Genomic DNA, 109,672 nt, shown 5'->3' on the forward strand with positions numbered 1-109,672 from the left:
CCTGCAGGGTGAAGGGCACGACGTCGCCGGGCTGACCGTTGGCGGCGGGCGCGAAGTGGACGGCGTTGAGGAGCGAGCCCTTGGCGTGGATGCCGCACCGGGTGGGGATCGGGACGCCGTTGCTGACGTTCTCGAGCGTGCCGGTCATGGTGACCACCAGGACGCCGGACTCCTCGGCGACGGCGAGCGACGGGCAGATCTGCAGCGTCTGGTCGGGGCAGGTGGGGATGTCGACCTCGGGGTCGGTCACCCAGCCCGACGTGATCCGGGCCTCGCCACCGATCTCGTCACGGCCGACGGTCCCGTCGGCCAGGTCGGCGCCGGTGAGGCTGGAGTCCTTGACGTCGGCCCCACCGACGGAGCCGTTCCTGAGGTCGCTCCCGCTGAGGCTGTTGTTGCGGACGTCGACGGTCGTGATCGTGCCGTTCTTGATCTGCTTGCCGGTGACCAGCTTGGCGGCGGTCGCCGAGCCGGCGACCGAGACGAGCACGACGGCGACGGCGAGGAGCAGGGCTGGCAGGAGGCGGAGCTGACGGTTCATGGCGGTGGTCCTTCGGAGGTGGGGGCCGCTCCGTCGCGGCCCGGTGAGGACGACACTCGTCGCCGCGCGACCCCCCGCGCATGAGGGATCGACCCCCAACTCCGAACCTGCTCTGCTCCTCAGTCGCCGAGCCGACGGTAGGCACGCGCCGAGAGCGGGACGAACACCGCGAGGACCAGGGCCGGCCAGGCGACGGCGAGGAGCACGGCGTGGTCGGCCAGCAGCCCGTCCTCGGCGCCGGTCGGGTTGCCGAAGAGCTCGCGGCAGGCGGCAGCGGTCGCCGAGACCGGGTTGAGGTCGGCCACGGCTCCGAGCCAGGCCGGCATCGTGCCGGGCGGGACGATCACCCCGGACAGGAATCCGATCGGCCAGACGAGCACCTGCACGGCCATCAGCGACCCCTCCGCGCGGAACGTGAGCCCGAGGAAGACGCCGACCCACAGCACCGCGAGGCGCAGCCACAGCAGCAGCGCGACGCCGACCAGCGCCGCGCCGACCCCGCCGTCGACCGACCAGCCGACGAGCAGGCCGCCGACCATCAGGACGGCGAGCTGGACGGCCGAGCTGAGCAGGTCTGCGCCGGCCCGCCCGAGCGGCACCGCGACCCCGTCGAGGGGCATCGAGCGGAGCCGGTCGGTGATGCCCTTGCGGGCGTCGGCGGTCATCGCCGCCATCGTGGTCTCGACGCCGAACATCATCGACAGCGCGAACATCCCGGGCAGCAGGTAGGCCAGGTAGTCGCCGCCGCCCGGCAGCTCGACGGCCCCGCCGAAGAGGTAGCCGAAGACGAGCACCAGCATCACCGAGAACGCGATGCCGAAGATCGGCGTCCAGGGCTCGCGGCGCCAGTGCCGCAGGTCGCGCTCGGTGAGCAGCCAGCTCTCGCGGGTGGACGTGCGGACGCTCATCGGGCGGCTCCCTCGAGGGTGGTGGGGTCGGTGAGGTGCAGGAACACGTCGTCGAGGCTGGGCTGGCGCACGTCGGCCTCGACGTCGCCGATCCCGGCGGCGGCCAGGGCCCGGCGGGCGGCGTCGACGTCGGCCCCCGGCGCGAGGGTGAGCACCGGCTGGTCGCCTCCCAGCCGGCTCTTCAGCTCCTGGGGGGTGCCCTCGGCGATCACCCGCCCGGCGCCGATCACGGTGATCCGGTCGGCGAGGCGGTCGGCCTCGTCGAGGTACTGGGTGGTCAGCAGCACGGTCGTGCCGGCGGCCACGACGTCACGCACCATCGACCACACCTCGGCCCGGGCCCGTGGGTCCAGACCGGTGGTCGGCTCGTCGAGGAAGAGCAGGGTCGGGCGCAGCAGCAGGCTGGCCGCGATGTCGAGGCGGCGCCGCATGCCTCCGGAGTACGACGCCACCGGCCGCCGCGCCGCCTCGGTGAGCCCGAACCGCTCGAGCAGCTCCTCGGCGCGGGCGCGGGCCGCGGGGCGGCGCAGCCCGAGCAGCCGGGCGAAGAGCTCGAGGTTCTCCTGCCCGTGCAGCACCTCGTCGACGGCCGGGGCCTGGCCCACCAGGCCGATGGCGCGGCGTACCTCCCGCGGGTGGCGGCGCAGGTCGTGACCGGCGACGACGACCTCGCCCTCCTCGAGGCGGGTCAGGGTGGCGAAGGTGCGCACCGCCGTGCTCTTGCCGGCGCCGTTGGGGCCGAGCAGTGCGTGCACGTGGCCGGCGGTGACCGTGAGGTCGAGCCCGTCGAGGGCGGTGGTGTCGCCGTACCGCTTGCGCAGCGCGGTGGCGTGGAGGGGTGGGGTCATCGGGTGCTCCTATTCCGTACGTCGTACGACGTTGAACGGACGGACCCTAGCATTTGTTCCGTACGGTGTACGAGAAAGTAGGGTGGCGAGCGTGACCGGCCCCGACCCGACGCTGCCGCTGCTCTGGCGCGCGGCCGCCGAGGACGCCGAGGTCCCGGTCAAGCGGGGGCCGAGGCAGAAGGTGGCCGTCGACGAGGTCGTCGATGCCGGGATCGCGGTCGCCGACACCGCGGGGCTGGCTGCGCTCTCCATGCGGGGGCTCGCGCAGCGGCTCGGACTCGGGGCGATGTCGCTCTACACCTACGTCCCCGGCCGCGACGAGCTCGTCGTGCTGATGGTCGACCAGGCGCTCGGTCGCACCGAGCGACCGGCCCACCCCGACGACGTACGACGACGCCTCGAGGGGGTCGCGGAGTCGTCCCTCGGGGAGTACCTGGAGCACCCGTGGCTGCTCGAGGTCGCCGGGCTGCGCGCCTGGCTGGGACCGCACGCCGCCGACCGGTACGAGTGGCAGCTGACGGCGGTCGACGGGCTCGGGCTCGGCGACGTGGAGATGGACCAGACGGTCGCGCTGCTCGACGGCTTCGCGGCGGCGTCGGCGCGCGCCGTCCACGACGTCCGCGAGGCCGAGCGCCGCTCGGGGATGACCGAGCTGCAGTGGTGGGAGGCCAACCACGAGGCGCTGGACGAGGTGGTGGCCGGGCGTTCCTACCCCCTCGCCGGGCGGGTGGGGCAGGCCGCCGGCGAGCTCTACCAGGCGGCCACCGACCCCCAGCGCCAGTTCCGCTTCGGCCTGGACCGCATCGTCGACGGGCTGCTGCGGCACCTGGACGCACGCTGACCCGTCGCCAGGAGGCGACGGGTCAGCGTGTGGTGGGGCTGTGGTCAGCCGACCCGGATCGCGGTGATCCGGGGGTCGGTCACCCGCAGGCTCTCGCCGGCCATCTCGGTGCAGCGCAGCGAGATCGGCTTGCCGGTCTCGGTCGCGACGACGACCTGGGTCATCGAGATCGACTCGGCCTCGCCGGCCACGCCGTTGGCGGCCAGGGGCGTGCGCGCCTGGGCGAGCGACGAGCCGTCGCGGAACAGGCCGCAGTTGTTGATCAGCTCGGTCGCGGGACCGTTGAAGTTGTCGATGGTCACGTTCCCGGTGACCACCCAGGTGCCCGCGGTCAGGTCGGTGGCGGCGAGGTCGGCGCAGGTGTCCAGTCCCAGGTCCTCGCAGGTACCGATGTTGAGCGAGTCGCCCTCGTCGAAGCGGACCTCGTTGCGCGCCGCGGCCGCGAGGTCAGCAGGACCGACGGAACCGTTCTTGAGGTCGGCGCCGGTCACGGCGCCGTTCTTGAGGTCGCCCCCGGTGAGGTTGTTGTTGCGGACGTCGGCGGAGGTGACGGTCCCGTTCTTGATCTGCTTGCCGGTGATCATCTTGGCGGCGGTGGCCGAGCCGGCGACCGAGACGAGGACGACGGCGACGGCGAGGAGCAGGGCGGGGACGAGGCGGAGCTGGCGGTTCATGGCGGTTTCCTTCGGTGGTGGTGGTGGTGGTGGTGGGTGTGCTGGGTAGGTCAGTCGACAAAGTCGAGGCGGGTGGCGACGAGGGCGACGTCGGCCAGGCGGAGGTTCTCGCCGGGCAGCTCGGTGCAGCGCAGCGAGACGTGGTCGCCGGCAGGCACGAAGATCGGGGCCTGGAGCGTGAAGGACTGGACCTCGCCGGGCTGGCCGGAGCCGGCGAGCGCGAACCGGGCCTCCGCCTTCTTGGACCCCTCGAGGGTCAGGCCGCAGCGGTTGGCGATGGTGGGGGCCACGACCGCCACGTTGTCGACGGTGCCACTGACCTGGAAGAGCACGGTGCTGTCGTTGCCGGTGAGGGCGACCAGGGCGTCCTCGCAGGTGGCGAGCGAGGTGTCGTTGCAGGTGGCGACGGGGGCGTCCACGATCGAGGTCGTGTAGACGACGGACTGCGCCGCAGGCGAGAGGTCCGCGGGGGTGATCGACCCGTCCGTGACGTCGACGCCGCCGACGGAGCCGTTCTTGAGGTCGGCGCCGGCGACGGTGCCGTTGCGCAGGTCGCTGCCGGTGAGGCTGTTGTTGCGGACGTCGGCGGTGGTGATGGTGCCGTTCTTGATCTGCTTGCCGGTGATCAACTTGGCGGCGGTGGCGGTACCGGCCACGGCGACGAGCAGCACGGCGACGACGGCGAGGAGTGCGGGCAGGAGGCGGATCTGGCGGTTCATGACGGGAGTCCTTCGGCGGTGGGCCCGCTCCGATGCCGGCCCGATGACACGACTCTCGCCGTCCGGGCATCCCCCAGGCGTGAGGGATCGACCCCCAGGTCCGCGAATGAGGGATCAGGCCGCAGCGGCCCTGACCGGAGCCCCCGTCGTTTGCTTGACTGACCGGATGAGCCTCGTGACCTGGCAGGACCTCTGCCTCGACGCCCTCGACGTCGACGCCCAGTCCCGGTTCTGGGCCGCGGTGTCCGGCCTGACCGAGGTCGAGTCGGAGCCGCCCCGGCGACTGGCCGGACCCACCAGCCGCCACACCGTGTGGATCAACCCCGTCGACCGCCCGCACCGAGCCAAGACCCGGATGCACCTCGACGTCGACTGCGGGGCCGTCGACGACCTGGTCGCCCTCGGCGCCCGGGTCCTGGCGCCGTCGTCGGAGACCGGCTTCGCCTGGACCTTGATGGCCGACCCCGAGGACAACGAGTTCTGCGCCTTCGTGCGCGACCCCGGTGCGCTGCCCGACTACCGGCTGCACGGCATCGGCGTGGACTGCGTCGACTCGCGCGCCCAGGCGCACTGGTGGGGCGAGCTGTTCGGCGTCACCCCGACCCAGGACGACGGCGAGGACTGGTGGACGCTCACCGGCGTCGCGGCGGACGAGCGGATGACCCTCGACTTCAACGACGTCCCCGAGCCGCGTACCGAGCCCAGCCGGGTGCACTGGGACGTCGTCGGGGTGGTCGACGAGCTGCTCGCACGGGGGGCGACGTACTGCTGGGACCAGCCGCGCTGGACGGTGCTGGCCGATCCGGAGGGCAACGAGTTCTGCGTGTTCTCCCCGGCCTGACGGTGGGCGGTGTCAGCCGACGAGGCTGAGCGCGCGCCCGTCGGGGGTGAGGTAGCCGCCGTCGTCGAAGAGGATGACGCCGTTGCACAACCGGCACCAGCCCTGCTCGCTGTGGTCGGCCACCACGTGGGCCGAGTAGCACCGGTCGGACGTGGTGTCGGGGCAGGCGGGGGAGTGGTCGCACATGTCGTGCTCCTTTGCCGGTGGGACCCGTGGGTGACGGGACGGTCGATCGAGCGGTGAGACCCATGTAACGCCCCGCGGACGACTTTTGCATGTGTTTCGGCGGAACGGTGGAGAACTCCTCCGTGGAGTGGCTGGTTGACTACGCAGCGTGGACCTCGACCTCAGCGCCGACGCCGTCACCCTCACCCGACAGCTCGTCGACATCGAGTCGGTGAGCCAGCACGAGCAGGAGATCGCCGACGCCGTCGAGGCCGCGCTGAGCGCCCTGCCGCACCTGAGCGTCGTACGCCGCGGCCACACCGTCGTCGCCCGCACCGACCTCGGGCGCAGCGAGCGCGTGGTCATCGCCGGCCACCTCGACACGGTGCCGGTCAACGCCAACCTGCCGGGCCGCCTCGACGAGGAGGCCGGGCTGCTGCACGGCCTCGGGACCTGCGACATGAAGGGCGGTGACGCGGTCATCCTCCGGCTCGCCGCGACCGTCCCGGAGCCCGTGCGCGACGTGACGTACGTGCTCTACGAGGCCGAGGAGATCGACGCGGAGTTCAACGGTCTCAACAAGCTGTCCCAGAGCGACCCCGAGCTGCTGCAGGCCGACTTCGCGATCCTGATGGAGCCCTCCGACGGCGTGGTCGAGGCCGGCTGCCAGGGCACGCTGCGTGTGGAGGTGCGCACCACCGGCGAGCGGGCCCACTCTGCCCGGTCGTGGCGGGGCGTCAACGCGATCCACGGCGCCGCCGACGTGCTCACCCGGCTGCAGGGCTACCAGGCGCGGCGGCCGGTCATCGACGGGCTCGAGTACCACGAGGGCCTCAACGCGGTCGCGATCCGCGGGGGCGTCGCCGGCAACGTGGTGCCCGACGAGTGCGTCATCGAGGTCAACTTCCGGTTCGCGCCCGACCGCAGCGAGGCCGACGCCGAGGCGTTCGTGCGCGACTTCTTCGACGGCTACGACGTCCGGCTGACCGACACCGCGCCGGGCGCGATGCCCGGTCTCGACCGGCCAGCCGCGCAGGAGTTCGTCGCGGCCGTCGGCGGGGTGGTCAACCCCAAGTTCGGCTGGACCGACGTCGCGCGCTTCACCGTCCTCGGCGTGCCCGCCGTCAACTTCGGACCGGGCGACCCGATGCTCGCCCACAAGCAGGAGGAGTACGTCCCCGTGGCCCAGGTCGAGCACTGTGAACGCACCCTGCGCACCTGGCTGGGCGGCGACGCCCGATGAAGTCCAAGCGAAAGGGCCCCGTGATCCAGCGCCGCGACCAGGTCGACGGCACCACCACCGACCAGCACCTGCTCGACACCAGCGGCTCCGGCGACTTCGTCCACACCGACCCGTGGCGGGTGCTGCGCATCCAGGCCGAGTTCGTCGAGGGCTTCGGCGCGCTTGCCCACCTCGGGCCGGCGGTGTGCGTCTTCGGCTCGGCGCGCACCTCGGTCGACCACCCGTCGTACGCCCAGGGCGAGGACGTCGGCCGCAAGCTCGTCGAGGCCGGCTTCGCCGTGATCACCGGCGGCGGCCCCGGCGCGATGGAGGCGGCGAACAAGGGCGCGAGCGAGGCCGGCGGGGTCAGCGTCGGGCTCGGCATCGAGCTGCCCTTCGAGTCCGGCCTCAACGAGTGGGCCGACGTCGGCATCAACTTCCGCTACTTCTTCGTGCGCAAGACGATGTTCGTCAAGTACAGCCAGGGCTTCGTGGTGCTGCCGGGTGGTCTGGGCACCCTCGACGAGATGTTCGAGGCGCTCACCCTCGCCCAGACCCAGAAGGTGACGGCGTTCCCGGTGGTGCTGGTCGGCACCGCCTACTGGTCGGGCCTGCTCGACTGGCTGCGCGGCACCGTGCTGGCCGACGGCAAGATCTCCGCCTCCGACCTCGACCGGCTCGTGCTCACCGACGACGTCGACGAGGCGGTCGCGCTGATGGTGGCGGCGCGGGAGGAGACGTGACCTGGTTCCTCGGCATCGTCGTGGTGCTGGTGATGGGCGGCATCGCGCTCGTCGCCGCCGGCCGCGGCGCGCCGATGGTCGAGGAGCACGACGACCGCCCCGACGCGCTCGTGCCCACCAGCGGCGACCTGGAGGCGACGCACCTGCGGCGGGTGCGGTTCTCGATCGCGTTCCGCGGCTACCGGATGTCGGAGGTCGACGCGCTGCTCCGCCGGCTCGCCGCGCAGCTCGAGGCCGACCGCGCCTGGCGGCACGGCGCCGGCGCCGGCCCGGAGACCGAGCCCCCGGCGCAGACGCGTCCGGAGGACGTACCGCCCGGGTGAGAGACTGCCGGGCGTGTCCCCGGACCTGGCCCTCGTGGTCTACGTGCTCACCGCCCTGGCGGCGGTCGTGGTCGTGCTGACCCGGCTCCGGCTGCGGCGCGACCGCTCGGCCGCCGGACGGGTCGGCATCGCGCGCGGGCCGGTCGCCGTCCACACCGGCGCGGGGGTCCTGGCGCTGGTCGTCTGGGTCGCGTTCCTGGCCACCGGTGACACAATCTCCGAGAGCACCTCCACGCTGCTCGGCATCGCGGGGCTGCTGCTGTGGTGGGTCGTCGCGCTGGCCGGCCTGCTCCTGCTGCTGCGCTGGCTGCCGGCCCGGGGTCGGCACGCCTCGGGCGCCGTCGAGGACTCCTGGTCGACCGGTCCCGGGCTGTCGGTGCTCGGCCACGTCGGGATGGTCGTCGGCGTGCTCGTCTTCACCTACGCCTACCTGGTCAAGGCGGTCTGACCGTGGTCTCGAGTCGGCTCGCCCGTCGCGTCCTTCCCCTGCTCCTGCTGCCGGCCGTCGTGGTCCCGGTCCCGCCCGCGCCGGCTGCCCCTGCGGACGACCGGAGCGCGGCGTTCGAGACCCGGGTGCTGGGCCGGTCGGTCGACGGACGACCCCTCCGCGCCCACCACCTCGCCGACCCCGAGGTCCGTCACCGCGAGACCGTCGTGCTGTTCTCGACGATGCACGGCGACGAGCAGGACACCCAGCACGCGCTGCACGCGCTGGTCTCCGGACCGCAGGTCGTCGGCCTGGACCTGTGGGTGGTGCCGGTCTACAACCCCGACGGCCTGCGCGCCGGCACCCGCGCCAACGCCCGCGGCGTCGACCTCAACCGCAACTTCCCCTACCGCTGGGCCGACCTCGACGGCCGTTACGAGTCCGGCACCCGGCCGGCGTCCGAACCCGAGACGCGAGCGGTGATGCGCTTCCTGCGCGACGTCGACCCCGACTGGGTGCTCAGCCTCCACCAGCCCCTCAACGGCGTCGACACCGACACCAAGCGCCCGGCCTTCGCGCGCCGGGTCGCCCGCATCCTCGACCTCCCCCGCCGCACCCTCGACTGCGGCGGCGTCTGCCACGGCACCATGACCGGCTGGTTCAACCACCACTTCGCCGGCACCGCGATCACCGTCGAGTACGGCGCCCGCCCCTCGCGCCGCCACCTCACCCGCGTCGTCCCCGACCAGGTCCTGCGGATCTTCGGCGCCGCCCGCGGCCAGCTCCACGCCGAGCCGGTCCCGCGCTGACGCCGGTCGGTGGGTTGCGCTGGCGACTGCCGCCGACGCTGGTCGAGGAGGTCGTGGTCGGCCGGCTGGCGGGATCTGGGTGGTGGGGCTCGGCGCGAGATCTCACCGGTCCACCGGGGAAATCTGAGCTTCCCGGGCAAAACCCCCGACCCCGACGACCACCCTCACCGCCCCTCGAACACCGGCTTCTCCTTGGCCACGAACGCCGCGACGGCGGCGCGGTGGTCAGCGGTGGAGCCGGTCCTGGTCATCATCGCGCTCTCGAGCTCCAGGGCCTCACTGAACGTCACCCCGTCGGCGTGGTTGACCGACCGGCGCATCGCGCCGAGGGCGACGGTGGGGCCGGCGGCGAGCCGGGTGGCGAGCGCGGCGACCTCGTCGGCGAACCGGTCGGCGGGGGCGACGGTGGTGGCGAGGCCGAGGTCGAGGGCCTCCTCGGCCCTGACGGTGCGGGGGAAGTAGAGGAGCTCCATCGCCTTGGCACGACCGACGAGCAGCGGCAGGTGGTACGACGCGCCGGTGTCGCAGGACAGCGCGACGTTGGCGAAGGCGAGGTTGAAGCCGGCGGTGTCGGCGAGGATCCGCAGGTCGCAGGCGAACGCCAGCGAGGCGCCGGCCCCGGCCGCGACGCCGTTGACCGCCGCGACGACCGGCTTCTCCATCCCGGCCAGCGCGGTGACGATCGGGTTGTAGTGCCGGTCGACGGTGGTGAAGAGCTCGTCGCTGCCGCCGCTCTCGAGCAGCTGGACGTGCTCCTTGAGGTCCTGCCCGGTGCAGAACGCGCGCCCGGTGCCGGTCAGGACGACGCAGCGCGCGGCCGGGTCGTCGGCCACGGTGGTCACGATCTCGAGCAGCAGCTCCTTGGTCGCGACGTCGAGGCTGTTCATCGCCTCGGGCCGGTTGAAGGTGATGGTGGCGACCCCGGCGGTGAGGTCGAGGAGCACGGGTGCGTCGGTCATGCCAGCGGAGTCTGCCACCGCCAGGGGGCCTCCGGAGGCCGGGACGGGCGGGTGGGTGGACGGTGGGTGGGCGGTAGACGGGCGGTAGTGGTGCGGTGGCGGGCACCGATAGGGGATAATGGTCCGCACATGAGTAGGACGGCTCGCCGCCGTCTCTCTCCCGGCTCGACATGGAAGAGGTGCCGCATGGCGGCGATGAAGCCGCGGACCGGCGACGGTCCGCTGGAGGTCACCAAGGAAGGTCGCGGGATCGTCATGCGCGTCCCCCTCGAAGGTGGTGGCCGCCTCGTGGTGGAGCTCAACGCCGAGGAGGCCGGCGCCCTGGGCGACGCCCTCAAGAACGTCGTCGGGTGACCCGGAGCGCTCAGCCCCCGATCTCCAGGCCGGTCCTGCCGAGCCAGGTCTCACCGCCTGACGTCGCACTGACGCGCCAGCCCGTCCACGCCGTCACCGGCGTCGACGTCGTCGCGCTCCCGCTGCTCCCGGGCGACGACGACGGCGCGCCGCTGCTCGGTCCCGGGGCCGCTGAGGTCGGCGACGCGCTCGGGGTCGACCTGGTCGCGGTGGCCGAGGCCGCCCGGGTGACCGGCAAGGTCGGCGACCTCGTCGCCGTGCCGGTGCCGCTGGGCGGACCCGACCAGGCCGAGCTGCGCCTCCTGCTCCTCGTCGGGGTCGGCGACGCCACCCCGACCGACCTGCGCCGCGCCGGCGCCGCCGTCGCCCGGGCCACCCGCGACCGCAGCGCGGTCGCCACGACCATCGCGAGCCTCGACGCCGAGCACGGCATCGAGGCGTTCGTGGTCGGGGTGATGCTGGGCTCGTTCGGTTTCTCCTGGCGCTCGACACCGCCCGAGCACGTGCCCGTCGCCCGGGTCGTGCTGGCCGGCCTGCCGGCGTCCGCGGACGACGTCGACCGGGCAGCGCTCGACCGGGCCGTCGCGATCGGCGGTGCCGGGTGGCGCGCCCGCGTCCTGGCCACGGTCCCGTCCAACCTGAAGAACCCCGCGTGGCTCGCCGAGCAGGCTGAGGAGCTGGCCGGGGAGGCCGGCCTGATCTGCCGGGTCTGGGACGACGAGGCGCTGCGGGCCGAGGGCTTCGGCGGCATCATCGGGGTCGGCCAGGGGTCGGCCACGCCGCCCCGGCTGATCCGGCTCGACTACGCGCCGCCCAAGTCCTCGCGGCGCACGCCCACCGTGGTGCTGGTCGGCAAGGGCATCACCTTCGACACCGGCGGCATCTCGATCAAGCCGGCCCAGGGCATGGTCGCGATGAAGCGCGACATGACCGGGGGCGCCGTCGTGCTGGCCACGATGGCCGCGCTGGCCGACGTCGGGTGCCCGGTCAAGGTCGTCGGCCTGGTGCCGGCCGCCGAGAACGCCGTCTCCGGCAGCGCCACCCGCCCCGGCGACGTGCTGCGCCACTACGGCGGCCGCACCACCGAGGTCACCAACACCGACGCCGAGGGCCGGCTGGTCCTCGCCGACGCGCTGGCCTACGCCGTCGCCGAGCTGAGCCCCGCCGTCATCGTCGACGTCGCCACCCTCACCGGCGGTGTCAAGGTCGCGCTCGGCCAGCAGGTCGGAGGGCTCTTCTCCACCGACGACGCGCTCGCCGAGTCGCTGCTGGCCTCGGGCGAGTCGGCCGGCGAGCCCCTGTGGCGCTTCCCGCTGTTCGCGGGCTACCAGGACAAGCTGGCCTCCAAGGTCGCCGACTCCGACAACGGCCCGTCCGGGCCGGCCGCGATCATGGCGGCGCTGTTCCTGCAGAAGTTCGTCGGCGACGTGCCGTGGGCCCACCTCGACATCGCCTCGGTCGGCGACGCCCCCGACGACCGCCACGAGTGGACGGCCGGACCCACCGGCTTCGGGGCGCGCGCCCTGCTCACCTGGCTCGGCTCGCCCGACCCGCTCGCCGGAGTCGGCGCCGGGCAGTGAGGTCGCTGACCATCCGCTGGTCGCTCGCCGAGGCACCCGAGGGCGTCGAGGACGAGCTGGCGGCGTACGTCGAGAGCACCTCCCACCCGCGCTTCACCGGCATGTCCGGCCTGCGCTACAAGACCTGGCGGGTGCGGCCGGGGGAGTGGTTCGAGGGGCACTACGTCTTCGTCTCCGACGCCGCCCGCGAGGAGTTCCAGCGCACCTTCACCGAGGGGGCCGCGGACGCCCCGGGCACCCGGATCATCGGCAGCCCGCCGATCCTGATCGAGGCCTCCGAGGTGGTCGCGGTCGCCGAGGGCTGGGACGGCTTCGAGCCGAACGCACGCGCCTGAGCTAGCCCTTCTTGGCCAGCAGCAGGCCGTCGCCCACCGGGAGCAGCAGCGGGACCAGGTCGTCGTGGTCGGCGACCGCCCGCACCAGGTCGCGCACCGCGACCGTCTGCTGGTCGCGCTGGGAGGGGTCGGCCACCCGGTCGTGCCAGAGGGCGTTGTCGAAGACCACGACGCCGCCGGGCCGCAGCAGCCGCAGCGCCTCGGCGAGGTAGGCGGTGTACTCGGTCTTGTCCCCGTCGGCGAAGACGATGTCGTAGACGCCGTCGGTCAGCCGGGGCAGGACGTCGAGGGCCGCGCCCGGGATCGTGCGCACCCGCTGGCTCGCGATCCCGGCCTCGGTGAAGGTCTCGCGGGCCAGGCGCTGGTGCTCGGCCTCGAGGTCGACCGTGGTCAGGACGCCGTCGGGGCGCATGCCGCGCAGCAGCCACAGGCCCGAGACCCCGGTGCCGGTGCCGATCTCGACCACCGACCGGGCCTCCATGACCGAGGCCAGGAAGCGCAGCGCGGCGCCGCCGCCGCTGCCGATCGCGGCGACCCCGACCTCGGTGGCGCGCTCGCGGGCGGCGGCCAGGACGTCGTCCTCACCGACGTAGGTCTCGGCGAACGTCCAGCTGGTCGCGGCGATCGGCGGGGTCGGCGTGCTCGGCATGTGGGCACGCTATCGCCCACGCGTCGCCGGATCCGGGAACACGGGCCGGGGGTCGCTCGTTGCTCCGGTCGTGGGACCTGCTCACAGGCAACCCTCAGCCCAGCCCCCTACCGTCTGAGGACCATGCCCCGCCAGCGACCGAGGACCCCCGTGACCGATCCGACCGACGCCACGCCGCAGCAGGGCGTCCCCACCTGGGACGAGATCGTCGAGCGGCACTCCGACCGGGTCTACCGGCTGGCCTACCGCCTCACCGGCAACCGTCACGACGCCGAGGACCTCACCCAGGAGGTCTTCGTCCGCGTCTTCCGGTCGTTGTCGTCCTACACGCCCGGCACCTTCGAGGGCTGGTTGCACCGCATCACCACCAACCTGTTCCTCGACCAGGCGCGGCGCAAGCAGCGCATCCGCTTCGACGCGCTCTCCGACGAGCGCGCCGACCGGCTGTCCAGCGCGTCGCCAGCACCCGAGGCCGCGTACGCCGACCGCACCTTCGACGACGACGTCGAGCGGGCGCTGGCCACCCTGCCGCCCGACTTCCGGGTCGCCGTCGTGCTGTGCGACGTCGAGGGGCTGACCTACGAGGAGATCGCCGAGATCCTGGGCGCCAAGCTCGGCACGGTCCGCTCGCGCATCCACCGCGGCCGGGCGATGCTCCGCACCGCGCTCGCGCACCGGGCGCCCAGCGAGGGCCGGGCCCGCTACTCGGGCCCGACGCCGGCGCCCCAGAGCGTCGGGGAGGGGCGGCGCCGATGAGCCACCTCACGCGACGTCGGGTGAGCGACCTCCTCGACGGACACCTCTCCGCGGCCGAGACCGAGTCGGCCTGGGCCCACGTGCACACCTGCCACCTGTGCCGCGACGAGGTCGAGCGGGAGGGCTGGGTCAAGACCCGGCTCTCGTCGCTGTCCTCCGAGCAGGCTCCGGGAGGCTGCGCCCCCGACCGGCTCAAGGGTGCGCTGCTCGGCATGCCGCCCGGCGACTGCTTCGGCGGTCCCCCGCAGGACGACCTCGTCAACGGCGCGCGACCGCGGCGCGGCGTCGGTGGGATGGCCGGCATCGCCGCGATCGGTGGCGGCGCCGCCGGCGCCGCGGTGATGGGCATCCTGGCCCTGGGACCCGCGCCCGCCAGCCTGCCCTCGCCCGATCGCATGCAGCAGCCCGTCACCCAGTTCTCCCCGCGGCCGGCCTCGCCGCAGGTGCCGGTCCGGCTCGACCGCTGACCGCCCTGCGTGAGGGTGACGACCGGTGACCACCGGCGGGGGATGATGGTCCGGTGACCCACCACGATGCCGAGCGCGACGGCACCGACCCCGCCGACGGCGGCCCCGACCGCGCGGCCGGCACCGACGACGGCGTCGACTCGACGCGACCGCTCTCGTTCGGGGCGCCCCGGGTGGACCCGCCCGCGGAGCCGTCGTGGGCGCCGCCGTCGGGCCCGCTGCCCGCGGCGCCGGTGCCGACCTGGGCCGACTACGCCCGCGGGTCCCAGCCGGGCTTCCCGCCTCCGGCGCCGACCAGCCACCGGGGACGCACCACCCGCTGGATCTGGCCGGCGGTCGCCGTCCTCGCGCTGCTCCTCGGGCTGGTCGGGGGCATCGGCGGCAGCGTCGTCTACCAGGAGGCGTCCGACGACGAGCCCGACGTCTACGAGGGACTGACCGACGACCAGGTCGTCGAGCTGCCGCCGGTCAAGGCCGGTGGGGTGGCCGCGGTCGCCGAGGCGCTGCTGCCCAGCACGGTCCAGATCATCGCCGAGCTCGACGGCCAGGACGAGGGCGCGACGGGCTCCGGCTTCGTGATCGACAAGAGCGGGCACGTCGTCACCAACAACCACGTGATCGCCTCCGCGGCCGAGAGCGACGGCCCGGTGCGGGTCGTCGACCAGGACGGCAACACCTACGACGCCGAGATCGTCGGCCGCAGCCCGGTCTACGACCTCGCGGTCCTGCGGATCCCCGACGACGCCGACCTCGCCCCCGCGGCCCTCGGCCGCTCAGAGGGCCTGCGGGTCGGCGACGGCGTGGTCGCCATCGGGTCGCCGCTCGGCCTCAGCTCGACCGTGACCGCCGGCATCGTCAGCGCGCTCGACCGCCCGGTGACCACCGGCAGCACCGGTGACGACTCCTCCTACATCAACGCCGTCCAGACCGACGCCGCGATCAACCCCGGCAACTCCGGCGGCCCGCTGGTCAACCTCCGCGGCCAGGTCGTCGGGGTCAACTCCGCGATCGCCACCAGCGGCGGCGCCACCAACGGCGACGCTGGCAACATCGGTGTCGGCTTCGCGATCCCGGTCGAGCAGGTGCGCGTCACCACCGACCAGATCCTCCAGACCGGCGAGGCCCGCTACCCGGTCATCGGCGCCCAGGTCGGCGGCAACGCGGGCACCGGGGTCGCCGGCGCCTACCTCGACGAGGTGCTCGACGACACCCCCGCCGAGGACGCCGGCCTCGAGACCGGCGACGTGGTGGTGGAGGTCCAGGGCAAGCGCGTCGTCGACGGCATCTCGCTGATCGTCAACATCCGCAGCTACCAGCCCGGCCAGCGCATCGAGTTCGTCTACCTGCGCAACGGTGAGGAGCGGACGACGACCGTGCGGCTCGACTCCGAGGTCGGGTAGGGCGGCACCTCCCGGCCGCCCGCAGGCGCCGGTCGACCGTCAGTCGACCTCGACGTCGTCGACCAGCGGGTGCTCGTCGACGAAGATCTTGGTGGCCCGGTAGGCGTCGGCGATGTACTCCTCGAGCTTGGACGCCTCGACCCGCCACTGGCCGCGGCCGCCGATCTTGATCGCCTCGAGCTCGCCGCGGCGCACCATCGCGTAGACCTGGGCGCTGGAGGTGTTCAGCACCTCGGCGACGTCGGCGAGGGTGAGGAAGCGCGGGGTGCCGGCCATGGGGACCATCCTGGCACCTCATCCGTCACGTCCGTACCGTCTGCTCCCTGCTTGTGGAGGAGCAGGTGACCGGACGCCGCGCCGCAGCGATGATGTCGGCGTGCGCAGAGATCTCGGGGCTCCTGCCGAGCAGGTGCCGGCCTCCGTCCGCTCGTCCTCACCCACCTGGCGCGACCCTCGGCTGTGGGTCGGCGTCGCGATCGTCGCCGCCTCGGTGCTGGTCGGCACCCGGGTGCTCGCCTCCGCCGACGACACCGTGCAGGTCTGGGCGGTCGCCGGCGACGCCGACCCCGGGGAGCGGCTCACCGAGGACGACCTCGTCGCGCGGCGCCTGCGGTTCGCCGACGACGGCGACCTCGCGCGCTACTTCCGCGTCGACGAGGCGCTGCCCGACGAGCTCGCCCTGGTGCGCGGCCTGGGCGAGGGCGAGCTGCTGCCCCGCGCCGCGGTCGGGGAGCCCGACGACGCCGGCACGGTGACGGTCTCGCTCGCGCTCACCCCGATGCTCGTGCCGAGCGCCGTCGGACCGGGCTCGGTGGTCGACGTCTACGTCACCGGCGAGGCGGCACCCGCGGGCGGCGGCCGGACGACGCCGCGCGAGGCCGGCACGCCGGTGCTCGACGACGTCCGCGTGGTCGCCGCGCCGGCCGTCGACGAGACCTTCGCGGCCGGCGGGGAGCGCCAGGTCGAGCTGGCCGTGCCCGACGAGGAGGTGGCCGGGTTCTACGACCTGCTCGGCGACCTGACCACGCCGGTGGTCTCGCTGGCCCAGGTGAGCTGATGATCGTCGTCCTGGTCGTCGCCTCGGGCGCCGCCTGGGAGTCCCGAGCGCTCGCCGTGCTCGCCGAGCACCCCGGCACGGTGGTGCTCAAGCGCTGCGTCGACGTCGACGACCTGCTCGCGGCCGCCGCCTCCGGGCAGGCCCAGGCCGCCGTGCTCGGGCTCGAGGCCCGCGGCCTCGACGCCGCGGCGGTGGCGCGGCTGGCCGACCACGGCGTGCGCACGGTCGCGGTGGTCGCCGACGACCAGGCCGAGAGCGGTCCGGCCCGGGCGGGGCGCATCGGCATCCGTTCGGTCCTGCCCGTCTCCGGCCTCGCCGGGCTGGCCGACGCCGTCCTCGCGGCGGGGCTCGGCCCGCGCCCGACGGCCCCGCCGCCCGGCGCCGCGCCCACCGAGGCGGAGCCCCCTCCCCACCCGGCCGGCGGGCGGGTCGTCGCGGTCTGGGGGCCGGCCGGGGCGCCCGGCCGCAGCACGGTCGCCGCCGCGGTCGCGGCCGAGCTCGCGCGCCGCGGCCGGCGCACGATCCTGGTCGACGCCGACCCCTACGGCGGCTCGATCGGCCAGCAGCTCGGCGTGCTGGACGAGGTGTCCGGGTTGCTGTCGGCCGCCCGCCTGGCCACCGCCGGTCAGCTCGAGGACCGCTTCGCGACCGTCCAGCGCGGCCTCGACCAGCGGCTGTCGGTCGTCACCGGCCTGCCGCGCCCCGACCGGTGGACCGAGGTGCGCGCCGGCACCGTCGAGCACGTCCTCGAGCTCGGCCGCGCGGCCGGCGAGGTCGTCGTCGACACCGGCTTCAGCCTCGAGGGCGACCCGGCCGGTGACCTGGGCGGTCGGCCGAGCCGCAACCTGCTGACCCTCGGGGCCCTCGACGTCGCCGACGAGGTGCTGGTCGTCGGCAGCGCCGACCCGGTCGGTCTCTCCCGGCTCGCCCGGGGACTGGTCGACCTGCGCGAGGTGGTCGGCCCGGTGCCGGTGCACGTCGTCGTCAACCGGATGCGCCCCACGCTCGGCTGGTCGGAGAAGGAGGTCGCGAGCATGGTCGCCGGCTTCGCGCGCCTGGCCGGGCTGCACTTCCTGCCCGACGACCGCACCTCGGTCGACCGCGCCCTGGTCGCCGGCCGCACGCTGGTGGAGTCGGGCGACTCGGCGCTCACCCGGGCCGTGGCCGCCCTGGTCTCGGCGGTGGTCCCCGACGTCGGCCCGCGGTCCGCGGCGCAGGTCAGGCGGAGAAGAGCAGGAACAGGCCGCCGCCGGTGAAGCCGACCATCGCCACGAGCAGCGGCAGCTGACCGGTGAGCTGGTGGCGGGCGGGGAGGAGCCGCAGCGCCCGGTCGTGGGCGACGATCGCGGCGACCACGTGCCCGAGCACCACGGCACCGACCTTGAGGTTGGCCAGCAGGGTCGGGTGGTAGGCCAGCCAGGTGACGTCGCGCCAGTCACCGGTGCCGAACCAGTCGGAGCCGTTGCTGAAGGGGTCGCTGGCCAGCACCAGGGTGCGCGAGCCGACCTCGATGAAGTAGGTGAGGTAGTGGGCGACGACGTAGCCGATGATGATCGGCACGATCGAGTGGGCGAGCGCGTCGGGCAGGTCGCGCCGCCGGCGCTCGGGGCCGACGCCGGTGAGCACGCAGCCGAGGGCGAAGATCGCGGTCGCCCCCGCGCAGAAGACGAGCAGGGCGAGGTTGCTCAGCAGGTAGCCGCTGACCTGCGTGCCCTGCAGGAACTCCACCCACGCCGGGGACTCGCCGAACGAGTCGAACCCGGTGCTGCCGAACAGCACCCCGACGACGCCGACCAGACCGGGTGCGACCTCGATGGAGTCGAGGTTGGCCAGCGGGCTGCGCAGCAGCAGCCGGCCGTCGCGCACCGCCCACACCGAGGCCTTGCCGACCAGGGTGGAGTAGATCTCGAACGGGTCGGCCCGCTCGTAGAAGGCGTTGCCGAACACGGCGCCGCCGACCAGCATCACCGCGACGTAGACCGCGAACCACAGGCGCACCGGGCTGAGCTCGGTGGAGGAGGGGTAGACCAGCTCCAGCCAGACGAAGGCGAACAGCCCGAGGACCGCCGGCCAGTAGCCCAGCCGCGCGGGATAGCGGTAGAGGCCCTCGTCGGGGTCACCGCCGGTGAGCCGCGCGAAGAGCAGGTTGATCGTGCGGACCGGGCTGATCGCCTTCCAGAACGGCCCGAACAGCAACGACATCGGCACGATGCCGACCCACAGCCAGACGTAGACGATCCCGAAGAACGGGTTGATGACGGTGTCCTCGCCGGCCACGGCGACCATCACCGTGTAGAGGAACAGCACCATCCCGAAGGCGCGCAGGACGATGCCGAACGCCGGGTGCGCGACGAGGCGCTGCAGCGCGTCGGGGGCGGGCCGGCCGCTCGTCGCGGCGTCGTACCGCGGCTTGCGCCAGGCCACCGAGAGCACGGTGAAGGAGATGACGAGCGCAGCCACCGCGCCCGCGATCGCCAGGCCGAGCGAGATCGGGAGGTCCTGCTGGCCGCCGAGGCCGTGGGCGAGGAGGTCGTCGGAGGTCACGAGACCTCGAGCTCGACGACCGCTCCCTCGAAGGGCTCGTGCAGCTCGATCTCGACGATGCCGGGGCGGTCGAACTGCAGCTCGATCGGCTCGTTGGTGCCGGCCTCGAAGGGCGCGCTGGTCTCGGGGGAGGAGTGCACGTGCAGCTCACCGGCGGCGTCGGAGGTCACCACGACGTCGACGGGCTGGCCGACGTCGACCTGGACGCGCTCGCCGTCGGGGGTGACGGTGTCGCCCTCGACGGTGACCTCGACGACCTCGGTCTCGGTGCTGCCGCCCGAGCCCTCGTCGTCGCCGCACGCACCGGTGAGGGCGAGCACGGACAAGAACACGGCGGCGGTGGCCGCTCCTCGGCTGATCACGGCGCTCCTCCAGGGGGCTGACGACACGGCGGACACGGCGGACAGGTGCCCCGCCGGGTCGGCACCTCTGCCAGAATCCCACGAGGGACAAGGTCGGGCGGTACCGGTACCCGGTCCGCCACGGGGACGCTTGGAAGGGGCCTGGTCGGATGAGCGAGCGGCTGCGGGCGCGCGACCTGGCGTTCCTGACCGGAGAGACCGCCACCGCGCCGCACCACAACGCCACCGTCGAGATCTTCGAGCCGGGCGAGGCGGGCTTCGACCACGAACGGCTCCTCGCGCTCATCGCCGACCGCATCTCGTTCGTGCCCCGCTACCGGCAGCGGCTGGCGGAGGTGCCCGGGCGCCTGACCGCGCCGGTCTGGGTCGACGACGAGGCGTTCGACCTCGACTACCACGTACGCCGCTCGGCCCTGCCGCGTCCCGGCTCCGACGAGCAGCTGCGCGAGCTCGTCTCGCGGATCGTCTCGCGCCGCCTCGACCGCAGCCGCCCGCTGTGGGAGATCTACGTCGTCGAGGGCCTGCGCGACGACCGGGTCGCGCTGCTCTACAAGAGCCACCAGGCGCTGGTCGACGGTGTGCACACCGTCGACCTCGGGCAGCTGCTGCTCGACCGCTCGCCCGAGCCCAGGACCCTCGACCCCGACGACTGGACGCCGCGAGCGGCGCCCTCGGCGGTCGGGCTGCTCACCGGCGCGGTGCTGGACTCCGTCACCTCGCCCGCGACGCTGGTCGAGACCGCGACGGTGGCGGCCGACTCGGTGCTGCGCACGGCCGACCGCGTCGCCGGCCGCACCCGGTCGATCGCCAACGCGCTGACCGGTCGCCGCCCGAAGGGCCGCGGTCCGGTCGTCGGCCCGCTCTCCCAGCATCGCCGGGTGGTCACCGTCGAGACCCGGCTCAGCGACCACCGCACCGTCCGGGAGGCGCACGGCGGCACCGTCAACGACGTGATCCTGGCCTCGATCACCGGGGGCCTGCGGTCGTTCCTGATGACCCGCCCCGAGTCCCTGGGCGGGCTGCGCCAGCTGCGCGCCGTCGTCCCGGTCTCGGTGATCGACGACGAGCTGGAGGCCACCTCGCTCGGCAGCCAGATCGCCGCCCACTTCGTGCAGCTGCCGATCAGCGAGGCGAGCCCGCTGGTCCGCCTCCACCAGGTCTCCTACTCCTTCCAGGCGCACGCCGAGACCGGGCGCAGCGTCGCCGCCAACCGGCTCGCCGGCATCGCGGGCTTCGCCCCCACCACCTTCCACGCGATCGGGTCGCGGGTGGTCGCCGAGGAGCTCCGTCGCGGCTACCACCTCAGCGTGACCAACGTCCCGGGGCCGCAGTCGCCGCTGTACGCCGCCGGCGCCCGGATGGTGGCGACCTACCCCGTGCCGCCGCTGCTGCCGGGTCACCCGCTGGCCATCGGGGTCACCTCCTACGACGGCAAGGTGTTCTACGGCCTTACCGCCGATCGCGTCGCGCTGCCCGACGCCGACCTGCTGGGCACCTGCATCTCCGAGGCGCTCGACGAGCTGCTCGCCACCGCCACCGCGGTCCGGGCTCCCCGTGGCCGGGGCCGGACGACGTCCCGCCCGGCGCCGCGCAGCGCCAGGGGCGCGGGCAAGGGTGCCGGCGGGGGGCGGGAGTGACCCGGCTCTACCTCCCCACCACCCTCGACCGGCTCCGGGAGGCCTGGGCAGCCGGAGAGCTGACGCCGGGTGACGACGTCGTGGTGGCCGAGGGCGACGACGAGGACTCCGAGTACGCCGCGCTGATGACCGCCGCCGACGCCTCCGCGGCGCTGCTGGCCGGTCCCGGTCGCCGGGTCGTGGTGGTGGTCGAGGTCGACGACGCGCAGGCCCTGGATCGTCCGGTGCCGCGCCGGCGGGTGGTGGCCGTGCACGCCGACCCCGACGAGCGGCCCGCGGGCGCAGATCCCGACGACGACCTCGCCTGGTACGCGACCCAGGAGGTCCCGGACCTCCTCGGCTGAGCGGTCGACGACGCCGACTCGGCGTGGCCGCGGAGCGTCACTACAGTCGGGAACCATGGACGCCATCACCCACCCCCCGGCTCCCACCAACGAGCCGAACCTGACCTACGCGCCGGGCAGCCCCGAACGGGCCGCCCTGGTCGCGGAGATCGACGAGCTCGAGCGCCACCAGCACACGTTCGAGGCCCACATCGGCGGCCGTCGACGCAGCGGCGGCGGCCAGGAGATCCAGGTCGTGCAGCCGCACGACCACCAGCACGTGCTCGGCACCCTGCGCAGCGCGACCACCTCCGACGCCGAGGACGCGATCGCGGCGGCGCAGGCCGCCAGCCACGACTGGCGCACGCTGCCGTTCGACGAGCGCGCCGCCGTGCTGCTCAAGGCGGCCGACCTGCTGGCCGGGCCGTGGCGCCAGCGGCTCAACGCCGCGACCATGCTCGGGCAGTCGAAGACGGCGTTCCAGGCCGAGATCGACGCCGCCTGCGAGCTCATCGACTTCTGGCGCTTCAACGTCCACTACGCCCGTCAGGTCCTCGAGGACCAGCCGATCGCCAACAGCCCCGGCGTGTGGAACCGCACCGACCACCGCCCGCTCGAGGGCTTCGTCTACGCGATCACGCCGTTCAACTTCACCGCCATCGCCGGCAACCTGCCCACCGCGCCGGCGCTGATGGGCAACACCGTGATCTGGAAGCCCAGCCCCACCCAGCAGCTCGCGGCGTCGCTGACGATGGAGCTGCTCGAGGAGGCCGGGATGCCGCCCGGCGTCATCAACATGCTGCCCGGCGACGGCCTCGACGTCTCCCAGGTCGCGCTGGCCCACCCCGACCTCGCCGGGATCCACTTCACCGGCTCCACCCCGACGTTCCAGCACCTGTGGCGCACCGTCGGCGACCACATCACCAGCTACCGCGCCTATCCGCGGATCGTGGGCGAGACGGGCGGCAAGGACTTCATCGTCGCCCACCCCTCGGCCGACCCCGACGTGCTGCGGGTGGCGATGATCCGCGGGGCGTTCGAGTTCCAGGGCCAGAAGTGCTCCGCGGCCTCGCGCGCCTACGTGCCGCGCAGCCTCTGGACGACGATCAAGGACCAGCTGATCGCTGAGACCGAGGCCCTCTCGATGGGCGACGTCACCGACCTCTCCCACTTCCTCGGCGCCGTCATCGACGACCGGGCCTTCGCCAAGCACCGGACCGCGATCGAGCGCGCCCAGGCCACCGACGGCCTGGAGGTCGTCGCCGGCGGCCAGACCGACGACTCCGTCGGGTGGTTCGTGCGGCCCACGATCGTCGTCGGCGGCGACCCCACCGACGAGATGTTCACCACCGAGTACTTCGGCCCCATCCTCACCGTCCACGTCTACGACGACGCCGACTTCGAGAAGGTCGTGACGCAGATGGAGAACGTCGCGCCCTACGCCCTCACCGGGGCCGTCATCGCCCGCGACCGGCGCGTGATCGACTGGGCGAGCGAGACCCTGCGGTTCGCGGCCGGCAACTTCTACGTCAACGACAAGCCGACCGGCGCCGTCGTCGGGCAGCAGCCGTTCGGCGGCGGTCGCGCCTCGGGCACCAACGACAAGGCCGGGGCGGCGGTCAACCTGCTGCGCTGGACCTCGCCGCGCTCGATCAAGGAGACGTTCGTGGCGCCCACCGACCACCGCTACCCCTACCAGGGCTGAGGCTCGCGTCGCGATGATCCCGCTGCACCTCGGACCGGCCCACCCGATCGAGCAGGCTCTCACGGTCCTGCTGGCGTTCGGGCCGTTCGCGGTGCTCGGGATCGTCGTGCTCGTACGCCGTCGCGCCGACGCACGCGCGGACGCCGACGGGGCGGACGACGCCGGCCGGCCCGTCGGGGGCGAGCAGCCCGTCGAGGACGGTCAGCGCGAGAGGTAGGTGCGGCCGGCCTTCTGCTCGGCCTTGAGCGCCTTGAGGAGCAGGTCGCCGATGATGCCCTCGAGCTTGCCGGCCACGAGCGGGATCTTGACCTTGATCTTCATCTCCACCGACTCGATCGTGCGTCCGTCGACCTCGCGCAGGTCGGCGGTGCCGGTCATCTCGCCGGGCTTGCCGGGGATGGTGACGGTGATGTCGCCGTGATCGGCGCTGGTCCAGCGCTCCTCCTGGACGAGGTTGGTCTCGTCGCCGACGATCTTGGTGGCGATCGACGGCAGGCCCTTGGTGGGCTGCCACTGGTCGATCACGACGTGCTTCCCCTCGCCGTCGGGCTCGACGGTCACCTCGACCCTGGTGACGCCCTGCAGGGCGCAGACCTGCTTGCGGAACGCGGGGTCGCCGAGCATCGCGGCGACGTCAGCCAGCGGCGCGTCGTACTGCATCTCGTAGGTGATGGTCTTGGTCATCAGCGTTCCCCTGCCAGCCAGGCGGCGCCGACCGTGTGCTCGACGTCCATGCCGTTCTTGATGTTCTCGGCCATCACGGCCTCCAGCTTGCCGCCGATGATCGGGACCTTGACCTTGATCTCGAGCTCGACCGTCTCGGTGGTGCCGGTGCCCGCAGGCGCCAGCGCAATGCGTCCCCGGGCCGAGGTCGGCTTGCCGGGGGCGATGATCTCGAGGCTGCCGCCGGAGGCGTCGGCCCACTCCTCCACGAGCCTGACCTCGGTCGTGTCGCCGGCGATCTTCTTCGCGATCGCGGGCAGGCCGGCGGTGTCCTGCACCTGGTCGGTCTCCAGCGCGAAGCCGGACCCGGACGGCGTCAGCCGCACCTCGGCCGAGACCACCCCCTGGGCGGCGCAGACCTTCTCGCGGAAGGCGGGGTCGGCGAGCATCGCGAACACCTCGTCGGGCGGGGCGTCGTAGGCGAGCACGTGGCGGAACTCCATGCGGTCATCATGCCGGTCGGGGTGCGCGACGGGCCGCCGGGTGCGGTGGCGCGCACCTGGGTCGATCACGGCAGGCCGGTCGGCGTGGTTGGCTGGCGTCGTGACCACCACCGACCCCCAGGACGAGCGCTTCGTCTCCTTCGGTGAGCAGGGAGCCCAGCTGACCTACGGCAGCTACCTGCGGCTGCCGACGCTCCTCGACGCCCAGCACCTCGAGTCCGACCCGCCCGCGCACGACGAGCTGCTGTTCATCACCATCCACCAGGTCTACGAGCTGTGGTTCCAGCAGCTGATCCACGAGGTGACCGCGGCGCGGGACGCGATGAGTGGCGGCGAGCTGTGGTGGGCCCAGCACCTGCTGCAGCGCGTCCACGTGATCGAGCGGGTGCTGGTCCAGCAGGTCGACGTGCTCGAGACGATGACCCCGCAGGACTTCCTGCAGTTCCGCCAGCGGCTCGCCCCGGCCAGCGGCTTCCAGAGCGTGCAGTTCCGCGAGCTCGAGTTCCTCTCCGGCGCCAAGGACCCGACCTACCTCACGCGCTTCAAGGGCCTCACCGACGACGAGCAGGCGCGGCTGCGCAGCCGGCTGGAGGAGCCGACGCTGTGGGACGCGTTCCTCGACGTGCTGCGCGCCCACGGCCTCCCGGCAGGCGACGACGACGAGGTCGCCACGTCGGTGCGCACCACCGCCCACGACCGGTCGCGGTACGCCGCCGTGTGGGCGCTCGCCGAGGCGCTGCTCCAGCACGACGAGCACGCCGCGAGCTGGCGGGCGCGGCACGTCGTGATGGTCGAGCGGATGATCGGCAGCAAGTCCGGGACCGGCGGGTCCAGCGGGTCGGCGTACCTGCGCGGGCGGCTGCCGCTGCAGTACTACCCGGTGCTCTGGGACGTCCGCAGCCGGCTGTGACCCGAGCTGTGACCCCAGCGTTGACCCGAGCGTTGACCCGATGACCACCGTGCTGATGACCTGGAACCCCGGCCCGCACGACGACGTCATCTACGACCGGGCGGGGTGGGTCGAGACGATGGTGCGCCCCTGGCTCGCCGGACGCCTCGGCGAGCTCGAGGGGACCTGGAGCGTCGCGCGGCACAAGCACGGGATCGGTCCCGGCACCACGGCGCTGCTCTACCGGCAGGGCGCGCACGGCCGCGGCCTGGTCGCCCGCGGCACCGTCACCTCCGAGGTGCTGCGCGGCGAGCACACGATCGACCCCCGGCGGCTGACCGGCTACGTCACGGTGACCTGGCGCGAGGCGGTGCCCGTGGAGGAGCGCCTCGACCTCGCCGACCTCGAGCAGGCGGCGCCCGGCTTCGGGTGGCGCCACGTCTACTCCTCGGGCCGGTCGCTGCCCCCGGACGTCGAGGCGGACGTCGTCCGGGAGTGGGAGGCGCACGTGCGGGACGACGCGGTGCTCCGGGCCGTGCGGGACCGGGTCGCGCAGCGCCGGTAGCCACGAGCCGCCCGCGGGGGTTGTTGTGGGCGGGGTGGGCGCGCCATAACGTGAGGGCCGTGTCAACGACGACGCACGAACCCGACAAGGCCGAGCTCCTCGCGAAGGCCGTCACGCTGGCGAAGCAGGGGAAGGGGAGCGGCGGGCCACCGCACGACGCGGTCGACGACCTGCTGCGTGCCTACTTCCGCCACGTCGCGCCGGAGGACCTGCTCGACCGGTCCGACGCCGACGTCTTCGGGATGCTCGCCGCCCACCACAAGCTGGCCACGCAGCGCCCGCAGGGGACCGCGCAGGTGCGGGTGCTCACCCCCACCCCGGCCGAGCACGGGTGGAGCGCCGCGGGGCACACCGTGGTCGAGGTGGTCGTCGACGACATGCCGTTCCTCGTCGACAGCCTGACCATGGAGCTGAGCCGGCAGCTGCGCGACGTGCACCTGGTCGTGCACCCCAGCTTCGACGTCGTCCGCGACATCACCGGTGCCCTGCAGACGGTCGTCCCGGTGGCCGACGGGGCGTCCCCGCCCGAGGGCGGGGCCGTGCGCGAGTCGTGGATGCACGTCGAGGTCGACCGGCTGCGCGAGGGCGACGACCCCGCCGCCATCGTCGACGACGTCCAGCGCGTGCTCAACGACGTGCGCGAGGCCGTCGAGGACTGGTCGAAGATGACCGCCCGCGTCCACGAGATCGTGCAGGGACTCGCCGACGAGCCGCCGCCGCTCGACCCCGGTGAGCTGCGCCAGTCCGGCGAGCTGCTGACCTGGCTGGCCGAGGGCCACTTCACCTTCCTCGGCTACCGCGAGTACTCGCTGGAGCGGGCCCAGGTCGACGGCGTCGAGGACGACGTCCTGCGTGCCGTCCCCGGCACCGGCCTCGGCATCCTGCGCTTCGACCAGCAGATGTCGGAGTCGTTCGGCCGGCTGCCCGACCCGGTCAAGGCCAAGGCCCGCGAGAAGACCCTGCTGGTGCTGGCCAAGGCCAACTCCCGCGCCACGGTGCACCGTCCCGCCTACCTCGACTACGTCGGCGTCAAGACGTTCGGCGCCGACGGCGAGGTCACCGGCGAGCGCCGCTTCCTCGGGCTGTTCTCCAGCGCCGCCTACACCGAGTCGCTGCTGCGCATCCCGCTGGTCCGCGAGAAGGTCCAGACGGTGCTGCAGCGCAGCGGGTTCGACCCGCAGAGCCACGCCGGCAAGGCGCTGCTCGACACCCTCGAGACCTACCCCCGCGACGACCTGTTCCACACCCCGGTCGAGGAGCTCGGCCCCCTGGCCGAGGCCGCGATGCAGGCCCGCGAGCGCCGGACGCTGCGGATGTTCATCCGCAAGGACACCTACGGGCGCTACGTCTCGGTGCTCGTCTACCTGCCCCGCGACCGCTACAACACCGGCGTGCGCGAGAAGTTCGCGCACATCCTCAAGGAGCAGCTGGGCGCCGACAGCGTCGAGTTCAACGTCCGGATCAACGAGTCCACGACCGCGCGGGTCCACTTCGTCGTCCACCAGCCCGCCGGCGAGTCGATCCCCGACATCGACACCGCCGACCTCGAGCGCCGGCTCGCCGAGGCCTCGCGCTCGTGGCGCGACGACTTCACCTCCGCCGTCATCACCGAGTACGGCGAGGAGGTGGGCGCCATCCTCGGGCGCCGTTACGAGGACTCCTTCCCCGAGGCCTACAAGGAGGACTTCGCGCCGCGCTCGGCGTCGGTCGACCTCGGCCGGCTCGAGGGCATCGTCGGCGACGAGGGGCTCGACCACTCGCTCTACCAGGACATCGACGCCGGCGACGGTGAGGCCCGGCTCAAGCTCTACCGGATCGGCCCGCCGCTCTCCCTGAGCCAGGTGCTGCCGATGCTGAGCTCGATGGGCGTCGAGGTCGTCGACGAGCGGCCCTACACCCTCACCGGCCTCGAGCGCCGCTCGCACATCTACGAGTTCGGCCTGCGCTACCCCGGCCGGCTGCCCGACCAGTCGCGCGAGCTCTTCCAGGACGCCATCCGCGCCGTGTGGGGCGGGCTCACCGAGATCGACGGCTTCAACACCCTGATCCTGCGAGCCCGGCTCACCTGGCGCCAGGCGACGGTGCTGCGGGCCTACGCCAAGTACATGAAGCAGGGCGGGACGCCGTTCGCGCTCGACTCCATCGAGGAGGCCCTGGCCGGCAACGTCGCGATCACCCGGATGGTGGTCGAGCTGTTCGAGGCCCGCTTCGACCCCGACCGCACCGACGCCGGCAGCGACCGGTCCGAGGCGGTGGCCGCGGTCGAGAAGCGGATCCTCTCGGCGCTCGACGACGTGGTCAGCCTCGACCACGACCGCATCCTGCGCTCCTACCTCACCCACGTGAAGGCGACGCTGCGCACCAACTACTTCCAGGAGACCAAGGACGGGCTCCCGCACGCCTACATCGCGCTCAAGATGGAGCCGTCGGCGATCCCCGACCTGCCCGAGCCGCGGCCGGCGTACGAGATCTTCGTCCACTCCCCGCGGGTCGAGGGCGTGCACCTGCGGTTCGGCGCGGTGGCCCGCGGCGGTCTGCGCTGGAGCGACCGGCGCGACGACTTCCGCACCGAGGTGCTCGGCCTGGTCAAGGCGCAGATGGTCAAGAACACCGTGATCGTGCCGGTAGGCGCGAAGGGCGGCTTCTTCGCCAAGAACCTGCCCGACCCCGGCGTCGACCGCGACGCGTGGCTGGCCGAGGGCATCGCCTGCTACAAGACCTTCATCTCCGGCCTCCTCGACGTTACCGACAACCTCGTCGAGGGCGAGACGGTGCCGCCCGAGCGCGTCGTGCGCCACGACGGGGACGACTCCTACCTCGTGGTCGCCGCCGACAAGGGCACCGCGACGTTCTCCGACATCGCCAACGGCGTCGCCAAGGCCTACGGCTTCTGGCTCGGCGACGCCTTCGCCAGCGGCGGCTCGGTCGGCTACGACCACAAGGCGATGGGGATCACCGCCCGCGGTGCCTGGGTCTCGGTGCAGCGGCACTTCCGCGAGATGGGCGTCGACTGCCAGCGGCAGGAGTTCACCTGCGTCGGCATCGGCGACATGTCCGGCGACGTGTTCGGCAACGGGATGCTCTGCTCGCCGCACACCCGGCTGGTGGCGGCCTTCGACCACCGCGACATCTTCCTCGACCCCGAGCCCGACGCGGCCACCTCCTTCGCCGAGCGCGAGCGGCTGTTCGCGCTGCCCCGCTCGAGCTGGCAGGACTACGACACCTCGCTGGTCTCCGAGGGCGGCGGGGTGTTCCCCCGCTCGGCGAAGTCGATCATCCTGACGCCCCAGGTCCGCGCAGCGCTGGGGATCGAGGGCGACGTCGCCTCGATGACGCCCGCCGAGCTGATGCGCGCCATCCTGCTGGCGCCGGTCGACCTGCTCTGGAATGGCGGCATCGGCACCTACGTCAAGGCCGAGGTCGAGTCCCACGCCCAGGCCGGCGACAAGGCCAACGACGTGATCCGGGTCGACGGGGGCCAGCTGCGGGCGCGCTGCATCGGCGAGGGCGGCAACCTGGGCATGACCCAGCTCGGTCGCATCGAGTACGCCCGCGGCGGTGGCCGGGTCAACACCGACTTCATCGACAACTCCGCCGGCGTCGACACCTCCGACCACGAGGTCAACATCAAGATCCTGCTCGACCGGGTCGTCGCCGACGGCGACCTCACCGAGAAGCAGCGCAACCAGGTGCTGGCCGAGATGACCGACGAGGTCGCCGCGCTCGTGCTGCGCGACAACTACGAGCAGAACCTCGCGCTCGCCAACGCCGAGGCCAACGCCGCGCCGCTGCTCCACGTGCACGAGACGTGGATGCGGAAGCTCCAGTCCGACGGCGTGCTCAACCGCGAGCTCGAGGACCTGCCCACCAGCCGCGAGGTCGCCCGGCGGATCGAGCGCGGCCAGGGGCTGACCACGCCCGAGCTGTCGGTGCTGATGGCGTGGACCAAGATCGTGCTGGCCACCGAGCTGATCGCCTCCGACCTGCCCGACGACCCCTACCTCGACCTCGACCTGCGCGGCTACTTCCCGACCCAGGTCCGCGAGGGCTTCCCCGACCGGATCAGCGAGCACCCGCTGCGCCGAGAGATCATCGTGACCCAGGTGGTCAACGACCTCGTCAACGGTGCCGGGATGACCTACTGGCCGCGGCTGGCGGGGGAGACCGGTGCGACTGCCGCCGAGCTGACCCGCGCCAACTTCGTGGCCCGCGAGATCTTCGGCTCGCTGCCGCTGCGCGAGGAGGTGGCGACGTACGACAACCGGCTGCCGGCCCTGGTGCAGACCCAGATGCGGGTCGAGATGCGCACCCTGGTCGAGCGCGGCTCGCGCTGGTTGGTGACCAACCGCCGGCCGCCGCTCGACAGCAGCGGGGAGGTGGAGCGGTTCGCCGAGCCGGTGCAGCGGGCGATGGCCGCGCTGCCCGACCTGATGCTCGGCACCGAGCTGCAGGCCTACGACGCGCGGCGCACCCGCCTGGTCGGGGACGGCGTGCCGGAGGACCTCGCGGCGCGGGTGGCGGTCCTGCCGACGTCGTACATGCTGCTCAACGTCGTCGAGATCGCCGCCCGGGAGGAGCTGGAGATCGCCGACGTCTGCCGAGTGTGGTTCGCGCTCGGGGAGCGACTGGGGTTGTCGGGGCTGGCCCAGCAGATCCTCACCCTGCCGCGCGCCGACCGGTGGCAGACGATGGCGCGGGCCGCGCTGCGCGACGACCTGCACGCGGTGCACGCGCAGCTCACCTCGCAGGTGCTCGCCACCACCTCGGCCGACGACCCGGCGACCGACCGGATCGCGGCCTGGGAGGCCGGCGACGCCGTCATCGTCACCCGCGCCGCCGACACGCTGCGCCAGCTGTGCGCCGACGGCAACGCCGACCTGGCCCGGATGTCGGTCGGGCTGCGCGTCGTGCGCGGCCTGCTCACCTGACCGCCCGGGCACGGCGTCCCCGGACGCACGCCGGCCCCGGCCCCCTGTGCGGGGGCCGGGGCCGGGTGGAGCGTCGACGAGAACCACCGCCGAGGCTCCCGGGACGCTGTCCGGGTGCCGAGAAGGCCGGTGTGTCGAGGTGGGACCGTCAGCTCGGGTCGACGCAGATCACGTAGACGGTGAGGTCCTGGTTGTTCACGCTGTCGTGCTGGCCGCCGGCCTTCCACGTGGTGGCGACGTCGTCCGGGCCCTCGAGGTCGGAGAAGAACTCGCCGAACGCCTTGCCCGGGTAGCTGTCCTGGAGGACGGCTCCCTGCTCGACGGCGCCGCTCTCCCACATGCCGCCGCCACCGACGGCCACCTTGCCCTCGGGGCAGTGCGCCGAGGTGTACTCGGCCGAGTTCGGGTTGACCTCGACCTTCGCGCTCACGACCTGGTAACCCGGGAGCGACGGCGCGTTCAGCTTGCCCTGCACGCCCTTCCCGAGCTCGTTCTGGCCGAGCGAGCCGTTCTTGACGTCCTTGCCGGTGAGGCTCTGGTTCTTCACGTCGGCGGAGGCGACGGTGTTGTTCTTGATGTCCTTGCCGGTGATCATCTTGGCGGCGACGGCGGAGCCGGCCGTGGCCGAGCAGATGACGGCGGCGGACAGGACGGCGGCGGGGACGATGCGAGCGGCGGTGCGGTTCATGGTGATCTCCTGGTGTGTGCGGGCCGCCGGCGGTGACGGCCCTGGTGAGGAGGACTCTGGTCCGCGGGGCACCCCCCGGGCATGAGGGATCGACCCCCAAGTCGGCCCCACCCCCAGGAATGAGGGATCGCCGGTCTGAGGGGGGTGGCCCGGGTCTGAGGTGCCTCAGGCGTTCGTCGGACGTCGGTGGCGCCACCTAGGCTCGTTGACGATGGCAACTGATCTCGGACGCGCGCTCGGACCCGATCCCGACACCCCGCCCGCGGCGGGGGTGGCGTCGATCTGGCGCATCCGCGGCTACCTGCGCCCCCACCTCGCGGCGGTCGTGACGATGCTGCTCACCTCGCTGGCCGTCGTGGGCACCTCGATCACGATCCCGCTGGTCACCAAGGCCGTCATCGACGGCCCGATCGCCGACGGCGAGCTGGCGCCGGTCCTGCCGCTGGGGCTGCTCGCGCTGTCCGTGGGCGTGGTCGAGGCGGTGCTGATCTGGCTGCGCCGGTGGGTGCAGAGCACGGCGGTGCTGGCGATGGAGACCTCCATGCGCCACGACCTCTACCGCAAGCTCCAGTCGCTGCCGATGTCCTTCCACAGCCGCTGGCCGGCCGGGCAGCTGCTCTCGCGCGCCGTCCAGGACCTCAGCTCGATCCGCCGCTTCCTGGGCTTCGGGCTGATCTTCCTCGTCGTCAACATCGTGCAGGTCGTCACGGTCTGCGTCGTGCTCCTCTTCATGTACTGGCCGCTCGGGCTGCTCGTCGCGGCGACCGCCGTGCCGATCGTGTGGCTGTGCATGCGGTTCGAGCGGCGCTACGTCCTGATGTCGCGCGCCGTGCAGGACCAGCAGGGCGACCTCGCGACCCTGGCCGAGGAGGGCGCCGTCGGGATCCGGGTGGTCAAGGCGTTCGGCCGCAGCGAGCACGTCGCTTCCCAGTACGAGGCCGGCGCCCGCGAGCTGCACGCGCGGAGCATGGACAAGGTGCGGCTGTCGTCGCGGTTCTGGACCTTCCTGGAGGTGATCCCCAACCTCGCGGTCTGCCTGGTGCTGCTGCTCGGGGCGGTCGGGGTCGGGCAGGGCGAGCTGACCCCCGGCGAGCTGGTGGCGTTCCTGACCCTGCTGCTGTCGCTGGTGTGGCCGGTCTCCTCGCTCGGCGTGATCCTGGCGATGGCGCAGGAGGCGATGAGCGCCGCGGCCCGCATCCTGGAGGTCCTCGACACCGAGCCCGCGATCGTCGGCGGCACCCGCACCATCGTCGAGCCGCGCGGCCACCTGCGGCTCGAGCACGTCGACTTCGCCTTCCCCGACGCCCTCGACGAGCCCGTGCTGCGCGACGTCGTCCTCGACGTCCGGCCGGGCGAGACCGTCGCGCTCGTCGGGGCCACCGGGTCGGGCAAGACCGCGCTCACCTCGCTGGTGCCGCGCCTGCACGACGTGACCGGCGGCCGGGTGACCCTCGACGGCGTCGACGTGCGTGAGCTCGACCTCGTCCACCTGCGGTCCCTGGTCGCGACGGCGTTCGAGGAGCCCACGCTGTTCTCGATGAGCGCGCGGGAGAACCTCACCCTCGGCCGCTCCGACGCCAGCGACGCCGACGTCGAGGAGGCGCTCGACGTCGCCCAGGCCGGCTTCGTCCGCGACCTCCCCTGGGGCCTCGACACCCGCATCGGCGAGCAGGGCATGTCGCTCTCGGGCGGCCAGCGGCAACGGCTCGCCCTCGCCCGCGCCGTCCTGGCGCGGCCCCGGGTGCTGGTGCTCGACGACACCCTGTCGGCGCTCGACGTCCACACCGAGAAGCTCGTCGAGGACGCCCTGCGCAGCGTCCTGGCCGACACCACCGGGCTCGTGGTCGCCCACCGCGCCTCCACCGTGCTGCTGGCCGACCGGGTCGCGTTGCTGCAGGACGGCACGATCACCCACGTCGGCGACCACCGCGACCTGCTCGCGACCGTCCCCGCCTACCGCGAGCTGCTCTCGGCCGACGCCGAGCTGCACGAGGCGGTGACCACGTGAGCACCACGAGCACCTCCAGCCGACACGCCGACGGCCGCTCCTGGCGCGGCATCGCCAAGGCCGACCTCGAGCTCACCGACGAGATCCACGGCGCCGACCGAGTGCGCTTCACCGGCGGCTCCGGCCAGCTCCTCCGCGAGCTGCTGCGCCCCTACCGGGCCGCGATCTGGGTGCTGGTGGCGGTCGTGGTGGTCGAGAACGCCGCCCGCCTGGCCATCCCCTACCTGGTCGCGGTGGGCATCGACTCCGGCATCCCGCCGATCCGCGAGCGTGACGACCTCGGTCCGCTGCTCGAGGTCGTCGGCCTGGTCCTGCTGGCCACCGTCGTCCAGGCCATCACCCGGCAGGTCTTCCTGCTCCGGTCGGGCCGGATCGGCCAGGACCTGCTGTTCCAGCTGCGCCGTCGGGTCTTCCGGCACTTCCAGCGGCTCAGCCCGGCGTTCCACGACGACTACACCTCCGGCCGGGTCATCTCCCGGCAGACCTCCGACATCGACGCGATCTACGAGATGCTCGAGACGGGGTTCGACGGCCTGGTCACGGCGTTCCTGACCCTGGTCGGCACCGCGGTGATCCTGATGTTCCTCGACGTCAAGCTGGGTCTCGTCGCGCTGCTCTGCGGACCGTTCCTGTTCTGGGTCACGACGTGGTTCCGGCGCGAGTCGGCCCGGGCCTACCGGGTCTCGCGGGAGAAGATCGCGCTGCTGATCGTCCACTTCGTGGAGTCGATGAGCGGCATCCGCGCGGTGCAGGCCTTCCGCCGCGAGGGCCGTGACCTCGAGATCTTCGACGAGCTCAACGACGACAACCGGCGGGCCAACCTGGTCGCGTTCCGGCTGGTGGCTTGGTTCATGCCCGGCGTACGGCTGATCGGCAACGTGACCATCGCGGTCGTGCTCGTCTACGGCGCCTACCTGGCCCACGAGCGCGAGATCACCGTCGGCGTGCTGGCGGCGTTCCTGCTCTACCTGCGGCGGTTCTTCGAGCCGATGATGGAGATCTCGCAGTTCCTCAACACCTTCCAGTCGGCCACGGCGGCCCTCGACAAGCTGGCCGACGTGCTCCGCGAGGAGCCGACGGTGCCCGAGCCCGACGAGCCGCGGCCCCTCGCCGACACCGGGGTGGGTGGCGCCGCCCTCACCTTCGACCACGTCCGCTTCGGCTACCTCGACGACCGTGCCGTGCTCCCCGGCCTCGACCTGACGATCCCGGCGGGGCAGACCGTGGCCCTCGTCGGCACCACCGGCGCCGGCAAGACGACCCTGGCCAAGCTCGCGACCCGCTTCTACGACCCGAGCGCCGGACGCGTGCTGCTCGACGGCGTCGACCTGCGCGACCTGTCGTCCGACGACCTGCGCTCGTCGGTCGTGATGGTCACCCAGGAGAACTACCTGTTCACCGGCTCGGTCGCCGACAACATCCGGTTCGGCCGACCCGGCGCGAGCCAGGCCGAGGTCGAGGACGCCGCCCGCGCGCTCGGGGCGCACGACCTGGTGATGGCGCTGCCCCGGGGCTACGACACCCAGGTCGCCAACCGCGGTGGGCGGCTCAGCGCCGGCCAGCGACAGCTGGTCGCCTTCGCGCGCGCCTTCCTGGCCGACCCGGCGGTGCTGATCCTCGACGAGGCGACCTCGTCGCTCGACGTCCCGTCCGAGCGGCTGGTCCAGCAGGCGCTGCGCCGGGTATTGGCCGGTCGCACGGCGGTGATCATCGCCCACCGCCTCTCCACCGTCGAGATCGCCGACCGGGTCCTGGTGCTGGCCCACGGCGAGGTCGTCGAGGACGGCGCACCGGCCGACCTGGTCGCCGGCGGCGACGGCCACTTCTCCGACCTCCACCGCGCCTGGCTCGACTCCCTGGCCTAGCAACGTGCCCCGGGCAGGGGCGCCGCGGACGGCGTCGACCGACGCTGGTCGAGGAGGTCGGTCACGACCGTCTCGAGACCGGCCCGGCGCTACCCGCGGGCGAGGAGGGCGAGGGTGGTGTCGTCGCCGCCGATGCGGGCCGGCTCGGCGACCTGGGCCGGGAGCAGGGCTCGGACGGCGTCCGGGCCGCCGTCGCGCACGGCGTCGGCGAGCTCGCGGCCGGTGGACCGCCACCAGGTGCGCGGGTCCCGGCGGGCCTTGCCGAGGCCGTCGGTGGCGACGAACGCGAGCACGACCGGGTCGTCGTCGACGTCGAGGTCGATCGTGCGCAGCGACGCGAGGGGGTCGGGCTGGCAGAGCGAGGCGGTGTGCACGCCGTCGGACGACGCGGGGTCCTCGGGGAGCGGCTGCTCCACCTCGCCGGAGGCGCGGACGACGACCGCGTCGCCGTCGCCGACCTGCAGCAGCGTGAGCCGCCCGCCGGCGACGGCCGCGGCGACGAGCGTGGAGCCGTAGGGCACCAGCGGCCCGCGGCGGAGCTGGTCGGAGCGCAGCGGGTGCGCCTCGACGTGGGCGAGCACGGCCTCGCGCCAGAGACCGACCACCTCCGCGCCGACCGCCGCGGGGTCGGCGGGCCGGCCGGCGGCGACCGCCTCGCGCAGCACGTCGTGCGCGATCGAGGCGGCGAGGCCGGAGCCGACGTCGCTGCGGAAGTGGGCGTGGTGGCCGTGCCCGTCGGCCACGACCGCGACCGCCGCACTGCCGTCGCCCGCCGCCCAGACCGCCGAGGAGTCCTGGTTGGGCAGGTGCTCGCGCACGTGGAACGCCCCGATCGTCGACGCCGCGGCGACGTCCCAGCGTGCTTGCTCCGTCACGGGTCCAACCTAGCGACGGAACCGATCGCGGCAGCGACCCGTCACCCCGGTGTGCCCCCGATCCTCCGCCTGGTCCTCGTCCTGCTGCTCGCCGTGCCGGTGCTCGTGCTGGCCCCGTCGACTCCTGCGCAGGCGTGCGACTGCGCGGGCGGCACCTTGCGGTCGTTCGCGCAGGAGTCCGAGGCGGTGTTCGTCGCCACGATGCTCGAGTCCATGCCCGAGGACGAACCGGTCACGACGACCGCCCGCGCCCGGGTCTCCCACGTCTACGCCGGCGACGTGCCCGGCGAGCTGACCATCGCGACCCACGGCCAGACCTCGGCGTGTGGACTGCCTGCCCTCGCCGCGGGGAGGACCCAGCTGTTCATGGGCTCGATCGAGGATGGGGCGGTCCGGGTCGGCCAGTGCGGCGGGACCACCGACGCGGGGCCACGGCAGGTCGCTGCCGTCGAGCGGGTGCTCGGCCCCGGGCAGTCCCGGGACGCGGCGCCGGCGGCGCTCCCGCCCCCGGTGCCGGACGACGACGCCGCGTCGCCGTGGCCGTGGGTCGGCGGCGGGCTGGCCGTCGTCGTCGTCGCCGCGGCCGGCCTGGCACTGCGGACACGGCGCTGGACCTGACCCGGCGTCAGCTGGCCTTCTTGGCGGCCGTCTTCCTCGTGGTCGACTTGGCCGCGGTCTTCTTGGCCGCCGTCTTCTTCGCGGGCGCCTTCTTGGCCGCGGTCTTCTTGGTCGCGGCCTTCTTCGCCGGCGCCTTCTTGGCCGCGGTCTTCCTCGCCGGCTCGTCGTCGGCGTCGGCCGCGTCGTCGGTCTCGGCCGCGTCGGGCACCGACTCGCCGCGCGCGGTCTTGGCGGCCGCGACCGAGCGCTGCAGGGCGGCGAGCAGGTCGACGACCTCGCCGCCGGTCTTGGTCGACGTCGGGGTGCGCTTGATCTCGCCGCCCTCGATCTTGGCCTTGACGACCTCCTGCACGGCCCCGGCGTAGTCGTCCTCGAAGTCGCTGGCGTCGAAGTCGCCGGCCAGGGTCTCGACCAGCATCGTGGCCATCTTGACCTCGGAGTCCTTGACCTCGCCGGCCTCGATGGAGAAGTCGGGCTTGCGGACCTCGTCGGGCCACATCATCGTCTGGAGCACGATCACGTCGTCGCGCACCCGCAGCACCGCGACCGTCGTCCGCTGCCGCAGGGCCACGGTGACCACCGCCATCCGGTCGGCGTCGAGCAGCGCCTGGCGCAGCAGCGCGTAGGGCTTGGCGCCGGTCTTCTCCGGCTCGAGGTAGTAGGACTTCTCGAACAGCATCGGGTCGATCTGGTCGCTGGGCACGAACTTCTCGACCGCGATCTCGCGCGACGACGTCGACGGCAGCGCGGCCATGTCGTCGTCGGTGAGGATGACCATCTCGCCGTCCTCGGTCTCGTAGCCCTTCGCGATCTCGGCGTAGGGCACCTCCTCGCCGTCGATCGAGCAGACCCGCTGGTACTTGATCCGCCCGCCGTCGCTGGCGTGCACCTGCCGGAACGAGATGTCGTGGCTCTCGGTGGCCGAGTAGAGCTTGACGGGCACGCTGACGAGCCCGAAGGACACCGCACCCTTCCAGATCGCGCGCATGGGGAAGCCTTTCGTTCGCTTGGCCCCCAGTGTGACGGGTGGGACGCCCGGAAGTCATCGCCCGCAGGGGTCCGGGTCCGACCCGGCAGGATGTCCCCATGCGTCCCATGCTCGCCACCCCCGGCGACCACGTGCCGGCCGGCGAGGAGTGGGCGCACGAGGTGAAGTGGGACGGGATGCGGATCCTCGCCGACTCCGCCGGCTACGGCGACCGCGGCCGCTACCGGCTGACCAGCCGCAACGACAACGACGTGACCGGTGCCTGGCCCGACGTCGCCGAGGGGCTGCGCGAGCTGCGCGGGCTGCGCCGCCGCGACCTGCTGGTCGACGGCGAGGTGATCGCCCTCAACGACCAGGGGGTGCCCGACTTCCGCACCCTGCAGGAGCGGATGCACGTGCGCCGCGCGTCGTCGGTGCAGCGCCTGGTCACCACCGTCCCGGTCACCTTCATGGTCTTCGACCTGCTCCGCCTCGACGGCGACGACCTCACGAGCGAGCCGCTCGCCACGCGGCGGGCCCGGCTCGCCGAGGTGCTGGAGGGTTCCCCGTGGCAGGTGCCGGCGGCGTACGACGACGGGACGATGCTGCACACCGCGACCCGCGAGCAGGGGCTGGAGGGCGTGGTCAGCAAGCGGCTGTCGTCGCCGTACCGGCCGGGGGAGCGCAGCCCGCACTGGCTGAAGTTCGCCCACCGCTTCCGCACGTCGTACGTCGTGGGCGGGTGGCGCCCGCAGGACGGCACCACCGACCGCCTCGCGTCGCTGCTGGTCGGCGAGCCCACCGCCGACGGACTGATGTTCCGGGGCCGCGTCGGCAGCGGGATCGCCGCCAAGCAGAGCCGCCTGCTCACCGAGGCCGTCAGCGGGCTGGCCCGGGCCGACAGCCCGTTCGACGACGAGGTGCCGCGCATCGACGCCCGGGGCACGTCCTGGCTCGACCCGGTGCTGGTCGTCGACGTCGACTCGCACGGACGGGGCTACCAGCGGCTGCGCCAGCCGTCCTACCGTGGCCTGCGCACCGACCTGACCCCGGAGGACCTGTGAGGACGACGTTCGCCACCGGCGCCCTCGTGGCCGCCCTCCTGACCGCGGTCCCGGCCGCCCCCGCACCCGCCGCACCCACCGCAGATGGAGGGCGCCCGGCAGCCGGGGCGGCGCGGGTGGTCGTCCTCGACGGCGTCCGGGTGCGCCTGCGGCCCGGCACCGAGCAGGTCGTCACGGTCAACCACCGCCGCGGACACGACGCGCGGGTGGCACTGCACGTGCTCGGCGAGCGGGGGTGGCGGGAGGTGCGCGCCACCACCGACGGTCGCATCGGCTACGGCGGGCTGGTGCGCGGCGACCTCCGCCGGCAGGGCACCGGCACCACCCCGCTCGGCACCCACGGCCTCACCTCGACGTTCGGCACCCACCCGCGCCGGCCGGCCTGGACCCTGCCCCACCGGCAGGTCCGCCGCGGGGACTACTGGGTCCAGGACAACGCCTCGCCCCACTACAACCGCTACCGCAACGTCCGGCAGGGCGGCTTCCGCCCGCGCACCTCCGAGCGGCTGACCGACTACGGGTCGCAGTACGAGCACGTGGTCGTGACCGACTACAACGACGAGCAGGTGCGCCACCGGGGCGCGGGCATCTTCGTCCACGTCAACGGGTCCGGCGCGACGGCCGGCTGCGTGAGCGCGCCGCGGCGGTTCCTGCGGATGCTGGTGGTGCGCCTCGACCCCGCGAAGCGACCCGTGGTGGCGGTCGGCCGATGAGCCCGAAGCACCAGGACGAGGAGGTCCACGTCGAGGTAGACGGCCACCGCCTGACGATCAAGAACCTGACCAAGGTGCTCTACCCGCAGACCGGCACCACCAAGGGGGAGGTGCTCGACTACTACGCGCGCATCTCGCCCGTCCTGCTCCCGCACGTCGCCGACCGGGCCGTCACCCGGATCCGGTGGCCGCACGGCGTCCAGGACCTCAGCTTCTTCGAGAAGAACACGCCGCCCGGCACCCCGTCGTGGGTGCGCACCGTGACCGTGCCGACCAGCGGCCGCCGGGCGGGGCGCTACGGCGACGTGCAGAACGACACCATCACCTTCCCGCTCATCGACGACCTCGCCACCTTGACCTGGCTGGCCAACCTCGCCGCGATCGAGCTGCACGTGCACCAGTGGCGGGTCGGACGCAACGGCCGGCCTCGCAACGCCGACCGGATCGTCGTCGACCTCGACCCGGGCGAGCCGGCCGGCCTGCACGAGTGCTGTCAGGTGGCCCTCCTCGCCCGCGACGCCCTGGGCGCCGCCGGCCTGACCGCCAAGCCGGTGCTCAGCGGCAGCAAGGGCCTGCACCTCTACGCCGACCTGCCGCAGCGGCTGCCCTCCGAGGAGGCCTCCGACCTGGCCAAGCAGATGGCCACCGAGCTCCAGGCCGCCCACCCGAACCAGGTCACCTCGGTGATGGCGAAGAACAAGCGCGGCGGCAAGGTCTTCATCGACTGGTCGCAGAACGCCGGGTTCAAGACCACCGTGGCGCCGTACTCGCTGCGCGGCAAGGAGCGCCCGTACGTCGCGGCGCCGGTGTCCTGGGCCGAGGTGGAGGAGGGCGCCGAGGACCCGTTCGGGCTCGAGCAGCTGCGCTTCGAGACCGTCCTGGAGCGGGTGGAGGAGCGGGGCGACCTGTTCGCCTGAGCACGCCGACGAGTGCCGAGTTGACGGCCTGTTACCAAATGGTGGTCGTCGTGTGAACTGCGCGTGGGCGTCCAGGCCGTACGTTGGAAGTGAGCTCGGGTCCGCGGGCCGCACGTCTGGGGGGAGTGCGGCCCCGCCCGAGCTCTGCTTGCTCCCTGGGAGCGGATGGAGCAGGATCGGGTTCGAGGCCGTGGTGTCTGATTCTGCCAGGAGTCCGTGGGACCCCTGGTCCAACCCCTATGCTCCATGACATGGGCCACAGAGTGCTCGTCGTCGAGGACGAGGAGGACATCGCGTTCCCCCTCGTCCGGACGCTGGAGCGCGAGGGCTACGACGTCGACTGGGTCGTCAACGGCCAGGAGGCCCTCGACCTGCTGGGCGGGGGCACCACCGAGGTCGTCATCCTCGACCTGGGCCTGCCCGACATGGACGGCCTCGACGTCTGCAAGCAGGCCCGGGCGGCCGGCTACGAGGGCGCGATCATGATCGTGACCGCCCGCGCCGGCGAGCTCGACCGTGTGGTCGGCCTCGACTACGGCGCCGACGACTACCTCGCCAAGCCGTTCGGCCTCGCCGAGCTGCAGGCCCGGGTGCGGGCGCTGCTGCGGCGTACGGGCGCCGGCAGCGGCAGCGACCAGCCCGACGACGCCCTGCGCATCGACGTCGACGCGCGGCGGGTCTACGCCCGCGACACCGAGGTGGCACTGACCGGCAAGGAGTTCGACGTGCTGTCGATCCTGGCCGCCAACAAGGACAAGGTCGTCAGCCGCGGCCGGCTGATGGCCGACGTGTGGGACGAGAACTGGTACGGCTCGACGAAGACCCTCGACGTCACGATCGGGCGGCTGCGCCAGAAGCTCGAGAGCGTCGGGGTGACCGAGCGGGTCGTGGCCGTGCGGGGCGTGGGGTTCCGGCTGGAGGCCCCCGCCCGCGATGCGTAAGCGCCTGACCGCCGCGTTCGTCCTGATCACGCTGGTCGTGCTGGTGGGCGCCGGGGTGGTGCGGTCCTACGCCGGCGACCAGGAGGTCCGGGCCCACGAGCGCGCCGACGCCACCGCCTACGCCGACGGGCTGGCGCGGCTGCTCGGCGAACGGGCGGACCGGGGCGAGCCGGTCAGCCGGGCGGCGCTGGAGGAGCTCGTCGACGTGGAGGCCCGGCTCGTCTACGCGCTGCCGGGCGCCGAGGACCTGGTGGCGACCGGTGACCGCTTCCCGACCGACGAGGACGAGACCGTCAGCGGCGACGCGGACGTCGCGGGCGGCGGACGGCTGACCGTCAGCCGGCACCACAACGAGGCGCTCGAGGGTGTCTGGGGCTCGGAGTGGGGCGAGATCGTGGCGCTCTTCGCGCTGCTCGGCCTGGCGGCCGGGGTCGCCGGCTACCTCTTCGCGCGCAGCCTGTCGGGCCCGTTCCGCCAGCTCGCCGTGGCCGCGGCCGCCCTGGGACGCGGACGGTTCGACCTCGACCTGCCCCGCGGTGGCGTGCCCGAGGCGCAGGCGATCGCCTCGGCGCTCGAGCTGAGCGCCACCCAGCTCACCGAACGGATCGAGCGCGAGCGCGAGTTCGTCCAGCACGCCAGCCACGTGATCCGCACACCGCTGACCAGTCTGCGGTTCCGCCTCGAGGAGCTGGTCACCGACCCCTGCCTCTCCCACGAGGCGCGCGACGACGCCGAGCACTGCCTCAAGGCCGTCGCCCAGCTCAACGAGGTGGCCACCGACCTGGTCGAGCTCGGCGGGCGCGGCGTGCTCGTCGCGGGCGCCGCCGTACCGCTGCGCGACCTGGCCGACCAGGTGTCCCAGCGGTGGGCCCGGCGGCTCGACGCCGGCGACCGCCGGCTCACCTCCGCCGTCGAGGGCGACCTCGAGCTGCTCTTCACCCCCGGTCCGGTCGAGCAGGTGCTCGACATGGTCTTCGACGACGTCGTGCGGCACGAGTCCGGGTCGGTGCGGCTGGTCTTCGAGGGCGCCGAGAGCCGGCTGCGCGTCGACGTGATCTGCCTGTGGGACGACGGCACCCGCGGCGCGCCCGAGCACCCGGTGCCCGACCGGATCCACCTCGTGCTCGACGCCATCGGCGGACGCCTGGAGGAGCCGGTCGACGCCGACGTGCTGCGGCTCCACCTGCCGCGGCGCTAGCGCGACCGGCCCTCGTCGTCGCTCCCCGGGTCGACCAGCTGGTAGCCGGCCGGCCGCTCGGGCAGGCGCAGCTCGCTCGCGGGCGCCCACCGCAGCACGGCGTGCAGGCCGGCGCGGGCCCCACCGGGCGTCGTCCAGGTGCGGACCTCGACGGGGAGGCGCTCCTCGACGTCGATCACGTAGTCGGCGCGCCGCGGCGGCTTCGGCCCGTACGGTGCCGGCGGCGTCGTGGCGGTGTGGTCGGTGGCGGGGTCGGTGGCGGGGTCACGGGCGGGATCGTCGGTCACGGCGAGGGTGAGGCCGTCGCGGGACGTGGTGCGGGCGGTGACGGTGCGCCCGCGGGGGTCGAGCAGCGGGCCGAGCAGGTCGGCCTGCACCAGCATGGCGAGGTCGAGGGGGAGGGTGCCCAGCAGCTCGCGCTCGCCGGCGCCCGACGTGCCGACGAGACTCACGTCGAGCTCGTGGTCGAGCAGGATGAGCTGCTGCACCCGGCCGGACTGCGCGGGGTGGCGCACGTAGGTGTAGCGGCCGGTCGTGACCACGAGCGCCCCCGTCGCGGGCGCCAGCGCCACCGACGCGGTCCGGCCCGCGGTCGTCTCGACCGTCGTCCACGCCGCCAGGGGCTCCGCGTCGTCGAGCACGGCGGCGCGCACCTGCTGCTGGACCTCGTCGGCCGTGAGCCGGTCGAGCGGGGGAGCGGTCGGTGCCGCGCTCTCGTCGGGTCGGGCGTGCCGGTCGACGAGACCGCCGACGGTGATCGCCCCGACGACGACAGCGGCCACGGCGGCCGCCGCCAGCAGTGCCGCGCCGCGGGGTGACCGGCTGCCGTGGCGGACGTCGTCCCGGGCCCGCTCGCTGGCGACCCGGTCGAGCGTCTCGCGGCGCAGGTCGCCCCAGTGCGGCTCGTGGTCGACGGACCGGATCGTGTCGCGGGCGTGGTCGAGGGGGTCGGTCATGGGCGCGTCCGTTCGGAGGGGGAGGACGGGTGGGTCGGGTCGGGGTCGGTCGCGGCGAGGGCCGCGCGCAGGCGGGTGCGGGCGCGGTGGACACGGACGGTGGCCGACCGGGTCGAGCAGCCCAGCGCCACACCGAGCTGCTCGTGGGTCAGCGGGGCGGCCGCCAGCATCGCCACGACCTCCTGGTCGCGGGCCGACAGGGTGGCGATCGCGGCCCGCAGCGCCTCGAGCCGCACCAGCCAGGGCGCGTGGTCGGGCTCGGTGGGGTGCGCGTGCAACTGGGCCCGGGAGGTCAGCGCGCGGCGGCGCCGCAGGGTGCGGACCTGGTTGGCCACGACGTTGCGAGCCACGGCGAGCAGCCACGCGGCCGGGTCGTGGTCGGTCGGGACGCCGCGCCGGGCGGCCACCACGAACACCTCGGAGACGACGTCCTCGGCGTCCTGCTGGTCGAGCCGGGCGCGCGCGTAGCGGTAGACCATCCGCGCGTGCTGCTCGAACAGCTCGCCCGCGTCGGGTGGCTCCCCGGGGTGGGGCAGGGGCGCCTTCACGAGCGTCGCTGCTCCTTCCTGCTCTGCGGACCACATGGAAGGTGAAGTGTCCGGCACCGCCCGACCATCACAGGCTGGCGCACGCGAGGTGGGTCACACCACGACGCGGTGACCCGGCGTCCGCTGCGGACACTCCGCTCTCGACGCCCGGGACAGCCGGGCCCGGGAGGGGAGCGGTGGATGAGGGCACGCGTGGCTGTGGTCGTGGGGGTCGTGGTGGTGGCCGGCAGCGCCGGCTGTGCCGACCCGGGCACCGGGGCCGCGGCGCCGGACGCCGACCCGCCGCGCCGCGCCGAGCCGGCCGTGACGACGTACGCCCCGGCGGCGCCGGAGGCCGGCCGGGTGGCGCGGCCGGCGCCCCCGCGCGGGCCCGACCTCACCGCGCACTCCACCACCGACCCCGACAGCCCGTGGGTGGTGGTGAACAAGAAGCTGCCGATCGCGCCGCTCGACCACCGTCCCGACCCGATGGCGATCGTCGAGGGCTACCAGGTGCACCCGCTCGCGGCCGCGCCGCTGCAGCGGTTGCTCGACGCCGCCCGGGCGGCCGGCGTACCGATGAAGATCACCAGCGCCTTCCGCTCCCACGACTACCAGCACGGCGTCCACGAGGCCACCGTCGCCCGGGTCGGCCCGCGCGCCGCCGAGGAGATCTCGGCGCGCCCCGGCCACAGCGAGCACCAGACCGGCCTGGCCGTCGACCTCGGCAGCCTGACCGACCCGGGGTGCAGCTTCGACGCCTGCTTCGCCGCGACCCCCGAGGGCCGCTGGCTCGCCCGCCACGCCACCCGCTTCGGTTTCGTGGTCCGCTACACCGCGGCGACCACCGAGGTCACCGGCTACCGCCCCGAGCCGTGGCACGTGCGCTACGTCGGCCGTCCGCTCGCCGCCGAGCTGGCCCGCACCGGCCGCGCGCTCGAGGAGGTGTTCGGGCTGCCGGGCGGTGGCTACCGCCGCTGACCTCGCGGTCGCGGAGTCGGTCTGCGCGGGGGGTGCACGGCTGGGGACGCCGGGTCCGGGCCGGCGATCGCGACCCCAGCGTTCGCCCGCAGTTCAGCCGCAGCACCCGTGCGGGCCCGACCCTGGGCTCATGGGTGACCAGCACGAGGAACGACCGGTCGGCCTCGCCGACCTCGACGCCGCCGGGGCGCGGTCGTTCGTCTCGACGGTGGGGCCGGTCCTGGCGCTCGCCCCGGTGGTCGGCCTGGTGCTGGTCGTGCTCCTCGCCGTGGATCTGGTCGCCGGGCTCGTCGCCCTCGGCGTCGCCATCGCGCTGTGCCTGGTCGTGGTGGGCTCACGCCGCTGGGACGGGCGGCGTCGCGGGTCCTGACCGGACATCCGTGCTGGTCGCCACCGAGCGCCAGGTCGTACGACGTCGGGCCGTCACCCGGTCTCGGCGCGCAGGGCGTGCAGCCGCAGCGCCACCTGCAGCTGGAGTGCGCTGCTCGGCGCCCGCCAGCCCTCGCCCAGCACCGCTTCCACCCGATCGAGCCGCTTGAGGAGGGTGTTCATGTGGATGTGGAGCGCCTGCGCCGTCCGGGTCAGGTTCCCGGCGTGGTGGAAGTACGCCGTCAGGGTGGCCACCAGCCGCGTCGCGCGCCGCTCGTCATGGGCGAGGAGCGGTCCGATCGTGTCGTGGAGGAAGCGGTGCAGGTCCTGGCGTCGGTCCGGGTCGAAGAGCAGGGCGTACATCGCGTACTGGTCGGTCGTGGTCCCGTGGTCGGTGACACCCAGGGCCTCCATCAACCCGCAGCACCGGCTCGCGAGGTCGTACGCCCGGCCCCAGTCGTCCGTCGAGACCCGCTCCGCGACCACGCGCACCGGCGTCGCGAGGTCACGGCGCAGCCGGGCGTGCACCGTCTGGGCCATCCCGCCCAGGTCCGGCGCAGGCACCAGCAGCGTGGCCCGGCCCAGGTGCTCGCCGGCGAGGCCGCCCAGCTCGGTCGAGAGGGCGTGCAACCTCCTGCCGACCTCGGGCGACGTCCTGGTGGCGGACTCGGCGACGACCAGGGCGTCCAACCGGTCGATGTCGATCCCGCGCGCCTGGGCCCGGGTCCGCTGACCGGCCCCGACGGGCGGGGCGGAGACCAGCAGCTCGGTGAGCAGCTCGCCGCGCACGCGCTCCTCGGCCTCGGCCACGGCCGTCTCCTTGAGGACGAGCAGGCCCATGATCTGGGCGGCCCGCTCCAGCGTGCGGATGTCGACCGCCGACGGCTCGTGCGAGCGCGTGAGCAGGAGGGCACCGAGGTGCGTGTCGCCGGCCTGGATGGTGGCTGCGCTGTGCCACAGGCCCGAGCTGTCCGTGGTCGTCGCCCACCGTCCCGACTGGCGGGCCTGCTCGACGGCGTCCGGTGACGGGCGCCGGACGGGTTGCCCCGCCGCGTCGTCGTGGACGCGGGTGGCCGTCATCGCGCCGGTCCGGTCGAACACGGTCACCGCGCCGTGGAGGTGCTCGACCAGCAGCTGCGCGATCTCGTGCGCACCGCCTCCCGTGAGCACGACACCGGTGAGCGCCTCGTGCACCGACTGGGCCCGCTCCATCGCCGCGACCTGGTGCTCGATGGTCGAGTACGCCTCCTGCAGCCGCCGGAGGGCGGAGCGGCTCTCGTCGTAGAGACGGGCGTTGTTGAGCGCGATGGCCGCGTGGTCGGCGAACGCGCTGAGGAGCGCCACCTCGTCGTGCTCGAAGGGCCGTTCGGTGCGGTCGGCGGCGAACAGCACGCCGATCACCTCGTCGCCCACCAGCAGCGGCACCCCCAGCAGGGCCACCATGCCCTCGGGCAGCACGAGGTCGTCGAAGGTCCGGTCGTGCGGCACGTCGCGGGTCTCGAGGTAGTTGCTGACCCAGGCGGCGGCACCGGTGGCGATGACCCGGCCGCCGACACCGGTGCCGGACGGCACCCGGGCCGCCTTGAAGGTCGAGGAGATCGTGCCCTGCGAGGCCTTGAGCGACAGCTCGCCGTCGGGTCCGAGCAGGGATAGGTAGGTGAAGTCGGTGCCCACCAGCTCGTGCGCCTGGCGCACGATGGCGTCGAGCACGGTGTCGAGCTCACCCAGTGCCGTGAGGGAGCGCGCCGTCGCGTAGAGCGAGCTGAGCTCGCGCTCGCGACGGATGCGGTAGGCGCCGAGGTCCTGACGGGCGGTGCGGTGGGACGGCTCGGTCCCCGCGGACTCCGGTCCAGGCTCGGGCATGGACGATGTCTACACCAGGGACGGTCCAACAGGGGAGGAATCATCCCTCATGTGAGGGCCGGTGGCGACCTAGAGTTCCGGCCAGCCGCACTGTGGCGCAGGCCACAGGAAGCGCTCGACTCCAGGAGCCCACATGTTGACGTCCCGCCTCTCGCCCGTCCGCGCCTCGAAGGCCTCGCGCGTCGCCGTGACCGCGCTGGGGCTCGCCCTCGTCCTCGGCACGGCCGCCTGCGGCGGAGACACGGACGGTCCCGGCGCCTCGACCGGCGACGGGGTGGACGGCAAGACGATCAACTTCGTGGGCTACGGCAACGACAACCCCTGGGGTGCCCACTTCAACAAGGTGTTCATCGAGCGGCTCGAGAGTGCCGGGGCCGAGGTCGTCGACCTGACGACGATGGACCCCGGCACGGCCGTGACCAACTTCAACCAGGCCGTCTCCAACCAGCCCGACCTGATCGTGGCCGCGCTGCTGGACACCTCCTCGATGGTGGTGCCGATCTCCAAGGCCAAGCAGGCGGGCGTCCCCGTCCTCGTCTTCGACGGGCGCCCCGACCCGTCCGTCGACGGCGACGTCATGCAGGTCCTCTCCGACAACGAGGCACTCGGGGTGGCCGCCGCCCAGAACCTCGTCGAGGGCATGCAGGCGCAGGGCAAGGACTCCGGCAGGATCATCGCGATCACGGGCACCGCGTCCGGCTTCGCCTCCCAGGACCGGATGGCTGGGTTCGAGGCCGAGCTGGCCAAGACCCCGGAGTACGAGCTCGTCGACGTCCAGGACGGCAACTGGGACCCGGCCCTCTCCGGCAGGATCGCGACCCAGCTGTTCGCCAAGTACGGCTGCGACGGCATCCAGGGTGCCTACGGCATGGCCGACTACCAGGCCCTGCCCATCATCGCCTCCGCCGAGCAGGCCGGGTGCGCGGTGGGCGGCAAGGACGGCCTCGTCGTCACCGGCAGCAACTGCTTCAAGGCCGGCATCGACGCCATCAAGGCCGGGACCCTCTACGGGACCGCCACCGAGGACCCCGGCACCATCGCCGAGCAGACCGCCGACTACGTCGGGCGCTACTTCGACGGGGAGAACCCGCCGCAGACGGAGGTCGTCGCGGAGGAGCGGGTCACCGCCGAGAACGTCGACCAGTTCGCCGACCAGTGCAGCAACGCGTGAAGCCTCCGCCCTCGGCCGCGCTGCCCGGCGGCGCGGCGGTCCGCGTCGACGACCTCGTCAAGAGCTTCGGCAGCACCCGGGCCGTGCGCGGGGTGACCTTCGAGATCGCCGCGGGCGAGATCCACGCGCTCTGCGGCCACAACGGGGCCGGCAAGAGCACCGTCGTGAAGATGCTGTCCGGGCAGGAGACACCCGACGACGGCGCCATCCACCTCGACGGCCGGGCGGTCGACCTGCGCAGCCGGCAGGTCGCCCAGCGGGCCGGCATCGCGCTGGTCGACCAGGAGCTCAGCGTCGTCCCTGCTCTGAGCGTCGCCGAGAACCTGATGCTCGGCGACCAGCAGACCCGCTGGCTCAACCGGCGGCGTAGCTCGGCCTCGCGGTTCCGTGCCCTGCTCGACAGCGTCGGCCTCACCCACGTACGGCTCGGCCAGCCGTTGTCCACCCTCGGCATCGGCGAGCGCCAGCTGGTCGAGGTGGCGCGAGCACTCGGGCAGGACGCCCGCCTCGTGATCCTGGACGAGCCGACGGCGACGCTCAGCGACGTCGAGAGCGACCACGTGTACGCCGCGGTGCGGCAGGTGGCGGCGACCGGCTGCGCCGTGCTGTTCGTCTCGCACCGCCTGGGCGAGGTGCTCGACCTCTGCGACCGGGTGACCGTGATGCGGGACGGCGACGTCGTCGCCACGACGCCCGCCCGGGCGCTGACCATCGACACCCTCATCCACCAGATGCTCGGCGAGGCGCCCCGGCGGCTCGAAGCACGGACCGCCGGGGTCGGCCCGGTCGACCGGATCGGCGAGGCCGGCCGGGTGGTCCTGTCCGTCGACGGGCTGTCCGTGCCCGGCCGGGTCCACGACTTCAGCCTCGACCTCCGAGCGGGTCGGGTGCACGCGGTGGCCGGCCAGCTCGGGTCCGGCGCCTCGGACGTGCTGCGGGCACTCGCGGGTCTCGTCCCCGCCGGCACGGCCCGCGTCGAGGTCGACGGCGTCGCCGTCCGTGCTGGTCACCCGGCCGCCGCCGCGGCCGCGGGCATCGCGTTCGTGTCCAACGACCGCAAGTCCGAGGGCCTCTTCCTGGACAAGCCGGTCAGCTGGAACCTGCTGGCCACCCGCCTCCCCTCCGTGACGCGTCTCGGCGTCCTGGACCGCCGACGGTGGTCGGCGACGCGCGACGTGCTCGTCGACCTGTGCGGCCTGGACCCCCGCAGGTCCGGTCACACCGTCGGGTCGTTGAGCGGCGGCAACCAGCAGAAGGTCTTCGTGGGCCGGTGCCTGGGTCGTGACGACGTCCGGGTGATCCTGCTCGACGAGCCCACGCGAGGCGTCGACGTCGGCGGTCGCGCCGCCATCCACGCCCTGCTCCGTGACGCCGCCGACCGGGGCGTGGCGGTGCTGTTCAGCTCCACCGAGCTCGAGGAGCTGACCGACCTCGCCGACGTCGTCGTCACCATGCACAAGGGTGCGGTGGTACGCCGCCACGACGGCGACGCGGACGGCGCGGTCCTGCTGCGCGAGATCACCCACGGCGCGCGGCAGGAGCAGCACGCATGAACGCCCTGTCCGCACCGCCTCGCCCGGCGGCCGCCGTCCCCGGTCGCCGGCGCTCCGCCTCGACGATCGCCGTCGACCTCGTCGTGGTCGTCGCCGTGCTGGCGGTGGTGCTCGTCGGGCTCTCCACCGACCGCTTCGTGTCGGTGGCCAACGCCAAGGCGATCGTCACCTCCGCCAGCCTGGTGGGGATCGCCGCGCTGGGGCTGACGCTGATCATGATCGGCGGGTCGGCCGTCTCGCTCGCGATCTCCCAGACCGTGGCCGCGGTCGGCATGATCTTCCTGGCCACGCAGTCGCTGGGTCTGGTCACCGCGCTGGTCGTCGCGATCGTCGGTGGCGCGGTGATCACCGGCATCCAGGGGGCCGTCGTCGGCTACGCCGCCGCCAACCCCGTGGTCCTGACGATCGCGGCCAGCTTCGCGATCGCCGGACTGGCGACGGGCATCGGTGGCGGCACCACCGTGTCTCCCTCGGGCACCGGCTACGACCTGCTGAACGCGACACCCGGTGGCATCGCACTCAGCGTCTACGTGCTGCTGCTCCTCGTCCTCGCCCTCGAGTGGACCCTGCGGAGCACCGCCTTCGGCCGGACGTTGTACCTCGTGGGCGAGAACCGTCCGGCGGCCCGGGCAGCCGGGCTCCCCGTGGGGCGGACGACGTCCCTCGCGTGGTTCGGCGCCGGGGCGCTGTTCGCGGTGACGGCCGCGTTCACCGCCGCCTTCAACACCTCGGCCAACGTCAACCTCGGCGGCACCCTCACCTTTGACGCCATCGCCGCCGTCCTCGCCGGGGGCACCCCGATCTCGGGTGGGCGTGGGTCGGCCGTGCGCACGCTCGCCGGGGCGGTCCTGATCGCGACCGTCTCCGACATCCTGCTGCTGCGCGGCTACTCCACCGGCGTCCAGGTCCTGGTCAAGGGACTCATCGTGCTGGGCGTCGTCGTCCTCGTGCACCTGCGCTCGAGGGGGAAGCACGCATGAGGATGCCACCGCTCAGCCGACCCGAGGTCCTGCTGCCGGTCACCGCCCTGGCCCTCACCCTCGTCGCGTTCGCACTCCTGCCGGTCCACACCGGATCTGCCCTGACGCCGTTCGACGTCTACAACACGTCCCAGATCTTCGCGCGCTACGGGCTGCTCGCCCTCGCGCTCGGTCTGACGATGATCGCCGGGGAGTTCGACCTCTCCGTGGTGGGCACCTACGCCCTCGGCGGCATGCTCACCGTCCAGGCCGGCCAGGACGGCTACCTCTACGGTGTGCTCGCCGCGGTGGGCGCCGGCGCGGCGATCGGACTGGCCCAGGGAGGACTCATCGCGGGCCTGAGACTGCCGTCGATGCCGGTCACCCTGGCGACGTACATCGCCCTGCTGGGGCTGACGAGCGCGCTGTCCGGTGGACTCACCAAGTCGTACTCGAACATCGAGGTCACCCTGTGGGTCGACCAGGTCGTGCTGACCTACTTCTCGCCGCGCAGCCTGGTGACGCTCGCGCTGTTCGTGCTCGCCGCCGTCCTGCTGGCGTGCACCCGCTGGGGCCGCGAGCTGCGGGCCATCGGGGGCGACCGGCGCGCCAGCAGGGTGGCCGGGGTGCGGGTGGACCGGCTGGTCGTGGGGACCTTCGTCGCCTCCGGCGTGCTCTCCGCGCTGGGGGGCTCGCTCCTGGCCTTCAGCCTGGGGTCGGCCAACCCCGACCCGGGCGTCCAGCCGCTCATCCTCGCCGCCGCGGCGGCGCTGCTCGGCGGCGTCTCCCTCGCGGGCGGCCGGGGCACCGTGCTCGGCCTGCTGGCGGGGGTGCTGGCGGTCGCGCTCCTGGCGGGCATCGTGACCGTGGCCGCGCTGCCGGGCTACGTCACCCAGCTGTTCTACGCCGGCCTGCTCGGCGTCATCGTCGTCATCGACGCGCCCGACCTGCACGACGCCGTCCTCCGGCGCCGGACCGGACGGCGTTCCGCCACCCCCCACGCTCGCTCGAGCGACCACACCCAGGAGACCGCACGTGCCTGACCCGTCCCTGATCTTCTCCGACCTGCGCTTCCCCGAGGGGGCGCGCTGGCGCCGCGGCCGGCTGTGGTTCTCCGACATGCACACCGGCCAGGTCTTCCGGGCCGATCCTGCAGCCAGGACGATGGAGGAGGTGGTCGTCGTCGACGACCAGCCCTCCGGCCTGGGGTGGCTGCCGGACGGCTCGCTGCTGATCAGCTGCATGCTGGACCGCGTGGTCCGGCGGCTCGGTCCCGACGGCGGGCTGACCGACTTCGCCGACGTCTCGGCGCTCACCGACGCCCCGATCAACGACCTGGTCACCACGCCCGAGGGCCGCACGTTCCTCGGCGGCTTCGGCTACGACCTCTACGCGGACGCCGCGCAGCGCCCGGGCCCGATCTTCGCGATCGACCCCGACGGCACCCCGACGCTGGTCGAGGACGACATGGTGTTCCCCAACGGTGCCGTCGTCCTGCCCGGCACCACGACCCTGGTGGTAGCCGAGACGTGGGCGGCCAGGCTGACGGCGTTCGACGTCGACGAGCGCGGCGGTCTGATGGGCAAGCGGGTCTGGGCCGAGCTGCCCGCCGGGTCGACGCCCGACGGGATCTGCGTGGACGCCGCCGGCGGGGTCTGGGTCTCCTCGATCGTCACGTCACGGTTCCTGCGGGTGGAGGAGGGCGGCCGCGTCACCCGGACCATCGACGTGGGGAGCCGCTGCGCCACCGACTGCGTGCTGGGCGGACCCGAGGGACGCACGCTCTTCCTGCTCACGTCCAACAGCTGGCAGCCGTCAGAGACCACGACGCGGCAGGGTCGGGTCGAGGCCGTCGAGGTCGACGTACCCGGCCCGCCGGAGGTGGCGGGACCGTGAGACGCGGGCTGATGCAGGACCGCCCCCTCACCATCCCGGGCCTGCTCTCGCGGGCCGAGGGGGCGTTCGGGCACAAGCGGGTCGTCACCGGCGGGACCGCCGACGCCGTGGCCACCTGGCGGGAGATCGGTCCGCGGGTCCGGCAGCTGGCGCGGGCGCTCGACGCCCTCGGCGTACCGCCCGGTGCGTGCGTGGGGACGTTCGCCTGGAACAGCCAGCGCCACGTCGAGCTGTACCTCGCCGTGCCGTGCTCGGGTCGCGTGCTCCACACCGTCAACCACCGCCTGCACGGCGACCAGGTCACCTTCATCGTCAACGACGCGGCCGACGACGTCCTGTTCGTCGACCGGACCATCATGCCCGTGGTGTGGCCGCTCATCGGCTCGTTCGCGACCGTGCGGCACGTGGTCGTCATGGACGACGGCGGCGACGCGCCGCTCCCGGACGACCCCCGGATCCTCGACTACGAGCAGCTGGTCGGCGCGCAGCCGTCGGACCCGATCGCGACCGTTGTCGACGACGAGGACGCGGCCGCCGCGCTCTGCTACACCTCCGGCACCACCGGCAACCCGAAGGGCGTCCTCTACAGCCACCGCTCGGTGGTCCTGCACAGCCTGCTGCTGCTCGGCGCCGACGTCTTCGCCCTGAGCGAGAGGGACGTCGTGGCGCCGATCGTGCCGATGTTCCACGTCAACGCCTGGGGTCTGCCGTACGCCGCGATGCAGTGCGGGGCCGACCTGGTCCTCCCGGGACCCGCCACGTCGGCGGAGCAGCTGACCGCCCTCCTGGCCCGCCACCACGTCACGTTCAGCGCCGCCGTCGCGACCGTGTGGCGCGGCATGATCCCGTTCCTGGGGAGTCACGACCTGACGTCGCTGCGGTGCCTCGTGAGCGGCGGTGGCGCGGTCGACGACGCCTTGTCCAAGGCCTACGAGTCGGCCGTGGGGATCCCGCTGACCAACGCGTGGGGCATGACCGAGACGAGCCCCGTCGTGACGACGTCCCGCCTGGCGACCCACCACCGCGACCTCGACCACGACGCACGCCGGCTGCTGCTGGGCACCCCCGGTCCGGCCGTCCCCCTGACCGAGATCCGGGTGGTGTCCGACGACGGCGTCGAGCAGCCGCGCGACGGGCGGACGCCCGGCGAGCTGCAGGTGGCCGGCACCACGATCGCGCGCGCCTACTTCGGAGCAGACCCCGGCGCGGGGTCCTTCACCGACGACGGGTGGCTGCGGACGGGCGACGTCGCCACGATCGACCCGTGGGGCTACCTGCGGATCGTCGACCGCACCAAGGACCTGGTGAAGTCCGGGGGAGAGTGGATCTCGTCGGTCGAGCTCGAGAACGCCGTGATGTCCGACCCCCGCGTCGAGGAGGCGGCCGTCATCGGGGTCGTCGACGCCCACTGGGGCGAGCGACCCGTCGCCTGCGTGGTCCCCGCGCCGGGGGAGTCGCTCACCGCCGAGGACGTCCGCGAGCACCTGCGCGACCGGGTGGCGTCGTGGTGGATCCCCGAGCGCATCGAGATGGTGAGCGAGATCCCGAGGACCGCCACCGGCAAGTGGTCCAAGCAGGCGCTCCGCGAGCAGTTCGCCGACCTCGACCCCGCCTGAACCGTCGACCCACAGAGAGCACCGATCACCATGGCCATCGAACCCCGCCTCGTCGTCACCGGCCACGATGCCGACGGCACCGCCGTCTTCGTCGAGGACCGCCACCCCGACCCCGTTCGGGTCCAGGCACTCCCGGGTGCCGACTTCTTCCTGCTGTGGGGGACGCCGGACGGCACCGCCACGGTCGGCGAGCAGGACGCCGTCCCGGTGCTCCGCCCCTACTTCCCCGGCGTCGGTGGGAGCCGCGTCCTCTTCCTGCGCTGGGCTCCGCACACCGATGAGCCCCGGCCTGCCGCCGATCCAGCGGCCGTGGCGGACGAGGTCGCCGACACGCTGCCCGGGCTCCTCGACCCGTTCGAGGACGGCGACGACGGCATGCACACCACCGACACCGTCGACTACGCCATCTGCCTGGAGGGCGAGCTCTGCCTCGAGCTCGACGACGGGGCCGAGGTGACCCTGACCCCCGGCACCTGCGTCGTCCAGCGCGGCACCCGGCACGCCTGGACCAACCGCAGCGACCGGCCCGCGCTGATGTGCTACGTGCAGATCGGCGCCGTCCGGGTCGGGTGACGGTCGGGCTGACCTGGTCGTCTCCCACCGGACGTCGGCCATCTCGGCGTCGACAGCGCACAGGAGCCTCACCGAGCACCACCAGTCACGGGTTGTCCACAGATCCCGTCGAGGGTCTGTCCTGACGCCGGGGACCGTGCTTAGAGTCCGGTGATCAGCGTGCTCCGTCTCGGGAAGGGGAGGCCGCCGATGACCCTGACGCACCCCCACGTCGCGCTCGGCGGCACCAGTGCAGCCCTGGTCGACGACCTGGACCGGTCGGTGCGCGAGCTGGTGCGTCGTGAGGGTGTCGACCCGCAGCGTGACGCGGGGGTGGTGCGGCGGATCGCGGAGGCGGTGGTGCGCAGCCACGACGAGCGGAGCCTGACCGGCGTGGTGGCGCCGGTGGCCGACGTCGCCGCGATGGTCGGGGAGCTGGTGGCGCGGGTCTCGGGGTTCGGGCCGTTGCAGCCGTTCCTGGACGACCCGGCGGTGGAGGAGATCTGGATCAACGACCCGAGCCGGGTGTTCGTGGCGCGGCACGGGCGGCACGAGCTGACCAACCTGGTGCTCACCACCGCGCAGGTGACCGAGCTGGTGGAGCGGATGCTGAAGTCGAGCGGACGCCGCCTCGACGTGAGTGCGCCGTTCGTCGACGCGATGCTGCCCGAGGGGCACCGGCTGCACGTCGTCCTGGAGGGCATCAGCCGGGGGTTCTCAGCGGTCAACATCCGCAAGTTCGTGCTGCGCGCGGGGCAGCTCGGCGACCTGGTCGAGCTCGGCAGCCTCAGCCCGCGGGCGGCGTCGTTCCTCGAGGCCAGCGTGCGGGCGGGGCTCAACGTCCTGGTCGCCGGCGGCACCCAGGCCGGCAAGACCACGCTGCTCAACTGCCTGGCCGCCAGCATCCCCGGCGGGGAGCGGGTGGTGAGCGCGGAGGAGGTCTTCGAGCTGCAGTTCCCGCACCCCGACTGGGTGCCGATGCAGACCCGGCAGTCGGGGCTGGAGGGGACCGGGGAGATCCGGCTGCGCGACCTGGTCAAGGAGGCGCTGCGGATGCGACCGAGCCGGATCGTGGTCGGCGAGGTCCGGTCGGAGGAGTGCCTCGACCTGCTGCTCGCCCTCAACGCCGGCCTGCCGGGGATGTGCACCCTGCACGCCAACAGCGCGCGGGAGGCGCTGGTGAAGATGTGCACGTTGCCGCTGCTGGCGGGGGAGAACATCTCGGCGCGGTTCGTGGTGCCGACGGTGGCGGCGTCGGTCGACCTGGTGGTCCACCTCGGCATCGACGCCCAGGGGGTGCGCCGGGTCAACGAGATCGCCGGGGTGCCCGGACGGGTCGAGAACGACATCATCGAGGTGGAGCCGCTGTTCGTGCGCCAGGGCCACGAGCTGCGGCGTACCCAGGGGTTGCCGCCGCGGCTCGAGCTGTTCGAGCGGGTCGGTGTCGACGTGCACGCGTTGCTCAACGAGGGCCGGTGACGTCGTGGGGGCGTTGGTCGGGCTCGGGGTCGGGGTCGGACTGCTCCTGATCTGGTCGGCGTTCACCATGCCGCGGACGCCGGCGCGTGCCGGTCGCGCGCCCGGGCGGGTGCGCCGGCTGCTCGACAGCGCCGGCCTGCCCGACGTGTCGGTCGCCGGTCTCGCGGTGCTCTGCCTGGTCTGCGCCGTCGTGGTCGCGCTCGTCGTGCAGGCGGTCACGAGCACCCCGCCGGTGGCGGTGGCGTTCGGGGCCATCGGCGGCTACCTCCCGCTGGCCGTGGTGTCCGGACGGGCGCGGCGCCGGCTGCGCGAGCTCGCGGAGGTGTGGCCGGAGGCCATCGACAACCTCGCCTCGGCCGTGCGCGCCGGGCTGTCCCTGCCCGACGCGCTCGCCGGGCTGGCCACCCGCGGGCCCGAGCCGCTGCGTCCGGCGTTCGACGCCTTCGCCCTCGACTACCAGGTGACCGGGCGGTTCGGCGAGAGCCTCGACCGGCTCAAGGCCCGACTGGCCGACCCCGTCGGCGACCGCGTCGTGGAGGGACTCCGGATCGCCCGCGAGGTCGGCGGCGGCGAGCTCGGGCGGCTGCTGCGTAACCTGTCGGGCTACCTGCGCGACGACCTGCGCACCCGCTCCGAGCTGGAGTCCCGCCAGGCGTGGGCCGTCAACGGCGCCCGGCTCGCGGTCGCGGCGCCGTGGCTCGTGCTGCTGCTGATGTCGCTGCAGTCCGACGTGATCCAGCGCTACCGCTCGGCGACTGGTGCCGTCGTCCTCGCCGTCGGCGCCGGGCTGTGCGTGCTCGCCTACCGGGTGATGATGCGGATCGGGCGGCTGCCCCTCGAGCGACGGATCCTGTCGTGACGCCGGGGACCTGGGGTGCGCTGCTCGGCGGTACGGCGGGGCTCGGGCTGGTGCTCGCCGGCCGGCGGGTCCTGGTGATCCGCCGACCGTCCCTGGCGCTGCGGGTCCTGCCCTACGTGCGCGACGTCAGCCCCGGCGGACCCGGCGGACCCGGCGGTCTGAGGACCCTGCGTGAGCTGCCCGGCGAGAAGGGGCCGCGGTCGGCCGTCGCCGGGGTGTTCGGCCCGTCGGTGCGCTCGGCCGCCGACGCGGTCGAGCGGGTGCTCGGCGGCGCGCGCTCCGTCGAGCGACGGCTCGAGCGGGCCGGGATCGACAAGTCCGTCCACGAGCTGCGCATCGAGCAGGTGACGTGGGGGCTGGTCGGGTTCGCCGTCGCGGCGGCGTACGGCGTCCTGCAGGCGTTGCGCGGACCCACCTCGCCGGTCGCGGCGCTCCTGGTCTCCGCCGTCGCGTTCGCCGCCGGCGTGCTGGCCCGCGACAGCTACCTGACCAGCCAGGTCAAGGCGCGCGAACGACGCATCCTCGCCGAGTTCCCCACCGTGGCCGAGCTGCTGGCGTTGTCGGTGGCGGCGGGCGAGGGGCCCGTGGCGGCGCTGGGCCGGGTCGTCGAGCGCAGCGGGGGCGAGCTGTCGCGCGACCTGGGCCGGGTGCTGGCCGCGATCCGCACCGGCGAGCCGGTCGGCGCGGCGTTCGACCGGATGGCCGCCACCACCGGGCTGCCACTGGTCTCCCGGTTCGCCCAGGGCGTCGCGATCGCGGTCGAGCGCGGCACGCCGCTCGCCGACGTCCTGCACGCCCAGGCCGGCGACGTCCGCGAGGCCGGCCGCCGCGAGCTGATCGAGGTCGCCGCCCGGCGCGAGGTCCTGATGATGGTGCCCGTCGTCTTCCTGGTGCTGCCGGTGACCATCCTGTTCGCCTTCTGGCCGGGCTTCATCGGCCTCTCGCTCACTGCTTGACCCCACATCCATCTCGGGAGAGGAACCCATCATGGGGAAGATCCAGGCACTGCTCGTCCGGGCCTACGTCGCACTGCTGCTGCCGCTCCTGGTGCCGCCACGGGAGCGCGAGCGGGGCGACGTGCCGGGCTGGGTGATGATCACGGTGATGAGTGCCGGCATCGTCGGGGTGCTGACGCTGGTCGCCAAGCCGCAGCTGTCCTCGATGCTCACCAACGCCCTCAACAGCGTGAAGTGACGATGGCGGCTCGCGACGAGCGCGGGTCGGCCGTCGTCGACTTCGTGCTCGTGCTGGCCGTGCTCGTCCCGCTGGTCCTGGGCATCCTCCAGCTCGCGCTGGTGCTGCACGTGCGCAACACGTTGGCCTCGGCTGCCGCCGAGGGCGCGCGGTACGCCGCGGTGCAGGGCCGCGGACCGGCCGACGGCGCGGCGCACACCCGTCGGCAGGTCGACGGTGCGGTGGCCGGTGAGTTCGCCGACGAGGTCACGGTCCGGCGGGTGGTGGTCGGTGGGGTGCCGACCATCGAGGTCGTGGTGCGGGCAAAGGTGCCGGCGCTGGGGCTGGGTGGGCCCGCGGTCGAGGTGGAGGTCGAGGGCCACGCCGTGCAGGAGCCGCCGTGAGGCGGCGAGCGCTGCTCCGAGCCCGTGACGAGCGGGGCAGCGCGATCGTGGAGATGGTGTGGCTCGGGATCCTCCTGCTGGTCCCGCTGGTCTACCTCGTGGTGTCTGTCTTCGAGGTCCAGCGCGGGGCGTTCGCGTCCACGAGCGCAGCCCGGTCAGCGGCCCGGGCGTTCGCGCTCGCACCCACCGACGCCGCGGGTCAGCGAGCCGCGGTCGCCGCTGCTCGGCAGGCGCTCGCCGACCAGGGCGTCGAGGGGGTCCCGGTCGAGGTGTCGGTGACCTGCACGCCGTACCCCGGGCAGTGCCACAGCGGGACCTCGGTCATCACCGTGAGGGTCGAGACCCGGGTCGACCTGCCGCTGGTGCCCGACGTGCTCGGCGGCGGCACGCCGTCGTTCGCTCTCGACGCGGCGCACACGGTGCCGATCGGGCAGTACCAGGAGATCACCGGTGGCGCGGCCGACTGAGCGCGGCCCTGAGCGCGGCTCGGTGACGCCGCTGGTCGTCGGGTTCGCGCTGGTGCTGCTGATGACGATCGCGGTGGTCGTCGACGCCAGCGCGGCCTACCTCAAGCGCCAGGACCTCGCGACGCTCGCCGAGGGAGCTGCGCTGCAGGGCGCCGACCGGGGCGGGGAGGGCCGCGAGGTCTACGACCGCGGCGTCACCGATCAGCCGCTGCGGCTCACGCCGTCGGCCACCCGCGCGGCGGTGACGGCGTACCTGCGCGGCGTCGGTGCGTACGCCGCCCACCCCGGCCTGGCGGTGGCGGTCACCGTCAGCGGGGGCCGGGTCGAGGTGCGGCTGACCGCGCCGGCCGAGCTGCCGCTCACGTTCCCCGGCACCCCCGACAGTGCGCGGGTGTCCGGCACCGGCTCCGCCGTCGCCGACCCTGAGTGACGCGGCCTGGTCCTCTACCGACGCGTCGACAGTGCACGGAACGTGGGCACGAACAGGGGTCGCATCGTCCGGGTCAGGTCTTCTCCCAGGTGCTTGTGGTCGAAGAACGTGTTGACGCCGCCGACGCGGCCGTAGCAGGTCCGGGCCGAGCAGTAGGCCGACGAGGTGTCGATCACCTGGGGCATTCCGTGCAACCCCGTCGAGAGTCGAGCCAGCCATCGGCGGTTGTCGCCGGCACGGGGCAGGACGCGCGCGCGGTCGAGGTCACAGACGTACGGGGCTTCGCCGGCCTCGCAGTGCGGGGCCTGCGGTGGCACCGCGCCGGACTGTGCCAGCACGTCGGCCGGGATGCGGGCCCGGCCGATGGCCCGGAACATGGCGTAGGACCGCTCGACCGCGAGACGGGCGACGTGCCGCTCGTAGTCGGTCATGCCGGAGTCGACGCCGGTCGCCCACTCGACCCGGAGCGCGGCATGTGCCGCTCGGTAGTAGTGCCAGTAGCCGCCCAGCAGCACCCGCAGCCTGCGACCGGACTCGGCGAGATCGCGCACGTAGGTGAGCGCGCGTGCGTTGTGACGGTCGCAGGTCAGGCGGGGTTCGCCGCTCGCGGCCGGGAACGGCAGGCTCAGGGGGCAGCCACCGGAGTAGATCACCACGAGGTTGACCCGACGCTTGTTCGAGGACGCCGTCAGCGGAGTCAGGTACTGCAGCGCGTGCGAGTCGCCCCAGAGCACCAGCCACGGGCGACGCTCGAACCGGGTGACCCGGCAGATCTTCGAGGGGCCCTGCTTGACGCACGCCTTCGGGAACTCGGGGTAGTCGCGGTCAGCAGCACGGACCGGACCGGCCGGCAGCGGTGTGCCCGGGTCGGCAGTGGCGGCGGTGGCGGCGCCACCGGTCAGCACCAGGCAGGACGCCCACGCGACGACGGCAGCTGTCGCCGCCCGTCGCACCGCGCGCCACGTCCCACCCACGACGTCGGTCACGTCGTCATGGTGACACGACCGAGCCGGCTCACCGGCGCGCGCAGACAGACAGACGTGGGTCCTGGTCGTCGGGCTGGCAGCGGACCGTGTCGCGCGACGTACTGCGACGCCGTGCCCGGTGCCTGCATCCTGGCCCGTTGCGCGGCCCGGCCATGCCGACGTCCCGCTGGCGATCGCCCCGATCTCGATGACGGTGGTAGGTAGGTTGCGCGGCATGGAACGTGTGGCGGCCGCCTTCATCTGTCTCAGCGTCGCTGCGGGATTCCTGTACGGCCTGCTGTTCACCGAGCTGCGGGTCATCGCCGCGCTGGGCGGTGCCCTGATCTTCGGCGCCGCTGCCATCGCGATGACCGGCATCGTGGCCGTACTGGTCGAGCTGGCGTCTCGGGCGCTCCGCCGCGACTCTTCCCGTGACTGACGACGTCGTGACCAACGCTCGGTCCTGCACGACAGCGCTCGACGCCGCACGGCTGGGCACCAGCCGTGCGCGAGACTGGCCCCATGACGGAGCAGCGGGAAACCCACTCGCGCGTGGTCGCTGGAGTGCGCGAGTTCTGGTGGACCGCGAGCCTGTGGGCTGCGGCCGAGGACTTGCCCGTGGTGTCGGTTCCCATCGCCCGTATCGCTGAGTTCGACCAGAACTGTTGGTTCGGTGACACCACTCCCACCTGTCGTGAGGTGGCGGAGCACGCACGTCGCATCGAGGCGGCAGACCTGAGCCACCCGGTGATCCTCAACGCCGAGGGCGGTCTGATGGATGGTGGTCATCGGATCGCCCGAGCGTGGCTCGATGGTCGCACCGAGGTCGACGCTGTCCGGTTCGAGGCCGACCCCGCGCCGGACTGGACTGTTCCCGACGCGCGGTAGCAAGCCCGACGCTCGGCACGGCAGCGCGCTCGCAGCGGCAGGGGACGTGCGCTACTCGGTGGCCTTCTGGTAGCTCCAGGACGCGCCGGCCTGGGTCGCGCCCGCGGCCGCGATCACGGCGGCGACGACGTTGAGCGCGCCGAGATCGGCGGCGCGGCCGATCGCGAACAGGACCGCGCCTGATCCCACGAGCGCCCACCCCAGCCAGAGGGGCCCCCGGGCTCGCCATGGCTTCGGCAACTGGTCCGACACATCCGCTCCTAGCACTCCTGGATGAGGCACATCATGTCCGAGCGCACTGAGGACCGCTGTGGACCACGGCCATCTAGTGGCAGTCACGGACGCGGCTCACGCCGTTGCTGTGCTTGTAGTGCAACCACCCGTCGGCGCGTCCCGAACCGTGCCTCGTCGTCCGGTGAGGGGTGGGCCCGGTTCGGGATGCCATGCGGCGGCGTTCCCGGCCGGGGTGCTTGTCGGAGGGTCGGATGCTCCGCGGGCCGGTTTGGTTGTGTGAGCGGCAGTGCTCGGTGGCGGTGGTTCGTCGGACGCATAATGGCGGCGTCCGCGACGTCCCACCAGCAGAGTTCGGGGCGGCGCACCACGCTGCCACCAGGGCCGACCAACCCCTGGTCGGGATCCAGCAGCCGAGCCGCCACGGAAGCCAGGGCGGTGCACCTGCGTGTGTCGAGGCGAGGATCCTGGTGGTTGCAAGCCGGGAGAGATCCTGACCATCGCGTCGGCCCCGCATCCGAGATGGTCAGCTGCCGCTGTGCGACACCCGATCAGATCTGGTTCGTGCCTCCGTCGACGTACAGGTTCGCGCCGACCACGTAGCTGCTCTCCTCCGAAGCCAGGAAGGCCACGATCGCGGCCGCCTCGTCGGGCCGACCCATGCGGCCCTTGGCCACTGTCGCGGCGACATGCTCCTTGATGGCCCTCGCGGACTCCTCGTCGCCGAACGCGGCGGTGCCCCCGGGCGTCTCGATCCACGCCGGCGAGACCACGTTGACTCGGATGCCTCGACCCTTGAGCTCGCTGGACCAGGTCCGCGCGAAGGACCGGACGGCCGCCTTCGACGCAGCGTAGGCACCGAACGCGTCCATCCCACGGTCGCCGGCCGTCGAACCGACCAGGACGATCGAGGCGCCGTCGTGCAACAGCGGGAGCGCCTTCTGCACCGTCAGCATGGTGCCTCGGACGTTGACGGCGAAGGTGTGGTCGAAGTGCTCCTCGGTCGTCTCCTCGAGCGTGACGAACGCACCGACCGCCGCGTTCGCGACGACGACGTCCAGACCCTTGCCCCGCGCCCGGACCGCGTCGTAGAGCCGGTCCAGGTCCTCGGCCTTCGAGATGTCGCCGACCACGGCGGTGGCCCGGTTCGTTCCGATCGTCCTGACTGCGGCCTCCAGCTCGGCCTCGCGCCGGCCGGTGATGAACACGTACGAACCCTCGTCCGCCAGTCTCACGGCGGAGGCCAGACCGATCCCACTGCTTCCACCGGTCACGACCGACGTCTTGCCATCCAGGTGTCCCATGCGGATCTCCGTCACTCTCTGTATCGGTTGAGCACATCGGTATCGATGCGCTGAACCGATCCTGCAGGCGGGATGCCGTATGATCCATGGCGTACAGTCCACAATTCTTTACATATCGTCCAGGGGGTCGCGTCGTGCTCGGATTCCGGGACCCGGTCGCTGATGCGATCGGCCTGCTCCGGCCCCACACGGTGATCGGGCCCAACCTCCAGGCCGCGGGCGAGTGGGCCCTGCGCTTCGAGTCGTTCCTGCACGTGCGGGTCGGTGGCGTCGTACGCGGCACGTGCTGGTTGACACTCGATGGCCACGAGCCGGTGCTCCTGCAGGAGGGGGACACCTTCATGCTGGGCAACCCCCCGCCCTACGTTCTGGCCGGCTCGCTCGACGCGAGCCCGCACCCTGCGGCACCGGCCTGGGCGGGTGCCGAGGACGGGTTCGTCCGGATCGGCCCAGACTCCGACGACGACCTCTACATGTGCATCGGGCACATCGGCTTCGACGAGACCAATGCGGCGCTCCTCACCGATCTCCTGCCGCCGCTCGTCATCGTCCGAGTGACCGATCCCCATGGCCGCCAGCTCGCGCAGCTCATCGAGCTCCTGGCCGCCGAGGTCGGGATCACCGCCCCTGGCGGTCCGCTGGTCCAGAACCACCTCGCACAGATCCTGCTCGTGCACATGCTGCGTGCCCACGCTGGTCAGACCGATCGGCCCACCGGCTGGCTAGGTGCCTTGAACGAGGACGGAATCGGTGCCGCCCTTCGTGCCGTGCACGCTGACGTGGCGAACTCCTGGACCCTTCAAGAACTCGCCGACATCAGCCACATGTCACGTTCTGCGTTCGCCCAGGCGTTCAAGAGCCACGTCGGGGTCCCGCCGCTCGAGTACCTGATCGAGTGGCGCATGAGCCTCGCTCGCGACGCCCTTGCCCGCGACACCCTGTCCATCTCCGAGCTCGCACGAGCCACGGGGTACCAGTCCGAGAGTGCGTTCAGCACCGCGTTCCGCCGCGTGGTCGGCTCATCGCCGGCACAGTTCCGCAAGCAGGCACGGCAGCTGACCCCCTCGGTGGCGGGCGGGACCTGACGAGGACGTCCGGGGTGTCCGGGGCCGCGGGTTGTAACGCCAGGTGGCCCAGGACTTGATGAGTAGCTCGACTGCTGCCTTGGACGCGCCGTAGGCCGCCCCGATGGGGGCTGGAGAGGTGGCCGCCGTCGAGGTGATGTTGACGATCGATCCGCGGCCGCGCAGCGCCATGCCGGGGGCCAGGGCGCCGACCAGCAGGAACGGAGCTCGGGTGTTGAGGGCGATGTGGTGTGGACAACCCAATCTGTGCACGTTGTGGGTTGTCCGACCCAAGAACGGCAGGTTGTCGGGTATGCCGGAGGGTGACGTGGCGGGCGGCCCGAGACGTGCTGGGCAGCGCCTCCTGACGCGCAAGGGTCAGGCCACGCGGGATCGCATCGTCATCGCTGCCACCGACCTCATCGCCCGCCAAGCCGACGCTGTGGGCGAGATCGGTGGTTGCCCCAGATCGGTGCTCTCGACAGCTTCGAGGCGCTCGAGGCGTGGGCGAGAGCAGCGATCGAGCGGCAGCACGAGAACGACGGCCGAGGTGAGTGCAGCCTCGGGACGTTGGCCGCGGAGCCCAGCGTCCGCGACGAGGGATCTCGGCTCGAGCTCTCGACGGGTTTCCTCCGGTGTCAACGTCTCCTCCGCGAGGGGCTGGCGGCCATGCTCGCAACTCTCGAAGTGTCCGCCCGACGCTCGGCAGATCCGAGCGTCCGGCACGGTGCGGATTGACGCGCAGCGGGTGGGGGTGTCTATTGGTGGGGCCGGTTCGGCGGCCCGATGCCAGGGAGCAGACGATGACTGCAGCGACGTACCTCGACGGCAACTTTGCGCCGGTAGCCACCGAGTTGACCGCTACGGACCTCGAGGTCACGGGCGCGGTGCCGCCGGGCCTGGAGGGCAGGTACATCCGCACCGGGCCCAACCCGTTCGCAGCGCAGGCCGACACGTACCACTGGTTCGCGGGCGACGGGATGGTGCACGGGGTCGACCTGCGCGGCGGCCGACCACGCTGGTACCGCAACCGGTGGGTGCGCAGCCCCGAGGCCAGTGCGCATTTCCATGAGGCCCCGGTGCCTCATGAAGACGGCGGGTGGTATCCCGGCTCGGGCAACACCAACGTGTTCGCCCACGCCGGCCGGATCCTGGCCGTGACCGAGGGGTCGCTGCCTTACGAGCTGTCGTGCGACCTGGACACGGTCGCCACCCGCAACTTCGGTGGCCCTCTCCCTGCCGGCATCAACGCTCACCCCAAGGTCGACCCGAATACCGGCGAGCTGCACGTGATGAGCTACGGCTTCGACAACCCCGCGTTGCGCTATCACGTGATCGGGTCCTCCGGGGAGCTCGTCAGCACTGTCGACATCGACCTCCCGGCTCCGGTCATGCTCCACGACATGGGCCTGACCGCCACCCGGGTCGTGCTCTTCGACCTGCCTGTGCTCTTCGACCTGGAGCTCGCCCTCCAGGGCGTTGCCCTGCCCTTCCGCTGGCGCCCCGACAACGGGGCCCGGGTCGGGCTCCTGCCCCGGGCCGGCACCGCGTCCGACGTCGTGTGGATCGACGTCGAGCCGTGCTTCGTCTACCACCCTCTCAACGCCTTCGACGACGGTGACCGAGTGATCATGGACCTGGTGGTGCACGACCGTGCCTTCGCCGAGGACGCAGAGCCCCTGTCCGATCGCCCCCGTCTGGAGCGCTGGACCATCGACCCTCGGGCCCGCAAGGTCCTCACCGAGACGATCGACGATCGAGGCACGGAGTTCCCGCGCGGGGACGAACGACTAACTGGCCGCCGCCACCGCTACGGCTACACGATCGGCGTGTCCTCGGTGCGCCACCTGGGCGGCCTCGGCGATGACCCTCGGACAGCTGTACGCAAGCACGACCTCCTCGGCGGCACCACCGTCGAGGTGGACCTGGGCTCTGGCCGCATCGCCAGCGAGATGGTGTTCGTCCCGGCCGGCAGCGCGGTTGGCGAGGACGACGGTTGGCTCATGGGCTACGTGTACGACGCCGCGCGCGGCGCCAGCGACCTGGTGATCATCGACGCCCACGACTTCGGACAACCGGTGGCCACGATCCACCTGCCGACCCGGGTACCGCAGGGATTCCACGGGAACTGGATCCCGGATTCCGCCCTCGCCTGAGGAATGGACTCCAGGATCCGAGCGGGTCGTCCCCTGGCGCCGCAGAGCGTGCGCGGTCCCTCGATGAGAGGGACATCCGGCAGCGAGGGCCGAGGACAGGTACGGACGTCAGTGGGCACACGCTCATGCGACCTTCGCCCCTGGAATGGCTCCGGGTGCCACGCAACCGCTGCCCACACGACGGCGAGACCGCCCACTTGCGGCAAGTCGGGCGGGTCAGTCCGTCGGGGAGCCTGTTGGCGTTCCCGGCTCCGTTGGGCTCGGGTAGGAGCAGGCGCAGTCGAGCTCGTCGTCGCAGCCCGCGACGACGAGGGCCGTGAGACACGTGATGGTCCCCAGGAGGAGGCGGAGTGGCTGGCGCACGACCATGAGACGCGCCTGTGCCACGACGGGTTCCACGGATTGCCAGGCCGTCGGCACGAGCGCTCGCAGCGCGGCATGGTCGGGCGGAGCCCTCAGTGCGGCATGATCGCGCTCGCACCTTCCGGACTATTATCCGGCCCGAGGCGCACGTCCACTGCACCGCCCAATAGGTCAGCTGCCGGTAGCGGTCGGGTACCAGACGGTCAGTTCTCCGCCAGGAGCGCAAACGATCAGCAGGTCATCCTCGGAACTGATCTGCCAGGACTCGTAGTGCCGATCTGGCTCGACCTGGAGTTGCAGACCATGTTCGAACGCCACTGCGAGGTGCCCATGTGTCACGTCGATGCGGGTGACGGCCTTGTTCAGGGAGCGGAGCAACGATGTCGCGACGAGGTCGTCGTTCCAAACACACGTGTCGAGGGGCCTGCCAGGTTGCGCAAGCTCGAAAGACGACTGCTCAATCATGACCTCACGGGGAATGGTGCCCGCATCTTCGCCCCAGAACGTCAGCCGGATACCGCCCATGGCCATGCTGAACTGCGAAAGTCGTCGACCCACAAGCATGCGCAACTGCGCGATCAGGCGAGGATCGTTGAACACCTCCGGACCGGAGGCGTCGCAGAAGCGCGCGTCCGTCTCTCCGTCGGCCCGGCTCGTTGTGATGCTCGCGACCAGTCTTGGGTTGTTCGGTTCGAGTGGATCCATGTAGTCAGAGTGCCCTGGGCAACCCGCACGCACAGTGCAGTGGCCCGACCCGCTGTGCCCTCAGCGCGGCATGGTCGGGCGGAGCCCACAGCGCGGAATGACCGGGCGGAGCTTGTACGGCGGCACGGTCGCCCGGCACCGATCAGATTTTGTGCGTGGTGAGGTAGCGGCAGACTCGGATGGTGCACTCGTGTCCTTGCTGTGGCTATCGCACGTTGCCGAGTCGGTATGACTACGAGGTGTGCCCGGTTTGTTGGTGGGAGGACGACGGGGCTCAGCCCTGGGAAGTTGGTGGCCCGAACGGGGTGTCGTTGATCGAGGCGCAGCGGCAGTTCTTGCGACGACGCCGCCCCTTCTCGCTGCGTCCTGGCCGAGTGCGCACGCCGCGACGTCGTGAGGCTCGCGACTCTGGTTGGCGACCGATGGAGGTGACCGAGGATGTCCAGGCGCTGATGGATCGGGCGCGCGCTGCGTTCGATGAGGAGATGGCAGAGCTCGACGCTCGCGTGGCCGAGGACATCGCGCGAGACCCCGAAGGCCCGCTGAAGGAGTACAACGCCGCGATCCGCGAGCTGGAGTCAGCCGCGACGCACCTGAGTCACGCTGAAGTCGAGCGCCGGTTTCGCGAGGTCAGTCACGCCCACGGCATGCTGTGGCCTGCGGCACAGGTTGAGTTGTTGTCCCGGCGACTGAAAGAGCCACGGTTCTACTACCGCCACCCGTTTCGCGGGGCATGGTGGCTGATCCGCTACTCACGCCCAAGGACCTTCGCTCGTCGGGTGAGGGAACTGCGGACGGGAACGATCCGCGCTAGTGGCTAGCGCCGACGCTTTGCGCTTCGCCCAACGCAGAGAACTCAGCATGTGAAGTGCAGCCCGTCCCGCAGTAGAAGCGTGTGTCTCCGAGCGCCCTCCACGCGGCATGACCGGGCGCATCGCCGGGGCCTCGCTCGTAGGGTTCCGCTGTGGACGACGTGCTGACGGTGGACCTGAGCGACGACGAGCGCTCCATGCTGCGCTGGGGCCTGCTGGACTGGGGCGGCCCGGCCTCGCCCACAGACGACCTTGCAAGGGTCATGGGGTTTGAGTCCGTTGCCGACCTCTACCTCCAAGCGCGACGCATGTCCGAGGCTGTGTGGACCAACAAGGGTCTGACACGTCTCGATTGGACACGTGCGCTGGTCGCTACAGAGTTCGTCTGGGCAAGCGACGTGTTCGGCTCTGGGCTCGACGCCGTCTACACTTGGGGCTTCTCGGACACCGAGGGCGTTCTCATCCTGCGCTCCATCCAGCGCAAGTTGAACCAGGCGCAGGCCAGGGTCTCGGGCCGCTCGCTGGCCTGAGTTCGCCGCCCGACCCTCGGCATGAGCGGGCGTATCGGCTCGCGACGGGGCATCGGCCGGGCGGAGTCTTTAGGACCCATTCACGGGAGTCATCGCGGCCATCAGCGCGGCCGGGCCGCGCCCGCAGCGCGGCATGAGCGAGCACTATTTCTCGCGTTGCCGATGTTCCCAGAGCAGCGTGCGCGCCTCATGGGTCCCCAACTTCTCCAGCCCCGTCTTGCCCCAAGAGCGGATGGACTCGTCGGGGTCGTCGAGTGCCTGCTCAAGGACGGCAAGCGCCTCGGCGCAACGGGCCTCACCAAGAAGTTCGAGCAACCAGCAGCGCAGACCCCGGTCGAGTTCGCTGCCGTAGGCGTCGAGGAGCTCTGGGACATGGTGAGCGGCGACGCGCTTCGCCAATCCGAATCCGTCCTCTTGGAGTTTCGGGTCGTGCTTGCGCATCATCGCCATGCCACGTGCGAAGTCGTCGACCACGGGGTCGAGCCTAGGTTCTTGGGGTGCCCGATGATCGGCACGACTGCGCCCTCAGCGCGGCATGATCGGGCGGTTGTGAACTCTGCCCAGCTAGGAACTGCGCCTGTCCAGACCGTCCCGCGCGAGCCCAGTAGCAAGTCCGAGCAACGCGCCAACGGACGCCAGCGGCAGGCCGACCGCCAGCATGGCCAACCAAGCCGTAGGAGGGTTCGCAGAGAAGCCGACAAGCAATCCCACGAACAGACCGACGACGCCGAGCACGATGGCGCCGCGCGTCATGTAGCGCGCGGGCCATGGCAACGCTGCCAAACAAGCCGAGGTCTTCCGCGCAAAACCTGCTGCCGTCACGCGCCATCGTCTCATGAATTGAACGCGTTCATCTGATCAGCCTGGGGCCTGCCCGAAGACACCATGAGCATCAACTCCGCCCGCCTTCGGCAAGACCGCGAACCGACGGCAGGACCGGGTGGCTAACTCAGCCCACCGGCGTCAAGGGTGACTTGGGCTTGAGTGCCGTCGGCACCGCAATCCGGCCCGTTCGGGTACGAGGCTCCCACGGCGACGGTTGCCACCGCGATATCGACAATCTCACCTGCCCGCCGGTACTGACCACTCACCTCAGCAGTCCCTACAGGCAGTCCGAGCTCGACGAAACCGAACTGCGTGCCATCGGGCGTCGACTCGGCTGCGCAGTTCGGTTCAGGTCCGGACCCAGTGCAGTCCCCGGGCTCGGCTGCGGTCCCAGGCATCAGCGAGACGCGATGAGTCGAGCATTGGTCGTCCTCGCAGACTTCGAGTTCCAGGCTCCGAACGGGAGCAACAGCGGAGGCGACTGTGACGCCCAGCCCATGCACGCCGCCGATCAGGGTGCAATTGCCACCAGCACTTGACGCGTCGTCCGAACACCCTGCCAGCAACAACACAGCTAGGGCTACCAGCACGCCGCCGCTGCTACGCATGATGCGAGGCTAGACGGCCCGCGACACTGAGGTTCGATCAGCGCGCCGACTCTTGGCATGTCCGCGCCCGCAGCGCGGCATGGTCGGGCGGACCCTCCGTGCGGCACGGTCGGGGGAAGCTACTCACAACTGGCCGTCCCCAATCTGTTCGAGAATGAGACTCCACCAGCACTCCTCGTCCGCAACCGCGCGCGAGTCGATCTCTGCCAGACGGGTTCGCAGGACGGCTTCTTCGTCGTCCGTCCCCGGTTCGTCTAGAGACGGTCGCAACGTCCACGCCGTTCGCACCACCTCCAGCGAGGCAGCGAACTGATCGAACGTCGAGTTGACGAAGCGGTAGTCGAACTCGGAGTCGGGGTCAATCGCTTGCACGGTGCCGTCAGGCATGACCTGTATCTCGCACCCCCCGTCGTCTCCTAGCGTCGGCAGGGCAGACCCACTAGCAGGCTCGAAGATCGGTTCAAGGGCCTGAAGCACCCTCCATTTGTACCGGGGTGAGCCACTTCGCGACGAGCGGACGGGCGACCGACCTTGGGCATGACCGCGCCCAGGGCGGCAGACCGGGCGATTCGTCAGTCGGAGTCAACAGTGAGTGGACCGTCCCACGATGGACGACGAAGACGTGTCGCGACGTAGTCGCTAAGGCGCTGCGCAGCCTCGACCGTTGGGGGATCGTCAACGCGTTCCGCAACGAACGCCAGTTCGTCCGAGAGGGACTCACACATCGCTCTGTTGAGACGAACGGGGTCGGCCGCTCCGAGCAGAGGCAACGTGTGTAGTTCATACGCAGTCGCGATAAGGACGAGCCGACGGAATAGACGTTCTGAGAACCAGAGGGCCTCCGCCTCGGAGGGGTCCGACTCAAAGACACCCACAACACCGTCGTCGTCTGCGTACGTCGCTGGGTCGAGTCGGTCGGCGTAGCGGTCTGGCGTCACCGCAGCATCGTGCCCGACTCTCGGCAGGACCGCGCGGCTCGCGGCATGGTCGGGCGGAGCCCCCAGCGCGGCACGAGCGGGCGGACAAGTCGCGTGGTGGACCATGGCGGAATGACACCAGCAGGAGACGAGCTGGACGACTTCCGCAGCGAGATGTGGCTGGTCGTACACGAGGGCGGGTTTCTATTCGAGGTACCGCGAGGCTCCCGCACGCTCCTCGCTGATGGCTGGGTGGAAGCAGGCCCCTGGTCGCCCGACGAGTGTTCGGTCGCGCTACTAGCTTGGTTCGATCACGGCTGGCTACAACTCACAGTCGCTCCGGAACACTTGGACCAATGGAAGAGTCATGCGGGTTCCGCCGACCTGGTCCCAGATCAACAAGACCCCGCATGGCGTGTCGTGGAGCCGACAAGAGCGCGCGAAGTGCTTGCGCATCCCGATGTCTGGATCGAGTCACGTCCGGAGGGTTTCCTTTGCCTCGACCGAACTCGGGCCGCACCCTCATCCTCGTTCCGAGAGATGTGGTTCGACGCCCTTGGCCCGTCATCCTGATGGTGCCCTGACTCCTTGCGCGGCGACGCCCGACTTACAGCAGGAGCGCGCAGCTCGCGGCATGGTCGGGCGTCAGCCCGTGACGCGGCATGGTCGGCGGAGCCCGCAGCGGGCATGCCCGGCGGAGCCCACGTGGCGCATAGTGGGTCGAGCTCGACCTAGCGTCGTGCTTCGGCTGGCTGCACCATGACCTTGTGAAGAACCCGTGCCCGTGCTGCGGCTATCTGATGTTCGACGACCCGCCCAACTCCCATTGCATTTGCAGCATCTGCGGCTGGGAGGACGACGCCGCGCAGCTGCGCTGGCCAGACTAGGTCGGCGGGGCGAACAACCCGTCACTGGAGCAGGCGCAGAAGAGTTACCAAGAATCCGGTGCCAAGAGCGAGCGCGCCGCGGCCCACGCTCGAGGTGCGGGCACAGAGGATGTCCGTGACGTCGGTTGGCGCCCAGTCGATCGCGCCGTCGATCTCTTCGAGGCCTGCGGCCGTCAAGATGCCGAATGGCCCGAGGACCTCACGGTTCTCTACTACTGGCGACGGACGTTCTGGCGCCCCGGTTGGATCCACGGCCGATAGGCGCAGCTCAGCACCGTTTCCCAACCAGCAGAGCCCGCAGCGCGGCATGGTCGGGCACTCCCCATGACCGACGAATTGCGGAACCCGCCAGACTCCATGCATGGACGCCTCGAAGGCAATTGAAGCCGCTCTCGGTGAGACGCTCAAACCTCGTGGGTTTCGCAAACGGGCGCGGAACTGGTTCCGCACGACCAGCGCAGGCGATTACCAGGTGGTCAACCTGCAGAAGTCGTCGTGGGGCGGCGGGGACTGCTACCTCCACCTTGGCTGGGACCCACGGGTTGCTGCAGGCGACTTCCTCTCGGCGGGCTCCTGCATGGCAGGCTTCAGCGCCGAGCACGCCGTCGCAATGCGACCAATCGAGCTTCTCCGACCCGACGGGGTGTCGGTTCTCAGCATGCCGGGGATCAGCCTTCTGAGTCGGAACGTGTTCGAGCAGTACGCCGAAGACAGGTACCGACGAGAAGTCCTCGAGGTCGTGGCCGAACCGGTCGGTGAACTGATGGACCGAACCAAGGCTGTGGTTGATCTCCTACCGCTCTTTGAGGCAAAGCCCGGCTGGGTAACGCGAAGTCTCCGCGAGTACCTCTACCCCCTGGGCTACGAACTCCCCGCCAGGGATTGACGCGGAGACGGCCGTTCGGACGAAGCCCGCACATCGGCATGACCGGGCGTATCGGCTCGCGACGGGGCATCGGCTGGGCCGAGTCTTTAGGACCCATTCACGGTCGTCATCGCGGCCATCAGCGCGGCCGGGGCCGCGCCCGCAGCGCGGCATGGTCGGGCGCTTGCTAGGACGTACCGCGTTCCCGCTGCTTCGCCTGGCGGTGACGCAACCTACGTCGCAGCTGGCTCCGGAACCGGCGTTGCGCTGTCTCGTTGGCAACGAACTGCGGGTCGGATGCGCTCTCGTAGTAGCTGTTCTCGGCCTCGTCCCGCGCGCCGTCCTCATCAACGATGCGCGCAAGCGCCTCACGACTTGGCGGACCAGCGTCCAACCGCTCGGCCCACGGCTTCTTCGGCGACGTCACCGTTCCAGAATGGCGCACGATTTGCGTGCCCGACATCGGCATGAGCGCCCTCAGCGCGGCATGAGCGAGCTCGGACGCTATGCCCTCAGCGCGGGGGAGCGTGCGAGTGCGAGGCACGACGCGACGTGAGGGCTCGGACGCCTGTGCACTATGCGCCGCATGATTGGGCGGGAGTCCGCAGTGCGGAGTCGGACAAGATTGCCGACCACGCTTCGCCAGCGAGCTGGCCCGGACTGGGATTGGATCGGCACATGCGCGTGTCCTGTCAGACTTGGCCAGTGGCGAGCTGGCGGCGTAGACGACCTTCGAACTCGAAAGAGTCAACGCACGCGACCGCTATGCCACGACTAAGTGCGACCCGCGTGCATTACTCGAACAGTTCAGACGTCACCGTGATCTTTGAGCCATGGGGATCGGAGATGCCACTTCGGTCGGGCGAGGGATTGGTGATCGAGCCGCACGAGGGCGGAACTAGTCAGCTCGAGATCGCACAGATCAGCCCAGACCAGGTCATCGTCGTCGTCGATGATCGCGACCGCGTCATTTGGACTCCCGCTGCCGGACGTACTGACGCGCCGGGGCAGTGGGTGGTCGATGTCGGCGCCGGCGAGCGCTGGATGCCACTCAAGGACGTTGCGGAGCTGGACGAGCCTGACGTCAGCCCCTGACCCCCGGCAACAGCGCTGTGAGCAGCAGCGCTCGGTGCCAGCGACTTGCTAGCGCTTCGTGGCGGGGTCCGCTGGCCAGCGGCCCGATCGGGTTGAGCCCTCAGCGCGGCATAGTCGGGCGGAGCCGCTCGCGGCTCAGCGATACAAGCGATCCCGGACCCAGGTACGGTCCAGAGTCGTATGGTGGGGTCCCGCGTCAAAGGATGAGTCGATGAAACGACGACATGCCGTGTCCATGACCGCAGCCACCGTGCTGGTCTGGAGCGGGTCGGCGTGCCGCCCCGTTGATATCGGTCCCGATCGACGGAACACCTTTTGGTTCGTCAATGAGACCGACCAACGCATCGTTGTAGTCGACGAAGACTTCGATGCCGAGCACGTAGTTGGTCCTAATCGGCACACCTCCATAGGAATGAGCGGCTGCTATGACCAGACCTACACCGCTCGCACTGAGGACGGCTCCATCCTGGCCACGCTGGACGGAGAAGTCTGTTCCAGGCAGTCGTGGACCATCTTCGGCCCCAACGACGCGGAACTAGCCGACGGGGACGACTGGAGGAACGACTGACGTCCGCGGGCCGCCCGACTCTCGGCATTAGCGGGCGTATCGGCCCGCGACGGGCATCGGCCGGGCGGAGTCTTTAGGACCCATTCACGGTCGTCATCGCGGCCATCAGCGCGGCCGGGGCCGCCCGCAGCGCGGCATGCTCGGGCGCCATCCACTAGCTGGCGAGCTCGCGCAAACGGGCGGCGCACTCCCTGCAATCGCGACCGCCTTCGCCGTAGAAGGGATTACGCACTATCACCACCTCGACGGCAGTCAGCCCACACAGAGACCCCTGCTGCTCGCCCACGCCGTGCTGGGTCCGGGTGAAGTCGAGGTCGTTCCGCTCGTAACAGGCGGCGGTCCAGGGACCATCCTTGTCGATGACGATGCCGTTGTGTCTGCGAGTCACCTCCGGCACCCTACGTACGCGCGCAACGCAGGCCCGCACGTCGGCATGAGCGGGCGTATCGGCTCGCGACGGGCACTGACCGAGCGGGGTCTTTAGGACCCATTCACGGTCGTCTCGCGGCCATCAACGCGGCCGGGGCCGCGCCCGCAGCGCGGCATGAGCGGACGCTTCACCAGTTCCTGACTGGCACCACGACAAGGGCCGTCCCGGCCAGGTCTTCTAAGTGAGCCATCACGCCGGGAGCAACTTCCGCCACCCGGCCCTGGGCTCTCACTCTGATGCGCCAAGGGTCAGGCAAGACCCGGACTTTGGTGGCTGGCTGCGCCTCCAACAAGGTGTAGCGGATTCCGTTGAACGCGTCCTCATCAAGTGCCATCCGTTCGGTGGGCACCAGGTCAAAGGTGTAGGCCACAAGGTCAACCTATGGTGCACGCTCATCGGCATGAGCGGGCGTATCGGCTCGCGACCGGCATCGGCCGGACGGAGTCTTTAGGGCCCATTCACGGTCGTCATCGCGGCCATCAGCGCGGCCGGGGCCGCGCTCGCAGCGCGGCATGGTCGGGCGGAGCCCGTTGTGCTATCTGTCAGCCTGTGCGCATGAACGCAGACGACGAGGTCATCGCGGCGGAGGGCGTTGCGCCGAACGGAGACACCTGGGCGCTGGGGTACCAGCCCGAAGGCTTCGGTGGCCGTCACTACATGGCGTTCTATGTCAACGGAGGTCTAGATGAGGACGGGGCTGGCTGGGACATTCCGGGCACCACTGAAATCGGGTTCTCGGGCGGTCTTCGGTCAGGAGAGGGGCACTTCTACCTGTACGGCCTCGTCACGTCCCGCATCGTGCGTGTGCGTGCCGAGAGCCACAACGCGAGCAAACAGTCCGAGGTCACGACCGCTGCGTTCCCCGCTGCAACGACCGACGATGGGAGCCCGCTGCGCGTCTTTGTCCTAATCCGACCCCCGGTAGAGGACGTGACTGCTCTGGTGGGACTCGACGGCGACGGCCGGGTGGTTCAGCGAATCCGCCTTCTTGGACGACCGGCCCGCCATTGACGGCACGCCGAGCCCGACTCTCGGCATGAGCTGGCGTATGAGCTCGCGCCGGGCATTGGCCGAGCGGAGTCTTTGGGACCCATTCACGGTCGTCATCGCGGTCATCAGCGCGGCCGGGGCTGCGCCCGCAGCGCGGCATGGTCGAGCGGTGTGCACCCGGCGGCCCCTCGGGGATCAGTCGGAGTCGGTTGAGAAGCGTTCCCACGCCGACTGACGAGTCATCCCAAGGTTCTCGCCGATCCGGGCCCAGGTCACACCGCGGGCCCGCAGCTTTTGGGCACGGTCGATGACTGCCTCCTCCACCTGGTCGCGGGACGCTGCGATCTGGGCCATGTCGAGGAGTAGCTCCTCGTCGCTTTTGTCGTCGAGCGGAGGAAAGGACGGCGTGGGTTTGCTGGCCAGGATGTTCACGCAGATCTCGACGCACTCGTTGCAGATGTACACGCCGGGGCCGGCAATGAACTTCTCGGCCTCGGTCCCGAGTTTGCCGCAGAACGAGCAGTGATGGTTGTCCGGGCTGGTGCTGGTCATGGTGTCACCCTTCGATGTTTGTCAGGCGTTTCCTGACACGTCGTCAGGGTAATCCTGACACGGTCTAATGACAAGGACCGTCCGCGCGAGCCGCCCCCACATCGGCATTAGTGGGCGTATCGGCTCGCGACGGGGCATCGGCTGGGCCGAGTCTTTAGGGCCCATTCACGGTCGTCATCGAGGCCATCAGCGCGGCCGGGGCCGCGCCCGCAGCGCGGCATGGTCGACCGCTAGCGCAAGCAGTGGCGCGCGCTACCGGTCGAACTCCCAATCCTGGGTCCGGTAGTGAACGACATCGAAGGACAGTGCCAAGTCATCCCATCTTCCTTCGGTCCTCAGTTGCTCGATGCACTTCTCTGCTGCCTCCTCTTCGTAGAAGGTCGCAAGGTGTAACCCCAGGTCATCGGGGTCCCCGCTAGCGACCACGACCGAGTAGAGGTGGTCGGGGGCGCGGTAGCCACGCGGGAGCACCATCAGTCGGGACTTCCATGTCCTGAGGTGCAACCTGCCAACGCGCAAGCGGATGCGCGTCGGGCTTTGGATTTCGAGCTCGAACATGGCTCGGAGGGTATTCCTGGCGGGGTAGTACGCGCGCTTCTTCGTCGCCCGACCTTCGGCATGTCCGCGCACTCAGCGCGGCATAAGTCGGGCGCACGATGACTAGTCCTGCGTTGCGAAGTTCTCTTCGTCGTCCCGCCACAACTCCCTCTCGATTGGCGGCACCTGGTGCCCGGCCGCACGATGCTCGGCGAGATGGTCAACTAACGCTTGAGTTGAGTCGTAGTCCCAGTCGTCGCGAAGCGAGCAACCGCAGCACACCAACTTCGCGCCTCGGCCGCCGCCTCGCTGCCCGCGCGATGGGGCGTCGTCCTGGGTCGGAAAAATGTAGACGTCCGAGTGATCGCTGATGCGGGCGTAAGCCATGTCGCGAGTATGCATCTCGGCCGTGGGAACGGCGCGCCCGACCATCGGCATGAGCGGGCGTATCGGCTCGCGACGGGGCATCGGCCGGGCGGAGTCTTTAGGACACATTCACGGTCGTCATCGCGGCCATCAGCGCGGCCGGGGCCGCGCCCGCAGCGCGGCAAGGTCGGGCGTCGAGAACGTTTGGTACGGGCACCTGCAAACAGGGGTGAGCACCCGTCGTTGCTGGCTACGCCACTACCGCTCACTCGGTCATGGCGGCGCATTCAGCCGCTCGGAGAGTACGACAGCAGCCAGTCGCGAAGCGACCGCACTTCGGCATGGTCGGGCGGAACCGTGAGGAGAGCCGGTTATGGCTCCGCGCGCCTAGTGACAGAGCCGGACTTTGCCGGGCATCCACCCATCGAGACCGAGCAGGTAATCGGTGACGCGGACAACCCGGCCCTTGTTCCCGAGGAAGGCGACTGTCGCGCTCTCCTCAGACCGCGCAAGGACCTCGTAACGCTGCCCACCAGTCCGGTCCGAGCGAGCCATCTCGCCCAATGACGGTTTGGCGCCCACGCCGAAGGTGTCCACAATCAGCGGAACGCCGTCGCACGGGTACTGCTGTGGCGCGGACTCAGTAGCGATGAATCCGGCCCGAGGTGTCACTGAGCCGCTCCGTATCTTGGCGTCTAGGTTGGTCGACTTTTCAAGCTGCCGCGTCGGTGCCGAGTCCGGACTGCTGTCAACGCCTGCGCAAGCGGTCAAGGCGAGTAGCGCAGCCAGCCTTACTGCTGCCGTCGTGTTCGAGCGCCTCATGCGCTACCTCCGTCTGTCTGTCCCTTCAGCATGACGTGCTCACTGCCAAAGTCGGTTCCAATGGACACCGCCCGACTCTCGGCATGAGCGGGGCGTATCAGCGCGCGACGGGCATCGGCCGGCCGGAGTCTTTAGGACCTATTCACGGTCGTCATCGCGGCCATCAGCGCGGCCGGGGCCGCGCCCGCAGCGCGGCATGGTCGGGCTCCGCCCGTACTTCCCTAACGACTCAGAGCGGGCCGCAAGCCAAACAGCCTGCGGGAGAGGTGGACGGCCGCGCGCTAGCTACTCATCGAGCAGCCACAGGTACAGAGGTCGTCCGGGAACTTCTGGTCCGGCTCGCAGGACCGGGTGGGGCAAAATAGGGCGGGGCCGCGATCGCGTCCTCGAGGATCAGTAGCGGCTAATCGGCTTGTGGGAACTGAACGACATCACAAGGGCGACGATCCACAGGACCACCGTCCAGCCGCCCAGCAAATTGATCCAGAAGATCGTCCAATGGTTCGACTTGCCACGCAGGGCCGCGACCGCCCACGGCAGCATGTAGCCGGCAGTGAGGAGCGCGACGACGACGGCTACGAACGCGCTGACCGGGCGATTGCGCCGGTCGGTCAGGTAGCTGCTCATCCCACCAGCGTACGGGCGGTTGGACGAGTGTGCCCATCATCGACATCGCCTCCAGTCTTCGGGAACGACTCCCGACTTTCGGCATGAGCGGGCGTACCGGCTCGCGACGGGCAGTGGGCGAGCGGAGTCTTTAAGACCCGTTCACGGTCGTCATCGCGGCCATCAGTGCGCCCGCAGCGCGGCAAGAGCGGGCGGCAGGGTGACCGCCTCAAACCAGGTTGTCGTTGTCCTTCCTAGCCGATCGAATCTCGGCATAGGTGGTCTTCAGGTGACGTCGTGGAGAGCGCACGTACCAGGCGGCACCGATCCATCCCAGCAGGAAGACCCGCGAAACCCACCTCGCCCTGCTCAGCCCGGACGAGTCCCACGTTGAGGAAGGCCAAGTCAGCAGATCAATCAGTGCCCACAACCAGAATCCCGCCATTGTCAGCGCTACGACGATGACGGCGACGACCACGACCTGCCCCGAGGTCACGAGTGCAAGCACAACCGGGATGAGTTGCTCACGCACGTCGCGGAGCGTAGTCGTAGCCCCGCCGCACACCCTCAACTCGGCATGACCGCGCAGCGCGGCATCAGCGGAACCGGGACGGACCCCGGCTCGTAGTGTCTGCTCACATGAGCGATGGACCGACGCCCGGCGAGCAGCGTCGGGAGCTCGACATGCGACTTCACGTCGTCGAGGCCCTGGTGCGAGTCATGGACGACCCCCACCGGCTCGTAGACATCCTCCTCGCGGTGGACGAGACCGCCGATGCCGTGGCAGCACTCCAGGATGCGTTCGGGTTCAGCGAGGTGCAGGCGGTGGCCGCGCTCGACATGCAGTTCCGTCGTCTCGGCAAGGCGACCCAGTCGTGGATGCGCTCTGACCTGAACGACATGCGCCTGGAGCGCGCGCGGCTGGACGGCCCCTGACGACTGAGGTCTCGTGGCGGCCGAGCTCATGGCGACGGCACGGCTCGGAGAGCGCTACGACTGCAGTGTGACGTCGACCGCCGGAGGTCGGCCGTGTCTCCGTGCCCGCCCGGTGCCGGGCGGACCCCCCGCAGCACGGCGATCAACCGTGGCGATCGCCCTCAGCCCGGAACTGTCCTCGTTCCCGAGCACCGGTCGTCGTGGCCAGCGGCGGTGGCTCGCGACCCGGCGCGGGCCCGGCGCGCGGCGCTCAGCGGGCGGCGAAGAACGTCCGCAGGTCGGCGACCACGGAGTCGGGCACCTCGAGCGCGGCGTAGTGCCCGCCGGCGGGGTACTCGGCCCAGTGCTGGATGTTGGCGTTGTCGCGCTCGGCGAGCGAGCGGATGGTCTGGAAGTCGTCCTTGAAGAGGGCCAGGCCGATCCGGCCCGTGCTGACGACCGGCTGCGCCTCGGCGTGCTGCTCCTCGTAGTGGTAGCGCACCGAGGTGGCGGCGGTGTTGGTGAGCCAGTAGAGCGTGACCTGGGTGAGGACCTGCTCGGGGGTGACGAGGCTGGTCCCGTTGCCGAAGCTCTCGAACAGCTCGCTGTAGGCGAGCTGGCCGACCGGGGAGTCGGAGAGCCCCGCCGCCACGGTCTGCGGACGGGTGCCGTTCATCGTGTTGTAGCCGCCGACGCTCTGGAACCACTCCAGGTGGCCGAGGGCGGCGTACTCCTTGTCCCCGAAGCCCTCGAACTCGGCGGGATCCCCGCTGGGGAACGAGAAGAGCTGCAGCACGTGGGCGCCGAGGAAGCCCTCCGGGTCGAGCACCGCGAGCTCGCGCCCGACCATCGCGCCGGCGTCGCTGCCGTGCACGCCGTACGACGGGTGGTCGAGCCGGCGCATCAGCGCGTCGTAGGTGCGCGCCACGCGGGCCATCGTCCACCCGGTGTCGACGACGGGGGTGCTGAAGCCGAAGCCGGGCATCGAGGGGATCACGACGTCGAAGGCGTCCTCGGCCCGCCCGCCGTGGGCGACCGGGTCGGTCAGCGGTCCGACCAGGTCGAGGAGCTCGACGAACGAGCCGGGGTAGGTGTGCGCCAGCAGCAGGGGCGAGGCGTTCGCCTCGCGGGACCGCACGTGGACGAAGTGGATCGTCTGGCCGTCGATCTCGGTGGTGAAGGCCGGGTAGGCGTTGATCCGCTCCTCGACGGCGCGCCAGTCGAAGTCCTTCCAGCGCTCCACCATCTCCTGCAGGTAGCCCGTCGGGGTGCCGTAGGCCCAGTCGTCGCCCGGTGCTGCAGGAGCGAAGCGGGTCTGCGCCAGGCGGTGGTGCAGGTCGTCGAGGTCGGCCTGCGGCATCGTCACGGTGAAGGGGCGGATCGGCGTGGTGGTCATCTCGTGCTCCTGCGGATCGTCGGGTGGTGCGGGTCGTCGTCGACCCGTTGACACCACCGTAGGAACTAATCAGGAAGGGAACGTTCCTGTATTCTCGAGTGGGTGCGAGAGACCTCTGCGCGCCTGCTCGCGCTCCTCGGACTCCTGCAGACCCGACCTGACTGGACCGGCGCGGAGCTGGCGCAGCGCCTCGACGTCACGGGTCGGACCATCCGCAACGACATCGGGCGGCTGCGCGCGCTGGGCTACCCCGTGGACACCGTCCGGGGCCGCGGAGGTCACTACCGGCTCGGGAGCGGCGGCAACCTCCCGCCCCTGCTGCTCGACGACGAGGAGGCCGTCGCGGTCGCGATCGGGCTGCGGGCCGCGACCGGGATCTCCGGCGTCGAGGAGAGCAGTGCTCGCGCACTCACCAAGCTGGAGCAGGTGCTGCCCCACCGGCTCAGCCGTCAGGTCGCAGCACTGCGAGACGCGACGGCGGCCGGCCCGGTCAACACCGAATCGAACGTCGAGGACCCCTCCGTCGACGCAGGCGTGCTCACGACGCTGGCGGCCGCGATCCGCGACCACCAGGGCCTGCGTTGCACCTACGGGGAGGTACGGCTCGAGGTCGAGCCGTACCGGATGGTCGCCTGGCAGCGGCGGTGGTACCTGGTCGGGCGCGACCGGTCGACCGGTACCTGGTCGCCGTACCGGGTGGACTGGCTGACATTGCACACGCCCGGCGGCCGCCGCTTCGAGCCGCAGCCGTTCCCGGGAGACCTGACCGACTTCGTGGTGCGGGAGGTCGCCCGCACCGGGTGGGCGGTGCACGCGCGGCTCGTGATCGACGCCTCGGCCGAGGAGGTCATCGCCCGCATCAACCCCGCGGTCGGCACGGTCGAGTCCCTCGACGACGGGCGCAGCGTGCTGGTCACCGGCGGTGACAGCCTCGAGGTCGTCGCCGTCTGGATCGGGATGCTCGGGCTGGACTTCACCGTGCAGGAGCCTCCCGAGCTGGTCGGGCACCTGCGGGTCCTCGCCGAGCGGTACGCCCGCGCCACCGCCGTCCTGCCCGGGGGGGCCGGCTGCTAGCAGTCCTTGCGCTTCGCCAGCGCCGCCTTCGCCTTCCCCAGGCCGGCCTTGGCTGCGTTCAGCTTCTTCTGGGCCGCCTTGACCTTCGCCTTCTTGCCGGTCTTCTTGGCCTTGGCCAGCGCCTTCTGGGCGGCCGTGACCGCCTTCTTCGCCTTGGCCACCGCGGCGCTCAGCTGGCCGCACGAGGGCGGGGGCGGGGCGACCTTGGCCGACGGTGCCGACAGTGCCGGCGACGTGCGGTCCGCGAACTGGTCGGTCACGGTCGCGGTGATCTCGACGCGGAACGTGGAGCCCTTGTCGGCCGCGCGCACCTGGTAGGTCGGGGTGGTGACGACCGGGTTGGTCGGGTTGCACTGGGTGCCCTGGGCGTTGCAGCGCAGCCAGCGGCGCTCGAACGTCGGGTTGGTGCCGGTCCAGGCCCCGGCCGTCGACTGCAGGGTGGTGCCGATGTGGGCTGGTCCCACCACCCGCGGGGCGGCGGTGTTGACGGGCTTGCGCTCGTACACGGCGCCGGAGACGCCGGCCTGCCGCTCGGCCGACTTGGTGCTGCCGATCGTGCCGACGACGGTGGCCCGCACGACGTGGTCGACGTCGTCGACCGTGGAGGTGTACGACGCCCCGGTGGCGCCGGGGATCGGCAGGCACGGGTCGAGGTCGAGGTCGCAGCGGTACCAGCGGTACTCGAACGACGTCGGCAGGAAGATCCCGTTGGACCGCCACCGCTCGCTGGGGTCGTCGCTCGCGTCGATGGTCATGGTGCTGCCCCACGGGGCCGACGTCCCGTTGACCAGCTTGGGGTAGCCGGACGGCGGCATCGGCTCGAAGCCCGGCGGGGCGGTGATCGGGCCGATCGCGGCGGAGAGGACCTCGGGCGCCCAGGTCGGCTGCACGACGTTGATCGCGCGCACCCCGACCCGCAGCCACGTGCCGTCGTCGGCGGCGGTGGTGGTGTAGGTGCGGTGGGTCGCGCCCGGGATGTTGGTGATGCACGACGCGGCCAGGACGCTCGTGCAGCGCTTCCACTGGTACTTGTAGACGAAGGGGCCGGTGCCGCCCCACGCCCCGGTCGCCGCGGTGAGCGTGTAGCCCCGGGTCGGGGTGCCGCTCGGGGCGGCGATGGTCCCGGGCGCCTCGACCGCCGACAGCGGCAGCGTGAAGAGACCGTGGCCCTGGGTGCCGGCCATCAGGCTGCCGGGCGTCCCGAAGCCGACGTTGAGGCTGTAGACCGACTCGTTGGTCATCGCGATCTCGCCCGGCGCGTTGGCCTTGGTGCCGGACATCTTGGCCCAGCTCTCGCCGCCGTCGACGGTGGCCCAGACGCCGTTGGCCGCCCCGACGATCATCTTGGGCTGGCCGTCGGTCCAGTACGTCGCCGGTACCACCTGGAACGCGCGCACCTCACCGCCGTTGAGCAGCCCGGCGCCGGAGCCCCCGGCGTCGTACCAGGTGAGGCCGCCGTTGTCGGAGCGGTAGACGCTGCTCGTGGTGGCCGCCATCAGCTTGCCCCCCACGACCGCGACCCGCTTGGGGGTCTCGCCCGGCGGGATGCCGTCGGAGCTCAGCGTCCAGGACTTGCCGCTGTTGGCGGAGCGGTAGAAGCCGGTCGACGCCGCGGCGTACATGACCGGGCCGACGCCGGTGAGGTGGTAGGTGCCGGAGGTGAGGCCGGCGGCGTCGTTCCACTTCTTCCCGCCGTCGGTGGAGAAGAAGACGCCGTCGTCGCCCGAGCCCGACGTCGCCACCACGATCGCGGTGGCGTCGTCGCTGGGGAAGTAGACCGACTGGACGCCGCCCTGGTCGAGCCGCTGCGGCTGCGGTGTGGCGTCGTCAACGCCGAGCCTGGTCCACGAGCCACCGGCGGCGGGCCCCCGGTAGAGACCCGCGCTGGTGGCCAGGAAGACCTGGCCAGCCTTGCCGGCGGCCTGGTGCACCTGCTTGCCGAGCGGCGGCAGGTTGCCGCTGATGTCGGTCCACGGCCCGGCCGCGCTGGAGGCGGTGTAGACCCCGTCGGTCTCGGACCCGGCCACCAGTTGGGTCGGGGTGACGTAGTCGAGGGAGCGGATCCACCGGTCGCCCAGGTTCCACTTCACCCAGACGTCGGGCGCGGCCGCCTGGGCCGGCACCGCGGTGCCGGAGAAGACGAGGACGAGGAGAACGGCTGGCAGCAACAGCCTCGAGATCAGACGCATGGCCGGACACTAGGTGCGGTCCCGGCCCTCGGACATGACTCGATCTAGCCCTTGACGGCGGCGATCCGCGCCGCGTCAGTGCGCGCCGACCTCCACCAGCAGCACGCCGGCGACGACCAACGAGATCCCCAGCACCATGGGTCGCGTCAACGGCTCGGAGAACAGGACCCGCGCGCCCACCGCGGTGAGCGCGACGCCGCTCGCGGCCCAGATGCCGTAGGCCACGCCCAGCTCGAGCCCCTGCGAGAGCGCGCCCGCCAGGGACGCGAACGACGCGACGTAGGCGACGGCGACCAGGGCGTACCAGGCCCGGCGGCCCCGGGCCGCGACGGACAGGGCGAGCGTGCCCGTCACCTCGAGCACGACGGCCGTCGCGAGCAGCCACCACTGCATCAGCGCGCCCCTGCCGTCGAGGGTGCGGCGGTCTCCCGCGCCCGGCCGCGCTGGCTGCCGAGCTCGACCAGCACGATGCCCACCACGATCACCGCCAGGCCCGCGGCCGTCGTGGGGCTGACCCGCTCGTCGAAGACGACCGCCGACAGCACCGCCGTGAGCGCGACCCCGCTGGCCGCCCACACGCCGTACGCCGGTCCGAGCGGCGCGCCCGAGCGCAGCACCAGCGCGAACAGCCCGAACGCGCTCAGGTAGCCGGCCACCACGACCACGTAGAGGAGCGGGTGGTCCAGTGCGCCCTTGAGCGACAGCGACGCGGTGACCTCGGTCGCGATCGCGCCTGCGAGCAGCAGCCAGGTCCTCACCGGCCGACGGGGGCGAACGCCGAGGCCTCGGCGACGAAGTCCGCGAACGTCCGGGCAGGCCGACCGGTGACCCGCGCGACCACGTCGTCCACCCCCGACGCCAGGCCCAGCCGGATCCGGTCGTAGGCGCCCTCGGTGAGGTCCCGGTAGAAGCCGTCGAGGCCCGCGAGTGCCTCCTCCATGGAGAGCTCGACGTGCTCGACCGGCCGGCCCAGCGCGCCCGAGATCAGCTGCGCGGTGCGGGGGAGGGAGAGCGACTCCGGGCCGGTGAGGTCGTAGGTGCGGCCCTCGTGCCCCGGCTCGGTCAGGGCGCGCTCGGCGACGGCGGCGATGTCGCGCGCGTCGATCCACGAGACCGGTTGGCCGCCGCTCGGGAACGCCACCCGGCCGTCGCGGACGATCTCGTCGAGCCAGAACCGCGGGTCGGTGAAGACCTGCATGAACCAGTTCGGACGCAGCACCGTCCAGGTGCGACCGCTGTCGCGGACCGCCCGCTCGACGCGGGGGGTCCAGTCGTCGTCGTCGTAGTAGCCCGCGTCGAGGTCGGACAGCAGGACCAGGTGGGTACGCCGCGGGGTCGCCGCGGCGAGGTCGGCGATCAGCCCCGGGGCGTCGGCGCGGTCGGGCCGGACGACGAAGACGGCGTCGACGTCGCGCACGGCGGGCCCCCAGGTCGTCGCGTCGTCCCAGGAGAACGCCACCGGCTCGACGCCCTCGACGCCGACCCGGGCCGGGTCGCTGCTGCCGCCGCGCACCTCGACGTCGGGCCGGCGCGCCAGCAGCTCGGCCAGCGGTGCTCCCGTCTTGGCCCGGACTCCGGTGATGAGGACCCGTCGCATCCTGCGCTCCCTACTACTTGATCGGATCAACTGATGTCGCCACGCAACCACACTTCTTTGATCCGATCAAGTAGTACCCTAGGGACGTGGACGACACCGGGGCCCTCGCCCAGCAGCTGTGGGACTTCGTCTACGCCTACGACGCGGCCTATGACCGTGCCGCCCGCGAGGTCGGCCTCAGTGCGGCCCAGGCGTGCCTGCTCAAGGCGGTCTCCGAGCAGCCGTGCGCGATGGGTGAGCTGGCCGCCCAGCTGCTCTGCGACGCCTCCAACGTCACCCAGATCGTGACCCGGATGGAGGGCAAGGGGCTGGTACGTCGCCAGCCCGGCCGCACCGACCGGCGGTCGCGGGAGGTCGTGATCACGCCGGCCGGTCGCGAGCTCGACCAGCGCGTGCGCCACGCGTTCGACTTCCCGCGCGAGCGGCTCGACCGGCTGTCACCGGAGGCCCGGCACTCCCTGTCGGGGCTGCTCGCGGCGCTGTCGGAGGAAGCCGCCCCGGCCGAGTTGTGAGTGAGCGCTCACTCACGTACCGTCTCCGCCATGAGTCCCCGGGCCCCCGCGATGACCCCGACCGAGCGCCGCGACGCGCTGGTCGGGGTGACCCTCACCCTGCTGCGCGAGCACGGCCGCGCCGTGACCACCAAGCAGATCGCCGAGGCGGCGGGCGTCGCGGAGGGCACGATCTTCCGCGTCGTCGAGACCAAGGACGAGCTGGTCGACCTCGCGATCGCGCGGGCCTTCGAGCCCGGTGACGTGGTCACCCGGATCGAGGAGATCGACCCGGCCCTGCCGCTGCGCGAGCGCCTGACCCGGCTGGCGTCGATCCTGCAGCAGCGGTTCCGGGCGACGTTCGCCCTGATGCAGCAGGTCGGGCTCGTCGGTCCGCCGCACCACGACGACCAGGCCGCCGTCGCCTGGCGCCGGCGCCTGGAGCAGCTGTTCCTCGGGGTGGTCGGCGACGACGCCGACCAGCTCACCGTCCCCGTCGACCACTTCGTGCACGTCTTCCGGCTGCTGGTCTTCGCCGGCAGCCACGAGCTGATCGCCGACGGCCGGCTGCTCACGCCCGAGCAGATGGTCGCCACCGTGATGGACGGGCTGGCCCGATGCTGATCCGGCTCCTGCGCGAGCGGCTGCCGGCCTACCGCTCCTGGCTGATCGCCGTCGTCGTCCTCCAGCTGATCAGCGTGCTCGGCATGCTCTACCTGCCCAGCCTTAACGCCCGGATCATCGACGAGGGCATCGCCGCCGGCGACACCGGCGTGATCCTGCGGCTCGGCGCCACCATGCTCGTCGTCTCGCTGGTGCAGATCGCCGGGTCGGTCGGCGCCGCCTGGTACGGCGCCCGCACGGCCATGGCGTTCGGCCGCGACCTGCGTGCCGAGCTGTTCGACCGGGTGGGGCAGTTCTCCACCCGCGAGCTGCAGCAGTTCGGCGCCCCGTCGCTGATCACCCGCGGCACCAACGACGTCACCCAGGTGCAGATGCTGGTGCTGATGGCCTGCCTGATCGCGGCGTCGTCGCCGATCATGATGGTCGGCGGCGTCGTGATGGCGCTGCGCGAGGACGTCGGCCTCGGCTGGATCCTCGCCGTCGTCGTGCCGGCGCTGTTCGTCGCGGTCGGGTTCGTGATCGTCAAGATGGTGCCGAGCTTCCGGCTGATGCAGGGCCGCATCGACGAGGTCAACCGGGTGCTGCGCGAGCAGATCACCGGCATCCGCGTCGTCCGGGCGTTCGTCCGTGAGCCCCACGAGGCGCAGCGGTTCGCCCGCGCGAACGACGACCTCACCGAGGTCGCCGTCCGGGCCGGGCGCTGGCTGGCCACGATGTTCCCGCTGGTGATGCTGATCGTGAACGTCGCCAGCGTCGGCGTCGTCTGGTTCGGCGGCCACCGTGTCGACGACGGCCAGATGGGGGTGGGTGCGCTGACGGCGTTCCTCAGCTACCTGATGCAGATCCTGATGTCGATCATGATGGCCACCTTCATGCTGATGCAGGTGCCGCGGTCCTCGGTGTGCGCCGACCGGATCGTCGAGGTCCTCGACACCGACTCCTCCGTCGTCCCGCCGGCCGAGCCGATCGCGCCCGACCCCGCGCGGCGCGGCCATCTCGACCTCGACGACGTCACCTTCTCCTACCCCGGCGCGGAGGCGGCCGTGCTCGACGGCGTCTCGCTGCACGCGCGACCCGGCCAGACGCTCGCGGTGATCGGCTCCACCGGTGCCGGCAAGACGACGCTGGTCAACCTGGTGCCGCGGCTCGTCGACACCACCTCCGGCACCGTGCGGGTCGCCGGCGTCGACGTCCGCGACCTCGACCCGGCCGCGCTGTGGGACCAGATCGGGCTGGTGCCGCAGAAGGGCTACCTCTTCTCCGGCACCATCGCCTCCAACCTGCGCCACGGCCGCGCCGACGCGACCGACGACGACCTGTGGGCCGCGCTCGACGTCGCCCAGGCGCGCGACTTCGTCGAGGCGCTGCCCGAGGGCCTCGAGGCGCCGGTCGCCCAGGGCGGCACCAACTTCTCCGGCGGCCAGCGGCAGCGGCTCGCGATCGCGCGCGCCGTCGTACGCCGTCCTGGCATCTACCTGTTCGACGACTCGTTCTCGGCGCTCGACCTCGCCACCGACGCCCGGCTGCGTGCGGCGCTGGCGCCGGTGACCACCGACGCGACGGTCGTCGTGGTCGCCCAGCGGGTCTCCACGATCCGCGACGCTGACGAGATCGTGGTGCTCGAGGACGGCCGCGTCGTCGGTCGCGGCACCCACCCCGAGCTGCTCGACGACTGCGAGACCTACCGCGAGATCGTCGCCTCCCAGCTCTCCGCCGAGGAGGCGATCGCATGACCGAGCGTCCAGACCCCCAGCCGCCGGCGACCAAGCAGGGCAAGGCCCTCGAGGCCACCGAGCGCATCGAGGCCCCGGGCGGCGGCCCAGGCCGCGGCCCGATGGGCACCGCGATGGTCGCCCAGAAGGCGATGGACTTCGGGCCCTCGGCCAAGCGGATGTTGCGTCGGATGGCGCCCGACCGCTGGCCCGCGCTGCTGGTCGTCGTCCTCACCGTGGCCAGCGTGGTGCTGATGGCGATCGGCCCGATGTTCCTGGGCCGCGCCACCGACCTCGTCTTCACCGGGTTCATCGGACGCCGGTTCGCCCCCGGCACGCCCGACTCCGAGCTGCCCGAGGCCGTGCAGGGACAGGACGTCGTGCCGGGGGCCGGCGTCGACTTCGGCGCCGTCGGCGACGTGCTGCTGCTGGTGCTCGCGATCTACGTCGCCGCGTCCCTGCTCTCGTGGCTGGCCGGATACGTGCTCAACGGCGTCGTGCAGCGCACCGTGCGCCGGATGCGGCAGGACGTCGAGGACAAGATCCACCGGCTGCCGCTCGGCTACTTCGACCGGTCGCCCCGAGGTGAGCTCCTGTCCAGGGTCACGAACGACATCGACAACGTCTCGACCACCCTGCAGCAGACGATGAGCCAGCTGCTCACGTCGTTCGTGATGCTGTTCGCGGTGCTCGGCGCGATGTTCTGGATCTCGCCGCTGCTGGCGCTGGTCGCGCTGGTCAGCGTGCCGGTGTCGCTGGTCGTGACCCGGGCGATCATGAAGCGCTCGCAGAGCCAGTTCGTCGCCCAGTGGCGGCGGACGGGCAAGCTCAACGGCCACATCGAGGAGACCTTCTCGGGCCACGCGCTGGTCAAGGTCTTCGGCCGCCAGGAGGCGGTGCAGGCGGAGTTCGACCGGCAGAACGCCGAGCTCTACGACGTCAGCTTCCGCGCGCAGTTCGTCAGCGGGCTGATCATGCCGGCGATGATGTTCATCGGGAACCTCAACTACGTCGTCGTCGCCGTCATCGGCGCGCTGCGGGTGGCGACCGGGTCGCTGACGCTCGGCGAGGTGCAGGCGTTCGTGCAGTACACCCGCCAGTTCACCCAGCCGCTGACCACGGTGGCGTCGATGGCCAACCTGCTGCAGTCGGGCGTCGCCTCGGCCGAGCGCGTCTTCGAGCTGCTCGACGCCGACGAGGAGTCCGTCGACGTCCTCGACAGCGACGCGGCCGCGGCCGCGGTGACCCGCGGCGAGGTCGCGTTCGAGCACGTGTCGTTCTCCTACACCGACCGGCCGCTGATCACCGACCTGTCGCTGGTGGCCCGGCCCGGGCAGACCGTGGCCATCGTCGGCCCCACCGGCGCCGGCAAGACCACCCTGGTCAACCTGGTGATGCGCTTCTACGAGCTCGACGGCGGCCGGATCACCATCGACGGCACCGACATCACCGGGCTGCCGCGCGCCGCGCTGCGCGGCCGGATCGGGATGGTCCTCCAGGACACCTGGCTCTTCGAGGGCACGATCCGCGACAACATCGCCTACGGCCGGCCCGGCGCCACCGACGAGGAGGTGCTCGAGGCGGCCCGCGCGACGTACGTCGACCGGTTCGTGCACTCGCTGCCCGACGGCTACGACACCGTGGTGGACGAGGAGGGGTCGAACCTGTCGGCGGGGGAGCGGCAGCTGGTCACCATCGCCCGCGCCTTCCTCACCGACCCGGCGCTGCTCATCCTCGACGAGGCGACGTCGTCGGTCGACACCCGCACCGAGCTGCTGCTGCAGCACGCGATGGCGGCGCTGCGCAGCGACCGCACGTCGTTCGTGATCGCCCACCGGCTCTCCACGATCCGCGACGCCGACCTGATCCTGGTGATGGATGGCGGAGCGATCGTCGAGCAGGGCACCCACGACGAGCTGCTGGTCGCCGACGGCGCCTACGCCGACCTCTACCGCGCGCAGTTCGCCGCCGAGGTCGTCGAGGTGGCGGAGCCGGCCTGAACGAGCACCGCCCGCGACGCCGGTCGGCGTCGCGGGCGGAGCCCTCGGTCGTGGGTGGAGCCGGTCAGTCGAAGACGCCGTTGGCGCTGATCCCCGCGTAGACGGTGTTGGTCTCGGTGCCGTCGGCGCCGACCTCGGCCTCGGCCCGACCGTCCCCGGTCGGCGTGTAGGTCACGGTCGCGGTGCAGGTGGCCTGGGGGGCCAGCGTGGTCGGGCAGTCGTCCTGGAAGCCCCAGTCGCCGTTGGCGCCGTCGGTGTAGAGGCCCAGGTACATGTCGACGGCGTCGGCCGTGCCCTGGTTGGTCACGGTGAGCTCGGTGGAGCCCGTCGCGCCGATGGCCACGTCGCCGATGTCGACGGCGAGGGGGCTGATGGCCAGGTCGGAGCCGTTGGTGCCCGTGCCGGTGAGGAAGGCGAAGGCGCTGGAATCGCGGCCCTCGACGCTCAGGACGGCGTCCTTGACGCCGAGGGACCCCGGCGCGAACTGGACGGAGACGGTGCAGGTGTCGCCCGGCGCCAGTGGGTCGCTGCAGCCGTCGGCGTAGTAGAAGGAGCGCTCCGTGTCGTCCTGCTCGAGCGTGACCATCGCGCCACCGGTGGCCGTGCCGGTGTTCGTGACGACGACGTACGTCGTCCTCGTGGCGTCGACACCCACCCCGCCGAAGTCGTGCTCGCTCGTCGAGAGCGTGAAGGACGCGGCGCCGACAGCCCGGCCCACCAGCCTGGTCCGGGCCGGACCGGGGGTGCCGCCGGACACGGTGAGCGCGCCGGTGCTGGTGCCGGCGGACTGCGGGCTGTAGGTCACCAGGGCCGTGCAGGTCCGGCCGACGGCCAGCGCACCCTGGCAGTCGTGGTCGAGGCCGAAGTCGCCGCTCAGGGCGATGCCGGGCTGGACGGCGCCGCGTCCGTCGCTGGAGATGACGACGGAGCGGGAGGTGTCGGAGCCGACCTCGCGGGTGCCGAAGTCGATGGCGGCCGGCCGGACGCTGAGGTGGGGACGCACCTGGACCGTGGCCTTGCTGGTGGTGCAGTTGGTGGCGAACGGCGCCAGGCACACCCGGACCTTGTAGGTGCCCTGGCGGACGCCGGCCCCGGGGGCGCGGGTGACCTTGACGGTGCCGGTCTTCCCGGCCGCGAGCCGCGGGGTGCGGACGGTGCCGAGCGGGCTGGTGCCGCCGGGGCCGACGAGCGACAGCTTCGCGGTCCTGCGCGGGGCGGCCTTGCCGGCGGAGTTCTTGACCTTGGCGGTGACGGCCACCCGGAGGCCCGCGCTCGCGTAGACGGTCTTGGCCACCGCCGACGTGGGCCGCAGCGTCGGCTGGGCCGCGTCCGCGGGCGCGCCCGCCGCGGTCAGGACCAGCGTCGCGGCGACCACTGGGGTCAGGGCGAGGGCGGCCGCGAGACGCGAGCTCCGGGTCGGACGCGCGTGGCGTCCAGGGAGGGAGAGGGACATGGGACATGTCGTACGCGGTGTCCGGACCCGCCGGTGGACGAACGGCTCCGTTTCACCCATCGGGGTGATCGGGCCGGGCGGGCGCTCCGCCGCGACCGGCGCCGCCACGGAACCGCTCCGCCCCGTCGAGCGCCTCGCCCGACCCGAGGGTCGCCATCCCGTGCACCCACTCGTTGCGGGCCGCGTCGTCCTCGTCCAAGCCCCACTGCTCGATCGCGGAGAGCCGGTCGTGGCGCAGGCAGGTCTGGGGCAGCGCGGCCAGGTCGTGGGCCAGGGCCACCGCGGTGCGCAGTGCGTCGCCGGGCTCGGTGACCCGGTTGACCAGGCCGATCCGCTCGGCCTCGACGCCGTCGATGCCGCGCCCGGTGAGGATCAGGTCCATGGCCCGGCTGTGCCCGATCAGCCGCGGCAACCGGACCGTGCCGAGGTCGATGAGGGGCACGCCGAACCTGCGGCAGTAGACCCCGAACGTCGCGTCGGACGCCGCCACCCGCAGGTCGGCCCACAGGGCCAGCCCGAGCCCGCCGGCCACCGCTGGACCCTCGATCGCCGCGACCACCGGCTTCGCCGTGCGCATCCGGGTCGGGCCCATCGGCGCGCGGCCCCGGGCGCCGGAGACCGGGTCGAGGTCGCCCCGGTCGCCCTCGGCCAGCGCCTGGAGGTCGGCGCCCGCGCAGAACGCGCCGCCCGCCCCGGTGAGCACGACGACGGCCACGGCGTCGTCGGCGTCGGCGGCCTCGACCGCGTCGCTGAGCGCGGCGGCCGTGGCCGCGTCGACGGCGTTGCGGCGCTCGGGTCGGTCGAGGGTGACGACCGCGACCGGGCCGTCGTGGGTCGTGGTCACCGGCGGGCGGGACGGTTCGCTCATGGCGGAACTTAACCGCTTGTCGGGCCCGCGCGGGCGACCTAATCTCGTCGTACACGGGAAAGGAGGTGGTCCGAGGAATGAGTTCTTCGAGGACGCGTGAGGTGGCTGCCCGCTAGCAGCCCAGCACCACGTCGGCTGGAACCAGTCGACGAGCTGCTGGCGAATCCACAGCAGCGACCCGAACCGCAGGCGAACCCGGAACACGTCCCCGGGTGCGGCCCCCCAGGGGCCACGCCTGCGGTTCGTCCTTTTTCACGCCCTGCGTGAAGTTGACCTCGGCAACCGGTCTGGGAATACAGTTGACCTCGGCAACCTTCTATCCCGCATGGAGCACTCGACCGTGGACGACCAGATCCCGCAGACCGCTGCGGCACCGATGACGCACCGCCAGGTGCTGGAGGCGCTGAGCGGTCTGCTGCTCGCGATGTTCGTGGCGATGCTGTCGAGCACCGTCGTGACCAACGCCCTCCCGCGTATCGTCACCGACCTCGAGGGGTCGCAGTCCGGCTACACCTGGGTCGTCGTCGCGACGCTGCTCGCGATGACGGCGACCACCCCGATCTGGGGCAAGCTCGCCGACCTGTTCAGCAAGAAGATGCTCGTGCAGAGCGCGCTGGTGATCTTCACCGCCGGCTCGTTGGTCTCGGCGTTCGCGCCGAGCATGGGCGTGCTCATCGGCGGCCGGGTGATCCAGGGTCTCGGCGTCGGTGGCCTCACCGCGCTCGTCCAGGTCGTGATCGCCTCGATGGTCTCGCCGCGGGAGCGCGGCCGCTACTCCGGCTACATCGGCGCCGTGTTCGCCACCGCGACCGTCGGCGGCCCGCTGATCGGCGGGCTCGTCGTCGACAGCCCGCTCGGCTGGCGCGGCTGCTTCTTCATCGGCCTGCCCTTCGCCCTCGCGGCCTTCGTCGTCCTGCAGCGCACCCTGCACCTGCCGGTGGTCAAGCGCGAGGTCCACATCGACTACCTCGGCGCCACCCTCATCGTCGGCGGCGTGAGCTTCCTGCTGGTCTGGGTCACGCTGGCCGGCGAGCAGTTCGCCTGGGCCTCCACGGCGACCGCGGTCCTCGTCTCCGCCGGCGTGCTGACCATCGCGGCCGCGCTGTACGTCGAGGCCAGGGTGGCCGTCGAGCCCGTCATCCCGCTGCGCCTGTTCCGGGACCGCACGACCGCCCTGGCCACCGCCGCCTCGGTGATGATCGGCGTCGCGATGTTCGGCTCGACGGTCTACCTGAGCCAGTACTTCCAGCTCTCCCGCGGGATGAGCCCCACCGAGGCCGGGCTGATGTCGGTCGCGATGGTCGGCGGGCTGCTCGTCTCCAGCATCCTCAGCGGGCGCGTCATCACCGCCACCGGCCTGTGGAAGCGCTGGCTGGTGGGCGGGCTGGTGCTCGTGGTCGTCGGCTTCTCGCTGCTCGGCACCATCGACGGCGACACCCCGATCGTCGTCGTCGGCCTCTTCATGGCCGTGGTCGGCGTCGGCCTCGGCGCCACCATGCAGAACCTCGTGCTCGCGGTCCAGAACAACACCAGCCTCGAGGACATGGGCGCCGCGAGCTCGGTCGTCGCGTTCTTCCGCTCGCTCGGCGGCTCGGTCGGCGTCTCGGCGCTCGGCGCCGTGCTGTCGACCCAGGTGGCCGACAAGGTGCGCTCGGGCCTGGCCGCGATGGGTGTCACCGACAGCGGTCACGAGAGTCACTCGATCCCCGACCTCGACAGCCTGCCGGCGCCCGTGCGCGACCTCTACGAGCACGCGTTCGGCACCGCCATCGGCCACATCTTCCTGATCTCCGTACCCTTTGCGGTCGTGGCCCTCGTGTGCGTGCTCTTCATCAAGGAGGTCCCGCTGCGGACCACCCTCGAGCAGACTGCCGGGACCGGCGGGACTGCCGGCGAGCCCGGCGCCTCCGTGCCCGTCCCGGCACAGGAGGCCCGGTGACGGAGCCGCGCGTCGAGACGCTGCGCGACCTCGAGCACGAGGTCGGTGTGCTCATCCGGCGCGTGCGCCGCGTCATCGGCGAGCGGGCCCGCGCGGTGCACCCCGACCTGCAGCCGGCGTCGTACCTGATCCTCACCACGGTGGCCCAGGAGGAGACGCTGCGGGCCTCGGCGATCTCGGGGATGTTCGAGGTCGACAAGGGCGCGATCAGCAGGCAGGTCAAGCACCTCGTCGAGCTGGGGCTGCTGAGCGCCGAGAAGGACCCCGCCGACGCCCGGGCCACGCTGCTCTCGCTCACCGACGAGGCGCGCACCCGGATGGCCGACGTCGTCTCGCACCGCCAGAAGGCGCTCGCCGAGAAGCTCGCGGAGTGGACCGACGAGGAGCTCACCCGGTTCGTGGGCGAGCTCGCCCGCTACAACGAGGCGCTCAACGTCCTCGAGCGGTGAGCCAGGCGGCGGTGTCGGGGGGCAGCGTGCGGCCGACCGGTCCGCTTGAGACGAGCAGGTCGCCGTCGGGCAGCGGCACCTCGGTGTCGCCGCAGTTGAGCACGATCGTCACCTCGCCCCGCTCCACGACCAGGACGTCGCCGTCGGTCCGCACGGTCACGGCGTCGACCGGCGGCAGCGTCCGTCGGGCGGTCAGCGCCGCGCGGTAGAGCTCGAGCGTGGAGCCGTCGACGCCGGTCTGGGCCTCGACGGTCCGCGCCTCCCAGCCGGCCGGCTGCGGGATCCAGGGCTGGATCGCCCCCGGGCCGAAGCCGTACGGCGGCGCGTCACCCGACCACGGCACCGGCACCCGGCAGCCGTCGCGCCCGACCTCGCCCGTGCGGAACCACGACGGGTCCTGCCGGTGCTCGGGAGCGACGTCGACCTGCTCGAGGCCGAGCTCCTCGCCCTGGTAGAGGTACGACGACCCGGGCAGCCCGAGCATGGTCAGGGTCGCGGCCCGCGCCCGGGCGAGCCCGCGCTCGCCGCCGCCGTACCGCGTCACGTGCCGCACGACGTCGTGGTTGCTCAGCACCCAGGTCGGGCTCGCGCCGACCGGCGCCATCGCCGCGAACGTGCCGGTGACGACGTCGGCGAACTCGGTGGCCGACCAGTCGGCCAGCAGCCACAGGAAGTTGAACGCCTGGTGCATCTCGTCGGGCCGCACGTAGGCCGCGATCGCCTCGGGCGTGCGGGCCCAGGCCTCGGCGACCAGCATCCGGTCGCCGTCGTGGTCGGCCAGCACCCGGTGCCAGCGGCGGTAGACGTCGTGGACCCCCGGCTGGTCCCACATCGGCTCGTCGAAGTCGGTGCGCGCGACCATCGACTCCTCGCGGACCTGGTTGGGGTCGCGGCCCTCCGTGCCGGGCGGCAGCACCTGGTCGCGCAGCGACTCCTCCTTGAGCAGTCCGTGGGCGACGTCGACCCGGAACCCGTCAGCCCCCCGGTCGAGCCAGAACCGCAGCACCTCCTCGAACATGTCGCCGACCTCGGGGTGGCGCCAGTCGAGGTCGGGCTGCGTGCTGTCGAACAGGTGCAGGTACCACTGGCCGTCGGGCACCCGCGTCCACGCCGGACCGCCGAAGACCGACTGCCAGTTGTTGGGCGGCTCGCTGCCGTCGTCGCCGCGGCCGTCGCGGAACAGGTAGCGCGCCCGCTCGGGGCTGCCGGGCCCCGCGGCCAGCGCCGCCCGGAACCACGCGTGCTCGGACGAGGTGTGGTTGGGCACCAGGTCGACGATCAGCCGCAGCCCGAGGTCGTGGGCGGTGGCGATCAGCCGGTCGGCGTCGTCGAGGGTGCCGAAGAGCCGGTCGACGTCGCGGTAGTCGGCGACGTCGTAGCCGTGGTCGTGCTGCGGCGAGGTGTAGAACGGCGTCATCCACACCGCGTCGACGCCGAGGTCGCGCAGGTAGGGCAGCCGCGCGGTGATGCCGGGGAGGTCGCCGACCCCAGGGCCGCCGCCGCGCTCGCCGGAGGAGGAGAAGCTGCGCACGTAGACCTGGTAGACGACCGCGTCGCGCCACCAGGGCCGCTCGGCCGCGCTCATGCGAAGTCCTCCGCCGAGACCGCGAACCAGACGTGCTCGGCGGTGCCGACCACCTGGCCGTCGGCGGCGTACAGGGTGGCGGCGGTGAAGGTACGCCGGCCGTCGGACCCGCGGGCCGACCCGACGACCACGTGCTCCTCGCCGACGCGCGGCAGGTCGCGGACGTTGGCGGTCATCCGGCCGAGCACCATCAGCCGCTCCTCGAGGTCGCCGGCCCAGCCGCCCACGCAGTCGAGCGCGGCCCAGGCGGCCGGCAGCGACGCGGTGTCGTCGCCGAGGCCCGGGTCGGGGGTCCAGGTGGCGGCGACCCGCACCCGGCCCTCGGCGTCGTCGGCGACGCGGCCGGGGAAGATCCGCAGCCCGTCGCCGGGCTCGCGGTCGGTGCCGCAGGCGAAGCAGCCGGGGAACGGGTGCGACCGGTGACCGGCGTACGCCGCCTCGGCCGCGTGCGCGGTGGCGGGGTCGACCGCCGGGACCGGCGCCGGGTCGGCGCCGGGCGCGGCCTCGGCCACCAGCACGTCGCCGTGCGTGACGCGCGCGTCGTCACCGGCGAGCTCGACGGCCAGCGGGACGTCCAGCGGGGGAGGCGTGCGCAGCGTCACCTGCACGGGGCCGGGGGCGAGGTAGGACGCGATCGCGCCCGACGTCCAGCCGCCGTTGCCGGACGAGGCGGGACCGCGGTAGCGGGTGGGGATCGTGAGCGGGTCGGGCACCGGATCACCCTAGGGCGCCACCCGCCGCTGCCCTCAGCCCAGGGCGGCGTAGCGGTCGAGCGCCTCCTGGCGCTCGGCCTTGTGGTCGACGAGGGGCTGCGGGTAGCCGACGGCGTCGCGGTCGGCCGCGCTCGGCTCGTGGGGGTCGTCGACGTCGGCGAGCTCGGGCACCCAGTGGGTCACGTAGCGCCCCTGCGGGTCGAACTTGCGGCCCTGGGTGGTGGGGTTGAAGACCCGGAAGTACGGCGCCGCGTCGGTGCCGCTCCCGGCGACCCACTGCCAGCCGTGGTTGTTGGAGGCGAGGTCGCCGTCGACCAGCCAGTGCAGGAAGTGCCGGGCGCCGTGCTGCCACTCGACGTGCAGGTCCTTGACCAGGAAGCTCGCGGTGATCATCCGGACCCGGTTGTGCATCCACCCCACCGAGCGCAGCTGGCGCATGCCGGCGTCGACGATGGGGAACCCGGTGCGGCCCTCGCGCCAGGCGTCGAAGCCGGGGCCGGGGTCGTCGTACTGCATGGAGCCGAACTCGGTCCGGAGGTACTGCCGGGCCGAGTCGGGCCGCTGGTAGAGCACGTCGGCGTAGAACTCGCGCCAGGCGATCTCGGTGCGGTAGGTCTGCGGGCCCTTCCCGCGGCGTCCGGCCAGGTCGGCCAGGAGGGTGCGCGGGTGGACCTCGCCGTACTTGAGGTGGTGGCTCATCCGCGAGGTGCCCGGGACGCCGGGCTCGTCGCGGGCGTCGGCGTAGTCGCCGATCCTGTCGTCGAGGAAGGCGTGCCAGGCGTCGAGCGCCGCGGCCTCGCCGGGCTGCGGCAGGTCGAGGCCGTCGGGCAGCGCGACGTCGGGGAGGTCGGTGGTCTGCGCCAGGTGGAGCCAGTGGGCGTCGTCGGGCAGCGGGCCGGCCGGGGCGCGCCAGCCGTGCTCGGCCCAGGCCCGGGAGAACGGGGTGAAGACCTTGTAGGGCTGACCGCTGCCGTTGACGACGCGGTCGGGGGCCACGGCGTACGGCGAACCGCTGCGGACCAGCTCGATCCCGGCGCCGGTCAGCGCCGCCTCGACGTCGAGGTCGCGCTGGTGTCCGTAGGGGCCGTAGTCGGCGGCGACGTGGACGGTCGTCGCGTCCACCTCCCGGGCGGCGGCCAGCACCTGCTCGACCGGGTCGCCGTGGACCACGGACACGGGTACGTCGCCGCGCAGCGCGCGCAGGCTGCCCGCCAGGTAGGCGCGGCGCGACGGACCGCTCGGCCCCCACAGCGCCGGATCGAGGACGAACAGCGGCAGGGTCGGGCCCGCGGCCAGCGCGGCCAGCAGTGCCGGGTTGTCGGCCGCGCGCAGGTCGCGCCGGAACCACATCACAGACGTCACCCGGCCAGCGTGCCAGCGGAGGTCACCGGCGTGCCCACCCTCATGGCGATGGGTAAGAATGGTTGGGTGAGCGACCTCATCGATACCACCGAGATGTATCTGCGGACCATCTACGAGCTGGTCGAGGAGGGCATCACCCCCCTGCGAGCCCGGATCGCCGAGCGCCTGCACCAGAGCGGACCCACGGTCTCCCAGACCGTGGCCCGCATGGAGCGCGACGGCCTGCTCACCGTCGAGGGCGACCGCCACCTCGAGCTGACCGAGGAGGGGCGCCGCCTCGCCACCCGCGTGATGCGCAAGCACCGCCTCGCCGAGCGCCTGCTCACCGACGTGATCGGCCTCGACTGGGAGCTGGTGCACGAGGAGGCCTGCCGCTGGGAGCACGTGATCTCCGAGACGGTCGAGCGCCGCCTCGTCGAGCTGCTCGACCACCCCACCGAGTCGCCCTACGGCAACCCGATCCCCGGCCTCGACGAGCTGGGCGAGATCGCGCTGGGCGAGGAGTTCATGGCCGGGGTCGAGCCGCTGTCCAAGGCCGCCTCCGCCACCGAGGGCCGGGTGCTGGTGCGCCGCATCTCCGAGGAGATGCAGAAGGACGAGGTCCTGATGAGCGCGATGCGCCGCGTCGGCGCCCTGCCCGACAAGACCATCACCGTGATCTCCACCGACGAGGGCGTGCTGGTCGGCTCCGGCGGCGAGACCGCCGAGATTGTCCCCGAGGCGGCGGAGCACATCTTCGTGCGCAAGCTCTGAGCGGTTCCTAGGCCAGGAGCGACAAGAACTCCGAGCACCCCACCTCGACCTTGACCGTGGCCAGGTCGTCGCCGCGGGTGGTGCCGCGGTTGACGATCACCACCGGCTGCCCGGCGCGGGCGGCGTGGCGGACGAACCGGAAGCCGCTCATCACCGTCAGCGAGGACCCGACGACGAGCAGCGTGCCGCCGGCCGCGCCGACGGCGTCGACGGCGGCGTAGCAGCGCTCGACGCGCGGCTTCGGCACGTTCTCGCCGAAGAAGACCACGTCGGGCTTGAGCACGCCGCCGCACTCCGCGCACGGCGGGACGACGAAGTCGGCGGTGTCGTCGAGATCGACGTCACCGTCGGGCCGCACCTCGGCGGCGGCGTGGCGCTCGGCGAAGCCGGGGTTGAGGGCGGCGAGGCGGGCCTGGAGCGCTGCGCGGGCGGACGTCGTCCGGCAGGAGAGGCAGACCACCTCGGCGATCCGGCCGTGCAGGGCGACCATCCGGCGCGAGCCGGCGGCCTCGTGGAGGCCGTCGACGTTCTGGGTGATCAGGAGCTCGGGGTCGAGCGCGGCGCACGCCCGGTGGCCGGGGTTGGGCTCGGCGTGCCGCATCCGGGTCCAGCCCAGGTGTGACCGCGCCCAGTAGCGCTGCTGGGCGGCGGGACCGGAGACGAACTCCTGGTAGGTCATCGGCGCCCGCGCCGGCGAGCCCGGCCCGCGGTAGTCAGGGATGCCGGAGTCGGTCGAGAGCCCGGCCCCGGAGAGCACGACGAGCGGGCGGCCCCGCAGCAGGTCGAGGGCGGGGGAGAGGTCGACCTGGAGCGCAGCCCTCACGCGCCGTACCGCAGCCTGGCCCGCTCGCGCGCCTTCTCCGCCTCGACCTCGCGGTTCTTGGGCGGCGCGGTGGTCACCAGCTCGTCGAGCAGGTGGCGGGTGACGTGGGCGACCTCGTGGACCGCGCGGTCGAAGGCGGCCTGGTTGGCCGTCGACGGCTTGGTGGTGCCGGCCACCTTGCGGACGAACTGCAGCGCGGCGGCGTGCACCTCGTCGTCGGAGGCCGGGGGCTGGAAGTTGTTGAGCGGGCGGATGTTGCGGCACATGCCACTCAATCTACGTCCGGATCCCCGCCGGTCGTGCGGGTCAGACCGGGAAGTAGGCGACGTCCTCGCCGGTCACCAGCACCACCTTGCCGCCACCGACCGGCACCGTGCGCACCTCGTCGACGTCACGGCCGAACTCCACGCGCGTCATCTCGTTGCGCATCTGCCCACCGCCCAGCTGGAGCCTGGAGACGTAGCCGGTGCGGCCGCGGGCGATGACCGTCAGGACCACCCGCTCGTCGGGGAGCCAGGTGAACTGGCGCGGGTCGTCGCCGGCCTTGGCGTGGGTGTTCGGTCCGTACGTCGTGACGTCGAGGCGGCGCAGCTCGGTGAGGTCGGTGACGTCGAAGAGCCCGGCCTGGGCCTGCCACCCGCCGTCGGACCCGACGCCGACGACCCGCATCGTGCCGAGCGGGTGGAGGTAGCTGGAGAAGCCCGGGATCTTGAGCTCCCCGACCAGCCGCGGGGCGTCCGGCTGCGCCAGGTCGACGGCGTACAACGGGTCGACCTGGCGGAAGGTCACCAGCAGCGCGAGGTCGTCGAACCAGCGCACCGACTTGATGTCCTCGCCGACGCCGAGCCCGTCGAGCCGGCCGACCTCGACCAGCTCGTCCCCCTCGGCGCGCAGCGTGACGACCGAGTTGTAGCTGCCGGTCTCGCTGGACGGGCCGACGGCGAGGCGCAGCACGCCGTCGGACTCGTCCATCGACCACCGGTCGCGGACGTGGCCCTCGACCTCGCCGGCGCCGACGTACGTCGCGTCGACGCCGTCGAGGGCGAAGTCGTAGACGTGCGTGGTGCCGTCCGACGCGCCGCCCCGGGGGACCGTGGCGAAGCACTCGAGGCAGCCGAGGTCGCTCCCGCCGCTCGCGGCGAGGTAGAGGTGGTCGGGCGACTCGTAGGTCATCGGCGCGTCGCCGGCCAGGCCGAGGGCGCTGGTCTCGCCCGGCGTGGTCGCCCCGAACCCGACCACCGCCATCGTGGCCAGGCCGAGCTCGGCGCGCGGCACGGCGACGCGCTCGCAGTCGAGCAGGTCGGTCGGCGTCCCGCCGTCGACCGAGACGTGCGGGAGCCAGTCGTCGAGCGTGGTCTCCTCGACCAGGCGGCGGTTGGTGGCCGCGGCGTCGCGGCCGTCCTCGAACGCGAGGTCGGGCAGGCCCTTGGAGAGCACCACGCGGACGTCGCGGCCGTGCTGCCGCGCGGCCACCAGGCTCGCGTCGTAGTCGACGGTCTGCCGCAGCGTCGGCGCGGTCGGGTCGTCGATGTCGATCGTGAGCACCCGGGTCTGCGGCGACGCGACGGGGTAGCCGTAGAGGTCGAGGCCCTGGGTGGGCCGGGTGCCGTCGTTGCCGATCGCGACCACGGTCTCGCCGGCGAGCAGGACCTCGCCGTCGTGGAAGTCGCCGAGGTCGAGGCTGCCGAGCTCCTCGACGCCGTCGGCCTCGGGGCCGCTCACGTCGTACGTCGTCAGCTCGGCGCCGCGCAGCCGCACCAGCAGGCGGCCGTCGGTCTTGACGTTGTCGGGCTCGTCGACACCGGCCTCCTGGACGTTGGTGCCGGTCTCGGAGCCGTAGGCGCCGGACGTGGCGAGCTTGGGTGCCGAGGCGGAGTAGCTCTGGGTCCGGGTCGCTTCTGCGAGTCCTCCTCGCGGCATCGCCCCGCTCGAGTCGAACCCGGACTCGTCTGTCAGCACCGTCCAGTCGGGGCCGTAGGGCTGGCCCCAGCCGTCCTCGGTCACCAGGTCGAGCCCGCGGTCGACGTAGTGCTCGAGCAGGTCGTCGCACGACGCGGGCGCCTGCAGCTCGCCCTGGAACGCCGCGGGGACGATGTCGAGGTCCGCGCCCCCCGGGTCACCTGTCGCCACCTCGGGTCCGGCGGCGCCGACGGCGGGGTCGTCGGGCGTGGGGGCGGAGACGATCGTCCCGGCGACGAAGGCGGCGGCGACGCCGCCCAGCACGGTGACGACGACCAGCGACCGCTTGAGCCGGGCCTCGGGGCGGCTGCGCCGCTCGGCGGCGGCGGAGCGGCGGGCCTCGCGCAGGATCGCGTCGGTGGGGGCGGGGCCGACCGGCAGGTCGTCCCAGTGCTTCTCGAGGTCGGTCACGGGGTGCCTCCGGTGGGGTCTGCGGCGAAGTCGGGCCGCAGCTCGGTCAGGTGGGCGTCGGCGGCCAGCTGGGCCAGCGAGCGGGAGAGCCGGCTCTTGACGGTGCCGGCCGGGACGTCGAGCGCGTCGGCGGTCTCGCGCTCGCTGAGCCCGGCGAAGTAGCGCAGCACCACCACGTCGCGGTTGGGCTTGGACAGCCCGGCCAGCGCCCGGTGCACGGCGTCGGCCGTGTCGACGACGTCGGTGACGTCGACGCGGCTGGCGGCCGGCTCGGGCAGGCGCTCGGAGGGACGCTCGCCCCACCACCGGCGTCGCCTGCTGTCGCGCAGGCAGTTGAGCAGCATCCGGTAGACGTAGGCCGCCCGGTTGTCGGCAGCCGACACGCTGGGCCACGCGGTGTAGCAGCGGACGAGGGTCGTCTGTGCCAGGTCCTCGGCCTCGTGGAGCGTGCAGCCGAGGAAGACCGCGGAGCGGACGAGGGTGCTCCACGACTCGCGGACGTACTCCGCGTAGTCGGCGTCGTGGTCCATCGGTCTCCTGGGGTTCCAGCCGTCCGGGTCGGTCGGCGTCCGGGGGTACGACGAGGTGCTGTGCCCCCGAGGTTCCACCCGATCGGGAAGATCATGACCGGAGTGCCACGATGAGGACCATGCCGAGCGACCAGCGCGACCTCGACCTCGTCCTCTTCGGTGCCACCGGGTTCACCGGCGGCCTCACCGCCGACTACCTCGCCGAGCACGGCCCGGCGGGGCTCCGGTGGGCGCTGGCCGGCCGCAACCGGGCGAAGCTGGAGCGGGTGCGCGACCGGCTCCGCGCCGACCACCCCGACGACCCCACCCTCGGTCGGCTCGAGCTGGTCGTCGTCGACGCCGGCGACCAGGCCGCCCTGGCCGACGTCGTGCGCCGCGCCAAGGTCGCGGTCACCACCGTCGGGCCCTACCAGCAGCTCGGCGGGCCGCTCGTCGCCGCCTGCGCCGAGACCGGCACCGACTACGTCGACCTCACCGGCGAGCCGGAGTTCGTGGACACGACGTACGTCGCCCAGCACAAGGTCGCCGAGGCCAGCGGCGCGCGGATCGTGCACGCCTGCGGCTTCGACTCCATCCCGCACGACCTCGGCGCCTACTTCACCGTCGCCGAGCTCGGCGCGACCGGGCCGGTGACGATGCGCGGCGTCGTCCGGGCGGCCGGCACGGCGTCCGGCGGCACCTTCCACTCCGCCATGGGCGCGTTCTCGCGCGCCAAGCAGATGTCGGCGGCGGCCAAGGCGCGGCGGCGCGCCCAGGGCAAGCCGGCCGACGGCCGCACCTCGCGCGCGGTGGCCGGCAAGCCCCACCGCGACAAGGTGCTGGGCTACTGGCTGCTGCCGCTGCCCACGGTCGACCCGCAGGTGGTCGCGCGCAGCGGCGCCGCGCTGCCGGCGTACGGGCCCGACTTCCGCTACTCCCACTACGCCGGCACCAAGACGCTGCGGTACGCCGCCGGCGGGGCCGCCGCCGTCTCGCTGATCGGCGTGGCCGCGCAGGTGCCGCCGGTGCGCGACCTGCTGCTCAAGAAGGTGCCGCAGGGCCAGGGTCCCGACGTGGCCAAGCGGGAGAAGTCGTGGTTCACCGTCGACTTCGTCGCCGAGTCCGGCGGCCGCACGCTGCGCACCCGCGTCAGCGGCGGCGACCCCGGCTACGGCGAGACCGCCAAGATGCTCGCCGAGTCGGCGCTGTGCCTGGCCTTCGACGACAACCCGACCACCGCCGGCTGCGTCACCACCGCCCAGGCCATGGGCGACAACCTCCTCACCCGCCTCCGCGCCCGCGGGATCACCTTCGAGGTCGTCGACTGACGGTGGGCTGTGGCCCCCACGCGGGCTAGTCCCTGACGAAAAGCACCTCGGAAGGCCGTTTCCGGGTGCTTCTCGTCAGGGACCATCCCCGACCGGTCAGTGGCGACCCCGCCCGCGCAGGAAGCGCTCCAGGCCGGCGAGGTCGTCGGTGTTGACGTGGTCGACGCCGGCGGCGACGAGCTCGCGCCAGATCGCGGTGCGCTCGGGGCCGGGCTGGTCGGGGGTCGCCCAGAACCGGATCCGCTGGCCACGGGCGTGGGCCGTGGCGACGATCTCCCGCAGCTTGGTCCGCTCGGCGGCCGGCATCCGGCCGGCGCCGGTCCAGGTGAAGTGCTTGGTCCAGTTGTCGCTGACCAGCGGCATCACCGACGCCGGCAGCGGGCCGCCGAGGTCGGACATCCGGCCGTCGTAGCCGGCGCGACGGTCCGGCTGGGCGGCCATGGCCGGCAGGTCGCGGTTGCCGCTGATCACCGCGGTGACCGCCCCGGGGGCGGTGGTCGACGGCGTGAAGCGGGTCATCAGGCCGGGGTGGTTGCGCAGCGCGCGGTCGATCGCCCGCCAGGTCTCGGCCGCACCCGACTTGGCGTCGATCAGCAGCTGGACCGCCCCGCCGCGCGGGTAGACCGAGCCCCGGTTCATCGTGGTGCGCGCCTCGAGCGGCGAGAGGTAGAGCCGCTCCAGGGTGCGGGCGGGGTCGACGTCGACGAGGTCGTGGGCGACGAGCAGCTCGCCGTCGACCAGCCACACGTCGGCCTCGACGCTGGTGAAGCCGTGGTCGAGCGCGTCGAGCAGCGGCCGGTCGTGCTCGTAGTCGTTGTGGGCGTGGGCCTGGGGGAGCGGCCGGGCCTGCCGGGGGACGCGGACCGGCCGCGGCAGCCGCACGTGCTCCTGGCGCAGCACCTCGCGGAGCCGGTCGGGGTAGTCGGTGATCAGGCCGTCGACGCCGAGCCGGACGAGGCTGCGCATCGTCGGCTGGTCGTTGACGGTCCACGGGACGACGTCCAGCCCGGCCCGGTGGGCGTCGCGCACCATCTGCCGGTCGACGTAGGGCTCGTACGCCGGGTCGGTCACCGTGCCGTTCTGCGGGAAGCCGTGCACCGGGGAGATCGCGTCGACGCCGAGGGCGTCGGCCATCGCGACCAGGTCACCGTCGAAGTCGTCGGCGTCGAGGCCGCCGAGCCAGGGCGAGGCGCCCGGCCGACCGACCTGGAGGAAGTCGCGGTTGGTCAGCGCCACGAGGGGCAGCCGGGGCATCACCTCGCCCATCCGGCGCAGGGCGCCCCAGTCGAAGGACTGGACGGTGACCTGGTGGGCGATGCCGGCGGCGCGCACCTCGGCGGCGACGACCTGCACGAACTGCTCGCGCGGCGCGGTCTCGGTCGGCGCACCGGCCTCGACCTTGGTCTCGATGTTGAGGGTGACGTCGTCGGCCTCGTAGGCCTGGACCAGGTCGAAGACCTCGCTGAGCAGCGCCATCCGCGAGCCCGGGACCGTCTGCTGCTGCGGGTAGCCGGGCTTCTGCGCGCTGCCGCAGTCGAGGGTGCGCACCTGCGCCAGGCTCAGCGTGTTCACGTAGCGGCCGACGTAGGGGTACTCCGGGTCGCCCGGCTCGGCCGGCGCGGTGTCGCGGCACACCTGCGGGTTGGTGCGCCGGTCGTGGGTCACGACGGCGTGGCCGTCCTCGGTGATCTGGACGTCGAGCTCGAGGGTGCTGACGCCGAGCTCGAGCGCGCGGGAGAACCCGACGAGCGAGCTCTCGGTCGTCAACCCCACGCCGCCGCGGTGGGCCTGGAGGTCGAACGACGCACGGTGGCCGTGGTGGCCGGGACGGGAGTGATCGGCGGGGCCGGCGGCGCCGGCGGCCGGCACGACCAGGACGGGGGCGAGGACGGCGAGGGCGGCGACGCCCAGGAGGTTCCGAGTGACCATGGGGACCAGCCGAGCGGTGGCCCGCGACCACCAGGGGGCGAGCAGGTGAAGTCCGGGCGACCGGTCGACGCCGACTGTCCCTAATCTTGATCTACTACAGATATGGCCCTAGGGTCGGGGTGATGACCCCGACCGACCACCGCGCGGCGCTGCAAGCCGTCTCGCTGCGCGTGACGCGCCCGCGGCTGGCCGTGCTCGACGTCCTCCACCACCACCCGCACGCCGACGCCGACACGGTGATCGGCCTGCTGCGCGCCGAGGAGGGACGCCCCGTCTCCCACCAGGCGGTGTACGACGTCCTCCGCGCCCTCACCGAGGCCGGCCTGCTCCGGCGCATCCAGCCCGCCGGCGCGACCGCGCGCTACGAGGTGCGGGTGGGCGACAACCACCACCACGTCGTGTGCCGTTCGTGCGGCACCATCGCCGACGTCGAGTGCGCCGTCGGCCACGCCCCCTGCCTCACCGCCTCCGACGGCCACGGCTTCGTGGTCGACGAGGCGGAGGTCGTCTACTGGGGCACCTGCCCCACGTGCGCGACCACCCCCATCCCGCAGTGACCCTCCAGTCGGAAGGAACCCGATGAGCGACCCCCAGGACAGCGCCCCCACGAGCCCGCAGGGCATCGATCGCAAGGAGGCGGCCGGTTGCCCGGTCGCGCCCGGCTCGGTCACCGAGCAGGGCAGCGAGAGCGAGAACCCGGCCATCGACTCGCCGACCCCGGTCACCGGCGGCCGTCCCCACAGCCTCCAGGACTGGTGGCCCGACATGCTCGACCTGTCGGTGCTGCACGCCCACTCCTCCAAGGGCAACCCGCTGGGCGCGGACTTCCGCTACGACCAGGAGTTCGCCAAGCTCGACGTCGAGGCGCTCAAGGCCGACATCGTCGAGGCCCTGACCACCTCGCAGGACTGGTGGCCGGCCGACTTCGGTCACTACGGCGGCCTGATGATCCGGATGAGCTGGCACTCCGCCGGCACCTACCGCATCTACGACGGCCGCGGTGGCGCCGGCGACGGCGGTCAGCGGTTCGCGCCGCTCAACAGCTGGCCCGACAACGCCAACCTCGACAAGGCGCGGCGGCTGCTGTGGCCGGTCAAGCAGAAGTACGGCCAGAAGATCTCGTGGGCCGACCTGATCGTGCTCGCCGGCAACGTCTCCCTCGAGTCGATGGGTTTCGAGACCTTCGGGTTCGGCTTCGGCCGCGAGGACGTCTGGGAGCCGGAGGAGATCTTCTGGGGCCCCGAGGACACCTGGCTCGGCGACGAGCGGTACGCCGACGAGCGCGAGCTGCACGAGTCGCTCGGCGCGGTCCAGATGGGGCTGATCTACGTCAACCCCGAGGGCCCCAACGGCAACCCCGACCCGCTGGCCTCGGCCCGCGACATCCGCGAGACCTTCGCCCGGATGGCCATGAACGACGAGGAGACCGTCGCGCTGATCGCCGGCGGCCACACCTTCGGCAAGACCCACGGCGCCGGCAACCCCGACCTCGTCGGCCCCGAGCCCGAGGGTGCCCCGCTGGAGCAGCAGGGCCTGGGCTGGAAGAGCGAGTTCGGCTCCGGCAAGGGCAAGGACGCGATCACCTCCGGGCTCGAGGTCACCTGGACCCGCACCCCCGTGCAGTGGAGCAACGACTACTTCGAGTTCCTCTACCAGTACGAGTGGGAGCTGACCGAGAGCCCCGCGGGCGCCAAGCAGTGGGTGGCCAAGGACGCCGAGGACATCATCCCCGGCCCGACGCCCGACTCGCCCAAGCGCAAGCCGACGATGCTCACCAGCGACCTCGCCCTGCGCTTCGACCCCGAGTACGACAAGATCTCGCGCCGGTTCCTGGAGAACCCCGACGAGTTCGCGCTGGCCTTCGCCAAGGCCTGGTACAAGCTGCTCCACCGCGACATGGGCCCGGTGAGCCGCTTCCTCGGTCCGTGGACCGCCGAGCCGCAGCTGTGGCAGGACCCCGTGCCCGCCGTCGACCACGAGCTCGTCGGTGACGACGACGTCGCCGCCCTCAAGGCCAAGGTCCTCGACTCCGGCCTGGGCACCGCCGAGCTGGTCTCGACCGCCTGGGCGTCGGCCGCCACCTTCCGCTCGACCGACAAGCGCGGCGGCGCCAACGGCGCCCGGATCCGCCTGGAGCCCCAGCGCAGCTGGGAGGTCAACCAGCCCGAGCAGCTCGCGACCGTCCTCGAGACGCTCGAGGGCATCCAGCGCGAGTTCAACGAGGCCGGCGGCGCGAGGATCTCGATGGCCGACCTGATCGTGCTGGCCGGCTCGGCGGCGGTCGAGAAGGCCGCCCGCGAGGGCGGCGTCGAGGTGACCGTGCCGTTCCACCCGGGCCGCACCGACGCCTCCCAGGAGGAGACCGACGTCCACTCCTTCCGGGTGCTCGAGCCGCGCGCCGACGCCTTCCGCGGCTACCTGCGGCCGGGCGAGAAGACCCAGCCCGAAGTGCTGATGGTCGACCGCGCCTACATGCTCGACCTCACCGGGCCGGAGATGACGGTCCTGATCGGCGGGCTGCGGGCCCTCGGCACCAACGTCGGCGGCTCGCCGCACGGCGTCCTGACCGACCGGCCGGGCGTGCTGACCAACGACTTCTTCGCCAACCTGCTGGCCCCCGGTGCGCGGTGGAAGGCCTCGGAGGAGGAGCACGTCTACGAG

General features: G+C 72.2%; 119 protein-coding genes and 1 pseudogene (2 of these 120 only partly in view). 70 read left to right on the forward strand and 50 right to left on the reverse strand.

The genetic code is table 11. The features are described from left to right. The 3 genes from AC4MBH_RS09445 to AC4MBH_RS09455 form a co-directional block, all read right to left on the reverse strand. On the reverse strand, window positions 1–541 hold the 5' portion of the coding sequence (locus AC4MBH_RS09445) for a hypothetical protein (RefSeq protein ID WP_491794597.1). Its footprint begins 122 nt before the window's first position; the window shows 541 of its 663 coding nt (coding positions 1–541); it begins with the start codon at window positions 539–541; the stop codon falls past the left edge of the window. Window positions 542–660: 119 nt separating this feature from the next. Then, complete coding sequence (locus AC4MBH_RS09450) at window positions 661–1,449, reverse strand: ABC transporter permease (RefSeq protein WP_491794598.1); 789 nt, start codon at window positions 1,447–1,449, stop codon at window positions 661–663. Continuing rightward, entirely contained in the window at window positions 1,446–2,297 is an 852-nt protein-coding gene (locus AC4MBH_RS09455) for an ATP-binding cassette domain-containing protein (RefSeq protein ID WP_491794599.1), read from the reverse strand. Before AC4MBH_RS09455 ends, AC4MBH_RS09450 begins: the two co-directional genes overlap by 4 nt. A gap of 91 nt (window positions 2,298–2,388) precedes the next feature. Here AC4MBH_RS09455 and AC4MBH_RS09460 point away from each other — a divergent pair, with 91 nt between their 5' ends. Further along, window positions 2,389–3,138, forward strand: coding sequence for a TetR/AcrR family transcriptional regulator C-terminal domain-containing protein (locus AC4MBH_RS09460; RefSeq protein ID WP_491794600.1), 750 nt, complete (start codon window positions 2,389–2,391; stop codon window positions 3,136–3,138). 44 nt (window positions 3,139–3,182) lie between these two features. Here AC4MBH_RS09460 and AC4MBH_RS09465 read toward each other — a convergent pair whose 3' ends face one another. Together AC4MBH_RS09465 and AC4MBH_RS09470 are read right to left on the reverse strand one after the other, a co-directional pair. After that, the gene (locus tag AC4MBH_RS09465) at window positions 3,183–3,812 is read right to left on the reverse strand and encodes a hypothetical protein (protein ID WP_491794601.1); all 630 of its coding nucleotides are present in this window, start codon (window positions 3,810–3,812) and stop codon (window positions 3,183–3,185) included. Window positions 3,813–3,862: 50 nt separating this feature from the next. After that, window positions 3,863–4,531, reverse strand: a complete 669-nt coding sequence (locus AC4MBH_RS09470; protein WP_491794602.1) for a hypothetical protein — start codon at window positions 4,529–4,531, stop codon at window positions 3,863–3,865. 166 nt (window positions 4,532–4,697) lie between these two features. Between AC4MBH_RS09470 and AC4MBH_RS09475 the strand changes: the two genes are divergently transcribed. Beyond that, complete coding sequence (locus AC4MBH_RS09475; protein ID WP_491794603.1) at window positions 4,698–5,372, forward strand: VOC family protein; 675 nt, start codon at window positions 4,698–4,700, stop codon at window positions 5,370–5,372. 12 nt (window positions 5,373–5,384) lie between these two features. Here the strand turns inward: AC4MBH_RS09475 and AC4MBH_RS09480 are convergent, their stop codons facing one another. Then, on the reverse strand, window positions 5,385–5,558 hold the full coding sequence (locus AC4MBH_RS09480; RefSeq protein ID WP_491794604.1) for a DUF5999 family protein: 174 nt from the start codon (window positions 5,556–5,558) through the stop codon (window positions 5,385–5,387). Between the two features lie 148 nt (window positions 5,559–5,706). Here AC4MBH_RS09480 and dapE point away from each other — a divergent pair, with 148 nt between their 5' ends. From dapE to AC4MBH_RS09505, 5 genes are read left to right on the forward strand one after another with little or no spacing between them, the layout of a single operon-like run. Then, window positions 5,707–6,780 carry a succinyl-diaminopimelate desuccinylase gene (gene dapE, locus AC4MBH_RS09485; RefSeq protein ID WP_491794605.1) on the forward strand — a complete coding sequence of 358 codons (1,074 nt, stop codon included), beginning with the start codon at window positions 5,707–5,709 and terminating at the stop codon, window positions 6,778–6,780. Continuing rightward, a complete protein-coding gene (locus tag AC4MBH_RS09490) occupies window positions 6,777–7,502 on the forward strand; it encodes an LOG family protein (RefSeq protein ID WP_491794606.1) in 726 nt (241 codons plus the stop codon). The genes dapE and AC4MBH_RS09490 overlap by 4 nt, the downstream gene beginning before the upstream one ends. Further along, window positions 7,499–7,825 carry a DivIVA domain-containing protein gene (locus AC4MBH_RS09495; RefSeq protein ID WP_491794607.1) on the forward strand — a complete coding sequence of 109 codons (327 nt, stop codon included), beginning with the start codon at window positions 7,499–7,501 and terminating at the stop codon, window positions 7,823–7,825. The genes AC4MBH_RS09490 and AC4MBH_RS09495 overlap by 4 nt, the downstream gene beginning before the upstream one ends. A 13-nt stretch (window positions 7,826–7,838) precedes the next feature. Further along, window positions 7,839–8,273, forward strand: a complete 435-nt coding sequence (locus AC4MBH_RS09500; RefSeq protein WP_491794608.1) for a hypothetical protein — start codon at window positions 7,839–7,841, stop codon at window positions 8,271–8,273. A gap of 2 nt (window positions 8,274–8,275) precedes the next feature. Beyond that, on the forward strand, window positions 8,276–9,061 hold the full coding sequence (locus AC4MBH_RS09505) for a M14 family zinc carboxypeptidase (RefSeq protein WP_491794609.1): 786 nt from the start codon (window positions 8,276–8,278) through the stop codon (window positions 9,059–9,061). 164 nt (window positions 9,062–9,225) lie between these two features. Here AC4MBH_RS09505 and AC4MBH_RS09510 read toward each other — a convergent pair whose 3' ends face one another. Beyond that, window positions 9,226–10,020, reverse strand: coding sequence for an enoyl-CoA hydratase-related protein (locus AC4MBH_RS09510; protein WP_491794610.1), 795 nt, complete (start codon window positions 10,018–10,020; stop codon window positions 9,226–9,228). 186 nt (window positions 10,021–10,206) lie between these two features. Here AC4MBH_RS09510 and AC4MBH_RS09515 point away from each other — a divergent pair, with 186 nt between their 5' ends. The 3 genes from AC4MBH_RS09515 to AC4MBH_RS09525 are packed head-to-tail and all read left to right on the forward strand — an operon-like array spanning window position 10,207 to window position 12,289. Then, window positions 10,207–10,374 carry a DUF3117 domain-containing protein gene (locus tag AC4MBH_RS09515; protein ID WP_091024313.1) on the forward strand — a complete coding sequence of 56 codons (168 nt, stop codon included), beginning with the start codon at window positions 10,207–10,209 and terminating at the stop codon, window positions 10,372–10,374. Continuing rightward, entirely contained in the window at window positions 10,371–11,954 is a 1,584-nt protein-coding gene (locus AC4MBH_RS09520) for a leucyl aminopeptidase family protein (RefSeq protein WP_491794611.1), read from the forward strand. Before AC4MBH_RS09515 ends, AC4MBH_RS09520 begins: the two co-directional genes overlap by 4 nt. Then, the gene (locus AC4MBH_RS09525; RefSeq protein ID WP_491794612.1) at window positions 11,951–12,289 is read left to right on the forward strand and encodes a hypothetical protein; all 339 of its coding nucleotides are present in this window, start codon (window positions 11,951–11,953) and stop codon (window positions 12,287–12,289) included. The genes AC4MBH_RS09520 and AC4MBH_RS09525 overlap by 4 nt, the downstream gene beginning before the upstream one ends. A gap of 1 nt (window position 12,290) precedes the next feature. On the opposite strand, the gene AC4MBH_RS09530 is transcribed toward AC4MBH_RS09525, so the two are convergent. Next, window positions 12,291–12,938 carry an O-methyltransferase gene (locus AC4MBH_RS09530; protein ID WP_491794613.1) on the reverse strand — a complete coding sequence of 216 codons (648 nt, stop codon included), beginning with the start codon at window positions 12,936–12,938 and terminating at the stop codon, window positions 12,291–12,293. Between the two features lie 150 nt (window positions 12,939–13,088). On the opposite strand from AC4MBH_RS09530, the gene sigE reads away from it, so the two are divergent. The 3 genes from sigE to AC4MBH_RS09545 are packed head-to-tail and all read left to right on the forward strand — an operon-like array spanning window position 13,089 to window position 15,561. After that, window positions 13,089–13,694, forward strand: coding sequence for an RNA polymerase sigma factor SigE (sigE, locus tag AC4MBH_RS09535; protein WP_491794614.1), 606 nt, complete (start codon window positions 13,089–13,091; stop codon window positions 13,692–13,694). Further along, entirely contained in the window at window positions 13,691–14,161 is a 471-nt protein-coding gene (locus AC4MBH_RS09540; RefSeq protein WP_491794615.1) for an anti-sigma factor, read from the forward strand. Before sigE ends, AC4MBH_RS09540 begins: the two co-directional genes overlap by 4 nt. Before the next feature lie 53 nt (window positions 14,162–14,214). Continuing rightward, a complete protein-coding gene (locus tag AC4MBH_RS09545; protein WP_491794616.1) occupies window positions 14,215–15,561 on the forward strand; it encodes a S1C family serine protease in 1,347 nt (448 codons plus the stop codon). Between the two features lie 39 nt (window positions 15,562–15,600). On the opposite strand, the gene AC4MBH_RS09550 is transcribed toward AC4MBH_RS09545, so the two are convergent. After that, complete coding sequence (locus AC4MBH_RS09550; protein ID WP_491794617.1) at window positions 15,601–15,837, reverse strand: helix-turn-helix domain-containing protein; 237 nt, start codon at window positions 15,835–15,837, stop codon at window positions 15,601–15,603. A gap of 100 nt (window positions 15,838–15,937) precedes the next feature. On the opposite strand from AC4MBH_RS09550, the gene AC4MBH_RS09555 reads away from it, so the two are divergent. Further along, entirely contained in the window at window positions 15,938–16,618 is a 681-nt protein-coding gene (locus AC4MBH_RS09555; protein WP_491794618.1) for a CpaB family protein, read from the forward strand. Next, window positions 16,618–17,874, forward strand: coding sequence for a CpaE/TadZ family protein (locus tag AC4MBH_RS09560; RefSeq protein ID WP_491794619.1), 1,257 nt, complete (start codon window positions 16,618–16,620; stop codon window positions 17,872–17,874). Before AC4MBH_RS09555 ends, AC4MBH_RS09560 begins: the two co-directional genes overlap by 1 nt. On the opposite strand, the gene AC4MBH_RS09565 is transcribed toward AC4MBH_RS09560, so the two are convergent. Beyond that, window positions 17,837–19,162, reverse strand: a complete 1,326-nt coding sequence (locus AC4MBH_RS09565) for a hypothetical protein (protein WP_491794620.1) — start codon at window positions 19,160–19,162, stop codon at window positions 17,837–17,839. The genes AC4MBH_RS09560 and AC4MBH_RS09565 overlap by 38 nt on opposite strands. After that, window positions 19,159–19,524 (reverse strand): hypothetical protein, encoded by a 366-nt coding sequence (locus AC4MBH_RS09570; protein WP_491794621.1) that lies wholly within the window; start codon window positions 19,522–19,524, stop codon window positions 19,159–19,161. The genes AC4MBH_RS09565 and AC4MBH_RS09570 overlap by 4 nt, the downstream gene beginning before the upstream one ends. Window positions 19,525–19,673: 149 nt before the next feature. Between AC4MBH_RS09570 and AC4MBH_RS09575 the strand changes: the two genes are divergently transcribed. The 4 genes from AC4MBH_RS09575 to AC4MBH_RS09590 are packed head-to-tail and all read left to right on the forward strand — an operon-like array spanning window position 19,674 to window position 23,406. Next, entirely contained in the window at window positions 19,674–21,161 is a 1,488-nt protein-coding gene (locus AC4MBH_RS09575; protein WP_491794622.1) for a WS/DGAT/MGAT family O-acyltransferase, read from the forward strand. Further along, window positions 21,158–21,505, forward strand: a complete 348-nt coding sequence (locus tag AC4MBH_RS09580; protein WP_491794623.1) for a DUF6912 family protein — start codon at window positions 21,158–21,160, stop codon at window positions 21,503–21,505. Before AC4MBH_RS09575 ends, AC4MBH_RS09580 begins: the two co-directional genes overlap by 4 nt. A gap of 55 nt (window positions 21,506–21,560) precedes the next feature. Further along, on the forward strand, window positions 21,561–23,189 hold the full coding sequence (pruA, locus tag AC4MBH_RS09585) for an L-glutamate gamma-semialdehyde dehydrogenase (RefSeq protein WP_491794624.1): 1,629 nt from the start codon (window positions 21,561–21,563) through the stop codon (window positions 23,187–23,189). A 13-nt stretch (window positions 23,190–23,202) separates the two neighbouring features. Then, window positions 23,203–23,406, forward strand: a complete 204-nt coding sequence (locus AC4MBH_RS09590; RefSeq protein ID WP_491794625.1) for a hypothetical protein — start codon at window positions 23,203–23,205, stop codon at window positions 23,404–23,406. Here AC4MBH_RS09590 and AC4MBH_RS09595 read toward each other — a convergent pair. Both AC4MBH_RS09595 and AC4MBH_RS09600 read right to left on the reverse strand, forming a co-directional pair. Further along, a complete protein-coding gene (locus tag AC4MBH_RS09595) occupies window positions 23,391–23,873 on the reverse strand; it encodes a DUF2505 domain-containing protein (protein ID WP_491794626.1) in 483 nt (160 codons plus the stop codon). The genes AC4MBH_RS09590 and AC4MBH_RS09595 overlap by 16 nt on opposite strands. Beyond that, window positions 23,873–24,355 carry a DUF2505 domain-containing protein gene (locus AC4MBH_RS09600; RefSeq protein WP_491794627.1) on the reverse strand — a complete coding sequence of 161 codons (483 nt, stop codon included), beginning with the start codon at window positions 24,353–24,355 and terminating at the stop codon, window positions 23,873–23,875. Before AC4MBH_RS09600 ends, AC4MBH_RS09595 begins: the two co-directional genes overlap by 1 nt. A 100-nt stretch (window positions 24,356–24,455) precedes the next feature. Here AC4MBH_RS09600 and AC4MBH_RS09605 point away from each other — a divergent pair, with 100 nt between their 5' ends. Genes AC4MBH_RS09605 through AC4MBH_RS09615 form a run of 3 tightly spaced genes read left to right on the forward strand, consistent with a single transcriptional unit; the run spans window position 24,456 to window position 30,737 of the window. Beyond that, a complete protein-coding gene (locus AC4MBH_RS09605; protein WP_491794628.1) occupies window positions 24,456–25,265 on the forward strand; it encodes a tryptophan 2,3-dioxygenase family protein in 810 nt (269 codons plus the stop codon). Window positions 25,266–25,305: 40 nt separating this feature from the next. Next, window positions 25,306–25,809 carry a hypothetical protein gene (locus tag AC4MBH_RS09610; protein WP_491794629.1) on the forward strand — a complete coding sequence of 168 codons (504 nt, stop codon included), beginning with the start codon at window positions 25,306–25,308 and terminating at the stop codon, window positions 25,807–25,809. Between the two features lie 59 nt (window positions 25,810–25,868). Next, entirely contained in the window at window positions 25,869–30,737 is a 4,869-nt protein-coding gene (locus AC4MBH_RS09615) for an NAD-glutamate dehydrogenase (RefSeq protein WP_491794630.1), read from the forward strand. A gap of 148 nt (window positions 30,738–30,885) precedes the next feature. Here AC4MBH_RS09615 and AC4MBH_RS09620 read toward each other — a convergent pair whose 3' ends face one another. After that, entirely contained in the window at window positions 30,886–31,425 is a 540-nt protein-coding gene (locus tag AC4MBH_RS09620) for a hypothetical protein (RefSeq protein WP_491794631.1), read from the reverse strand. 211 nt (window positions 31,426–31,636) lie between these two features. On the opposite strand from AC4MBH_RS09620, the gene AC4MBH_RS09625 reads away from it, so the two are divergent. Together AC4MBH_RS09625 and AC4MBH_RS09630 are read left to right on the forward strand one after the other, a co-directional pair. Next, window positions 31,637–33,433, forward strand: a complete 1,797-nt coding sequence (locus AC4MBH_RS09625) for an ABC transporter ATP-binding protein (RefSeq protein ID WP_491794632.1) — start codon at window positions 31,637–31,639, stop codon at window positions 33,431–33,433. Then, entirely contained in the window at window positions 33,430–35,298 is a 1,869-nt protein-coding gene (locus AC4MBH_RS09630) for an ABC transporter ATP-binding protein (protein ID WP_491794633.1), read from the forward strand. The genes AC4MBH_RS09625 and AC4MBH_RS09630 overlap by 4 nt, the downstream gene beginning before the upstream one ends. 89 nt (window positions 35,299–35,387) lie before the next feature. On the opposite strand, the gene AC4MBH_RS09635 is transcribed toward AC4MBH_RS09630, so the two are convergent. Then, entirely contained in the window at window positions 35,388–36,173 is a 786-nt protein-coding gene (locus AC4MBH_RS09635; RefSeq protein WP_491794634.1) for a protein phosphatase 2C domain-containing protein, read from the reverse strand. Window positions 36,174–36,224: 51 nt separating this feature from the next. Here AC4MBH_RS09635 and AC4MBH_RS09640 point away from each other — a divergent pair, with 51 nt between their 5' ends. Continuing rightward, window positions 36,225–36,791: a hypothetical protein gene (locus AC4MBH_RS09640; protein ID WP_491794635.1), complete on the forward strand. Its 567-nt coding sequence runs from the start codon at window positions 36,225–36,227 to the stop codon at window positions 36,789–36,791. Between the two features lie 7 nt (window positions 36,792–36,798). On the opposite strand, the gene ku is transcribed toward AC4MBH_RS09640, so the two are convergent. Then, the gene (gene ku / locus AC4MBH_RS09645) at window positions 36,799–37,779 is read right to left on the reverse strand and encodes a non-homologous end joining protein Ku (protein WP_491794636.1); all 981 of its coding nucleotides are present in this window, start codon (window positions 37,777–37,779) and stop codon (window positions 36,799–36,801) included. A 98-nt stretch (window positions 37,780–37,877) separates the two neighbouring features. On the opposite strand from ku, the gene ligD (AC4MBH_RS09650) reads away from it, so the two are divergent. From ligD (AC4MBH_RS09650) to AC4MBH_RS09670, 5 genes are all read left to right on the forward strand, one after another. Then, the gene (ligD, locus tag AC4MBH_RS09650; protein ID WP_491794637.1) at window positions 37,878–38,822 is read left to right on the forward strand and encodes a non-homologous end-joining DNA ligase; all 945 of its coding nucleotides are present in this window, start codon (window positions 37,878–37,880) and stop codon (window positions 38,820–38,822) included. After that, window positions 38,819–39,535 carry a L,D-transpeptidase family protein gene (locus AC4MBH_RS09655; protein WP_491794638.1) on the forward strand — a complete coding sequence of 239 codons (717 nt, stop codon included), beginning with the start codon at window positions 38,819–38,821 and terminating at the stop codon, window positions 39,533–39,535. The genes ligD (AC4MBH_RS09650) and AC4MBH_RS09655 overlap by 4 nt, the downstream gene beginning before the upstream one ends. After that, window positions 39,532–40,452, forward strand: a complete 921-nt coding sequence (gene ligD / locus AC4MBH_RS09660; protein ID WP_491794639.1) for a non-homologous end-joining DNA ligase — start codon at window positions 39,532–39,534, stop codon at window positions 40,450–40,452. The genes AC4MBH_RS09655 and ligD (AC4MBH_RS09660) overlap by 4 nt, the downstream gene beginning before the upstream one ends. 251 nt (window positions 40,453–40,703) lie before the next feature. Continuing rightward, on the forward strand, window positions 40,704–41,393 hold the full coding sequence (locus AC4MBH_RS09665; protein ID WP_491794640.1) for a response regulator transcription factor: 690 nt from the start codon (window positions 40,704–40,706) through the stop codon (window positions 41,391–41,393). Continuing rightward, on the forward strand, window positions 41,386–42,591 hold the full coding sequence (locus AC4MBH_RS09670) for a histidine kinase dimerization/phospho-acceptor domain-containing protein (protein ID WP_491794641.1): 1,206 nt from the start codon (window positions 41,386–41,388) through the stop codon (window positions 42,589–42,591). The genes AC4MBH_RS09665 and AC4MBH_RS09670 overlap by 8 nt, the downstream gene beginning before the upstream one ends. Here the strand turns inward: AC4MBH_RS09670 and AC4MBH_RS09675 are convergent. Then, on the reverse strand, window positions 42,588–43,547 hold the full coding sequence (locus AC4MBH_RS09675; protein WP_491794642.1) for a hypothetical protein: 960 nt from the start codon (window positions 43,545–43,547) through the stop codon (window positions 42,588–42,590). The genes AC4MBH_RS09670 and AC4MBH_RS09675 overlap by 4 nt on opposite strands. Continuing rightward, window positions 43,544–44,131, reverse strand: coding sequence for an RNA polymerase sigma factor (locus AC4MBH_RS09680; protein WP_491794643.1), 588 nt, complete (start codon window positions 44,129–44,131; stop codon window positions 43,544–43,546). Before AC4MBH_RS09680 ends, AC4MBH_RS09675 begins: the two co-directional genes overlap by 4 nt. Window positions 44,132–44,287: 156 nt before the next feature. Between AC4MBH_RS09680 and AC4MBH_RS09685 the strand changes: the two genes are divergently transcribed. Continuing rightward, the gene (locus AC4MBH_RS09685) at window positions 44,288–45,055 is read left to right on the forward strand and encodes a M15 family metallopeptidase (protein WP_491794644.1); all 768 of its coding nucleotides are present in this window, start codon (window positions 44,288–44,290) and stop codon (window positions 45,053–45,055) included. A gap of 130 nt (window positions 45,056–45,185) precedes the next feature. Continuing rightward, window positions 45,186–45,425, forward strand: a complete 240-nt coding sequence (locus tag AC4MBH_RS09690) for a hypothetical protein (RefSeq protein ID WP_491794645.1) — start codon at window positions 45,186–45,188, stop codon at window positions 45,423–45,425. Window positions 45,426–45,478: 53 nt separating this feature from the next. Here AC4MBH_RS09690 and AC4MBH_RS09695 read toward each other — a convergent pair whose 3' ends face one another. Beyond that, window positions 45,479–47,287 carry a helix-turn-helix domain-containing protein gene (locus tag AC4MBH_RS09695; protein WP_491794646.1) on the reverse strand — a complete coding sequence of 603 codons (1,809 nt, stop codon included), beginning with the start codon at window positions 47,285–47,287 and terminating at the stop codon, window positions 45,479–45,481. Window positions 47,288–47,420: 133 nt separating this feature from the next. Here AC4MBH_RS09695 and AC4MBH_RS09700 point away from each other — a divergent pair, with 133 nt between their 5' ends. The 14 genes from AC4MBH_RS09700 (at window position 47,421) to AC4MBH_RS09765 (ending at window position 59,846) form a co-directional block, all read left to right on the forward strand. Beyond that, on the forward strand, window positions 47,421–48,458 hold the full coding sequence (locus AC4MBH_RS09700; protein ID WP_491794647.1) for a sugar ABC transporter substrate-binding protein: 1,038 nt from the start codon (window positions 47,421–47,423) through the stop codon (window positions 48,456–48,458). Beyond that, entirely contained in the window at window positions 48,455–50,011 is a 1,557-nt protein-coding gene (locus AC4MBH_RS09705) for a sugar ABC transporter ATP-binding protein (RefSeq protein WP_491794648.1), read from the forward strand. Before AC4MBH_RS09700 ends, AC4MBH_RS09705 begins: the two co-directional genes overlap by 4 nt. Beyond that, a complete protein-coding gene (locus AC4MBH_RS09710) occupies window positions 50,008–50,991 on the forward strand; it encodes an ABC transporter permease (RefSeq protein ID WP_491794649.1) in 984 nt (327 codons plus the stop codon). Before AC4MBH_RS09705 ends, AC4MBH_RS09710 begins: the two co-directional genes overlap by 4 nt. Beyond that, window positions 50,988–52,013 (forward strand): ABC transporter permease, encoded by a 1,026-nt coding sequence (locus AC4MBH_RS09715; protein ID WP_491794650.1) that lies wholly within the window; start codon window positions 50,988–50,990, stop codon window positions 52,011–52,013. The genes AC4MBH_RS09710 and AC4MBH_RS09715 overlap by 4 nt, the downstream gene beginning before the upstream one ends. Then, complete coding sequence (locus AC4MBH_RS09720) at window positions 52,006–52,866, forward strand: SMP-30/gluconolactonase/LRE family protein (protein WP_491794651.1); 861 nt, start codon at window positions 52,006–52,008, stop codon at window positions 52,864–52,866. The genes AC4MBH_RS09715 and AC4MBH_RS09720 overlap by 8 nt, the downstream gene beginning before the upstream one ends. 11 nt (window positions 52,867–52,877) lie before the next feature. Beyond that, on the forward strand, window positions 52,878–54,482 hold the full coding sequence (locus AC4MBH_RS09725; protein ID WP_491794652.1) for a long-chain fatty acid--CoA ligase: 1,605 nt from the start codon (window positions 52,878–52,880) through the stop codon (window positions 54,480–54,482). Window positions 54,483–54,512: 30 nt separating this feature from the next. After that, window positions 54,513–55,055 (forward strand): cupin domain-containing protein, encoded by a 543-nt coding sequence (locus tag AC4MBH_RS09730; protein ID WP_491794653.1) that lies wholly within the window; start codon window positions 54,513–54,515, stop codon window positions 55,053–55,055. A gap of 189 nt (window positions 55,056–55,244) precedes the next feature. Beyond that, window positions 55,245–56,513 (forward strand): TadA family conjugal transfer-associated ATPase, encoded by a 1,269-nt coding sequence (locus tag AC4MBH_RS09735; protein WP_491794654.1) that lies wholly within the window; start codon window positions 55,245–55,247, stop codon window positions 56,511–56,513. Between the two features lie 4 nt (window positions 56,514–56,517). Continuing rightward, window positions 56,518–57,372 carry a type II secretion system F family protein gene (locus AC4MBH_RS09740; protein WP_491794655.1) on the forward strand — a complete coding sequence of 285 codons (855 nt, stop codon included), beginning with the start codon at window positions 56,518–56,520 and terminating at the stop codon, window positions 57,370–57,372. Beyond that, entirely contained in the window at window positions 57,369–58,328 is a 960-nt protein-coding gene (locus tag AC4MBH_RS09745) for a type II secretion system F family protein (RefSeq protein WP_491794656.1), read from the forward strand. Before AC4MBH_RS09740 ends, AC4MBH_RS09745 begins: the two co-directional genes overlap by 4 nt. A 31-nt stretch (window positions 58,329–58,359) precedes the next feature. Beyond that, the gene (locus AC4MBH_RS09750) at window positions 58,360–58,566 is read left to right on the forward strand and encodes a hypothetical protein (protein WP_491794657.1); all 207 of its coding nucleotides are present in this window, start codon (window positions 58,360–58,362) and stop codon (window positions 58,564–58,566) included. Window positions 58,567–58,568: 2 nt separating this feature from the next. Beyond that, complete coding sequence (locus tag AC4MBH_RS09755) at window positions 58,569–58,949, forward strand: TadE/TadG family type IV pilus assembly protein (protein ID WP_491794658.1); 381 nt, start codon at window positions 58,569–58,571, stop codon at window positions 58,947–58,949. Next, a complete protein-coding gene (locus AC4MBH_RS09760; RefSeq protein ID WP_491794659.1) occupies window positions 58,946–59,416 on the forward strand; it encodes a hypothetical protein in 471 nt (156 codons plus the stop codon). Before AC4MBH_RS09755 ends, AC4MBH_RS09760 begins: the two co-directional genes overlap by 4 nt. Further along, window positions 59,400–59,846, forward strand: coding sequence for a pilus assembly protein TadG-related protein (locus AC4MBH_RS09765; protein WP_491794660.1), 447 nt, complete (start codon window positions 59,400–59,402; stop codon window positions 59,844–59,846). The genes AC4MBH_RS09760 and AC4MBH_RS09765 overlap by 17 nt, the downstream gene beginning before the upstream one ends. A 14-nt stretch (window positions 59,847–59,860) precedes the next feature. On the opposite strand, the gene AC4MBH_RS09770 is transcribed toward AC4MBH_RS09765, so the two are convergent. Beyond that, window positions 59,861–60,832: an SGNH hydrolase domain-containing protein gene (locus AC4MBH_RS09770; protein ID WP_491794661.1), complete on the reverse strand. Its 972-nt coding sequence runs from the start codon at window positions 60,830–60,832 to the stop codon at window positions 59,861–59,863. A gap of 214 nt (window positions 60,833–61,046) precedes the next feature. Here AC4MBH_RS09770 and AC4MBH_RS09775 point away from each other — a divergent pair, with 214 nt between their 5' ends. After that, a complete protein-coding gene (locus tag AC4MBH_RS09775) occupies window positions 61,047–61,250 on the forward strand; it encodes a hypothetical protein (protein WP_491794662.1) in 204 nt (67 codons plus the stop codon). Between the two features lie 83 nt (window positions 61,251–61,333). Next, entirely contained in the window at window positions 61,334–61,699 is a 366-nt protein-coding gene (locus AC4MBH_RS09780) for a hypothetical protein (RefSeq protein ID WP_491794663.1), read from the forward strand. A gap of 51 nt (window positions 61,700–61,750) precedes the next feature. Here AC4MBH_RS09780 and AC4MBH_RS09785 read toward each other — a convergent pair whose 3' ends face one another. Then, entirely contained in the window at window positions 61,751–61,888 is a 138-nt protein-coding gene (locus AC4MBH_RS09785) for a hypothetical protein (protein ID WP_491794664.1), read from the reverse strand. A 593-nt stretch (window positions 61,889–62,481) separates the two neighbouring features. After that, window positions 62,482–63,234, reverse strand: a complete 753-nt coding sequence (locus tag AC4MBH_RS09790) for an SDR family NAD(P)-dependent oxidoreductase (RefSeq protein WP_491794882.1) — start codon at window positions 63,232–63,234, stop codon at window positions 62,482–62,484. Window positions 63,235–63,368: 134 nt separating this feature from the next. On the opposite strand from AC4MBH_RS09790, the gene AC4MBH_RS09795 reads away from it, so the two are divergent. Continuing rightward, the gene (locus AC4MBH_RS09795; protein WP_491794665.1) at window positions 63,369–64,319 is read left to right on the forward strand and encodes an AraC family transcriptional regulator; all 951 of its coding nucleotides are present in this window, start codon (window positions 63,369–63,371) and stop codon (window positions 64,317–64,319) included. Here AC4MBH_RS09795 and AC4MBH_RS09800 read toward each other — a convergent pair. Continuing rightward, window positions 64,254–64,673 (reverse strand): SDR family NAD(P)-dependent oxidoreductase, encoded by a 420-nt coding sequence (locus AC4MBH_RS09800; protein WP_491794666.1) that lies wholly within the window; start codon window positions 64,671–64,673, stop codon window positions 64,254–64,256. The two genes, AC4MBH_RS09795 and AC4MBH_RS09800, sit on opposite strands and share 66 nt — an antisense overlap. 428 nt (window positions 64,674–65,101) lie before the next feature. On the opposite strand from AC4MBH_RS09800, the gene AC4MBH_RS09805 reads away from it, so the two are divergent. Next, entirely contained in the window at window positions 65,102–66,454 is a 1,353-nt protein-coding gene (locus tag AC4MBH_RS09805) for a carotenoid oxygenase family protein (RefSeq protein ID WP_491794667.1), read from the forward strand. A gap of 534 nt (window positions 66,455–66,988) precedes the next feature. On the opposite strand, the gene AC4MBH_RS09810 is transcribed toward AC4MBH_RS09805, so the two are convergent. After that, a complete protein-coding gene (locus AC4MBH_RS09810) occupies window positions 66,989–67,522 on the reverse strand; it encodes a DUF6188 family protein (RefSeq protein WP_491794668.1) in 534 nt (177 codons plus the stop codon). Window positions 67,523–67,701: 179 nt separating this feature from the next. Here AC4MBH_RS09810 and AC4MBH_RS09815 point away from each other — a divergent pair. From AC4MBH_RS09815 to AC4MBH_RS09825, 3 genes and pseudogenes are all read left to right on the forward strand, one after another. Beyond that, a pseudogene (locus tag AC4MBH_RS09815) lies at window positions 67,702–67,848 on the forward strand (CPCC family cysteine-rich protein); the annotation flags it as partial. 96 nt (window positions 67,849–67,944) lie between these two features. After that, window positions 67,945–68,343 carry a hypothetical protein gene (locus AC4MBH_RS09820; protein WP_491794884.1) on the forward strand — a complete coding sequence of 133 codons (399 nt, stop codon included), beginning with the start codon at window positions 67,945–67,947 and terminating at the stop codon, window positions 68,341–68,343. Window positions 68,344–68,486: 143 nt separating this feature from the next. Further along, the gene (locus AC4MBH_RS09825) at window positions 68,487–68,864 is read left to right on the forward strand and encodes a hypothetical protein (protein ID WP_491794669.1); all 378 of its coding nucleotides are present in this window, start codon (window positions 68,487–68,489) and stop codon (window positions 68,862–68,864) included. A 144-nt stretch (window positions 68,865–69,008) separates the two neighbouring features. Here AC4MBH_RS09825 and AC4MBH_RS09830 read toward each other — a convergent pair whose 3' ends face one another. The 4 genes from AC4MBH_RS09830 to AC4MBH_RS09845 form a co-directional block, all read right to left on the reverse strand. Beyond that, window positions 69,009–69,338 (reverse strand): HEAT repeat domain-containing protein, encoded by a 330-nt coding sequence (locus AC4MBH_RS09830; RefSeq protein WP_491794670.1) that lies wholly within the window; start codon window positions 69,336–69,338, stop codon window positions 69,009–69,011. A gap of 90 nt (window positions 69,339–69,428) precedes the next feature. Continuing rightward, window positions 69,429–69,686, reverse strand: coding sequence for a hypothetical protein (locus AC4MBH_RS09835; protein WP_491794671.1), 258 nt, complete (start codon window positions 69,684–69,686; stop codon window positions 69,429–69,431). 734 nt (window positions 69,687–70,420) lie between these two features. Next, entirely contained in the window at window positions 70,421–70,774 is a 354-nt protein-coding gene (locus AC4MBH_RS09840; RefSeq protein ID WP_491794672.1) for an SUKH-4 family immunity protein, read from the reverse strand. 95 nt (window positions 70,775–70,869) lie between these two features. Beyond that, window positions 70,870–71,235: a hypothetical protein gene (locus tag AC4MBH_RS09845; protein WP_491794673.1), complete on the reverse strand. Its 366-nt coding sequence runs from the start codon at window positions 71,233–71,235 to the stop codon at window positions 70,870–70,872. A 746-nt stretch (window positions 71,236–71,981) separates the two neighbouring features. On the opposite strand from AC4MBH_RS09845, the gene AC4MBH_RS09850 reads away from it, so the two are divergent. The 4 genes from AC4MBH_RS09850 (at window position 71,982) to AC4MBH_RS09865 (ending at window position 74,629) form a co-directional block, all read left to right on the forward strand. After that, window positions 71,982–72,101: a CPCC family cysteine-rich protein gene (locus AC4MBH_RS09850; RefSeq protein ID WP_491794674.1), complete on the forward strand. Its 120-nt coding sequence runs from the start codon at window positions 71,982–71,984 to the stop codon at window positions 72,099–72,101. A 361-nt stretch (window positions 72,102–72,462) separates the two neighbouring features. After that, complete coding sequence (locus AC4MBH_RS09855) at window positions 72,463–72,987, forward strand: DUF4304 domain-containing protein (RefSeq protein WP_491794675.1); 525 nt, start codon at window positions 72,463–72,465, stop codon at window positions 72,985–72,987. A gap of 852 nt (window positions 72,988–73,839) precedes the next feature. Next, on the forward strand, window positions 73,840–74,061 hold the full coding sequence (locus AC4MBH_RS09860) for a hypothetical protein (protein ID WP_491794676.1): 222 nt from the start codon (window positions 73,840–73,842) through the stop codon (window positions 74,059–74,061). A gap of 235 nt (window positions 74,062–74,296) precedes the next feature. Further along, window positions 74,297–74,629 carry a hypothetical protein gene (locus tag AC4MBH_RS09865; RefSeq protein WP_491794677.1) on the forward strand — a complete coding sequence of 111 codons (333 nt, stop codon included), beginning with the start codon at window positions 74,297–74,299 and terminating at the stop codon, window positions 74,627–74,629. A gap of 154 nt (window positions 74,630–74,783) precedes the next feature. Here AC4MBH_RS09865 and AC4MBH_RS09870 read toward each other — a convergent pair whose 3' ends face one another. After that, window positions 74,784–75,017, reverse strand: coding sequence for a hypothetical protein (locus AC4MBH_RS09870; RefSeq protein ID WP_491794678.1), 234 nt, complete (start codon window positions 75,015–75,017; stop codon window positions 74,784–74,786). A 169-nt stretch (window positions 75,018–75,186) separates the two neighbouring features. Then, window positions 75,187–75,429, reverse strand: coding sequence for a hypothetical protein (locus AC4MBH_RS09875; RefSeq protein WP_491794679.1), 243 nt, complete (start codon window positions 75,427–75,429; stop codon window positions 75,187–75,189). A gap of 185 nt (window positions 75,430–75,614) precedes the next feature. Here AC4MBH_RS09875 and AC4MBH_RS09880 point away from each other — a divergent pair, with 185 nt between their 5' ends. Continuing rightward, window positions 75,615–76,070: a hypothetical protein gene (locus tag AC4MBH_RS09880; RefSeq protein ID WP_491794680.1), complete on the forward strand. Its 456-nt coding sequence runs from the start codon at window positions 75,615–75,617 to the stop codon at window positions 76,068–76,070. A gap of 174 nt (window positions 76,071–76,244) precedes the next feature. Here AC4MBH_RS09880 and AC4MBH_RS09885 read toward each other — a convergent pair whose 3' ends face one another. From AC4MBH_RS09885 to AC4MBH_RS09905, 5 genes are all read right to left on the reverse strand, one after another. After that, window positions 76,245–76,601, reverse strand: a complete 357-nt coding sequence (locus AC4MBH_RS09885) for a ClpX C4-type zinc finger protein (protein ID WP_491794681.1) — start codon at window positions 76,599–76,601, stop codon at window positions 76,245–76,247. Between the two features lie 252 nt (window positions 76,602–76,853). Continuing rightward, window positions 76,854–77,159, reverse strand: a complete 306-nt coding sequence (locus AC4MBH_RS09890; protein WP_491794682.1) for a hypothetical protein — start codon at window positions 77,157–77,159, stop codon at window positions 76,854–76,856. 102 nt (window positions 77,160–77,261) lie between these two features. Continuing rightward, a complete protein-coding gene (locus AC4MBH_RS09895; protein ID WP_491794683.1) occupies window positions 77,262–77,525 on the reverse strand; it encodes a hypothetical protein in 264 nt (87 codons plus the stop codon). A 1,194-nt stretch (window positions 77,526–78,719) separates the two neighbouring features. Beyond that, window positions 78,720–78,953 (reverse strand): superinfection immunity protein, encoded by a 234-nt coding sequence (locus tag AC4MBH_RS09900; protein WP_491794684.1) that lies wholly within the window; start codon window positions 78,951–78,953, stop codon window positions 78,720–78,722. Window positions 78,954–79,161: 208 nt separating this feature from the next. Beyond that, window positions 79,162–79,464, reverse strand: coding sequence for a hypothetical protein (locus tag AC4MBH_RS09905; RefSeq protein ID WP_491794685.1), 303 nt, complete (start codon window positions 79,462–79,464; stop codon window positions 79,162–79,164). A 107-nt stretch (window positions 79,465–79,571) separates the two neighbouring features. Here AC4MBH_RS09905 and AC4MBH_RS09910 point away from each other — a divergent pair, with 107 nt between their 5' ends. Further along, window positions 79,572–79,868, forward strand: a complete 297-nt coding sequence (locus AC4MBH_RS09910) for a hypothetical protein (protein ID WP_491794686.1) — start codon at window positions 79,572–79,574, stop codon at window positions 79,866–79,868. Window positions 79,869–80,118: 250 nt separating this feature from the next. Here AC4MBH_RS09910 and AC4MBH_RS09915 read toward each other — a convergent pair whose 3' ends face one another. Then, on the reverse strand, window positions 80,119–81,243 hold the full coding sequence (locus AC4MBH_RS09915; RefSeq protein WP_491794687.1) for an epoxide hydrolase family protein: 1,125 nt from the start codon (window positions 81,241–81,243) through the stop codon (window positions 80,119–80,121). Between the two features lie 102 nt (window positions 81,244–81,345). On the opposite strand from AC4MBH_RS09915, the gene AC4MBH_RS09920 reads away from it, so the two are divergent. Next, on the forward strand, window positions 81,346–82,317 hold the full coding sequence (locus AC4MBH_RS09920) for a helix-turn-helix transcriptional regulator (protein WP_491794688.1): 972 nt from the start codon (window positions 81,346–81,348) through the stop codon (window positions 82,315–82,317). On the opposite strand, the gene AC4MBH_RS09925 is transcribed toward AC4MBH_RS09920, so the two are convergent. From AC4MBH_RS09925 to AC4MBH_RS09940, 4 genes are all read right to left on the reverse strand, one after another. After that, window positions 82,314–84,506, reverse strand: a complete 2,193-nt coding sequence (locus AC4MBH_RS09925) for a WD40/YVTN/BNR-like repeat-containing protein (protein ID WP_491794689.1) — start codon at window positions 84,504–84,506, stop codon at window positions 82,314–82,316. The two genes, AC4MBH_RS09920 and AC4MBH_RS09925, sit on opposite strands and share 4 nt — an antisense overlap. A gap of 75 nt (window positions 84,507–84,581) precedes the next feature. Further along, window positions 84,582–84,899, reverse strand: coding sequence for a DMT family transporter (locus tag AC4MBH_RS09930; RefSeq protein WP_491794690.1), 318 nt, complete (start codon window positions 84,897–84,899; stop codon window positions 84,582–84,584). Further along, the gene (locus AC4MBH_RS09935) at window positions 84,899–85,264 is read right to left on the reverse strand and encodes a DMT family transporter (RefSeq protein WP_491794691.1); all 366 of its coding nucleotides are present in this window, start codon (window positions 85,262–85,264) and stop codon (window positions 84,899–84,901) included. Before AC4MBH_RS09935 ends, AC4MBH_RS09930 begins: the two co-directional genes overlap by 1 nt. Continuing rightward, a complete protein-coding gene (locus AC4MBH_RS09940) occupies window positions 85,261–86,103 on the reverse strand; it encodes an NAD(P)H-binding protein (RefSeq protein WP_491794692.1) in 843 nt (280 codons plus the stop codon). The genes AC4MBH_RS09935 and AC4MBH_RS09940 overlap by 4 nt, the downstream gene beginning before the upstream one ends. A gap of 86 nt (window positions 86,104–86,189) precedes the next feature. On the opposite strand from AC4MBH_RS09940, the gene AC4MBH_RS09945 reads away from it, so the two are divergent. Genes AC4MBH_RS09945 through AC4MBH_RS09960 form a run of 4 tightly spaced genes read left to right on the forward strand, consistent with a single transcriptional unit; the run spans window position 86,190 to window position 90,930 of the window. Beyond that, entirely contained in the window at window positions 86,190–86,615 is a 426-nt protein-coding gene (locus tag AC4MBH_RS09945; RefSeq protein WP_491794693.1) for a MarR family winged helix-turn-helix transcriptional regulator, read from the forward strand. 30 nt (window positions 86,616–86,645) lie between these two features. Next, on the forward strand, window positions 86,646–87,218 hold the full coding sequence (locus AC4MBH_RS09950) for a TetR/AcrR family transcriptional regulator (RefSeq protein WP_491794694.1): 573 nt from the start codon (window positions 86,646–86,648) through the stop codon (window positions 87,216–87,218). After that, complete coding sequence (locus tag AC4MBH_RS09955; RefSeq protein WP_491794695.1) at window positions 87,212–88,951, forward strand: ABC transporter ATP-binding protein; 1,740 nt, start codon at window positions 87,212–87,214, stop codon at window positions 88,949–88,951. Before AC4MBH_RS09950 ends, AC4MBH_RS09955 begins: the two co-directional genes overlap by 7 nt. Next, entirely contained in the window at window positions 88,948–90,930 is a 1,983-nt protein-coding gene (locus tag AC4MBH_RS09960; protein WP_491794696.1) for an ABC transporter ATP-binding protein, read from the forward strand. The genes AC4MBH_RS09955 and AC4MBH_RS09960 overlap by 4 nt, the downstream gene beginning before the upstream one ends. Window positions 90,931–90,994: 64 nt before the next feature. Here AC4MBH_RS09960 and AC4MBH_RS09965 read toward each other — a convergent pair whose 3' ends face one another. Beyond that, window positions 90,995–92,383, reverse strand: coding sequence for a choice-of-anchor D domain-containing protein (locus AC4MBH_RS09965; RefSeq protein WP_491794697.1), 1,389 nt, complete (start codon window positions 92,381–92,383; stop codon window positions 90,995–90,997). A 52-nt stretch (window positions 92,384–92,435) separates the two neighbouring features. Beyond that, window positions 92,436–93,251: a crotonase/enoyl-CoA hydratase family protein gene (locus AC4MBH_RS09970; RefSeq protein WP_491794698.1), complete on the reverse strand. Its 816-nt coding sequence runs from the start codon at window positions 93,249–93,251 to the stop codon at window positions 92,436–92,438. A gap of 340 nt (window positions 93,252–93,591) precedes the next feature. On the opposite strand from AC4MBH_RS09970, the gene AC4MBH_RS09975 reads away from it, so the two are divergent. After that, complete coding sequence (locus AC4MBH_RS09975; protein WP_491794699.1) at window positions 93,592–95,190, forward strand: MDR family MFS transporter; 1,599 nt, start codon at window positions 93,592–93,594, stop codon at window positions 95,188–95,190. Then, window positions 95,187–95,639, forward strand: a complete 453-nt coding sequence (locus AC4MBH_RS09980) for a MarR family winged helix-turn-helix transcriptional regulator (RefSeq protein WP_491794700.1) — start codon at window positions 95,187–95,189, stop codon at window positions 95,637–95,639. The genes AC4MBH_RS09975 and AC4MBH_RS09980 overlap by 4 nt, the downstream gene beginning before the upstream one ends. Here the strand turns inward: AC4MBH_RS09980 and AC4MBH_RS09985 are convergent. From AC4MBH_RS09985 to AC4MBH_RS09995, 3 genes are read right to left on the reverse strand one after another with little or no spacing between them, the layout of a single operon-like run. Then, a complete protein-coding gene (locus tag AC4MBH_RS09985) occupies window positions 95,620–97,224 on the reverse strand; it encodes a glycoside hydrolase family 13 protein (RefSeq protein ID WP_491794701.1) in 1,605 nt (534 codons plus the stop codon). The two genes, AC4MBH_RS09980 and AC4MBH_RS09985, sit on opposite strands and share 20 nt — an antisense overlap. After that, window positions 97,221–97,937, reverse strand: a complete 717-nt coding sequence (locus tag AC4MBH_RS09990; protein ID WP_491794702.1) for a hotdog family protein — start codon at window positions 97,935–97,937, stop codon at window positions 97,221–97,223. The genes AC4MBH_RS09985 and AC4MBH_RS09990 overlap by 4 nt, the downstream gene beginning before the upstream one ends. 33 nt (window positions 97,938–97,970) lie before the next feature. Further along, window positions 97,971–99,299 carry a cryptochrome/photolyase family protein gene (locus tag AC4MBH_RS09995; RefSeq protein WP_491794703.1) on the reverse strand — a complete coding sequence of 443 codons (1,329 nt, stop codon included), beginning with the start codon at window positions 99,297–99,299 and terminating at the stop codon, window positions 97,971–97,973. Window positions 99,300–99,365: 66 nt separating this feature from the next. On the opposite strand from AC4MBH_RS09995, the gene AC4MBH_RS10000 reads away from it, so the two are divergent. Beyond that, window positions 99,366–100,052, forward strand: a complete 687-nt coding sequence (locus tag AC4MBH_RS10000) for an iron-dependent transcriptional repressor DtxR (protein WP_491794704.1) — start codon at window positions 99,366–99,368, stop codon at window positions 100,050–100,052. 7 nt (window positions 100,053–100,059) lie between these two features. Here the strand turns inward: AC4MBH_RS10000 and AC4MBH_RS10005 are convergent, their stop codons facing one another. From AC4MBH_RS10005 to AC4MBH_RS10020, 4 genes are read right to left on the reverse strand one after another with little or no spacing between them, the layout of a single operon-like run. Further along, a complete protein-coding gene (locus AC4MBH_RS10005; RefSeq protein ID WP_491794705.1) occupies window positions 100,060–100,875 on the reverse strand; it encodes an NAD-dependent protein deacetylase in 816 nt (271 codons plus the stop codon). Beyond that, entirely contained in the window at window positions 100,872–101,141 is a 270-nt protein-coding gene (locus AC4MBH_RS10010) for a DUF2277 domain-containing protein (RefSeq protein ID WP_491794706.1), read from the reverse strand. Before AC4MBH_RS10010 ends, AC4MBH_RS10005 begins: the two co-directional genes overlap by 4 nt. Before the next feature lie 40 nt (window positions 101,142–101,181). Beyond that, window positions 101,182–103,245 carry a beta-propeller domain-containing protein gene (locus tag AC4MBH_RS10015; RefSeq protein WP_491794707.1) on the reverse strand — a complete coding sequence of 688 codons (2,064 nt, stop codon included), beginning with the start codon at window positions 103,243–103,245 and terminating at the stop codon, window positions 101,182–101,184. Further along, window positions 103,242–103,775: a SigE family RNA polymerase sigma factor gene (locus tag AC4MBH_RS10020; protein ID WP_491794708.1), complete on the reverse strand. Its 534-nt coding sequence runs from the start codon at window positions 103,773–103,775 to the stop codon at window positions 103,242–103,244. The genes AC4MBH_RS10015 and AC4MBH_RS10020 overlap by 4 nt, the downstream gene beginning before the upstream one ends. 119 nt (window positions 103,776–103,894) lie before the next feature. Between AC4MBH_RS10020 and AC4MBH_RS10025 the strand changes: the two genes are divergently transcribed. Further along, entirely contained in the window at window positions 103,895–105,082 is a 1,188-nt protein-coding gene (locus AC4MBH_RS10025; RefSeq protein ID WP_491794709.1) for a saccharopine dehydrogenase family protein, read from the forward strand. Between the two features lie 96 nt (window positions 105,083–105,178). Here the strand turns inward: AC4MBH_RS10025 and AC4MBH_RS10030 are convergent, their stop codons facing one another. Beyond that, entirely contained in the window at window positions 105,179–107,011 is a 1,833-nt protein-coding gene (locus AC4MBH_RS10030) for a glycerophosphodiester phosphodiesterase family protein (protein ID WP_491794710.1), read from the reverse strand. A gap of 122 nt (window positions 107,012–107,133) precedes the next feature. On the opposite strand from AC4MBH_RS10030, the gene AC4MBH_RS10035 reads away from it, so the two are divergent. Next, on the forward strand, window positions 107,134–107,568 hold the full coding sequence (locus AC4MBH_RS10035) for a Fur family transcriptional regulator (RefSeq protein ID WP_491794711.1): 435 nt from the start codon (window positions 107,134–107,136) through the stop codon (window positions 107,566–107,568). A 22-nt stretch (window positions 107,569–107,590) separates the two neighbouring features. Further along, window positions 107,591–109,672: the 5' portion of a catalase/peroxidase HPI gene (katG, locus tag AC4MBH_RS10040; RefSeq protein ID WP_491794712.1), read on the forward strand. It continues 189 nt past the right edge of the window; only the first 2,082 of its 2,271 coding nucleotides appear in the window; it begins with the start codon at window positions 107,591–107,593; its stop codon lies beyond the right edge, outside the window.

The sequence above is a fragment of the Nocardioides sp. WJ219 genome (assembly GCF_058559815.1).

What these genes read in the sequence shown, in the direction of transcription:
- AC4MBH_RS09880 (WP_491794680.1), top strand. Translation starts at nt 75,615, where the DNA reads ATGAACGCAGACGACGAGGTCATCGCGGCGGAGGGCGTTGCGCCGAAC.
- AC4MBH_RS09675 (WP_491794642.1), bottom strand. Translation starts at nt 43,547, where the DNA reads ATGACCGACCCCCTCGACCACGCCCGCGACACGATCCGGTCCGTCGAC.
- AC4MBH_RS09790 (WP_491794882.1), bottom strand. Translation starts at nt 63,234, where the DNA reads ATGGGACACCTGGATGGCAAGACGTCGGTCGTGACCGGTGGAAGCAGT.
- AC4MBH_RS09665 (WP_491794640.1), top strand. Translation starts at nt 40,704, where the DNA reads ATGGGCCACAGAGTGCTCGTCGTCGAGGACGAGGAGGACATCGCGTTC.
- AC4MBH_RS09600 (WP_491794627.1), bottom strand. Translation starts at nt 24,355, where the DNA reads ATGGAGTTCCGCCACGTGCTCGCCTACGACGCCCCGCCCGACGAGGTG.
- AC4MBH_RS09610 (WP_491794629.1), top strand. Translation starts at nt 25,306, where the DNA reads ATGACCACCGTGCTGATGACCTGGAACCCCGGCCCGCACGACGACGTC.
- AC4MBH_RS09805 (WP_491794667.1), top strand. Translation starts at nt 65,102, where the DNA reads ATGACTGCAGCGACGTACCTCGACGGCAACTTTGCGCCGGTAGCCACC.
- AC4MBH_RS09930 (WP_491794690.1), bottom strand. Translation starts at nt 84,899, where the DNA reads ATGCAGTGGTGGCTGCTCGCGACGGCCGTCGTGCTCGAGGTGACGGGC.
- AC4MBH_RS09725 (WP_491794652.1), top strand. Translation starts at nt 52,878, where the DNA reads ATGCAGGACCGCCCCCTCACCATCCCGGGCCTGCTCTCGCGGGCCGAG.
- AC4MBH_RS09590 (WP_491794625.1), top strand. Translation starts at nt 23,203, where the DNA reads ATGATCCCGCTGCACCTCGGACCGGCCCACCCGATCGAGCAGGCTCTC.
- AC4MBH_RS09470 (WP_491794602.1), bottom strand. Translation starts at nt 4,531, where the DNA reads ATGAACCGCCAGATCCGCCTCCTGCCCGCACTCCTCGCCGTCGTCGCC.
- AC4MBH_RS10020 (WP_491794708.1), bottom strand. Translation starts at nt 103,775, where the DNA reads ATGGACCACGACGCCGACTACGCGGAGTACGTCCGCGAGTCGTGGAGC.
- AC4MBH_RS09450 (WP_491794598.1), bottom strand. Translation starts at nt 1,449, where the DNA reads ATGAGCGTCCGCACGTCCACCCGCGAGAGCTGGCTGCTCACCGAGCGC.
- AC4MBH_RS09700 (WP_491794647.1), top strand. Translation starts at nt 47,421, where the DNA reads ATGTTGACGTCCCGCCTCTCGCCCGTCCGCGCCTCGAAGGCCTCGCGC.
- AC4MBH_RS09970 (WP_491794698.1), bottom strand. Translation starts at nt 93,251, where the DNA reads ATGAGCGAACCGTCCCGCCCGCCGGTGACCACGACCCACGACGGCCCG.
- AC4MBH_RS09900 (WP_491794684.1), bottom strand. Translation starts at nt 78,953, where the DNA reads ATGAGCAGCTACCTGACCGACCGGCGCAATCGCCCGGTCAGCGCGTTC.
- ku (WP_491794636.1), bottom strand. Translation starts at nt 37,779, where the DNA reads ATGCGCGCGATCTGGAAGGGTGCGGTGTCCTTCGGGCTCGTCAGCGTG.
- pruA (WP_491794624.1), top strand. Translation starts at nt 21,561, where the DNA reads ATGGACGCCATCACCCACCCCCCGGCTCCCACCAACGAGCCGAACCTG.
- AC4MBH_RS09960 (WP_491794696.1), top strand. Translation starts at nt 88,948, where the DNA reads ATGACCGAGCGTCCAGACCCCCAGCCGCCGGCGACCAAGCAGGGCAAG.
- AC4MBH_RS09985 (WP_491794701.1), bottom strand. Translation starts at nt 97,224, where the DNA reads ATGAGCGCGGCCGAGCGGCCCTGGTGGCGCGACGCGGTCGTCTACCAG.
- AC4MBH_RS09465 (WP_491794601.1), bottom strand. Translation starts at nt 3,812, where the DNA reads ATGAACCGCCAGCTCCGCCTCGTCCCCGCCCTGCTCCTCGCCGTCGCC.
- AC4MBH_RS09715 (WP_491794650.1), top strand. Translation starts at nt 50,988, where the DNA reads ATGAGGATGCCACCGCTCAGCCGACCCGAGGTCCTGCTGCCGGTCACC.
- AC4MBH_RS09730 (WP_491794653.1), top strand. Translation starts at nt 54,513, where the DNA reads ATGGCCATCGAACCCCGCCTCGTCGTCACCGGCCACGATGCCGACGGC.
- AC4MBH_RS09865 (WP_491794677.1), top strand. Translation starts at nt 74,297, where the DNA reads ATGACCGCAGCCACCGTGCTGGTCTGGAGCGGGTCGGCGTGCCGCCCC.
- AC4MBH_RS09755 (WP_491794658.1), top strand. Translation starts at nt 58,569, where the DNA reads ATGGCGGCTCGCGACGAGCGCGGGTCGGCCGTCGTCGACTTCGTGCTC.
- AC4MBH_RS09775 (WP_491794662.1), top strand. Translation starts at nt 61,047, where the DNA reads ATGGAACGTGTGGCGGCCGCCTTCATCTGTCTCAGCGTCGCTGCGGGA.
- AC4MBH_RS09885 (WP_491794681.1), bottom strand. Translation starts at nt 76,601, where the DNA reads ATGACCAGCACCAGCCCGGACAACCATCACTGCTCGTTCTGCGGCAAA.
- AC4MBH_RS09940 (WP_491794692.1), bottom strand. Translation starts at nt 86,103, where the DNA reads ATGCGACGGGTCCTCATCACCGGAGTCCGGGCCAAGACGGGAGCACCG.
- AC4MBH_RS09480 (WP_491794604.1), bottom strand. Translation starts at nt 5,558, where the DNA reads ATGTGCGACCACTCCCCCGCCTGCCCCGACACCACGTCCGACCGGTGC.
- AC4MBH_RS09625 (WP_491794632.1), top strand. Translation starts at nt 31,637, where the DNA reads ATGGCAACTGATCTCGGACGCGCGCTCGGACCCGATCCCGACACCCCG.
- AC4MBH_RS09530 (WP_491794613.1), bottom strand. Translation starts at nt 12,938, where the DNA reads ATGCCGAGCACGCCGACCCCGCCGATCGCCGCGACCAGCTGGACGTTC.
- AC4MBH_RS09695 (WP_491794646.1), bottom strand. Translation starts at nt 47,287, where the DNA reads ATGCCCGAGCCTGGACCGGAGTCCGCGGGGACCGAGCCGTCCCACCGC.
- AC4MBH_RS09560 (WP_491794619.1), top strand. Translation starts at nt 16,618, where the DNA reads ATGATCGTCGTCCTGGTCGTCGCCTCGGGCGCCGCCTGGGAGTCCCGA.
- AC4MBH_RS09595 (WP_491794626.1), bottom strand. Translation starts at nt 23,873, where the DNA reads ATGACCAAGACCATCACCTACGAGATGCAGTACGACGCGCCGCTGGCT.
- AC4MBH_RS09955 (WP_491794695.1), top strand. Translation starts at nt 87,212, where the DNA reads ATGCTGATCCGGCTCCTGCGCGAGCGGCTGCCGGCCTACCGCTCCTGG.
- AC4MBH_RS09925 (WP_491794689.1), bottom strand. Translation starts at nt 84,506, where the DNA reads ATGCGTCTGATCTCGAGGCTGTTGCTGCCAGCCGTTCTCCTCGTCCTC.
- AC4MBH_RS09455 (WP_491794599.1), bottom strand. Translation starts at nt 2,297, where the DNA reads ATGACCCCACCCCTCCACGCCACCGCGCTGCGCAAGCGGTACGGCGAC.
- AC4MBH_RS09710 (WP_491794649.1), top strand. Translation starts at nt 50,008, where the DNA reads ATGAACGCCCTGTCCGCACCGCCTCGCCCGGCGGCCGCCGTCCCCGGT.
- AC4MBH_RS09915 (WP_491794687.1), bottom strand. Translation starts at nt 81,243, where the DNA reads ATGACCACCACGCCGATCCGCCCCTTCACCGTGACGATGCCGCAGGCC.
- AC4MBH_RS09750 (WP_491794657.1), top strand. Translation starts at nt 58,360, where the DNA reads ATGGGGAAGATCCAGGCACTGCTCGTCCGGGCCTACGTCGCACTGCTG.
- AC4MBH_RS09550 (WP_491794617.1), bottom strand. Translation starts at nt 15,837, where the DNA reads ATGGCCGGCACCCCGCGCTTCCTCACCCTCGCCGACGTCGCCGAGGTG.
- AC4MBH_RS09895 (WP_491794683.1), bottom strand. Translation starts at nt 77,525, where the DNA reads ATGGCTTACGCCCGCATCAGCGATCACTCGGACGTCTACATTTTTCCG.
- AC4MBH_RS09540 (WP_491794615.1), top strand. Translation starts at nt 13,691, where the DNA reads ATGAGCCACCTCACGCGACGTCGGGTGAGCGACCTCCTCGACGGACAC.
- AC4MBH_RS10035 (WP_491794711.1), top strand. Translation starts at nt 107,134, where the DNA reads ATGACCCCGACCGACCACCGCGCGGCGCTGCAAGCCGTCTCGCTGCGC.
- AC4MBH_RS09735 (WP_491794654.1), top strand. Translation starts at nt 55,245, where the DNA reads ATGACCCTGACGCACCCCCACGTCGCGCTCGGCGGCACCAGTGCAGCC.
- AC4MBH_RS09690 (WP_491794645.1), top strand. Translation starts at nt 45,186, where the DNA reads ATGGGTGACCAGCACGAGGAACGACCGGTCGGCCTCGCCGACCTCGAC.
- AC4MBH_RS09510 (WP_491794610.1), bottom strand. Translation starts at nt 10,020, where the DNA reads ATGACCGACGCACCCGTGCTCCTCGACCTCACCGCCGGGGTCGCCACC.
- AC4MBH_RS09680 (WP_491794643.1), bottom strand. Translation starts at nt 44,131, where the DNA reads ATGTGGTCCGCAGAGCAGGAAGGAGCAGCGACGCTCGTGAAGGCGCCC.
- AC4MBH_RS09515 (WP_091024313.1), top strand. Translation starts at nt 10,207, where the DNA reads ATGGCGGCGATGAAGCCGCGGACCGGCGACGGTCCGCTGGAGGTCACC.
- AC4MBH_RS09820 (WP_491794884.1), top strand. Translation starts at nt 67,945, where the DNA reads ATGGAGGTGACCGAGGATGTCCAGGCGCTGATGGATCGGGCGCGCGCT.
- AC4MBH_RS09855 (WP_491794675.1), top strand. Translation starts at nt 72,463, where the DNA reads ATGGACGCCTCGAAGGCAATTGAAGCCGCTCTCGGTGAGACGCTCAAA.
- AC4MBH_RS09950 (WP_491794694.1), top strand. Translation starts at nt 86,646, where the DNA reads ATGAGTCCCCGGGCCCCCGCGATGACCCCGACCGAGCGCCGCGACGCG.
- AC4MBH_RS09575 (WP_491794622.1), top strand. Translation starts at nt 19,674, where the DNA reads ATGAGCGAGCGGCTGCGGGCGCGCGACCTGGCGTTCCTGACCGGAGAG.
- AC4MBH_RS09620 (WP_491794631.1), bottom strand. Translation starts at nt 31,425, where the DNA reads ATGAACCGCACCGCCGCTCGCATCGTCCCCGCCGCCGTCCTGTCCGCC.
- AC4MBH_RS09965 (WP_491794697.1), bottom strand. Translation starts at nt 92,383, where the DNA reads ATGTCCCTCTCCCTCCCTGGACGCCACGCGCGTCCGACCCGGAGCTCG.
- AC4MBH_RS09810 (WP_491794668.1), bottom strand. Translation starts at nt 67,522, where the DNA reads ATGGATCCACTCGAACCGAACAACCCAAGACTGGTCGCGAGCATCACA.
- ligD (WP_491794637.1), top strand. Translation starts at nt 37,878, where the DNA reads ATGCGTCCCATGCTCGCCACCCCCGGCGACCACGTGCCGGCCGGCGAG.
- AC4MBH_RS10010 (WP_491794706.1), bottom strand. Translation starts at nt 101,141, where the DNA reads ATGTGCCGCAACATCCGCCCGCTCAACAACTTCCAGCCCCCGGCCTCC.
- AC4MBH_RS09670 (WP_491794641.1), top strand. Translation starts at nt 41,386, where the DNA reads ATGCGTAAGCGCCTGACCGCCGCGTTCGTCCTGATCACGCTGGTCGTG.
- AC4MBH_RS09890 (WP_491794682.1), bottom strand. Translation starts at nt 77,159, where the DNA reads ATGTTCGAGCTCGAAATCCAAAGCCCGACGCGCATCCGCTTGCGCGTT.
- AC4MBH_RS09910 (WP_491794686.1), top strand. Translation starts at nt 79,572, where the DNA reads ATGAGCGATGGACCGACGCCCGGCGAGCAGCGTCGGGAGCTCGACATG.
- AC4MBH_RS10030 (WP_491794710.1), bottom strand. Translation starts at nt 107,011, where the DNA reads ATGGTCACTCGGAACCTCCTGGGCGTCGCCGCCCTCGCCGTCCTCGCC.
- ligD (WP_491794639.1), top strand. Translation starts at nt 39,532, where the DNA reads ATGAGCCCGAAGCACCAGGACGAGGAGGTCCACGTCGAGGTAGACGGC.
- AC4MBH_RS09490 (WP_491794606.1), top strand. Translation starts at nt 6,777, where the DNA reads ATGAAGTCCAAGCGAAAGGGCCCCGTGATCCAGCGCCGCGACCAGGTC.
- AC4MBH_RS09475 (WP_491794603.1), top strand. Translation starts at nt 4,698, where the DNA reads ATGAGCCTCGTGACCTGGCAGGACCTCTGCCTCGACGCCCTCGACGTC.
- AC4MBH_RS10025 (WP_491794709.1), top strand. Translation starts at nt 103,895, where the DNA reads ATGCCGAGCGACCAGCGCGACCTCGACCTCGTCCTCTTCGGTGCCACC.
- AC4MBH_RS09780 (WP_491794663.1), top strand. Translation starts at nt 61,334, where the DNA reads ATGACGGAGCAGCGGGAAACCCACTCGCGCGTGGTCGCTGGAGTGCGC.